104 protein-coding genes and 1 riboswitch (2 of these 105 running past the window's edge) are annotated in these 115,343 nt (G+C 48.0%); of the genes, 66 read left to right on the top strand and 38 right to left on the bottom strand.

The features are described 5' to 3' along the window. From ACJJIM_RS10500 to ACJJIM_RS10490, 3 genes are all read right to left on the bottom strand, one after another. Positions 1 to 380: the beginning of a 3-hydroxyacyl-CoA dehydrogenase NAD-binding domain-containing protein gene (locus ACJJIM_RS10500; protein ID WP_444913238.1), read on the bottom strand. 1,723 nt of this gene lie to the left of the window's left edge; only the first 380 of its 2,103 coding nucleotides appear in the window; the start codon lies at positions 378 to 380; its stop codon lies beyond the left edge, outside the window. A gap of 62 nt (positions 381 to 442) precedes the next feature. Next, complete coding sequence (locus ACJJIM_RS10495; RefSeq protein WP_444913237.1) at positions 443 to 1,645, bottom strand: 3-oxoadipyl-CoA thiolase; 1,203 nt, start codon at positions 1,643 to 1,645, stop codon at positions 443 to 445. A 55-nt stretch (positions 1,646 to 1,700) separates the two neighbouring features. After that, a complete protein-coding gene (locus ACJJIM_RS10490) occupies positions 1,701 to 3,578 on the bottom strand; it encodes an acyl-CoA synthetase (protein WP_444913236.1) in 1,878 nt (625 codons plus the stop codon). A 468-nt stretch (positions 3,579 to 4,046) separates the two neighbouring features. Between ACJJIM_RS10490 and ACJJIM_RS10485 the strand changes: the two genes are divergently transcribed. The 3 genes from ACJJIM_RS10485 to ACJJIM_RS10475 all read left to right on the top strand — a co-directional run bounded on the left by ACJJIM_RS10485 (position 4,047) and on the right by ACJJIM_RS10475 (position 7,896). Beyond that, entirely contained in the window at positions 4,047 to 5,246 is a 1,200-nt protein-coding gene (locus tag ACJJIM_RS10485) for an acyl-CoA dehydrogenase family protein (protein ID WP_444913235.1), read from the top strand. Positions 5,247 to 5,273: 27 nt separating this feature from the next. Continuing rightward, a complete protein-coding gene (locus tag ACJJIM_RS10480; protein WP_444913234.1) occupies positions 5,274 to 6,401 on the top strand; it encodes an acyl-CoA dehydrogenase family protein in 1,128 nt (375 codons plus the stop codon). A 64-nt stretch (positions 6,402 to 6,465) separates the two neighbouring features. Then, positions 6,466 to 7,896 (top strand): coniferyl aldehyde dehydrogenase, encoded by a 1,431-nt coding sequence (locus tag ACJJIM_RS10475; RefSeq protein ID WP_444913233.1) that lies wholly within the window; start codon positions 6,466 to 6,468, stop codon positions 7,894 to 7,896. Positions 7,897 to 7,931: 35 nt separating this feature from the next. Here ACJJIM_RS10475 and ACJJIM_RS10470 read toward each other — a convergent pair whose 3' ends face one another. Next, a complete protein-coding gene (locus ACJJIM_RS10470; RefSeq protein ID WP_444913232.1) occupies positions 7,932 to 8,732 on the bottom strand; it encodes an IclR family transcriptional regulator in 801 nt (266 codons plus the stop codon). A 366-nt stretch (positions 8,733 to 9,098) separates the two neighbouring features. Between ACJJIM_RS10470 and ACJJIM_RS10465 the strand changes: the two genes are divergently transcribed. Continuing rightward, positions 9,099 to 9,812, top strand: a complete 714-nt coding sequence (locus ACJJIM_RS10465) for a hypothetical protein (protein ID WP_444913231.1) — start codon at positions 9,099 to 9,101, stop codon at positions 9,810 to 9,812. Between the two features lie 166 nt (positions 9,813 to 9,978). Here the strand turns inward: ACJJIM_RS10465 and ACJJIM_RS10460 are convergent, their stop codons facing one another. Next, a complete protein-coding gene (locus ACJJIM_RS10460) occupies positions 9,979 to 10,935 on the bottom strand; it encodes a ribonuclease Z (protein ID WP_444913230.1) in 957 nt (318 codons plus the stop codon). A gap of 192 nt (positions 10,936 to 11,127) precedes the next feature. On the opposite strand from ACJJIM_RS10460, the gene ACJJIM_RS10455 reads away from it, so the two are divergent. After that, on the top strand, positions 11,128 to 11,973 hold the full coding sequence (locus tag ACJJIM_RS10455) for an arylamine N-acetyltransferase family protein (RefSeq protein ID WP_444913229.1): 846 nt from the start codon (positions 11,128 to 11,130) through the stop codon (positions 11,971 to 11,973). Beyond that, the gene (locus tag ACJJIM_RS10450; protein WP_444913228.1) at positions 11,970 to 12,557 is read left to right on the top strand and encodes a flavodoxin family protein; all 588 of its coding nucleotides are present in this window, start codon (positions 11,970 to 11,972) and stop codon (positions 12,555 to 12,557) included. The genes ACJJIM_RS10455 and ACJJIM_RS10450 overlap by 4 nt, the downstream gene beginning before the upstream one ends. Here ACJJIM_RS10450 and ACJJIM_RS10445 read toward each other — a convergent pair. Beyond that, entirely contained in the window at positions 12,519 to 13,847 is a 1,329-nt protein-coding gene (locus ACJJIM_RS10445; protein WP_444913227.1) for an MFS transporter, read from the bottom strand. The two genes, ACJJIM_RS10450 and ACJJIM_RS10445, sit on opposite strands and share 39 nt — an antisense overlap. 463 nt (positions 13,848 to 14,310) lie before the next feature. On the opposite strand from ACJJIM_RS10445, the gene ACJJIM_RS10440 reads away from it, so the two are divergent. Further along, positions 14,311 to 14,916: a TMEM175 family protein gene (locus tag ACJJIM_RS10440; protein WP_444897520.1), complete on the top strand. Its 606-nt coding sequence runs from the start codon at positions 14,311 to 14,313 to the stop codon at positions 14,914 to 14,916. 49 nt (positions 14,917 to 14,965) lie between these two features. Here ACJJIM_RS10440 and ACJJIM_RS10435 read toward each other — a convergent pair whose 3' ends face one another. The 6 genes from ACJJIM_RS10435 to ACJJIM_RS10410 all read right to left on the bottom strand — a co-directional run bounded on the left by ACJJIM_RS10435 (position 14,966) and on the right by ACJJIM_RS10410 (position 20,553). Further along, positions 14,966 to 15,388 (bottom strand): GNAT family N-acetyltransferase, encoded by a 423-nt coding sequence (locus ACJJIM_RS10435; protein WP_444913226.1) that lies wholly within the window; start codon positions 15,386 to 15,388, stop codon positions 14,966 to 14,968. A gap of 1 nt (position 15,389) precedes the next feature. Then, positions 15,390 to 16,544, bottom strand: a complete 1,155-nt coding sequence (locus ACJJIM_RS10430; RefSeq protein WP_444913225.1) for a JmjC domain-containing protein — start codon at positions 16,542 to 16,544, stop codon at positions 15,390 to 15,392. A gap of 129 nt (positions 16,545 to 16,673) precedes the next feature. Continuing rightward, complete coding sequence (purB, locus tag ACJJIM_RS10425; RefSeq protein WP_444913224.1) at positions 16,674 to 18,047, bottom strand: adenylosuccinate lyase; 1,374 nt, start codon at positions 18,045 to 18,047, stop codon at positions 16,674 to 16,676. Between the two features lie 15 nt (positions 18,048 to 18,062). Beyond that, a complete protein-coding gene (gene hflD, locus ACJJIM_RS10420; protein ID WP_413665869.1) occupies positions 18,063 to 18,701 on the bottom strand; it encodes a high frequency lysogenization protein HflD in 639 nt (212 codons plus the stop codon). Positions 18,702 to 18,707: 6 nt separating this feature from the next. Beyond that, positions 18,708 to 19,853 (bottom strand): tRNA 2-thiouridine(34) synthase MnmA, encoded by a 1,146-nt coding sequence (gene mnmA, locus ACJJIM_RS10415; RefSeq protein ID WP_444913223.1) that lies wholly within the window; start codon positions 19,851 to 19,853, stop codon positions 18,708 to 18,710. Between the two features lie 97 nt (positions 19,854 to 19,950). After that, positions 19,951 to 20,553, bottom strand: coding sequence for a pseudouridine synthase (locus tag ACJJIM_RS10410; protein WP_444913222.1), 603 nt, complete (start codon positions 20,551 to 20,553; stop codon positions 19,951 to 19,953). A 149-nt stretch (positions 20,554 to 20,702) separates the two neighbouring features. Here ACJJIM_RS10410 and icd point away from each other — a divergent pair, with 149 nt between their 5' ends. Next, positions 20,703 to 21,953 (top strand): NADP-dependent isocitrate dehydrogenase, encoded by a 1,251-nt coding sequence (icd, locus tag ACJJIM_RS10405; RefSeq protein WP_020415259.1) that lies wholly within the window; start codon positions 20,703 to 20,705, stop codon positions 21,951 to 21,953. Positions 21,954 to 22,057: 104 nt separating this feature from the next. Here icd and cspD read toward each other — a convergent pair whose 3' ends face one another. After that, positions 22,058 to 22,357, bottom strand: a complete 300-nt coding sequence (gene cspD, locus ACJJIM_RS10400; protein ID WP_413662225.1) for a cold shock domain-containing protein CspD — start codon at positions 22,355 to 22,357, stop codon at positions 22,058 to 22,060. A 265-nt stretch (positions 22,358 to 22,622) separates the two neighbouring features. Here cspD and clpS point away from each other — a divergent pair, with 265 nt between their 5' ends. Further along, a complete protein-coding gene (gene clpS, locus ACJJIM_RS10395; RefSeq protein ID WP_413662224.1) occupies positions 22,623 to 23,003 on the top strand; it encodes an ATP-dependent Clp protease adapter ClpS in 381 nt (126 codons plus the stop codon). A 134-nt stretch (positions 23,004 to 23,137) separates the two neighbouring features. Further along, positions 23,138 to 25,417 carry an ATP-dependent Clp protease ATP-binding subunit ClpA gene (clpA, locus tag ACJJIM_RS10390; RefSeq protein WP_413662223.1) on the top strand — a complete coding sequence of 760 codons (2,280 nt, stop codon included), beginning with the start codon at positions 23,138 to 23,140 and terminating at the stop codon, positions 25,415 to 25,417. A 96-nt stretch (positions 25,418 to 25,513) separates the two neighbouring features. Here clpA and infA read toward each other — a convergent pair whose 3' ends face one another. The 4 genes from infA to trxB all read right to left on the bottom strand — a co-directional run bounded on the left by infA (position 25,514) and on the right by trxB (position 28,298). Continuing rightward, positions 25,514 to 25,732 carry a translation initiation factor IF-1 gene (infA, locus tag ACJJIM_RS10385; protein ID WP_010130378.1) on the bottom strand — a complete coding sequence of 73 codons (219 nt, stop codon included), beginning with the start codon at positions 25,730 to 25,732 and terminating at the stop codon, positions 25,514 to 25,516. A 125-nt stretch (positions 25,733 to 25,857) separates the two neighbouring features. Further along, positions 25,858 to 26,577, bottom strand: coding sequence for an arginyltransferase (locus tag ACJJIM_RS10380; protein WP_413662222.1), 720 nt, complete (start codon positions 26,575 to 26,577; stop codon positions 25,858 to 25,860). After that, on the bottom strand, positions 26,570 to 27,262 hold the full coding sequence (aat, locus tag ACJJIM_RS10375; RefSeq protein WP_444894753.1) for a leucyl/phenylalanyl-tRNA--protein transferase: 693 nt from the start codon (positions 27,260 to 27,262) through the stop codon (positions 26,570 to 26,572). The genes ACJJIM_RS10380 and aat overlap by 8 nt, the downstream gene beginning before the upstream one ends. 88 nt (positions 27,263 to 27,350) lie before the next feature. Further along, a complete protein-coding gene (gene trxB, locus ACJJIM_RS10370) occupies positions 27,351 to 28,298 on the bottom strand; it encodes a thioredoxin-disulfide reductase (protein ID WP_444913221.1) in 948 nt (315 codons plus the stop codon). Between the two features lie 410 nt (positions 28,299 to 28,708). Between trxB and ACJJIM_RS10365 the strand changes: the two genes are divergently transcribed. The 8 genes from ACJJIM_RS10365 (at position 28,709) to ACJJIM_RS10330 (ending at position 37,914) form a co-directional block, all read left to right on the top strand. Further along, the gene (locus ACJJIM_RS10365; RefSeq protein ID WP_444913220.1) at positions 28,709 to 29,764 is read left to right on the top strand and encodes a methyltransferase domain-containing protein; all 1,056 of its coding nucleotides are present in this window, start codon (positions 28,709 to 28,711) and stop codon (positions 29,762 to 29,764) included. 226 nt (positions 29,765 to 29,990) lie between these two features. Further along, positions 29,991 to 32,333 carry a DNA translocase FtsK gene (locus ACJJIM_RS10360; protein WP_444897513.1) on the top strand — a complete coding sequence of 781 codons (2,343 nt, stop codon included), beginning with the start codon at positions 29,991 to 29,993 and terminating at the stop codon, positions 32,331 to 32,333. Positions 32,334 to 32,426: 93 nt separating this feature from the next. After that, positions 32,427 to 33,038: an outer membrane lipoprotein chaperone LolA gene (gene lolA / locus ACJJIM_RS10355; protein ID WP_444913219.1), complete on the top strand. Its 612-nt coding sequence runs from the start codon at positions 32,427 to 32,429 to the stop codon at positions 33,036 to 33,038. Continuing rightward, positions 33,031 to 34,374, top strand: a complete 1,344-nt coding sequence (locus tag ACJJIM_RS10350; RefSeq protein ID WP_444913218.1) for a replication-associated recombination protein A — start codon at positions 33,031 to 33,033, stop codon at positions 34,372 to 34,374. The genes lolA and ACJJIM_RS10350 overlap by 8 nt, the downstream gene beginning before the upstream one ends. Before the next feature lie 19 nt (positions 34,375 to 34,393). Then, a complete protein-coding gene (gene crcB, locus ACJJIM_RS10345; protein WP_282933067.1) occupies positions 34,394 to 34,768 on the top strand; it encodes a fluoride efflux transporter CrcB in 375 nt (124 codons plus the stop codon). A 47-nt stretch (positions 34,769 to 34,815) separates the two neighbouring features. Then, complete coding sequence (gene serS / locus ACJJIM_RS10340) at positions 34,816 to 36,099, top strand: serine--tRNA ligase (RefSeq protein WP_413662218.1); 1,284 nt, start codon at positions 34,816 to 34,818, stop codon at positions 36,097 to 36,099. Between the two features lie 92 nt (positions 36,100 to 36,191). Then, the gene (gene cysG / locus ACJJIM_RS10335) at positions 36,192 to 37,586 is read left to right on the top strand and encodes a siroheme synthase CysG (RefSeq protein ID WP_444913217.1); all 1,395 of its coding nucleotides are present in this window, start codon (positions 36,192 to 36,194) and stop codon (positions 37,584 to 37,586) included. Between the two features lie 64 nt (positions 37,587 to 37,650). Next, positions 37,651 to 37,914 (top strand): hypothetical protein, encoded by a 264-nt coding sequence (locus tag ACJJIM_RS10330; protein ID WP_413662216.1) that lies wholly within the window; start codon positions 37,651 to 37,653, stop codon positions 37,912 to 37,914. Positions 37,915 to 37,936: 22 nt separating this feature from the next. On the opposite strand, the gene ACJJIM_RS10325 is transcribed toward ACJJIM_RS10330, so the two are convergent. After that, positions 37,937 to 40,264, bottom strand: a complete 2,328-nt coding sequence (locus ACJJIM_RS10325; RefSeq protein WP_413662215.1) for a penicillin acylase family protein — start codon at positions 40,262 to 40,264, stop codon at positions 37,937 to 37,939. A gap of 325 nt (positions 40,265 to 40,589) precedes the next feature. Here ACJJIM_RS10325 and ACJJIM_RS10320 point away from each other — a divergent pair, with 325 nt between their 5' ends. The 4 genes from ACJJIM_RS10320 (at position 40,590) to ACJJIM_RS10305 (ending at position 46,255) form a co-directional block, all read left to right on the top strand. Further along, positions 40,590 to 43,139, top strand: a complete 2,550-nt coding sequence (locus ACJJIM_RS10320; RefSeq protein ID WP_413662214.1) for a TonB-dependent receptor — start codon at positions 40,590 to 40,592, stop codon at positions 43,137 to 43,139. A gap of 362 nt (positions 43,140 to 43,501) precedes the next feature. Then, positions 43,502 to 44,806 (top strand): ergothioneine biosynthesis protein EgtB, encoded by a 1,305-nt coding sequence (gene egtB / locus ACJJIM_RS10315; RefSeq protein ID WP_413662213.1) that lies wholly within the window; start codon positions 43,502 to 43,504, stop codon positions 44,804 to 44,806. A gap of 2 nt (positions 44,807 to 44,808) precedes the next feature. After that, positions 44,809 to 45,777 carry an L-histidine N(alpha)-methyltransferase gene (gene egtD, locus ACJJIM_RS10310; protein WP_413662212.1) on the top strand — a complete coding sequence of 323 codons (969 nt, stop codon included), beginning with the start codon at positions 44,809 to 44,811 and terminating at the stop codon, positions 45,775 to 45,777. Next, positions 45,761 to 46,255, top strand: a complete 495-nt coding sequence (locus ACJJIM_RS10305) for a DUF411 domain-containing protein (RefSeq protein ID WP_444913216.1) — start codon at positions 45,761 to 45,763, stop codon at positions 46,253 to 46,255. Before egtD ends, ACJJIM_RS10305 begins: the two co-directional genes overlap by 17 nt. A 9-nt stretch (positions 46,256 to 46,264) precedes the next feature. Here ACJJIM_RS10305 and ACJJIM_RS10300 read toward each other — a convergent pair whose 3' ends face one another. Beyond that, on the bottom strand, positions 46,265 to 47,512 hold the full coding sequence (locus ACJJIM_RS10300) for an ArsB/NhaD family transporter (RefSeq protein ID WP_413662211.1): 1,248 nt from the start codon (positions 47,510 to 47,512) through the stop codon (positions 46,265 to 46,267). A gap of 77 nt (positions 47,513 to 47,589) precedes the next feature. Between ACJJIM_RS10300 and ACJJIM_RS10295 the strand changes: the two genes are divergently transcribed. Beyond that, positions 47,590 to 48,843, top strand: coding sequence for an MFS transporter (locus ACJJIM_RS10295; protein WP_413662210.1), 1,254 nt, complete (start codon positions 47,590 to 47,592; stop codon positions 48,841 to 48,843). Between the two features lie 34 nt (positions 48,844 to 48,877). Next, on the top strand, positions 48,878 to 49,897 hold the full coding sequence (locus ACJJIM_RS10290) for a hydrolase (protein ID WP_413662209.1): 1,020 nt from the start codon (positions 48,878 to 48,880) through the stop codon (positions 49,895 to 49,897). Here ACJJIM_RS10290 and ACJJIM_RS10285 read toward each other — a convergent pair. Then, complete coding sequence (locus ACJJIM_RS10285; RefSeq protein WP_413662208.1) at positions 49,894 to 50,940, bottom strand: methyltransferase domain-containing protein; 1,047 nt, start codon at positions 50,938 to 50,940, stop codon at positions 49,894 to 49,896. The two genes, ACJJIM_RS10290 and ACJJIM_RS10285, sit on opposite strands and share 4 nt — an antisense overlap. Positions 50,941 to 51,343: 403 nt before the next feature. Here ACJJIM_RS10285 and ACJJIM_RS10280 point away from each other — a divergent pair, with 403 nt between their 5' ends. Then, the gene (locus ACJJIM_RS10280) at positions 51,344 to 51,961 is read left to right on the top strand and encodes an RNA polymerase factor sigma-70 (protein WP_282933052.1); all 618 of its coding nucleotides are present in this window, start codon (positions 51,344 to 51,346) and stop codon (positions 51,959 to 51,961) included. A 2-nt stretch (positions 51,962 to 51,963) separates the two neighbouring features. After that, on the top strand, positions 51,964 to 52,167 hold the full coding sequence (locus ACJJIM_RS10275) for a zf-HC2 domain-containing protein (RefSeq protein ID WP_282933051.1): 204 nt from the start codon (positions 51,964 to 51,966) through the stop codon (positions 52,165 to 52,167). Between the two features lie 39 nt (positions 52,168 to 52,206). Here the strand turns inward: ACJJIM_RS10275 and ACJJIM_RS10270 are convergent, their stop codons facing one another. Then, the gene (locus ACJJIM_RS10270; RefSeq protein ID WP_413662207.1) at positions 52,207 to 52,695 is read right to left on the bottom strand and encodes a hypothetical protein; all 489 of its coding nucleotides are present in this window, start codon (positions 52,693 to 52,695) and stop codon (positions 52,207 to 52,209) included. Further along, positions 52,692 to 53,624 carry a DUF2092 domain-containing protein gene (locus ACJJIM_RS10265; protein WP_444913215.1) on the bottom strand — a complete coding sequence of 311 codons (933 nt, stop codon included), beginning with the start codon at positions 53,622 to 53,624 and terminating at the stop codon, positions 52,692 to 52,694. Before ACJJIM_RS10265 ends, ACJJIM_RS10270 begins: the two co-directional genes overlap by 4 nt. A 222-nt stretch (positions 53,625 to 53,846) precedes the next feature. On the opposite strand from ACJJIM_RS10265, the gene ACJJIM_RS10260 reads away from it, so the two are divergent. The 4 genes from ACJJIM_RS10260 (at position 53,847) to ACJJIM_RS10245 (ending at position 60,104) form a co-directional block, all read left to right on the top strand. Continuing rightward, the gene (locus tag ACJJIM_RS10260) at positions 53,847 to 54,239 is read left to right on the top strand and encodes a hypothetical protein (protein ID WP_444913214.1); all 393 of its coding nucleotides are present in this window, start codon (positions 53,847 to 53,849) and stop codon (positions 54,237 to 54,239) included. 84 nt (positions 54,240 to 54,323) lie between these two features. Continuing rightward, positions 54,324 to 55,688 carry a TolC family protein gene (locus ACJJIM_RS10255; RefSeq protein WP_413662204.1) on the top strand — a complete coding sequence of 455 codons (1,365 nt, stop codon included), beginning with the start codon at positions 54,324 to 54,326 and terminating at the stop codon, positions 55,686 to 55,688. 14 nt (positions 55,689 to 55,702) lie between these two features. Beyond that, entirely contained in the window at positions 55,703 to 56,944 is a 1,242-nt protein-coding gene (locus tag ACJJIM_RS10250) for an efflux RND transporter periplasmic adaptor subunit (protein WP_444913213.1), read from the top strand. 13 nt (positions 56,945 to 56,957) lie between these two features. Continuing rightward, on the top strand, positions 56,958 to 60,104 hold the full coding sequence (locus ACJJIM_RS10245; protein WP_444913212.1) for an efflux RND transporter permease subunit: 3,147 nt from the start codon (positions 56,958 to 56,960) through the stop codon (positions 60,102 to 60,104). A 289-nt stretch (positions 60,105 to 60,393) separates the two neighbouring features. Here ACJJIM_RS10245 and ACJJIM_RS10240 read toward each other — a convergent pair whose 3' ends face one another. Beyond that, positions 60,394 to 61,668: a hypothetical protein gene (locus ACJJIM_RS10240; RefSeq protein WP_444913211.1), complete on the bottom strand. Its 1,275-nt coding sequence runs from the start codon at positions 61,666 to 61,668 to the stop codon at positions 60,394 to 60,396. 545 nt (positions 61,669 to 62,213) lie between these two features. Further along, positions 62,214 to 63,500 (bottom strand): hypothetical protein, encoded by a 1,287-nt coding sequence (locus ACJJIM_RS10235; protein ID WP_444913210.1) that lies wholly within the window; start codon positions 63,498 to 63,500, stop codon positions 62,214 to 62,216. 450 nt (positions 63,501 to 63,950) lie between these two features. On the opposite strand from ACJJIM_RS10235, the gene ACJJIM_RS10230 reads away from it, so the two are divergent. From ACJJIM_RS10230 to ACJJIM_RS10155, 16 genes are all read left to right on the top strand, one after another. Further along, entirely contained in the window at positions 63,951 to 64,886 is a 936-nt protein-coding gene (locus ACJJIM_RS10230) for an SPFH domain-containing protein (protein WP_413662199.1), read from the top strand. A 910-nt stretch (positions 64,887 to 65,796) separates the two neighbouring features. Further along, the gene (locus ACJJIM_RS10225) at positions 65,797 to 66,549 is read left to right on the top strand and encodes a class I SAM-dependent methyltransferase (RefSeq protein WP_444913209.1); all 753 of its coding nucleotides are present in this window, start codon (positions 65,797 to 65,799) and stop codon (positions 66,547 to 66,549) included. Positions 66,550 to 66,655: 106 nt separating this feature from the next. After that, the gene (locus ACJJIM_RS10220; protein ID WP_413662197.1) at positions 66,656 to 67,009 is read left to right on the top strand and encodes a DUF1428 domain-containing protein; all 354 of its coding nucleotides are present in this window, start codon (positions 66,656 to 66,658) and stop codon (positions 67,007 to 67,009) included. A 1,151-nt stretch (positions 67,010 to 68,160) separates the two neighbouring features. Next, a complete protein-coding gene (locus ACJJIM_RS10215; RefSeq protein ID WP_413662196.1) occupies positions 68,161 to 68,787 on the top strand; it encodes a LysE family translocator in 627 nt (208 codons plus the stop codon). Between the two features lie 189 nt (positions 68,788 to 68,976). Further along, a complete protein-coding gene (locus ACJJIM_RS10210) occupies positions 68,977 to 69,585 on the top strand; it encodes an SMI1/KNR4 family protein (RefSeq protein ID WP_413662195.1) in 609 nt (202 codons plus the stop codon). Positions 69,586 to 69,786: 201 nt separating this feature from the next. Continuing rightward, positions 69,787 to 69,934, top strand: a riboswitch (cobalamin riboswitch). A gap of 103 nt (positions 69,935 to 70,037) precedes the next feature. Next, positions 70,038 to 71,894 (top strand): TonB-dependent receptor plug domain-containing protein, encoded by a 1,857-nt coding sequence (locus tag ACJJIM_RS10205; protein WP_444913208.1) that lies wholly within the window; start codon positions 70,038 to 70,040, stop codon positions 71,892 to 71,894. Between the two features lie 37 nt (positions 71,895 to 71,931). After that, positions 71,932 to 72,546 (top strand): cob(I)yrinic acid a,c-diamide adenosyltransferase, encoded by a 615-nt coding sequence (gene cobO / locus ACJJIM_RS10200; protein WP_413662193.1) that lies wholly within the window; start codon positions 71,932 to 71,934, stop codon positions 72,544 to 72,546. Between the two features lie 12 nt (positions 72,547 to 72,558). Continuing rightward, positions 72,559 to 74,067, top strand: a complete 1,509-nt coding sequence (locus tag ACJJIM_RS10195) for a cobyric acid synthase (protein WP_444913207.1) — start codon at positions 72,559 to 72,561, stop codon at positions 74,065 to 74,067. Next, complete coding sequence (locus ACJJIM_RS10190; protein ID WP_413662191.1) at positions 74,064 to 75,086, top strand: FecCD family ABC transporter permease; 1,023 nt, start codon at positions 74,064 to 74,066, stop codon at positions 75,084 to 75,086. Before ACJJIM_RS10195 ends, ACJJIM_RS10190 begins: the two co-directional genes overlap by 4 nt. Further along, positions 75,086 to 75,868, top strand: coding sequence for a heme ABC transporter ATP-binding protein (locus tag ACJJIM_RS10185; RefSeq protein ID WP_444913206.1), 783 nt, complete (start codon positions 75,086 to 75,088; stop codon positions 75,866 to 75,868). Before ACJJIM_RS10190 ends, ACJJIM_RS10185 begins: the two co-directional genes overlap by 1 nt. Continuing rightward, entirely contained in the window at positions 75,861 to 76,409 is a 549-nt protein-coding gene (gene cobU, locus ACJJIM_RS10180) for a bifunctional adenosylcobinamide kinase/adenosylcobinamide-phosphate guanylyltransferase (RefSeq protein WP_444913205.1), read from the top strand. Before ACJJIM_RS10185 ends, cobU begins: the two co-directional genes overlap by 8 nt. Before the next feature lie 98 nt (positions 76,410 to 76,507). Next, positions 76,508 to 77,554, top strand: coding sequence for a nicotinate-nucleotide--dimethylbenzimidazole phosphoribosyltransferase (cobT, locus tag ACJJIM_RS10175; protein ID WP_444913204.1), 1,047 nt, complete (start codon positions 76,508 to 76,510; stop codon positions 77,552 to 77,554). Continuing rightward, positions 77,544 to 78,149: a histidine phosphatase family protein gene (locus tag ACJJIM_RS10170; RefSeq protein ID WP_444913203.1), complete on the top strand. Its 606-nt coding sequence runs from the start codon at positions 77,544 to 77,546 to the stop codon at positions 78,147 to 78,149. The genes cobT and ACJJIM_RS10170 overlap by 11 nt, the downstream gene beginning before the upstream one ends. Then, positions 78,133 to 78,966: an adenosylcobinamide-GDP ribazoletransferase gene (cobS, locus tag ACJJIM_RS10165; RefSeq protein WP_444913202.1), complete on the top strand. Its 834-nt coding sequence runs from the start codon at positions 78,133 to 78,135 to the stop codon at positions 78,964 to 78,966. The genes ACJJIM_RS10170 and cobS overlap by 17 nt, the downstream gene beginning before the upstream one ends. A gap of 30 nt (positions 78,967 to 78,996) precedes the next feature. Continuing rightward, on the top strand, positions 78,997 to 79,920 hold the full coding sequence (locus ACJJIM_RS10160; RefSeq protein WP_444913201.1) for a cobalamin-binding protein: 924 nt from the start codon (positions 78,997 to 78,999) through the stop codon (positions 79,918 to 79,920). 257 nt (positions 79,921 to 80,177) lie between these two features. After that, complete coding sequence (locus tag ACJJIM_RS10155; RefSeq protein ID WP_444913200.1) at positions 80,178 to 80,543, top strand: hypothetical protein; 366 nt, start codon at positions 80,178 to 80,180, stop codon at positions 80,541 to 80,543. Positions 80,544 to 80,612: 69 nt separating this feature from the next. Here ACJJIM_RS10155 and ACJJIM_RS10150 read toward each other — a convergent pair whose 3' ends face one another. After that, positions 80,613 to 81,518 (bottom strand): AraC family transcriptional regulator, encoded by a 906-nt coding sequence (locus tag ACJJIM_RS10150; protein ID WP_444913199.1) that lies wholly within the window; start codon positions 81,516 to 81,518, stop codon positions 80,613 to 80,615. Positions 81,519 to 81,687: 169 nt separating this feature from the next. Here ACJJIM_RS10150 and ACJJIM_RS10145 point away from each other — a divergent pair, with 169 nt between their 5' ends. From ACJJIM_RS10145 to ACJJIM_RS10105, 9 genes are all read left to right on the top strand, one after another. Beyond that, positions 81,688 to 82,434, top strand: coding sequence for a cysteine hydrolase (locus ACJJIM_RS10145; protein WP_444913198.1), 747 nt, complete (start codon positions 81,688 to 81,690; stop codon positions 82,432 to 82,434). A gap of 552 nt (positions 82,435 to 82,986) precedes the next feature. Next, positions 82,987 to 83,370: a BlaI/MecI/CopY family transcriptional regulator gene (locus tag ACJJIM_RS10140; protein ID WP_413662180.1), complete on the top strand. Its 384-nt coding sequence runs from the start codon at positions 82,987 to 82,989 to the stop codon at positions 83,368 to 83,370. Next, a complete protein-coding gene (locus tag ACJJIM_RS10135; protein WP_444913197.1) occupies positions 83,370 to 84,323 on the top strand; it encodes a M56 family metallopeptidase in 954 nt (317 codons plus the stop codon). Before ACJJIM_RS10140 ends, ACJJIM_RS10135 begins: the two co-directional genes overlap by 1 nt. Before the next feature lie 79 nt (positions 84,324 to 84,402). Next, positions 84,403 to 85,647, top strand: a complete 1,245-nt coding sequence (locus ACJJIM_RS10130) for a TolC family protein (protein WP_444913196.1) — start codon at positions 84,403 to 84,405, stop codon at positions 85,645 to 85,647. Beyond that, positions 85,644 to 86,873, top strand: coding sequence for an efflux RND transporter periplasmic adaptor subunit (locus ACJJIM_RS10125; protein WP_444913195.1), 1,230 nt, complete (start codon positions 85,644 to 85,646; stop codon positions 86,871 to 86,873). Before ACJJIM_RS10130 ends, ACJJIM_RS10125 begins: the two co-directional genes overlap by 4 nt. Positions 86,874 to 86,882: 9 nt before the next feature. Continuing rightward, positions 86,883 to 90,038, top strand: a complete 3,156-nt coding sequence (locus ACJJIM_RS10120) for an efflux RND transporter permease subunit (protein ID WP_444913194.1) — start codon at positions 86,883 to 86,885, stop codon at positions 90,036 to 90,038. Positions 90,039 to 90,100: 62 nt separating this feature from the next. Next, positions 90,101 to 90,796 carry a HupE/UreJ family protein gene (locus ACJJIM_RS10115; RefSeq protein WP_444913193.1) on the top strand — a complete coding sequence of 232 codons (696 nt, stop codon included), beginning with the start codon at positions 90,101 to 90,103 and terminating at the stop codon, positions 90,794 to 90,796. A 64-nt stretch (positions 90,797 to 90,860) separates the two neighbouring features. Then, the gene (locus tag ACJJIM_RS10110; protein WP_444913192.1) at positions 90,861 to 91,409 is read left to right on the top strand and encodes a hypothetical protein; all 549 of its coding nucleotides are present in this window, start codon (positions 90,861 to 90,863) and stop codon (positions 91,407 to 91,409) included. 46 nt (positions 91,410 to 91,455) lie between these two features. Further along, complete coding sequence (locus tag ACJJIM_RS10105; RefSeq protein ID WP_444913191.1) at positions 91,456 to 91,791, top strand: DUF6488 family protein; 336 nt, start codon at positions 91,456 to 91,458, stop codon at positions 91,789 to 91,791. A 189-nt stretch (positions 91,792 to 91,980) separates the two neighbouring features. On the opposite strand, the gene ACJJIM_RS10100 is transcribed toward ACJJIM_RS10105, so the two are convergent. Both ACJJIM_RS10100 and ACJJIM_RS10095 read right to left on the bottom strand, forming a co-directional pair. Beyond that, the gene (locus ACJJIM_RS10100) at positions 91,981 to 92,394 is read right to left on the bottom strand and encodes an SRPBCC family protein (RefSeq protein WP_444913190.1); all 414 of its coding nucleotides are present in this window, start codon (positions 92,392 to 92,394) and stop codon (positions 91,981 to 91,983) included. A 12-nt stretch (positions 92,395 to 92,406) separates the two neighbouring features. Next, positions 92,407 to 93,420 (bottom strand): aldo/keto reductase, encoded by a 1,014-nt coding sequence (locus ACJJIM_RS10095; protein WP_444913189.1) that lies wholly within the window; start codon positions 93,418 to 93,420, stop codon positions 92,407 to 92,409. A 230-nt stretch (positions 93,421 to 93,650) separates the two neighbouring features. Between ACJJIM_RS10095 and ACJJIM_RS10090 the strand changes: the two genes are divergently transcribed. Next, the gene (locus tag ACJJIM_RS10090; protein ID WP_444913188.1) at positions 93,651 to 94,556 is read left to right on the top strand and encodes a LysR substrate-binding domain-containing protein; all 906 of its coding nucleotides are present in this window, start codon (positions 93,651 to 93,653) and stop codon (positions 94,554 to 94,556) included. Between the two features lie 324 nt (positions 94,557 to 94,880). Here the strand turns inward: ACJJIM_RS10090 and ACJJIM_RS10085 are convergent, their stop codons facing one another. Continuing rightward, positions 94,881 to 95,513: a hypothetical protein gene (locus tag ACJJIM_RS10085; RefSeq protein WP_444913187.1), complete on the bottom strand. Its 633-nt coding sequence runs from the start codon at positions 95,511 to 95,513 to the stop codon at positions 94,881 to 94,883. Positions 95,514 to 97,028: 1,515 nt separating this feature from the next. Here ACJJIM_RS10085 and ACJJIM_RS10080 point away from each other — a divergent pair. The 3 genes from ACJJIM_RS10080 to ACJJIM_RS10070 are packed head-to-tail and all read left to right on the top strand — an operon-like array spanning position 97,029 to position 99,508. Next, positions 97,029 to 97,832: an iron-containing redox enzyme family protein gene (locus ACJJIM_RS10080; protein WP_444913186.1), complete on the top strand. Its 804-nt coding sequence runs from the start codon at positions 97,029 to 97,031 to the stop codon at positions 97,830 to 97,832. Continuing rightward, complete coding sequence (locus tag ACJJIM_RS10075; protein WP_444913185.1) at positions 97,810 to 98,580, top strand: class I SAM-dependent DNA methyltransferase; 771 nt, start codon at positions 97,810 to 97,812, stop codon at positions 98,578 to 98,580. Before ACJJIM_RS10080 ends, ACJJIM_RS10075 begins: the two co-directional genes overlap by 23 nt. Further along, on the top strand, positions 98,573 to 99,508 hold the full coding sequence (locus ACJJIM_RS10070; RefSeq protein WP_444913184.1) for a TauD/TfdA family dioxygenase: 936 nt from the start codon (positions 98,573 to 98,575) through the stop codon (positions 99,506 to 99,508). The genes ACJJIM_RS10075 and ACJJIM_RS10070 overlap by 8 nt, the downstream gene beginning before the upstream one ends. Before the next feature lie 225 nt (positions 99,509 to 99,733). Here the strand turns inward: ACJJIM_RS10070 and ACJJIM_RS10065 are convergent, their stop codons facing one another. After that, the gene (locus tag ACJJIM_RS10065) at positions 99,734 to 100,618 is read right to left on the bottom strand and encodes an SDR family oxidoreductase (RefSeq protein WP_444913183.1); all 885 of its coding nucleotides are present in this window, start codon (positions 100,616 to 100,618) and stop codon (positions 99,734 to 99,736) included. A gap of 35 nt (positions 100,619 to 100,653) precedes the next feature. Continuing rightward, positions 100,654 to 101,688, bottom strand: coding sequence for an alkene reductase (locus tag ACJJIM_RS10060; protein WP_444913182.1), 1,035 nt, complete (start codon positions 101,686 to 101,688; stop codon positions 100,654 to 100,656). On the opposite strand from ACJJIM_RS10060, the gene ACJJIM_RS10055 reads away from it, so the two are divergent. Continuing rightward, positions 101,663 to 102,709 (top strand): LysR family transcriptional regulator, encoded by a 1,047-nt coding sequence (locus tag ACJJIM_RS10055; RefSeq protein WP_444913181.1) that lies wholly within the window; start codon positions 101,663 to 101,665, stop codon positions 102,707 to 102,709. The genes ACJJIM_RS10060 and ACJJIM_RS10055 overlap by 26 nt on opposite strands. A 263-nt stretch (positions 102,710 to 102,972) precedes the next feature. Here the strand turns inward: ACJJIM_RS10055 and ACJJIM_RS10050 are convergent, their stop codons facing one another. The 4 genes from ACJJIM_RS10050 to ACJJIM_RS10035 form a co-directional block, all read right to left on the bottom strand. Further along, positions 102,973 to 103,965: a zinc-dependent alcohol dehydrogenase family protein gene (locus ACJJIM_RS10050; protein ID WP_444913180.1), complete on the bottom strand. Its 993-nt coding sequence runs from the start codon at positions 103,963 to 103,965 to the stop codon at positions 102,973 to 102,975. 101 nt (positions 103,966 to 104,066) lie between these two features. After that, positions 104,067 to 104,912, bottom strand: a complete 846-nt coding sequence (locus ACJJIM_RS10045; RefSeq protein WP_444913179.1) for an enoyl-CoA hydratase/isomerase family protein — start codon at positions 104,910 to 104,912, stop codon at positions 104,067 to 104,069. A gap of 33 nt (positions 104,913 to 104,945) precedes the next feature. After that, entirely contained in the window at positions 104,946 to 105,764 is an 819-nt protein-coding gene (locus tag ACJJIM_RS10040; RefSeq protein ID WP_444913178.1) for an SDR family NAD(P)-dependent oxidoreductase, read from the bottom strand. Positions 105,765 to 105,767: 3 nt separating this feature from the next. Continuing rightward, positions 105,768 to 106,736 (bottom strand): LLM class oxidoreductase, encoded by a 969-nt coding sequence (locus tag ACJJIM_RS10035; protein WP_444913177.1) that lies wholly within the window; start codon positions 106,734 to 106,736, stop codon positions 105,768 to 105,770. 258 nt (positions 106,737 to 106,994) lie between these two features. Here ACJJIM_RS10035 and ACJJIM_RS10030 point away from each other — a divergent pair, with 258 nt between their 5' ends. Next, entirely contained in the window at positions 106,995 to 107,903 is a 909-nt protein-coding gene (locus tag ACJJIM_RS10030) for a LysR family transcriptional regulator (RefSeq protein ID WP_444908138.1), read from the top strand. A 124-nt stretch (positions 107,904 to 108,027) separates the two neighbouring features. Here the strand turns inward: ACJJIM_RS10030 and ACJJIM_RS10025 are convergent, their stop codons facing one another. After that, the gene (locus tag ACJJIM_RS10025; RefSeq protein ID WP_444908139.1) at positions 108,028 to 108,771 is read right to left on the bottom strand and encodes a glutathione S-transferase family protein; all 744 of its coding nucleotides are present in this window, start codon (positions 108,769 to 108,771) and stop codon (positions 108,028 to 108,030) included. Positions 108,772 to 109,480: 709 nt separating this feature from the next. On the opposite strand from ACJJIM_RS10025, the gene ACJJIM_RS10020 reads away from it, so the two are divergent. After that, on the top strand, positions 109,481 to 110,737 hold the full coding sequence (locus tag ACJJIM_RS10020) for an anthrax toxin-like adenylyl cyclase domain-containing protein (protein WP_444913176.1): 1,257 nt from the start codon (positions 109,481 to 109,483) through the stop codon (positions 110,735 to 110,737). A gap of 393 nt (positions 110,738 to 111,130) precedes the next feature. Here the strand turns inward: ACJJIM_RS10020 and ACJJIM_RS10015 are convergent, their stop codons facing one another. The 3 genes from ACJJIM_RS10015 to ACJJIM_RS10005 form a co-directional block, all read right to left on the bottom strand. Next, positions 111,131 to 112,117: an alpha/beta hydrolase gene (locus tag ACJJIM_RS10015; RefSeq protein ID WP_444913175.1), complete on the bottom strand. Its 987-nt coding sequence runs from the start codon at positions 112,115 to 112,117 to the stop codon at positions 111,131 to 111,133. After that, positions 112,092 to 112,247, bottom strand: a complete 156-nt coding sequence (locus ACJJIM_RS10010; protein ID WP_282933011.1) for a hypothetical protein — start codon at positions 112,245 to 112,247, stop codon at positions 112,092 to 112,094. The genes ACJJIM_RS10015 and ACJJIM_RS10010 overlap by 26 nt, the downstream gene beginning before the upstream one ends. A gap of 315 nt (positions 112,248 to 112,562) precedes the next feature. Beyond that, positions 112,563 to 112,982, bottom strand: coding sequence for a TraR/DksA family transcriptional regulator (locus ACJJIM_RS10005; RefSeq protein WP_444913174.1), 420 nt, complete (start codon positions 112,980 to 112,982; stop codon positions 112,563 to 112,565). Between the two features lie 124 nt (positions 112,983 to 113,106). Here ACJJIM_RS10005 and ACJJIM_RS10000 point away from each other — a divergent pair, with 124 nt between their 5' ends. The 4 genes in view from ACJJIM_RS10000 to ACJJIM_RS09985 are tightly spaced (at most 9 nt apart) and all read left to right on the top strand, a layout consistent with a single transcriptional unit that may run on beyond the window. After that, positions 113,107 to 113,469, top strand: coding sequence for a MerC family mercury resistance protein (locus ACJJIM_RS10000; RefSeq protein WP_413662162.1), 363 nt, complete (start codon positions 113,107 to 113,109; stop codon positions 113,467 to 113,469). A gap of 9 nt (positions 113,470 to 113,478) precedes the next feature. After that, complete coding sequence (locus ACJJIM_RS09995) at positions 113,479 to 113,988, top strand: ZrgA family zinc uptake protein (protein ID WP_444913173.1); 510 nt, start codon at positions 113,479 to 113,481, stop codon at positions 113,986 to 113,988. A gap of 3 nt (positions 113,989 to 113,991) precedes the next feature. Next, positions 113,992 to 114,459, top strand: a complete 468-nt coding sequence (locus tag ACJJIM_RS09990; RefSeq protein WP_282933007.1) for a Fur family transcriptional regulator — start codon at positions 113,992 to 113,994, stop codon at positions 114,457 to 114,459. Continuing rightward, positions 114,459 to 115,343 carry the 5' portion of a CobW family GTP-binding protein gene (locus ACJJIM_RS09985; RefSeq protein WP_444913172.1) on the top strand. Its footprint extends 156 nt past the window's final position, so the window shows 885 of its 1,041 coding nt (coding positions 1-885); it begins with the start codon at positions 114,459 to 114,461; the stop codon falls past the right edge of the window. The genes ACJJIM_RS09990 and ACJJIM_RS09985 overlap by 1 nt, the downstream gene beginning before the upstream one ends.

Here is a 115,343-nt window from a genome sequence, read left to right as displayed (position 1 = left end):
CCCAGTTTGACTTCTGGAAGCCCCACTTTGGCCGATGCTATTGCACAGCGGTAATGGCAGGCTAGCGCGACTTCGAATCCACCGCCGAGTGCCGTGCCGTGAATGGCGGCGATCACTGGTTTACAGGAGTTTTCTATTTCCTCAATCACTTCTGATAGGGCGGGCGCCTGTGGTGGCTTGCCAAATTCCGTAATGTCGGCACCAGCGATAAAAGTTCGGCCTTCACACACTAGCACCAGGGCTTTTGATGCATCGCCTTGAGCGTTCTTAATCGCTCCCCAAATGCCCTCACGCAAGCCGTGAGAAAGGGCGTTCACAGGGGGATTGTTCAATCGAATTACACCGATATCGCCAATGAGTTCATAACTTACACTAGACATTGCTATCTCCAGATCTTAAGTGACAACTGTTCGGTCTCGGTTTTATTTACATCTAATCAGGTTTAAATGCGTTCTATGATTACAGCGATGCCCTGGCCAATCCCGATACACATGGTGGCCAGTGCATAGCGCCCGCCGGTACGTTCCAGCTGGCGCAATGCTGTTAGCAAAATACGGGCACCACTGGCCCCCAGGGGGTGACCAACGGCGATGGCACCACCATTGGGATTTACCCGTGGGTCCGCATAATCAATTTCGAGCATTTTGAGGCAGCCCATAGCCTGTACCGCAAAAGCTTCGTTGAACTCCATTACATCCATATCCCCAAGCTCCAAGCCCGCCCGGGCAAGGGCTTTACGGGTAGCCGGTACCGGGCCCAACCCCATCACTCGCGGCTCTACTCCTGCAATGGCGCTGGCGAGAATACGTGCCCTTGGCTTTAGATCTGCTGCTTGGCCTGCTTCGGCGCTACCAACAATGAGTGCCGCCGCGCCATCGTTGATGCCGGAAGCGTTGCCGGCAGTAACCACTCCATCTTCGAAAAGCGCGGGTAGGGCTTGAAGTCGCTCCAATGTTGCATTGGGACGGGGATGTTCATCCGTATCGATAAGAAGGGCTGGCTTCTTGCGGCCTTGGGGTACTTCGATGGGAATAATTTCATCGACAAAGAAGCCATCGGTACGTGCCGACTCGTATTTAGTTTGTGATGCCAATGCAAATGTATCGCACTCTTCCCGGCAAATATTCAGGTCTGATGCAATATTGTCTGCGGTCTGAGGCATGCTGTGGCTTCCATACTCAGCAACAATGTCTGGGTTGGTGAAGCGGGGGCCTAGGGTCGTATCTGCCAGCACCTGATTGCGATCAAAAGCACTGTTGGCTTTGGAGAGAACCAGGGGGGCGCGACTCATTGATTCGACACCTCCCGCGATAAATAGCTCTCCTTCTGCGGCGCGAATGCAGCGAGCGGCATCTGCTATGGCGGACAAGCCGGAACCACAAAGGCGATTTACCGTTATGCCGCCAGTGGATATGGGCAGGCCTGCTAGCAGGCCTGAAAATCGGGCAACGTTGCGACTGTCTTCTCCCGCCTGATTGGTATTGCCCGCAATAACGTCCTCAAAATGTTGAGGGTTAAAATTGTTTCTTTCAGTCAGGGTCCTGATGACATGGGCAAGCAGGTTGTCGGGCCGGATACTGGAAAGGCTGCCCCCGTGGCGGCCAAAAACACTGCGGCCGCCGTCATAAATATAGGCATGTGACATAGTGAAATTTCCGATATTGGAGTTCTAAGTGCATTGAGTCATGCGGTAATTTCTTTTATTCAAACTCCAAAGCCACGGGTAAATTTTCCAGGGCTTCCTCTACAGCGGCTTTGCTGGAGGCTTGTTCAAGTTGAACTTTTGCTACCTGGCCAAGGGATGCATCGAAGTGGGCGGAAAACTTAGCGGTAATACTTTTTTCCTCTAATGCCTGGCCTACGACATATTCGGTAGCGCGATTGCGCAGAGCTGGTTTGAATACTTTGGCTACAGCAGTGAGTGGAATCTCATCAATAATTTCCACGCGTTTAGGAATGGCTGCACGCTCAGAAATTTGGCTACGGCAATAGTCAATGAGTTGTTCTTCTGTGGGCGGGTTTGTGGATGGAAACAGGGTAACGTAAGCTACTGGAACTTCTCCGGCATAAGCATCTGGTTGACCCACTGCAACGGCAATAGCAACGGCAGGGTGACGGGATAATGGTTCTTCGATCAGAGCCGGATCTATATTGTGGCCGCCGCGAATAATTAAATCCTTGGCCCGCCCGGTTAAGAACAGGTTACCATCTCCATCGAGATATCCCATATCGCCGGTATTAAACCAGGACTTATCGACCCAGGCTTTAGCATTATCCTCTTCTGATAAGTAGCCAGAAAAAATATGTGGCCCGCGCGCGAGTACTATGCCCACCTCTCCTGTATTGCAGGTTCTAACCAGTCGGGTACCGTCTACTTCGGCAATTTTCATTTCCATATAAGGCAATCGCCGGCCGACGCTGCCTTCAGGGGCTTGCATATCGGTAGGAGGGCGAGCTAAAAGGCAGCTGGACTCTGTCATGCCATAGCCATTACTGACAAGGACGTTGAACTTCTCCTCAAAGGCATTCTTCAACCCCGTTGGCAGGGTGGAGGCTCCACAGCCAATGTCTGTCAGACAGCTGATGTCATTGTCACCCACTGGAATTTGCATCAATACACCGAGGATGGTGGGGACGGCGGCAAAGCCCTTCACCTGAAAACGCGCAACATGATGCCACCAATTTGGCAGGACATTGGGTGAGCGAAAACCAGAGGGTGTCATGATAACAATTGTGCGTCCGGCCAATAGGGTGCCAATACCCGCAACAACCGTACCGAAAATATGAAACAGCGGAAGTCCGCTTAGGGTAGCGAAGCGCCCTTTGCTGGATGACGTATCAGCACTTAATTGAGCGACGAAGGCAATATTGCTGTGAGTTAAGCGGGCTATTTTAGGTCTTCCAGTAGTGCCCCCGGTGTGGAAATAACTAGCGGTTTCACTCCCCTGGATATAACGCTCACTCTTTAGATGATCGTCCGACTGTTGGGATATAGCCGAGACAAAATTATCTGCGTGAATACCCGCTGGAACTGGAGTATTGCTAATTGGCTTTTTACTGATTAGTAACAGAGTTTTTAATGTGGGAACTTGCTCGAGAATTTGCGTTACTTTATCCCATATTTCCTCGCTAAGATCTTGGCCAAGAGTGACCAGGACTTTAGCCCTGGTGGTATTCATAATTTCGATTATATGTTCGGGTTCCAGCAACGGATTAATAGGGCTGGTAATACCTGCTGCCTGGCCTCCCCAAAGTGCAAAATGAGTTTCTGGCAAATTGGGTAGTAATAAAGTCACTGTATCGGTTGGCTCAACACCGATGGAGTGAAGAAGATTGGCAGTCTGGTGCACTCGCTGGGATAACTCGGAGAAAGTTACTTTAACCGTGTCTTCGTCAGGTGCGGCCGTTGGCAGGAATTCGATGGCCGAGTCATGTTGGTAGAGGCGGGCAGATTGCCGGATTAAATCAAAAGTGCTTTCCCAGGGGTATCGCTGCGAAAGGGGGACTTTTTCATACTCCTGAATTTCAGCAAGTGACTGCAACATTGTATCGGAGGATTGAATGGGCGTGATCGACATGGGGGCTTCTCTCACTTTGGTTATTATGGTGACGACCATAGCAAAAGTGAATACAGCATTCCACTCTGCGGAATAAGGTGTTAGTGTTTTACATATTAAGAAGTGCCCAATGCATTTTTTAATGGAAAATGGCGCATAAAAACTTATTAAAAATAAAGAGGCGCCATGTTGTTGAGTTTTTTCCTGTTTTATTTTTCGAACGGTTGATTTGTGTGCCTATCTGGAGTTGATTGGCGCTAGAAATGCTCGGTTTTTTATTTCGATAAAGGCATTTTACGCCAATAATTTAAATCGTTGGGATCGATTCAAAGGCAATTAAGTAACTTGTCGAGGTGAATCTGTTAAACACTAGTTCCGCCTGTACCGGGGATCTTTCAAAAGATTGCGTGTTTTTGCTGCGCAAGATTGTGATAGAAGCAGTTTGTAGGAGCTGCTGTTCAATGCGCCGACTAATAAAGGAGCAGGCGAATGAATATAGATTTTTCTCCCGAAGAGTTAGCTTTTCAGCAGGAGGTCCAGCAGTTTCTCCAAGAGAAACTTCCTGAAGATATTAGAGAGAAAACCCTGAAGGAAATCCCCTTGGAGAAAGAGGATTTTGTTCGCTGGCAAAAAATACTCTATGAGCAAGGGTGGGCAGCTACGAATTGGCCGGTTGAATATGGAGGTACCGGTTGGACACCTACTCAGAAACACATTTGGGCAGACGAATGTGCTAACTATGGTGTACCAGAGTTGATTCCTTTCGGCTTAAAAATGGTTGCTCCAGTGATCTTTACCTACGGTAGTGAAGAACAAAAGCAACGATTTCTGCCTGACATCCTGGCAAGTAATGTCTGGTGGTGTCAGGGGTATTCGGAACCAAATGCTGGCTCAGATTTAGCTTCCTTAAAAACAACAGCTGTCCGTGATGGCGGTGAGTATATTGTCAACGGCACCAAGACCTGGAATACCTTGGGTCACTTTGCAGACTGGATATTTTGTTTGGTTCGTACTGGTGGGCCTCAAGTAAAGAACCAGGCTGCTATCAGCTTCTTGCTAATTGATATGAAACACCCCGGTATTACGGTTTCGCCAATTATGACCTTGGGTGGTCACCATGAAGTAAATGAAGTCCATTTCAATAATGTGAGGGTACCGGTAGAAAACCGTATTGGCGAGGAGGGGCAAGGGTGGACTTACGCCAAGGTTTTGCTAACCCACGAACGCACCGGTATTGCGCGGGTGGCAAAATCCAAGAAACGCTTACAAACGCTAAAGGATTTAGCCAAAGAGACCTGCGATGGAGAAAGTAGTCTGCTTGAGAACCCGGCTTTTGCCCAAAAACTGGCCGAAGTTGAAATTGAGCTCTTGGCTCTGGAGTTTACTGAACTACGTACGCTTGCGGCGGTAAGTACAGGTGGTGCCCCAGGAGCGGAATCTTCCATCCTTAAAATCAAAGGAACCGAAGTCGCTCAACTTATCGATGAACTGTATATGGAGACTGCGGGTTACTACGGAATGCCGTTTGTGAGAGAGCAGTTTAGGAGCGGGTTTGACGGAGAATGGGTGGGCCCCGGTGTTATTGCCAGCAGTGTGCCTCGTTACTTAAATAACCGTAAATCCTCAATTTATGGCGGAAGTAATGAGATTCAGAAAAATATTATCAGTAAATGGGTACTTGGCCTGTAAGTGCAGCATCTAAAGAGGACTTGAGCGATGGATTTTTCCTACAGCGAAGAGCAGCAGATGCTGCAAAGCAGTGTGAGCAAGTTTATCCAGCAGGATTATGACTTTGACCGTCGTTGTAAAATAGTGAGTAACGATATTGGCTTCAGTAAGGAAAATTGGAAGCTATTTGCGGAACTCGGCTGGTTAATGGTGCCGTTTGGAAAGGATGATGGAGGCCTAGGAGGCTCCGCCGTAGACTTTATAGTGGTTATGGAGGAGTTCGGTCGAGGTTTAGTGGTTGAGCCTTTCCTAGCCAGTGTTGTTCTCAGTGGTGGTCTTATCGCTGACTGCGCTAGTGAGGTGCAAAAGCGAGAACTCCTGGGAATGTTAATGGAAGGCCAATTGCAATTGGCATTTGCTTTTACTGAGTCACAGAGTCGCTATAACCTTACTGATATAGCCATGACTGCGGTAAAGGATGGAGACAATTACCTCCTGAATGGACATAAAGCTGTCGTTCTAAATGGTGACGTAGCAGATAAATTCTTAGTTGCTGTGCGGACGAGCGGAGCACAGCGAGATCGTGAGGGGATCACCTTACTACTTGTCGATCCTAATACAGAAGGGCTTCAGCGGCATGGATATGCCACTGTGGATGCACACCGTGCCGCCGAAATTAAATTCAATAACGTGAAAGTACCCATAGCTAATCTGATAGGGGAAGAGGGGGCGGCTTTAGGAGCTATAGAAAAGGCTGTTGATAGAGCGACGTTGGCATTGTGTGCAGAAGCTGTTGGAGCTATGGAAAGGATCTATAAGAAGACAGTTGAGTACACTAAGACGCGGGAGCAGTTTGGTGTTCCTATTGGCAAGTTCCAGGCACTACAGCACCGCATGGTGGATATGTTTACTGAGTATGAGCAAGCGCGCTCAATATTGTTGATGGCTGCGCTACAGCTTGATAGCAATAACGGAGTTGCGCCTAAGGCGATATCCGCTGCAAAAAGCCGTATTGGTAAAGCTGCGCGGTTTATCGGTCAAGAGGCGATACAGTTACATGGCGGTATAGGGGTTACTGAGGAGTTGGATGTAAGTCACTACTTTAAGCGTCTAACAACAACTCAGTACCTATTTGGCAGTACTGATTACCACACTTTACGATTTGCCAAGCTGTAAATCATAAAGTACTGACTATACGGCCAAATTCACTCTCTACTTGCCACTTTGCGAGGGCACACACATGGAAAAAGTTGTCGAGCACACCAGATCTGTGAGCATAGGTAAAGTAGAGAGTGTTTTTAAACTTCAAAAGGATGCATTTAATAGGAGCCCCTACCCGAGTCTTCAGGAGCGTCTGGAAAGTTTAAAAAAATTAGAGCAATTGATCCTGGAAAACCAGAAATCCATAGCAAAGGCAATAAGCGAGGATTTTGGTAATCGTGCCATCCAGGAAACTAAAATTGCAGAGATCTATGGGTGTATCGAGGAGATTCGTTACACTCGTAAGCGCTTAAAAAAGTGGATGAAAATTCAGAAACGTCATGTGCCTTTGCTACTTCGAGGAGTAAAAAATCGCGTATTACCTCAACCAAAAGGGGTGGTTGCTATTGTTACCCCCTGGAATTACCCACTACTTCTATCTGTTGGGCCCTTGGTGAGTGCGATATCCGCAGGGAATCGCTGTATGATCAAGATGGCTGCTAACTCGCGTGCCCTTTCTGCATTATTACATCAGTTATTTAATAGATTCTTTTCAGAGGATCTGGTAGCTATTCTTCCTGGAGTGAGCGCTACGGAGTTTACAGCCCAGGCATATGATCACATGATCTTTACTGGATCTGGCAAAGTAGGAAAAGTGGTAATGCGGAGAGCTGCGGATCACCTAACTCCTGTGACACTAGAACTGGGAGGTAAGTCTCCAGCCATAATATGTGGCGACTTTGATGAAAATATTGCTGCGGAACGTATTTTGAGCTCAAAATTCTTCAATGCGGGCCAAACTTGTGTAGCTCCAGATTATTTATTGATTCCTGAAGAAAAACTTTCAGGATTCTTGGAATCGGCTAAGAGACTTGTACCCAAATGGTATCCATCTTTAAATTCAGAAGATTATACTTCGATTGTTGATGAAAAGGCGTTTAATAGGCTGAATACTTGTCTAACGGATGCTCTGGAGAAAGGGGCTACAGTTCTGCCGTTATTAGATGTTGAAAACAATAAAGGTTTGCAAAAAATTGCTCCCACCTTAGTGTTAAACCCGACAGAAGACATGAGTCTGCTACGCGAGGAGATATTTGGCCCTATTTTACCTATTCTTACGTATAGGAATCTGTCTGATACGATAGATTACATAAATAGTAAAGATAGGCCTTTAGCATTATATATTTTCAGTTCTAGCGGAGATGTTCAGGAAAAGATTATCAAAAGCACAATGTCTGGAGGTGTTTGTATCAATGACTGCGCGATGCATGTCTCCCAGGCAGACTTGCCCTTTGGTGGTATTGGGGCGAGTGGCATGGGGCAATATCACGCTTATGAGGGTTTTTTGGAATTCTCAAAATTACGACCGATCTTTACACAAGCCAAAAAGTCAGCGGCGGTGCCTTTACGACCACCTTATGGCCAAAGATTTGATAAAATTTTCAACTTTCTACTGCGTTTCAAACTGTAGCTGTACTGATTGAGAAGATCTGGAGTTTGAGTCGACTAATATCGGATTAACATAGCTTCGATATTGCCTACCAGGTTTTTCAACAGAGGAGCTACTTCATTTTCTAAGTATTCCGGGTTAAGTCTAAAAGCAGGTCCGCCAGCATTAAAAGTGTAAATATGACCTTGGCTTAAAGAGAGAGGTACCGCGATACCGTTGACATCGCGATTCCACTCGCCAAAAGAGCAGCAGAAGCCGCGCTGCTGGTAGCTGGTGACCGCTTCTTCAATACCGGCTTTGATCGTTGGCCATTGATCACCAGCTTTTTTCTCCAGGTAGCCATAAAAATATTCCCGTTCTTCTTGAGGGAGTGCTGCCAAAAAAGCTCGCCCGGAGCCGCTGGAAGCTATGGGTACGCGATTACCGATTTCATGGCGAAAAGTTGTGACATTTGCAGGAGCACAGAACTCGACAAAAATCATATCCAGCCGGTCCCGATCAGAGAGACCAACAGCGGTACCGGTAGAATTAGCTAGATCCTGCATTAAAGGCTTGGCTACCTGCCTGACTGTGAGATTTGAGACAAAAGCATAACCAAGAGCCAGGACGCCACTACCCAGCTGATATTTTTCCATTCGATCAGAGTAGGTCAGATAACCTAATTTCGTCAGGGTATAAGTCAGTCTGGAAACACTGGAGCGGGGCAGGCCAGTGCGCTGGGCGATCTCCAAATTACCCAGGAAGCCATCACCAGGTTGAAAAGCTCGGAGCACATCCAGACCACGAGCTAGAGCCTCAATAAATTTTCGATCTGGTTCAGTATCTTTCTGTCTGGGAAGGTCACTTAAGGAAACCATTGGCTTAGTCCTACTTATTAATTAATAAGTATACAGATGTTCCCTCTCAAGCTGAAGGGAGATATATGAATCCTGTATGAGAAATCTATTTTACTGGAATATGTTGGGGAGGGTGATAGTAAAAGTGGATGAGTAAATATCGCCTGGTTAAACAGTTTGTGGGGTATAGTCTTATATTTAATATATGCCAAGCTGTATGGTGAAGGGTATATATAATTATAATTGGTGGGCAGTTTCTCAATCAAATAGTGCCTAGTGTATTATTAGTCACTATATTGATTTTCTGAATTTTGGAGGAGCTATAATTTCAAGCTAGTTTCAGTGGAGTAGGGTAGCTCCCCTTCTAATAAACCCCAGGAAATTACTATGAAAACGCATTATTCTATAGGGAATGATAAGCTAGCGAAAGGTTTCCTGCGTACGGTTAAAAGCGGCAGTTCAAAAATCAAACAGTATTTACTCAATCGTGTAGGGTTGGCATCTCATGAAATAAGAGTAGGTATTAACTCTGATTCTCCTTTCGCATTTGGAAAATTAGTTTGGAATAAAGATCATAGAGATTATCAGTATTACGATAGGTCCTTTGGATCTTCGTTTATATATATGTTAAATACATCGAAGACGGTTCCGGCAATCACTTCGTTTGGTATTATTGTTGTTCTTCCTAAGGATTCTCCTCTCAGGTTTCGAGATCCCCGCATTGCGGATGATAGTGATGACCTTTCAATGTTTTGGCAGCATGACTTCATTGATACTGAAGATGAAAAGGAAATTGCTTTACGTGAAATACCAACTTTGCCTCAGGGGCGTTACCTCAATTTTCCAGAGCATAAATTTCTCACTAATGTCTGGTGGCCCGACATTATCGAAACTTATGGCTACCATGAGTGGATAGATAAGCAAGATATACCTAAAAGTCTTGGCGAGGAGATGGAGGCAAATATTAAACGTACTATTAAAAATATGGAAGTGTGGCTTTATGTTATTTTAGATAGTGATGAGCTTCTGCCTTTTAAATGGAGTTATCAAGATAAGACCTTTATGCCAGGATTTTGGACCGATGGCACTGTGGTAAAATAATTGTTCTGGCGATATGGTTAAAGGTGTTAATCAAGTGAACCCTGTTATCTCCTCTAGTGTTTAATAGTCTATTCGGCTGATCTGAGTACATATACTATGTAAAAAAATGAAATATGCTCTCAAAGGATCCGTTTATGAATGCTATCTGTTCTTTGGGTATAGTTGCCTACTGTTTTTGGACGAGTTGCCCAGATTTTTCTAGAAAAAGATGCATAAAATCCTCAGCTAAATATAGTTGTCCCTTATAAATCAACTGCGCTTCCTTTCTGATAGTATCAATTGAGCAGCTCGCCTTGCTATCTTTTTGGTAGCGTGTACTGAAATGTGTGAGAACCAGGTTGGGAATTGAAAGGCCTTCGGCAAAAGAGGCTATTTGGGTGGAATAGCTGTGCCCTACATGCCCCGCTTTCTGAGCCAAATCTTTTGCATAAGTCGATTCATGCACTAAGACATTGCAGTTGGCACAGGTATCTTTTAAAAGCTCAGGGTTATCATTGTCTCCGCAAATTATAATATTACGTGGAGGCCTCGGCTTTAGAATAAAGTCCGTTGCAGTGTATATTTTACCGTGATGAACGACATCGATACCGTTCTTTATTTTCCCCCATTGCGGTCCTTTAGGGATACTGGTGGCAAGTAAACTTTGTATATCTAATGTAACCTCAACATATCTTTCCGTAAAACTGTACGCATAAGAGGGGACCCTGTGGGAAAGTTGTATAGTGGTTGTGGTGAACTGTCCCATTTCTATTTGGGGAAAATTTTCAACAGGAATGAAGTTGAGTTCAAATGGGAGATAGAGTTCTGTGATTGTTTGAGTTGATAGAAGCCAATCATAGACGGCCCCAGGAGCAACAAGTGTCAGTGGTCTTGTTCTTCGTTGCATTCCTGAGCTACCAAGTAGACCAGGGAGTCCGTAGCAGTGATCGCCATGCTTATGGGTGATAAAGATTGCACTTAGCCTATTTAGTGATAAGTTTGTATGTAGAATCTGCTGCTGGGTACCTTCCCCACAGTCGATCAAATACCAGTTCTTTCCCAGGCTTTCTATTAGCCCAATACCAGAAACATTCCTCTGCTTGGTCGGAGTGCCTGATGATGTCCCCAAAAACAGTATTTCCACTTAGTCGCTACCTGATTGTTTAGCAATATTGAAGATTACGCTGGCTAGGGGTCTTCCTGAGCTTTGGCTTTGATTAACTTCTGATTGATAAGCAGTGTAGAAGATGAAAAAAAGCTATTGACCTCAAGTTAGGTTTAGGTATTAAGCTCCCGTCTATTGTTTATGAGCCCGGATTTTGAGGAGACAATCGAGATGGGTACCCCTGGTATTAACTTGCAGCAATATTTAGACCGTATTAATTTTGATGGAGCCCCGGGTGCTAACTTGCAGTGTCTACAGCAGTTGTTGACCCAGCACGTCCGTACGATTCCATTCGAGAACGTCACTTCATTTTTGGGAAGCCCCGTGGATATTGAGTTGGAATCTATTGAGGCCAAGTTGGTACAACAAAAACGTGGAGGTTATTGTTACGAGCAAAATGCCTTATTAGGGGCAGTGTTAGGGCAAATCGGTTTTAAAGTTACGAACCTCGCCGCACGGATACTGTGGCAAATTCCGATAGGGCATCAACCCGCTCAGTCGCATATGATTCTGATGGTGGAGCTTGAGGGTACACGCTTCCTGATAGATGCGGGATTTGGAAGTAACACTTTGACTGCACCACTCAATTTAGACTCCAGTGATCGTCAGAGCACACCGCACGGTGTTTACCGCTTTACTTTAATAGATGATGAGTACCTGTTAGAGGTTACAACCGATAGTGGTTGGCAACCTATGTACAGCTTTGACTTGAAACCTAAAACTCATGGCGATTATAAAATTGGTAGTTGGTATTGTTCAACGCACCCTAAATCCAGGTTTGTAGAGCACTTGATTGTTGCTCGGTCTTTCCCAGAGGGGCGGCATACACTTTTCAATAGACAGTTAAGCTATCAACCACTTTTAGGCTCCAAGAGTGTTGTCATGTTAGCGGATGTTGATGAGCTTCGGGCTACTTTACTGGATATCTTTGGGATAGAAGTGCGGTCTGGCAGAGAAATTGATCAAAAGTTAGGCCGGATATTTGAGTCAGACGGCATAGCGGAGCGAGTCATATGAAAAGGGTAGGTGTTGTTTACCATTCTGTATCTGGTTGCAGTAAAGTTCTTGCGGAGTCCGTGGTGGAGGGGGTTAACACGCTAGAGAAGTGTATTGGTGTTGCCCTTGAGATTCAGGGAGAGAGCATTCGTCACGGACGTTATGAAGATCAGTCATTATTAGCTCAGTTGGATCAATGTGAAGCCATAGTAATGGGTTCGCCGACCTTTATGGGTACTGTCTCCGCTCAATTCAAAGCATTTATGGATGCAGCAAGTGAGCGCTATGGAGATCGGTGCTGGCTGGATAAGTTAGCTGCAGGATTTACTGTTGGTAGTAATTTTAGTGGTGATCAGCTAGGTACCATCAGGACTCTACAGGTCTTTGCTGCACAAATGGGCATGTTGTGGGTTCCCCTGGATATTCTACCGAGCCAAGATTCCCTGGGTAGAAACCGGGGTGGTTGTCAGTCGGGCTTGGTAGCTGTCGCTGAGGGAGCTGGTGAAATTCATGAGTTGGACCGACTTACAGCCGTACATTTAGGCCGTCGAATCGCAGGCTTAGCACTACGAACTTCCGATTTTAGGACCTCGTTTCTTGACTAGCTTTTTGCTATTCAAAAGTAGGCTGCTGATGCAGCCTACGATGGCGACAATCCCGATTAGCTGAAATCCCGCTTGGTAATTGTAGAATTTCTGTGTTGGTTGTGGAGCAAAGTCAAAAAGTCTGGCTAATAAATCGCTGAGGGAGCGGATATAAGCGAACTCTATATCTTGATCAAGTGAGAGCCCTATGAGGGTTTGAATTACCCCTCCTAAGACAAAGCCCCCAGTTACAATAAGGGCAGAGGCAATGGCGTGCGCCTTTTCAGGAAGTTCAGATTGCACTATCGAGAGAGATAGAATTGAGCTGCTGAGGCCAAACCCTAAGAGAAAATTTGCCGCCAAAGTCCAGGAGTCCGACAAGTGAATACTCAGTAAAGCTGTGACAGCAATAATTGAGAGGAAACTAAAAGTTCTCGCTGGAATTACATAATCTCCCCGGTAATGAGACCAAGCACCGACAATAAAGCTGCCGATAATGATGCCCGTTGAAATCATCGCATTGAGTAGGGCACTTTCCCTGGATGTTTCACGAAAAAAATCAACTTGGAACTGTATATTCCATAAATCAGAATAGGCGATAACTACGCCAAAAAGGCAGGAGTAGAAGGTGAGAGCTAGCCAAAAAGCTCTTGATTTGAAGCATGAATTTAGCTTGTCAAATTGAGTAGCTTTTTTTACGGAGAGTTCATGGGAAGAGTTTTGATTGCTGCCAATAAAAATAAATAGCAGCACAGCAAGGCAAATAAAAAATAGCGCTGCGATGAAGTAGGGCCCCCGGAATGAGACTTCGGTATCGAACAAACCGATAAGTAACGAGAGTGAGGCTGCTGCGAAATTAGCTAGTCCTTGGCTAACAGCGGCCATCAGTGAAAACTTTTTAGGTAAATCCCGGCCGATAATATGGATAACTCCCAAGAAGCTACTGGATAATCCAAGTGCGACTAAGAGCTGTCCTGTAAGGGCTGTTCCGAAAGAATGACTGCTGGCAAAAATTACACAGCCGCTAGCGGCGAGGGCGGCTGAGATACTCAGTAAATACCGTGGACTTATAGGGCCCAATAGTGAGCCAAGTGTCAGTTGACCAATAGAATAGGCGACAAAGTAATATCCTCCCAGCATCCCTAAGCTTTGATGGTTGAGATTGAGTTCTTGAGTGAGGCTAGGTGATAGTAGGGCAAATAGGATTGAGTTGGTTACGCTGGCGCTGAAAAATATGACTGCAACTGTCCAAGACGCGTAGCGGAAGTGTTTCTGCCCCATAGGCTTTTCTTTATCGGTGTCTATTGCCACGTCTCGGCCTTGGGCTTGACTCCTCAGCTCCTGCTTATGATTGCAGCGACCAATAGGGATAAAGCGCTAGGGTTTTAAATGGATATGAAACAAGTCGCATTAGATAGATCTTAGAGCAATTAGGAGCCGTAGCCCGAACACAAGTAGTTGATAGTAAGCAGGATGGAAATCGATCGGGCAGCTAGGTTTGATCAAAGTATCGCCAACGGCTGTTGAAGTTGAATGCTATTTGCTAGGCGGTGCCGTATTGAGGAGCTTCAATAGACCCTTTATTTAAAAGAATACACTTACAAAGTCGTTATCATATGATTTCATCTCCCCAATAGAAACATTCCGTGGCTCGTTATCAGGTGGAAGGGATATGAGCAGTGTGAACGCTGTTGGCATCTTGATACTGGAGGTGAGATCGTGCTTCGGGACTGGGCTTTAATGAGTATGCAACCCTGGCAATCGATGGTGGCCCATGCGTCGAAAGTCTTTCTTGGCTAGCCGTATTAATGCCGTGAGTGATGGCGTTTTTGCCATTGCTATGACGCTGTTGGTTTTTAATATCCAGATTCCCGATCTGGAGGATATAAAGCCGGGCGAGGATTTCCACAGCAATATTCTTCAGCAGTTGCCCCACTTTTTTTCCTGGATACTGAGCTTTGCGATTCTCTGTCGGCTATGGCTTACCCACAATCATCTGATGTCGGACCACCAATTTAAATCGGTTGCCTTTACCAGTTTTAACTTTTTGCTATTGGGGGCGGTGGCGTTTATTCCTTTTCCAGCAAGTTTGATGGGGGAGTATCCAGACCAGGTTTGGTCAGTGATCTTATTGTCAGCCAGCTACGCGGTGGCCGCTATCGCAATTGCGGGTATGTGGTGTGTCGCTGCGAACCGAACGAACGTATCCGCGCACCGTGTACTAGTGGTCAGCATGGTGATGTTGTGTACCAGTATCCTGGCGTGCTTGTTGACCCTTTTCAATCCCTATTGGGGGCTTGGGCTCTGGATAGTATATGTGTTGGGGATAGCGCCTTTGGCTCACTTTGTCGAGAAGCGCTATGCCCCAGTAGAGAGTTGAGATGGGGCTGGGCCTGCCATATGGGTGCTGGTGGCAGGCCTCAAAATGGTCAAATCAGGCCGCGCACCATTTTGATGTGGGGAATTCCCGCTTCGTAAAACACGTCGCCTTCCACCTCAAACCCAGCCTGCAAGTAAAACCCCTCGGCATGTTGCTGTGCATGTAAATAGACTTGCTGAAAGTTTTGTTCCTTCGCCCGCTCACAGATGGCCTGCAATAGCTGGGCCCCGATGCCGCATCCGCGTGAAGATTTCTGTACAGCCATACGACCAATTTTTCCGCCTTGGGTGAGGCGCCCGGTGGCAACTGGGATTGTTTCGCGGAAGACGAGGAAGTGCTGGGATGTCTCCTCTTGATCATCCCATTCCAGGTCCGCAGGTACCTGTTGTTCCTGTACAAAAACTGCTTCGCGAATTGAACGAATTGCGTCCCGGTCAGTGTTCCAATCCGCTAGGCGTATAGCTACTGGCATCTCAGAAATCCTCAGGAGGGTAGATCAAGGTGCCCTGTGCAACCAGCTGATCGAGAAGGGCGCTGTCTTCGGCTATTTCCGGGAAGGCTTCGATATCATCCCAGGAAATTTCATGGGATTCAGCAAACTGCTCGGCAAACGCCAGGGGGCAGGGGAAGGCTTCACCATCAACAAACAAAGTGGCTGGCTCGCGGCAAAAGGCGGTGCGGGAAGCGGGATTTAAAACCAGTTGTGCTCCCCGGGGCATTTGTTCGCGCCAGTCTGCAGCATCGTCAGCATCCAGGGCGACAGTATCCGGGTATTTTGCTTCGGTCATAACCGCACCAAACCACTGGGCGATTTTCTCCGGCTGCTGCAGCCATTCGCCGAGTTGTTGTTGCAGGCGGGCAACAGAGGCGGGGTCAATTTCCGCTGGGTTTTTCGCCACTTCAGCACCGGCATCGGTGTAACGCTGGCTGTCCGGCAAATCCATAGCGATTTCAGCGGCGAGATCTTCGAGGATCGCCGCGGCGGAAGGCGCGCGGAAACCAATAGAGATCGTGGTGCACCCACCTTCGGCTATTCCCCAATGGCTGTATTGGGGCGGCAAGTAAAGCATATCGCCGGGCTCTAGTACCCAGCTGTTTTCTGCTTCGAATTCTTTCAGGATATTGAGGCGCGTTCCTTCCAGGCGGGGATTGCTTTCATCCACCTTGGGGCCTTGTTGCCACAAACGCTTGCCTTCGGCCTGGAGAAGAAACACATCGTAGTGATCGTAGTGGGGGCCAACGCTGCCCTTATCGGCGGCGTAACTGATCATCACATCATCCAGCCGCCAGTCGGGGATAAAGCGGAAGAAATCTTTTAGTTCAGCAATTTCTGACATCCACTGATCGACAGCTTGTACCAGCAGGGTCCAGTGGGTTTTAGGGAGGGAGAGAAAATCCTCTTCAGTGAATGGACCGGTGCGCAGCTCCCAGGGGCCGCTTTCACCATTTTCCAATACCAAGCGAGACTCGACCGCTTCCTCCAGGGCCATACCAGCGAGCTCTTCACCCGAGATGGGTGATTCAAAGTTGGCGAAAGCATTGCGTATCAGCAGGGGTTTCTGTTGCCAGTAGTCACGCATAAAAACTTCGATGGGCATGTCGCCAAGATGGGTAAGGGGGCTGGCCACGGTAACTCTCACTGTCAGAAGGCTGGGGTTTGTATCTGGATATTCTGAGGTTCGGAAACTATCCAGCGTACTTTAGTATTTTTTAAAAGATGACCAGCCGCACTGGGTGCGGCTGGTAGCTGGGCTCGGTTAAATTTTGCGAGCCTGTTCCACGGCATTACCGATATAGGATGCCGGAGTCATTTCCAGCAGATCGCTCTTGGCTTCTGCGGGAATCTCCAGGTTTTCGATAAATACTTTCAGGGTTTCACGGGTGATGCCCTGGCCACGGGTAAGGGCCTTCAGTTTTTCGTAAGGCTCTTCAATGTTGTAGCGACGCATAACCGTTTGGATCGGCTCTGCCAATACTTCCCATGAATTATCCAGGTCTTCCGCCAGGCGCTCGCGGTTGATTTCCAGTTTGCCCAGGCCTTTCATGGTGGCGGCATAGGCAATGGCGGAGTAGCCCGCACCCACCCCCATATTGCGCAGCACGGTGGAGTCTGTCAGGTCGCGCTGCCAGCGGGATACTGGAAGTTTGGCGGCCAGGTGCTGGAATACGGCGTTGGCGATACCCAGGTTGCCTTCGGAGTTTTCGAAGTCAATGGGGTTAACTTTGTGCGGCATGGTGGAGGAGCCAACTTCACCGGCTACGACTTTTTGCTTGAAGTAACCCAGGGAGATGTAGCCCCATACATCGCGGTCAAAATCGATCAGGATGGTGTTAAAGCGGGCAACAGCGTCGAACAGCTCAGCAATGTAGTCGTGGGGCTCGATCTGGGTGGTGTAGGGGTTCCAGCTAAGGCCCAGAGAAGAAATGAATTCTTCAGCATTTTGCTCCCAATCAATATTGGGATAGGCAGACAGGTGAGCGTTGTAATTACCTACCGCACCGTTAATTTTACCCAGCAACGGTACCGCTTTAATCAGGGCTACCTGGCGGCGCAGGCGCGCGGCCACGTTGGCAAGTTCTTTACCAACAGTAGACGGGCTGGCAGTCTGGCCGTGAGTACGGGACAGCATGGGGACGTCGGCAAACTCCTGGGCCAGGCCTGCGATAGCGTCAATCAGGGCTTCCATCGCAGGCAACATGACGTTGTCGCGGCCGGCGCGAAGCATCAGGGCGTGGGACAGGTTATTGATGTCCTCAGAGGTGCAGGCAAAGTGTACGAATTCACTCACTTTCGCCAGCTGGGCATTGCTGCTGATTTTATCCTTGAGGAAGTATTCAACCGCTTTTACATCGTGGTTGGTGGTGCGCTCGATTTCCTTGATGCGCTCCGCATCTTCCAGGGAGAAGCCGGCCACAATGCTGTCGAGCAGCTTGTTGGCAGCTTCGTCGAACTGCTCAACTTCGGCGATCTCTTTATGTGCGGAAAGTTTTTGCAGCCAGCGTACTTCCACTTCAACGCGGGCGCGGATCAGGCCGTATTCACTGAAAATTTCACGCAGGGGGGCAGTCTTGCTCTCGTAGCGACCATCAATAGGGGATACCGCTGTGAGGGCGGAAAGCTCAACTGTCATAGTAAATCTCCGGGATTAGTGTTCTATAGATTCGATATGTGCGATCAATTCGTTGGTCGCATTCAAAAGCTTTTTGCGCTGGAACAGAAGGTGCAGGCGACGCCCACCCAGCTGTCGCCATAGAGTTGCCGAGCGGATGCCGGCAAATAGCATGGAGCGAATTTGATTGGCGATACGCTGCTGTTGCAGGTAATTGAAGTCACCCAGTACTTGAATCCGGAAGCGGAAGGTACCTAGCGTATCGCTGTAGATGCTGGCGAGGTTGGAAAATACATTCTCGTGAGTCAGCTCGAAGTGCTCTGCTTGAGTCTTGGCCTTATCCAATCGGCTGCCAATGATTGATAGCAGGTCATTATTCTTACTGAGTTGTCGCTGCAGGTAGATCACCGAGAGGGCGTAGCGCAGACCGTCGGTATATTCCGGGTGTTGCCGGGTCTTTAGTATTTGCTGCGATACTTTTAAGCCGGGCAGCAGCTTGTCTGCACCGGCGAATATATCTTCAGTGCGATCAGGGTTTAGTTGGAAGAGGCTATATACCCCGGTTTCCAGCTGTTCCTGCGGTGCAGAGCCTGTTTTGGCCAGGCGCTCCACCAGTGTTGCGGATTGGAATATTCCTGCCAGTGCCAGTGCCTGATCCCGCCAGTTATTCAAAATTACTCCTTAATCTTTCTTGTATTTTTCCGGTACTGCGGCGCCAACTCCCGTGGCTTTCTCGATCACCGCACCACCTAGACAGGTTTCTCCATCGTACAGTACCAGAGATTGTCCCGGTGTGATTGCGCGTTGTGGCTCGTCGAACTCTACAACCAAATCGCCATTGTCCTGCAGGTGCACGGTGCAATCCTGATCTGGTTGGCGATAGCGGGTCTTGGCCTGGCAGCGGAAAGTTTTGTCCGGTGCTGCGCCATTAATCCAGTGGGTTTGTGTTGCTTCCAGCCCCGTTGCATAAAGCAGGGGGTGGTGTGCACCCTGGGCCACAATCAATACATTGCGCTCCAGGTTTTTTCCGACAACATACCAGGGCTGTTCGCCTGCACCTTTGACGCCACCAATACCGAGCCCCTGGCGCTGGCCAATGGTGTGGTACATCAGGCCCGCGTGGCGCCCCATGACTTCACCCTCTGGGGTTTCCATATCGCCGGGCTGGGCGGGCAGGTACTGCTCGAGGAAATCCTTGAAGCGGCGCTCGCCGATAAAGCAGATGCCGGTGCTGTCTTTCTTGTTGTGGGTGATAAAGCCGTTTTCTTCAGCTATACGGCGAACCTCGGGCTTCTCCAACTCTCCTAAAGGAAAGAGCGAGCGGGCAAATTCGGCTTCCCCCACCGCGTGCAGGAAGTAGCTCTGGTCTTTGTTGCCGTCGAGGCCCTTCAATAAATAGGTGCGGCCATCGATATCGCGGCGACGGGTATAGTGCCCGGTGGCTATTGCATCGGCACCCAGCACTTCGGCGTACTCAAGAAAGACCTTAAATTTGATTTCCCGGTTACACAGGATGTCCGGGTTGGGAGTGCGCCCGGCTTTATACTCTGCCAGGAAGTACTCGAATACGTGATCCCAGTACTCCGCAGCAAAATTGGCGGTGTGCAACTTGATGCCCAGCTTCTTACAAACTGCCTGGGCATCCGCCAGGTCCGCCTTGGCAGTACAGTATTCTGTGCCGTCGTCTTCATCCCAGTTTTTCATAAACAGGCCTTCCACTTGATAGCCCTGCTGGATCAGCAGGTGTGCGGCTACAGAGGAATCCACACCGCCGGACATACCGACGATGACGCGCTTTGGCTGTTTGTTGTGGGTGGAATCAGGCATAAGAAGGACAGTCACTACTTCACTGGTATGAAAGGGGGGCGAATTTTACCTGCGAACGCCCCGTTTGACCAAGACCGCTTTGATCTTCCGTTATAGATTATCGCTTTCGGCGCGGTCGATTGCGGTTGTTTGCCGGCTTTGTTCGGGGCTTGGGAGCGCTAAAAACCTCTTCCGTTCGATACTCGCCAGGCTTTAATGAGTCGAGCTTCCAGCTGCCTATCGCCACCCGGATTAGCCGCAGGGTAGGGAAGCCTACCGCCGCAGTCATCCGCCTTACCTGGCGATTCCGCCCCTCGGAGATAGCCAGCTCCAGCCAGCTGGTTGGGATCGATTTGCGTTCGCGAATTGGCGGCGTGCGGGGCCAGGGCTCCATATCAGGCAGGCGCTTGGCCTTGGCAGGTGCGGTTCGGCCATCCTTCAGGTCGACCCCTTGCCTGAGCATATAAAGGGCATCATCAGTAATTTCACCCTCCACCTGGGCCCAATAGGTTTTGGGCATTTTCCGCTTGGGGTGACTGATTTGATGTTGTAGCGCTCCATCATCAGTCAGTAGTAGTAATCCTTCAGAATCGTAGTCCAGGCGGCCCGCCGCATAGAATCCCTTGTGCCGGATAAAGTTAGCCAAAGTGGCGCGATCCTGATCATCTGTAAATTGGCTTAATACGCCAAAAGGCTTGTTGAGGAGAATAATCTTTGCCATAAGAAAAATTGAGTATTGTAATCCAACTACAAAAATTAGCCGAGGCTGCTATAATCCCGCCGTTTTTCATCCCCGCCCTAAGGTCCCGGGGGAGCGGTGCAAGCAACGCTGGACCTAAAAAGTCATAGAATTTTGGGAGTTTACGCAATATGGGTCATATCCAAGTGCCGGCAGACGGCGAAAAAGTTACAGTCAATTCCGACGGTTCGCTGAATGTTCCGAATCGCCCGGTTATTCCTTTCATCGAGGGTGACGGCATCGGTGTGGATATCACTCCGGTAATGCGCAAGGTGATCGACGCGTCTGTAGAAAAAGCTTTCGGCGGCGAGAAGAAAATCGAGTGGATGGAAATCTACTGCGGTGAGAAAGCGGCAGAAACTTACGCTGGCGACTGGTTCCCGGCTGAAACTCTGGAAGCAATCAAAGACTACGTTGTTAGCATCAAAGGCCCCCTGACCACTCCAGTAGGCGGCGGCTTCCGTTCCCTGAACGTAGCCCTGCGTCAGGAGCTGGATCTGTACGTATGTCAGCGCCCGGTGCGCTGGTTCAGCGGTGTACCTTCTCCGGTTAAAGAGCCGAACAAGGTAGACATGGTTATCTTCCGTGAAAATTCCGAAGATATCTACGCTGGTATCGAGTGGAAAGCTGACACTGACGAAGCTAAGAAAGTTATCAAGTTCCTGCAGGACGAGATGGGTGTTAAGAAGATCCGTTTCCCTGAGAACTGTGGTATCGGTGTTAAGCCGGTTTCTGCAGAAGGTACCAAGCGTCTCGTGCGCAAGGCTATCCAGTACGCTGTGGACCAGGATCGCGATTCTGTAACCCTGGTACACAAAGGCAACATCATGAAGTTCACCGAAGGTGCCTTCGCTGATTGGGGTTACGAGCTGGCTCGCGACGAGTTTGGCGCTCAGCCACTGGACGGCGGCCCCTGGCACAGCTTCAAGAACCCGAAGACTGGCAAGGAAATCGTTGTTAAGGACGTAATTGCTGACGCTATGCTGCAGCAGATCCTGCTTCGTCCGGCTGAGTACGACGTAATTGCTACCCTGAACCTGAACGGCGACTACCTGTCTGACGCACTGGCTGCACAGGTTGGTGGTATCGGTATCGCTCCGGGCGCAAACCTGTCCGACGACGTTGCCCTGTTCGAAGCAACCCACGGTACTGCGCCTAAGTACGCTGGCCAGGACAAGGTTAACCCGGGCTCCCTGATTCTTTCCGCTGAGATGATGCTGCGTCACCTGGGCTGGAACGAAGCTGCTGACCTGGTAATCAAGGGTATGGAAGGGGCTATCGAAGCCAAAACCGTAACCTACGATTTCGAGCGTCTGATGGACGGTGCTGAGCTGAAGTCCTGTTCTGCGTTTGGTGACGAAGTTATCAAGCACATGGCTTAAGCTACATCCGTGAGGCCGGGCTGGCTTTAAGTTGGCCCGAGCCCCATGAAAAAAGCCCTTCACATTGGTGAAAGGCTTTTTTATTGTCTGTTTGCTGGGCTCGCTTAGCCGACAGCTTCCGCTTCCTTCTCCCGCGACTTTTCTGTGTGTACTGCATCAGATTCGCTTTTGCTCGAAGTGTTGGGTGAAGTGGTTTCGGAGGTCAATGCGGAGATATTTGCAGCGTGGTAGCCCTTGTCTCCTCGAATAATATCGAAGGTGACTTGCTGGCCGGCCTTCAGGGTTCGGTAGCCTTCCATCTGAATTGCGGAATAGTGCGCGAACAGATCCTCCCCTCCCTCATCTGCAAGAATAAACCCATATCCCTTAGCGTTGTTGAACCACTTTACAGTACCGGTAGGCATAACGATTCCCTCTAATTGCCTGAGTGGCCCCTGGCCACCTTACAGAGTTTTTATATTTATTTGACCTGCTGGTTAGTCGGCTGCGATCCTATCTGCGACTAACGTTTGATGTAGCGGTCACTACCTCTTGTAGTCAACAGCTGGGGGATTGTCAAGGTTCCCCGCTGACCGCTGTGTCAAAGGTCAAATAAGGTTACAATGTCACGTCATTGAAGGTTGCATTGGGTGCAATTTTCAGGCTCGATAGAATTCATTGATGATTGTTATGAGTACTTCGCGAATCATTAAACTAAGCTCCAGTGACTCCGATGGAGACAACCCGTACTTCGATGATTTCGATGGTGGGTTGGCCCTTGAGGAGGCGCCGCCGCAGCTGAAGCGGCCGCCGATGTATAAAGTCGTTATGCTCAATGATGACTACACCCCCATGGATTTTGTTGTTGAGACTTTGGAGTTGTTTTTTTCAGTAAACCGGGAGCGCGCCACACAGTTAATGTTGCAGGTTCACACACGGGGAAAAGCAGTGTGTGGTGTCTATACTCGGGATATAGCGGAGACAAAGGCCGCACAGGTCAATCAGTTCGCTCAAGAGAATGAGCATCCCCTGTTATGTGAAATTGAAGCGGACGAAAGCAAAGAGGATTGATTCTGACAAAAACTGCTTTGAACAAAGGGTCCCGTCACCTGAAGGGAATCAGCCAGGATATAAACGCCGGCGAAGGGTGCGCGCCTACCAGCGGAGTCGGCGGGAAATATTGGCGATTAGGGTTTGAGGTTTAGATGCTCAGCAAGGACTTAGAGGTAACGCTTAATCTAGCGTTCAAAGGTGCTCGAGCGAAACGGCATGAATTCATGACCGTTGAGCACCTATTGCTGGCGCTCTTGGATAACGAATCCGCAGCAGATGTTCTACATGCGTGCGGGGCGGATTTAAGTGCATTGCGCCGTGAACTCCTGGAGTTTGTGGACTCCACAACACCGTTGATCCCGGAGGCCGATACAGATCGAGAAACCCAGCCGACATTGGGTTTTCAGAGGGTCCTGCAGAGGGCCGTATTCCATGTCCAGTCATCCGGTAAAAAGGAAGTTACAGGGGCTAATGTCCTGGTCGCCATTTTCTGTGAGCAGGAGAGCCAGGCTGTTTACTACTTGAAGCAGCAGAGTGTTGCCCGGATAGACGTAGTTAACTACATCACCCACGGAATTTCCCGCGTTGGCTCCAGTGGTAATAATCACCATCACGGTTCCGATACTGCACCTGAGCAGGTAGATGAGGAAATTAGTGGGGGCGCTGAGCCAGGTGGTTCCGACCCCCTGGAAAGCTACGCCACCAACCTCAATCAAGAGGCAATTCTTGGCCGTATTGATCCGCTTGTGGGGCGTGCACCTGAGGTGGAGCGTGTCACGCAGGTTCTCGCTCGTCGCCGCAAGAACAATCCACTGTTGGTGGGTGAGTCCGGTGTCGGCAAGACGGCAATTGCTGAGGGCTTGGCACGGCGTATTGTCGATGAGGATATCCCCGAACCTTTGAAAGAGAGCACTATTTACTCTCTGGATCTTGGCTCCCTACTGGCTGGGACCAAGTATCGCGGTGATTTTGAGAAGCGCTTTAAGGCGCTGCTGGCGGAACTCAAGAAGCGTGAGCACGCGGTACTGTTTATTGATGAGATCCACACCATCATCGGGGCCGGCGCCGCTTCAGGAGGCGTCATGGATGCCTCCAACCTGCTTAAGCCGCTACTTTCCAGCGGTCAATTGCGCTGCATAGGCTCCACTACTTTTACTGAATATCGCGGTATCTTTGAAAAAGATCGCGCGCTGTCGCGCCGTTTTCAAAAGATCGATGTCAGTGAGCCCTCAGTGGAAGAGACCGTGCAAATATTGCAGGGGCTCAGAAGCTGCTTTGAGGATCACCACAAGGTCCGCTTTACCGATGGAGCTTTGGATGCTGCTGCGCAGCTATCCAGTCGTCACATCACCGAGCGATTCCTCCCAGATAAGGCCATTGATGTAATCGATGAAGCGGGAGCCTACCAATCTTTGCTGCCTGAAGAGGACCGCAAAGAGGTTATTGGGGTTTGTGAGATTGAGATGGTTATCGCCAAGATGGCGAGAATACCTGCCAAGAGCGTGTCTGCTTCTGACAAGGAGCAGTTATCACGCCTGGATGACAACCTCAAAATGGTGGTGTTTGGGCAGGACAGCGCGATTGATGCCCTGGGTACTGCGATTAAGCTGAGTCGCGCCGGCCTGGGTTCTGAAGAGAAACCCATCGGCTCCTTCCTATTTTCGGGCCCCACCGGAGTCGGCAAGACAGAGCTCTGCCGCCAATTGGCGAAGGTGATGGGTATCGAGCTGATTCGCTTCGATATGTCTGAGTATATGGAGCGCCATACGGTTTCCCGCCTGATCGGCGCGCCCCCTGGGTATGTAGGTTTTGACCAGGGTGGTTTACTGACAGACTCGGTAACCAAGCACCCTCACAGTGTTGTGCTGCTCGATGAAATTGAGAAAGCACACCCCGAAGTATTCAATCTGCTTTTGCAGGTGATGGATCACGGTACCCTAACTGATAACAACGGCCGCAAAGCGGACTTCCGCAATGTCATCCTGATTATGACAACCAATGCGGGCGCTGAGGTGATGAGCCGTCGTTCAATTGGTTTCTCCCATCAAGATCACTCCACCGATGGAATGGAGGAGATCAAGAAGATGTTTACCCCGGAGTTCCGCAATCGCCTCGATAATATTATTCAATTCCGCTCTCTGCCTCTGGATGTCGTGAAGACGGTGGTGGATAAGTTTATCGTTGAGTTGCAGGCCCAGTTGGATGACTCCAAGGTGACACTGGTTGTAGATGATGAGGCTCGAGAGTGGTTGGCGGTGCGGGGTTATGACGAGAAGATGGGTGCGAGGCCTATGTCCCGTCTGATTCGCGACAAGCTGCGCAAGCCTCTGGCAGAAGCCGTGCTCTTTGGTGAGTTGGCAGAAGAGGGTGGGCGTGTTTGCGTCACTATTGAAGATGATGAGCTGGCGATTAAAACGGCGGTGCCCGCCTAAAGTAAATTAGCTTCAGCCAAGCAATAAAAAAGCCACCGAGAGGTGGCTTTTTTATTTCAGGTCAAATTGCCTTGCGGAATTTGGCCTCTGAGCGAATTAGCGCGCGCGGTACGTAATGCGGCCCTTGCTCAGGTCGTATGGAGTCAGCTCCACTTTCACCTTGTCGCCGGTGAGAATGCGAATGTAGTTTTTACGCATCTTTCCAGAGATATGCGCAATTACCACGTGTCCGTTTTCCAGCTTTACGCGGAAAGTGGTGTTCGGCAGGGTGTCGATCACCTCGCCTTCCATTTCAATATAATCGTCTTTTGCCATGCGGCAGCAACCTTACAATAACTTGATCAGACCTTTACCCCGGAGGCTCTTTGGCCTAGCCGCGGCTTGACGGGCGAGCATTTTGCACGAAAAGGCAAGATAGAGCAAAGGGAGAGTGTGTTGAACTAGAGCGATTTAAGGCTCCAGCGGTTTTCTTTTAACATTTCGATGGGGCGAAATTGGCTTTTATAGGCCATTTTGTGGCACTTCTCAATCCAGTACCCCAGGTAGAGATTAGGTAGTCCCAAGCGCCGGGCCCATTCGATCTGGTAGAGGATGCAGTAACTGCCCAGGCTCCGTTTGTCCTCATCGGGATCGAAGAAAGTATAGATCGCCGATAACCCGGCAGTCAGGATATCTGTTACAGCCACTGCCACCAACTTGCCGCGGGCTCTCAGCTCAATATAGCGAGTAGACCCCCAAGCCTGACTCAGGAAGCTGCGGTATTGTTCCCGGCTGGGCGGGTACATCTCCCCATCGGCGTGGCGCTGCTCGATATAGCGGGCGTAGAGTTCGTAATGCTCATCTGTATCGATGGACTCGATATGGAATATGTCCAGGTCCTTGTTGCGCTTCCAGCAGCGTCTCTGGTTGCGGTCGGGGACAAACAGGCTCACAGGTACGCGAGCCGGTATACAGGCGCGACAGGTCGCGCACTGGGGGCGATAGAGGTAGGCACCACTGCGCCGGAATCCCAGCTCTGACAGGCGGTTGTACAGACGCTGATCCACTTCTGTTTGTGGATCGACAAACACCGTTGTTGCCTCCCGATCCGGCAGGTAACCGCAGGGGTGGGGCAGGGTGGCCAACAGGCGCACTGAATCCAGCTGAGAGTATTTACCCATAAGTCCACGAAAGCTTCCAGGGCTGCGGGAAAGGCGGCTGCTTAACGCCGTCTGCCAGCAGTTGTTCGAAATCCTTACGACACATTTCCACTGCCCCAAGGCTGCTGAGATGAGGATTGCTCACCTGGCAGTCGATCAGTGGGCAGCCCCACAATTCTAATTGCCGAACGAGGTGGACAAAAGCGACTTTTGAAGCGTCTGTCTCCCGGTGAAACATCGACTCCCCAAAGAACACTCGCCCCAGCGCAATACCATAGAGTCCGCCAACGAGTCGACCGTCGCGCCAAACCTCCACAGAGTGGGCAAATCCCTGATGGTGCATGTCGATATAGGCGTCGCACATCTCATCGGTGATCCATGTGCCGGTTTCATCCGCCCGGGGGGCACGGCAGGCCTCAATTACCTCGGGAAAGGCTTGGTCGAAGGTGACCGAAAAGGTTCCTCGGCGCAATACTTTGCGCAAAGTGCGGCCAATACGAAAGTTTTGCGGGATAACCACGCAGCGAGGGGAGGGGCTCCACCACAAGATCGGCTGGTCATCTGAATACCAGGGGAAGACCCCTCTTTGATAGGCTTCAACCAGCCACTCGGGAGTCAGACCTCCTCCGGCTGCCAGCAAGCCATTGGGGTCATCCAGTGCGAATTCAGTTGGGGGAAAGTCTACAACGGTGTGGTCGAGCCACATCAGGCGGCTTTGGGTGTTCCCTGCCACGATCTGACTCCTGTCGGTAGAGGGGGATACCGGGCAGAAAAGCTCTGCCCGGGGATTTGACTTACTTCTCGGCGTCGAGGAAGCGCTCGGCGTCCAGGGCGGCCATACAGCCGGTACCCGCAGAAGTTACCGCCTGGCGGTAAATATGGTCGGATACGTCACCTGCGGCAAATACACCGGGAACAGAAGTCTGGGTGGCATTGCCGTTCAGGCCGCTCTCCACAATGAGGTAACCACCATTCATTTCAAGCTGGCCTTGAAAGATACCGGTATTCGGTTTGTGACCGATAGCAATAAACACACCGGAAACGTCCAGCTCTGTAGTGGTGTCGTCCTGGGTGTTGCGTAGGCGAAGCCCAGTTACACCGTTGTCGTCACCGAGCACTTCGTCCAGGGTGTTGTGCCAGCAGACATTGATATTGCCGTTTTCCACTTTATCCATCAGACGGTCCTGAAGGATTTTTTCTGCGCGAAGCTCGTCGCGGCGGTGAATCAGGGTCACTTCACTGGCGATATTGGAGAGGTACAGGGCCTCTTCTACGGCGGTGTTGCCACCACCGACAACAGCAACTTTCTGGTCGCGATAGAAGAATCCGTCACAGGTCGCACAGGCGCTGACACCGCGCCCCTGGAAGGCTTCCTCAGAAGGTAGGCCCAGGTACTGAGCTGAGGCACCAGTGGCGATAATCAGCGAGTCACAGGTGTAAGTTTCGTTACCTTTCAAGGTGAAAGGGCGCTGTTTCAGATCAACAGATTCGATGTGATCGAAGATGATTTCTGTCTCGAAGCGCTCTGCGTGCTGCTGCATTTGCACCATCAGGTCCGGACCTTGAAGCTCCGGAATGCCGCCCGGCCAGTTCTCGACTTCAGTGGTGGTGGTCAGCTGCCCACCCTGTTGCATACCCGTGATAACAACCGGGTTCAGGTTTGCCCGTGCAGCGTAGATAGCCGCGGTGTAGCCGGCTGGGCCTGAGCCTAGGATGATCAGTCGATGATGGTTATTGCTCATGAAGTACTCTTTAAAACTCTCAATTTGCGAAGTTTACCCAATGGGCTGGGAGTCCATATGCCCGTCCATTTTTTGATCAGGCGAGACTATTAAATTGGGCGATATAATAGGCGATATTTACCATTCGGCGAAATAGTTTGCCTTAATTTGTTCGATTGATCGTACCTATTCAACTCTCTTTGACCTTGCTAGAGGTTTGGCTCAAATCGGAGTTTGCGCCATAGTTGGCCGTAAGAGCTGGAAAAATGTAAAAAAGTTCCAATCTAACGCAGCTGCTGCTGGCACTGCTAGGGGGAGAATGGGGTGTCACAAATTAGAATTACGGATTGTTAGATGTATTGAGTGTGTGAGCGTCATAGGGGCCAGTGACTTCGAGTAAGTGCCCAAACCCCAGTGGGTTGAGGATCGTTATGCGCTACAAAAGAAAGTTCATACCCTTAAACCTGAAGCGAGAGCAGTTGGGGCATCCTAAAACTTTTCTGACCCTTAGTGAGGAGGCCCAGGCTTTCGTAGCCGAAATTATCGACGATAGTTATTCGTTGCGTTTTTCCATTGATCTGGAGCCCGATGGCGATCACCGGGCAAGCTTACATGGCCCACCTCAACTGCTGGATCTATTTACCGCGCTCAACTTGCAAATACGCTGTGAAATTGTCTCTGATGGATATGGTGATACAGGAGGTGGGGCGGTTACTTGCGCGGGTGAGCCAGAAGAACTCGAGAAGTTTGCTATGGCGCTGGGCCTCAGCAATGGTTGTCGAGTTCTCGACTTGATGTGTGGCAGGGGAGTCCTGAGTAGCTACCTGCTTAAGTTTGCCAAAGCTCATGGGGTTATTATTCAATGTAGTTTGTGCGATTCCCACCCTTCGCAGCTTGAAAACCTTGACCCAAATATTCAATTGCTAGCTGCCGATATCACTATAGGTGACGGAAGAAACTTGCCATATCCCAGTGAATTATTTGATGCTGTGGCAATCAGAATGGGCCTGCACGAAGTGCCTTATAAAGATCAGCCCCTGGTTCTCCAGGAGTGTTATCGGGTTTTGAAGCCGGGAGGTCCGCTGTTGGTTTGGGACTTGATGCCGGCGTCTGCCGGGGTCCAAGATTTACTGTGTGCCCAAAAGCGAAAATTGTCAGCGCTGACACACCGTGAATCGTTGCTCTTGGATCGGTTCTTTTTGCGGGAAGACCAGTTGTTACAATTGCTCAGCGATGCAGGCTTTTCGCAAGCAGAGCGGGTATCCAGAACCTATTACCGGGATAGTACTCAAGACAAATTAAAAACAGAGTTGGGCGGGGATCAATACAAATTGGAAATTCTGAATAGTTACCTCCGCGAGAGAGTTACCCAGGCGATTATTGATGAGGTTTGCTGGGAGGATTCAGGGCAGGATATCTCGATGATGATTCCAAATTGCATCTATCGCACGTACAAACCGATAAATTTAGAAGAGAATACTGGCTAGGAAGCGCTCCAGGTTTTTCGATACTGCCGCCAAACAACAAAAAACTACTTGGTGTCAGGGATCGTAAGGCGCAATCTGAAAGCGTAGATTGTAAAATAGCCTGATTGAGTTGCTTTCTTCTGTAAGCAATACAGAATTTTGTCAGGCGGCATGGGGATTCAGGTCCCAGGTAGACACCGCCAAGTTCATGTGGACATAAAAAGTACAGCATTATTGAGGTAAGCCATTGAAGGCCGAAAGCGCAACTGAAAAAAGCCCTGCAGAGAGCAATGCATTGCCAGACTCATTGATCGCCCGACTCGTTCGCGAGGGGGCCCTGATCAGTTTGCTGGCTGGTGCCCTGTTGCTCGCCATTAGCCTGTTAAGCTTTAGCGCAGAAGATCCAGGCTGGTCGCAAACTGGCAGTACCCAACAAGTGCACAATGCCATTGGGCCAGCCGGTGCTTGGCTGGCAGATGTGTGTTTGTCTTTGCTCGGATGGATGGCTTACCTGTTCCCCTTGCTGATTGGTCTGCGGGCCTATCACATTCTTCGCGATCGCAATGCCCGCTTCCATTTGCCGCTATTTGCTTTGAGAGTATTTGGCTTGCTGCTTGTTCTTGTCAGCGGGGCGGCAATGGCGACTCTTTGTTTTGATCCCGCAGAAAACCCATTGCCGTTTACCAACGGAGGCATCATCGGCAGTGCGATGGCGTCTGCCCTGGGTTCTAGCCTCGGCTATGTAGGGGCAACCATTTTACTGCTGGCGATATTTGCTATCGGTGTCACTGTTTTTACAGGTTTGTCGTGGCTCAAATTGGCAGAGGCAATCGGCAAGAATGTGCTCGGCTTTTTTGCCTTACTGGGCAGTTTCTATCAACGCTGGCGCCAAAAGCGCAATGAGCGGAGGGTGGCCAGAGAGGCGATTGTCGTGCGCAAGGCGGCTGTGGAGGAAGAGAAACAGCGAGTTGCCAAACGAATTCCCCCGAAGATTGAGCCCACTGCCCCCAAGCCGAAGCAGAGTCCTCGGGCAGCAAAGGAAAAACAGCGAGAGCTTTTCAAGAGTGGCCCGGTTACTGGAACCCTGCCGCCGTTGGGTCTACTCGATCCAGCAGATCAAAACAAGAAGGCCGGCTTCTCCCGGGAATCCCTGGAAGCGCTGTCGCGCCTGCTGGAACTTAAGCTGAAAGACTTCGGTGTTGTTGCCGAAGTGGTCTCTGTTCTGCCGGGGCCGGTAGTAACCCGCTTTGAAATTCAGCCAGCTCCCGGTGTAAAGGTGAGCAAGATTTCCAATCTGGCAAAAGACCTGGCGCGCTCACTGGCTGTGATCAGTGTGCGTGTGGTCGAGGTAATCCCAGGCAAGTCGGTTGTGGGTATCGAAATCCCTAACGAAAATCGACAGATGGTGCGCCTCAGTGAAGTGCTGTCGGCAGATGTCTACGATAATGCCAAATCGCCGCTGACTCTGGCGCTCGGTCACGATATTTCCGGTCAGCCGGTGGTGGCTGATCTGGCCAAGATGCCTCACTTGCTGGTAGCGGGTACCACCGGTTCGGGTAAATCCGTGGGTATCAACGTTATGTTGTTGAGCCTGCTGTACAAATCCACGCCCGATGAGGTCCGCCTGATTCTGGTGGACCCAAAAATGCTGGAGCTCTCGGTGTACGAGGGCATTCCGCATTTGTTGACCCCGGTCATCACCGATATGAACGATGCCGCCAATGGTTTGCGTTGGTGTGTTGGAGAAATGGAACGCCGTTACAAGTTGATGGCGGCAATGGGGGTGAGAAACCTCGCAGGCTTTAACCGTAAAGTGAAAGAAGCGGAAGAGGCCGGGGAGCCGCTGATCGATCCTATCTGGCAGCCAGATCCCGCCTCCAGCGTGCCGGAGGATGAACAAACCGCACCGGCCCTGAAAGCACTGCCTGCCATTGTTGTCGTGATTGATGAATTTGCCGACATGATGATGATCGTCGGTAAAAAGGTCGAACAGCTGATCGCGCGAATCGCACAAAAAGCCCGTGCAGCTGGGATCCACTTACTGCTTGCAACCCAGCGTCCGTCGGTGGATGTTATTACCGGCTTGATTAAAGCTAACGTACCTACTCGAATCGGTTTCCAGGTTTCGTCCAAGGTGGATTCCCGCACAATCCTCGACCAGGGCGGTGCGGAGCAGCTGCTCGGTCATGGTGACATGTTGTACTTACCGCCTGGAAGTGGTGTTCCCGTTCGTGTCCACGGCGCTTTTGTCGACGATCACGAAGTGCATAAAGTTGTCGCGGATTGGGGCCGTCGCGGTGAGCCTGATTATATCGATGGTATTGTCGACGATAGTAATAACAGTATCCCTGTGCCTGGATTACAGTCTGAAGGCGGTGAGGATGAAGACCCTGAAGCCGATGCGCTCTACGACGAAGCCGTAGCTTTCGTCACTAAATCCCGCAAGGCGTCAATTTCCTCTGTGCAGCGTCAGCTGCGGATTGGTTACAATCGCGCGGCTCGAATTATTGACGCCATGGAGGCTGCTGGGGTGATATCTGCGGCGGGCCACAACGGCAATCGAGAGGTGCTGGCACCGCCGCCAGCCTGATAGGAGTTTGGCCCTTGGAGCAGTGGCGGGTTAAGCCTCCGTTCACTTAGTCGGGGTTAATCTTTAAGGAAATCAATACGTTGGGACTCCACTATGAAAAGAATTCTGCAGGGTCTGCTGCTTTCAATCAGTGTTACCGCCAGCGCGGCCTGGGCTGATGCCACCGATGACCTGAGCGATTTACTCAAGCCGTTGGAGGCGATTTCGGGTAATTTCAAGCAGACATTGATCGACGAGCGTGGCGAGGTCACACAAAAGAGCAATGGTAGCTTTTCTGTGCAGCGCCCGGGCAAATTGCGCTGGAAAACCGGTGAGCCTTATCCCCAGTTACTGGTGACAAACAACAAGACGCTCTGGCTGTACGATCCTGACCTGGAGCAGGTGACAATTCGCCCGGTGGATGCCCGTATAAAAGATACCCCAGCCCTATTACTGGGGGGCAAAGTAGAGGAAATTCGGGGCTCGTTTAATGTGAGCCAGAAAGAAGGGGTTTATCACTTGACCCCCAAGAACCCCTCGGCCCCTTTTAAAGCCATGGAAATTCGATTTGCCAAAAGTGGCTTGCCGTCGGCAATGACCGTGCGCGATGGTATGGGACAAACCACTGAAATTCAGTTCAGTGGTATGGAGGCGAACCCAAAATTATCCGCTTCTATATTTGATTTTAAGCCCCCGGCCGGTACTGACATTATTAAAGATGAGTGATCTGTTCGATACTCCCAAAACCCACCAACCCCTCGCGGCCCGTATGCGGCCGAATTCCCTGGCCCACTATGTGGGCCAGTCGCATTTATTGGGGGAGGGCAAACCTCTGCGGGAGGCTGTAGAGCGCGGCCAACTGCACTCAATGATTTTGTGGGGCCCACCCGGTGTGGGCAAAACCACTTTTGCGCGGTTGCTAGCTGAAGAGTGCGATGCTCGATTTGCCACACTGTCTGCGGTACTCGCCGGAGTGAAAGATATTCGCCAGGCGGTGGCCGAAGCTGAACAGCACCGGATACAGTCGGGCCGCCACACTATTTTATTTGTCGATGAAGTGCATCGATTTAATAAGGCTCAGCAAGATGCCTTCCTTCCCTATGTGGAGGAGGGCACTGTGACTTTTGTCGGAGCGACCACGGAGAACCCGGCTTTTGAGTTGAACAATGCACTTCTATCCCGGTGCCGGGTCTATCTTTTGCGCAGTATTCCCGAAGAGGAATTGTTGGGGTTGCTGCGCTACGCCCTGCAAACTGACCAGCAGTTGCGCGAGCGGAGCGTCAACATTCCCGAAGAAGTGTTGGGCAAGATTGCCCGGGCTGCCGATGGGGATGCCCGCAGTGCTTTGAACTTGCTGGAAGTGGCATGCGATCTGGCCAAAGAGGAGGCCGGGCGACTGATTGTCGATGAAGACGTGCTCGCCGAGGTGCTCAGTGCCGATGTTCGCCGTTTTGATAAAGGCGGCGATTATTTTTACGATCAAATTTCCGCCATGCATAAATCAGTGCGGGGGTCTGACCCGGATGCGGCGCTCTACTGGTTTGTGCGGATGCTGGATGGAGGTTGCGACCCGTTATATATCGCTCGCCGTGTCGTGCGTATGGCCAGTGAAGATATCGGCAATGCGGACCCGAGGGCTTTGCAGTTGTCGCTGAATGCCTGGGATGTGCAGGAGCGCCTGGGGAGTCCCGAGGGCGAGCTGGCAATTGCCCAAGCCATTACTTACCTGGCGGTTGCAGCAAAAAGCAATGCAGTTTACTCCGCTTACAATCGTGCCGTGGCGGATGTTCGTCGCGAGCCCAGTTACGAAGTGCCAGTGCATTTGCGCAATGCCCCTACCAAACTGGCAAAAAGCTTGTCCCACGGTGCGGAGTATCGCTACGCCCACGACGAACCCGATGCTTTTGCTGCGGGAGAGAATTACTTCCCCGAAGAGATTGCTGAGCGCGAGTACTACCAGCCGGTTCCCCGAGGGCTGGAGTTAAAAATTTCAGAGAAATTGCAGACTCTGCGCCGACTAAATCGCGAGAGTGGCAGGCAGCGTTACAGAAACTCTAAATAGATAGAAAGGAAACAGCTAAATGCAGTGGCTGGCAGTCGCCTTGGGCGGCGCACTTGGGGCGGTTCTTCGCCACCTGGTGAGTATCTGGAGCTTTCCGGTATTTGAGGGTCGGTTTCCGCTAGGAACCATCATTGTCAATTTAACAGGCTCTTTTTTGATCGGTATTGTTTATGTACTGATCGCTCACCGCGCCATGTTGGGGGAGGAATGGCGTCTACTGTTGATGACCGGCATGTTTGGCGCACTGACAACCTTTTCCACTTTCTCCCTCGAAAGCCTGATACTGTGGCACAATGGCCAGCCGCTGGTGGCCCTTGGCTATATTGTCGGCAGCCTTGTTGGTTGTTTGTTGGCCACCGCTGCTGCTGTCGCTTTGGCGACACGGTATTTTTAATTTAACTTCTCTGTTGTAGGAGCCTGATAACAGGCGAACTGGAAACGATGCTCGATCCCAAACTGATTCGCACGGATATGGACCAGGTGGCCGCTGCCCTGAAAAAGCGCGGTGTAGAACTGGATACTGCCAAACTTGAAGCCCTTGAAGAACGCCGCAAAGAATTGCAGGTGCGCACCGAGAGTTTGCAAAACGAGCGCAATAGCAAGTCGAAAAATATCGGCCGTGCCAAGGCGAATGGTGAAGATATTGCCCCGCTTTTGAAAGAAGTGGAGTCCCTCGGTGGTGAGTTGCAAGATGCCAAACATGCACTGACAGAATTGCAGGGAGAGCTGGATGCAATCTTGTCTGCGATTCCCAACTTGCCGGATGCCTCAGTGCCTGAAGGCGAGAGTGAAGACGATAATGTAGAGGTTCGCCGCTGGGGCCAGCCGCGTACTTTTGACTTTGAAGTTAAAGACCACGTAGACCTGGGCACACACCTTGGTGGCCTCGACTTCGAGATGGCAGTGAAGCTCACCGGCTCCCGCTTTGCGGTAATGAGCGGTGATGTTGCGCGTCTGCATCGCGCGTTGGCACAGTTTATGCTGGATACTCACACCGAAGAGCATGGTTACCAGGAAACCAATGTGCCGGTTGTTGTGAATGCTGATTCCCTGTACGGCACTTCCCAGCTGCCTAAATTTGAGGAAGACCTGTTTAAGCTCGAGGATGATCGTGGTTTCTACCTGATCCCGACTGCGGAAGTGCCCCTCACCAATATGTATCGCGATCATATTGTTGAAGACAGTGCTAGCCTGCCGCATAAATTGCTTGCTCATACTACCTGCTTCCGCTCTGAAGCTGGCTCTCACGGCCGCGACACTCGTGGCATGATTCGCCAGCACCAGTTTGAAAAGGTAGAACTGGTTTGGGTGGCGCGTCCGGATCAGTCTGAAGAGGCACTGGAAACCCTGACGCAAAATGCTGAGACCATTTTGCAGAAGCTGAACCTGCCATACCGCACAGTGATTCTCTGCGGTGGCGATATCGGTTTCTCTGCTCGAAAGACATACGATATTGAAGTTTGGATTCCGTCCCAGGATAAGTACCGCGAGATATCCTCTTGCTCCCTGGTAGGTGACTTCCAGGCGCGCCGAATGAAGGCACGCTGGCGCAACCCGGAAACCAATAAGCCCGAATTGGTGCATACACTGAATGGCTCTGGCCTTGCCGTGGGTCGTACCCTCATCGCTGTTCTGGAAAATTACCAGCGCGAGGATGGCAGTATTGAGGTGCCGGAAGTATTGCGGCCCTATATGCGAGGCCAGGAAGTGATCTCAGCTTCCTGAGCGTAGCACTCCAAAAGGGCGAGCGTAGAGTTCGCCCTTTTTTGTTTGTAGTAATGAGTTTCACTTTGCCCGCTATTTGATGGAATAAGAAGTTGCGTTATTTACCCCTCGCATTTGATGTCAAAGATCATCCCTGTTTGATTGTTGGAGGCGGCTCCATTGCCACCCGTAAAGCTCGCTTATTGCACAAAGCGGGTGCACGGATATTGGTGGTATCCCCGGAAATTACCGATGAGCTTCAGCAAATGGTGACTGATTCTGGTGGGGAATGGTTTCAATCAGTTTATTCGAGCGAGTATTTACAGAAAGCGGGGCTGGTCGTTGCTGCATCCGATAGTGAGTCCGTGAATGCACAGGTTTCAGCCGATGCCCAGGCTCAGCGCCTACCTGTCAATGCGGTGGACGCGCCAGAGTTGTGCACGTTTACTTTCCCGGCCATTGTGGAGCGGGGAGATCTATCGATCGGTATCAGTAGTGGCGGCGCGGCTCCAGTACTGGCGCGCAGAATCAGGGCTCAGCTCGAAGCTCTGCTATCGCCGGGTCTGGGACCGCTGGTGACTTTGGCGGCGCGAATGCGCGATAGGGTTAAGGCAGCGTTGCCAGAGTCTCGCCGCAAGAATTTTTGGGAGTGGGTTTTTGCCGGCCCCGTTGCCAATCGCATGGAGGCGGGGCAACCAGCAGATGCAGAGCAGGCGCTAGTGGATGCGCTACAAGACTGGCAGGGGAGCCCCAATCCGGTGGGTGAGGTTTACCTGGTGGGTGGAGGTCCGGGAGATCCAGACCTGCTGACTTTTCGCGCACTGCGCTTGATGCAGCAGGCAGATGTGGTGCTCTACGATCGGCTGGTTTCACCGGAAGTGATGGAGTTGGTGCGCCGGGATGCAGAGCGGATCTATGTAGGTAAGCGCAAGGCTTTCCACGCGGTGCCACAGGACGATATCAATCAGCTGTTGGTAGATTTGGCCAGCCAAGGTAAAAAAGTTTTGCGACTTAAGGGAGGCGATCCCTTTATTTTTGGTCGAGGCGGTGAGGAAATAGACAAGTTGTCAGAGGCGGGGATTCCCTTTCAGGTAGTGCCGGGAATCACTGCGGCCTCTGGTTGCGCCAGTTACGCCGGTATCCCACTGACTCACCGGGATCACGCTCAATCTGTGCGCTTTATTACCGGGCACCTGAAAGAGGGTGAGTTGGACCTCCCTTGGCAAGAACTTGCGGGCCCAGCACAAACCCTGGTTTTCTATATGGGGCTTACGGGGTTACAAACCATTTGTGCTGAATTGATTAAACACGGGCTCGATGCGAATACGCCGGCGGCCTTGGTTGAAAAGGGCACTACGCGAGACCAGCGAGTAGTTGTCGGTGACTTGAGCAGCTTGCCGGCCCTTGCTGAAAACAGTGAAGTTCGAGCGCCAACACTCACCATCATTGGTGGGGTAGTGAGCTTGCATGAAAAGCTTCAGTGGTATCAGCCAAATCAAGAAGATTAAGGCAGGGACCCAATGACGCCGAGAGTACCTATACTGAAAAGGTACTCTCAGAGTGGTGTTCAATATGCTGCTTGCATTTATTCGCTTTTATTGCACCAATGCTGTGCGCTTTTTTCTCCCACCGGTCCGTGAAATAGCAATTCCTGCACAGCTAGACAGTCACACCCGGCGCTACACCTACCACTACCAGCAAAAGAAGAGTTGGGTGAGAAATCTCTGGATTACATCGGCGGCACTGATGCTGTGCTTTCCAGTGCTGCCTTTCGTTGTGAGTCTTGCCTTCTTCACCGCGTTTCTGTCTTTTGCAATTCTCGATGAGACTGCCTGACTTTAGCGCCCCTGCGGTACCTCTAATTTAACGTGAGCCGGTAGCGAGGCTCGCGTTCAACAAATGATGAAGTGTTTCCCTTTACCCAATCCTGATGGCCGTTGCCGAAAAATGGTGAGAGTGGATGAGCACTCTGACCTGTGGCCATATGGAAAATACCGTCTGCATCCCGGCCCGGTGAAACCACTAAGCGCTGGGATGCGCCATGAGTGGGAGACTGGAAGCGGGGCATATGGGTATCTCCTGCGAGAGGCTCAGCAGGCATTGCCAGGAACCAGTTCAGCGGTGGTATTGCTTTGCCCAGTGGATGCTGGATCTTTGCCGTATTTTCAGCACCCCAGGATTGACGCTTAAGGGGCAGATTGCTGCGGTTCATTTTTTCCAGTACTTGATCCAGGGCGGCGAGCTTTATCGCGTTCCAGGATTCAAAATCCGGGTTGAGAAGCTGTTTTGGCTCTTGCTGAGCCATTTCCCAAAGTGGGTATTCAAATTGGCGCTTGAGTTGGCCGAAAGAAAACTTGGGCTGATAGCGGCGCATGTAAGTCAAAATGGGCGCTGTCGTAAGCTCCATCAGCTTCAGGCGATAGTTGCGAACGATGCGATAGCCCACGGAGTCGATGGCGGCTCGGCCTCCCCAATTTTGAATCTGTATATATACCTCGCGGTAGTCTTGCTGATCTTCAAGTAAGGTGAGGAGGTGTTGCTGCCACCGCTCGAGAAAAACTGCCTGATCGTCGAGCTGGATATTTAAAAGGTCCTGCTCATTGAATTTTTCTTGAGCGAAAAGCCGTTCGCGAATTTGTTGCTGACGTGCGCCGAGCGCATAGCCGTGGTTGCCCATGAGTTTGAGATAGTCCCCATCAACGATACGAGCGTTGGCACTCCAGATTCGGCCGGACTCCGGGTTATACAGGCGGGGGTGCTCCTGGGGGCTTAAATAGCCGTCCCAATAGGCACTACCATCTGCCCAGCTGATTGATCGACTGCCATCAAACCCGACTCGCTTGGGAATAGCGCCAGCCACAGTCCAACCAATATTGCCGTTACTATCGCCAACCACTAGGTTCTGGTGGGGGATGCCTATGGTGGGGCCAAGCTCCAGAGCTTCTTCGGCGGTGCGAACAACTTCCATATCAATCAAGTTCATATTGCCGCCCAGAGTGTCGTGAGCAACCCAGCGGAATGCGAGAGGAACGCCATCGTGGTTTGTACCGATAACGGGACCCCAGATAGTTGTGCGAACTTCTATGGTTTTTGGATCGCTGCCTTTGACGGCGATAGATTCTGTTTCATAGGCAAAATTCCTCCAGCCTTCAGGCGTTTTATATTGATTGCCGTCCTCGCTGAGTTCCAGTGGAATCAGGTCACTCCAGTCGCCACCGGTGTTGGTAAATCCCCAGGCAACTAATTCGTTGCTTCCGGCAACCATAATTGGGCCGCCTGGAAGGGTTACGCCACGGACAAATCGGTTGGTGCCAGGTATGCTCCAGCCTGCTCGGAACCAGATATTGGGAACACTCAGCCCGAGGTGCATATCGTTGGCAAGAATGGCTCCACCGTGCGCTGTCAAATTACCGCCGACCACCCAGTTATTACTGCCGTAAATTTTGTCATCACTCTCCATCGCCTGATAAACGATAGTGTCCTGTTCATCTAAAAGCGCAGAAATCGGCGTTTCTGGGAGGCTGACTTTTTCTCGTGCTTCGCCAAATAGTGGTGCGTCCCATCGCCCGCCTTGGGGAAAATAGAAAGCGTAGAGATCTGCTGGAAGCAATTCGGCTAAAGCGGTGTCGCGAAGTTCATAACTACCGCGTTCACTTTGTAGCGTCAGGTACATGCTGTAGATAGTTAACAGGCTGTCGGCAGAATTCCAGGGACGCGGTTCCTGACCCAATAACAAATACTCCCAGGGTTTTGCGGGAAGCTGGTTGAGGCCAAAATTAATACCGTTGATATATTGATCCAGAAGGGCCTTTTGTTCCGCCGGCATCGCAGCAATGTTTCGCTCTGCTCGCTGGCGAAATTGATGCAAACGTACCTTTTGATCGTGTTTTATAGTGGACGCGCCCAGTAATTCTGATAATTCCCCAGCAGAACTTCTCCGCAACAGATCCATTTGAAAAAAACGTTCCTGCGCGTGTAAAAAGCCCAATGCGAAGGCCGAACTGTTTCGGTTTTCAGAATGAATTAATGGCACTCCCTGTGAGTCGCGCTCGATAACAACTGGGTCTTTTAATTCACCCGTGGTAATGGTTCCATCGAGAATAGGCAAGCTCTGTCGGAGCCAGATCCAGGAGCCAATTAAAAATATAATTATCAAACCCAATAGGCTGATAATTAGTGCTGGCATATACCGCTTGAGAAATGGAAATGTTGTCATTGTGGTGGCCGCAAAATCTCTGAGTTAATGTCGGTAGCACTTTTTTGTGCAATTTTAATTTCACTCGCAAAGTTACTAAGCGATACAAAGAGTAACTTTTAGTGACAAAACCCAAGCTTTAAATTATAGGATTTTCCTGTCATTCACTGCTATTTCTCGAAGAACTGACTGGTCACAAGAAAAAAGTCATCGCAGGGTTTTCAATATGAAAACGCAACCGTAAGATGGCGTGCAATAACAAAAACAACAAGAAATCGAAAACATCAGGCTGTATAACAATAAACGCGAGGACGCGATGATGCACGATGTTGGTAGAGATGTAACAAACCGTAGATTCAATCTTTCCATTCTTTCTGGAACCATTGCTTTCCTCACCGCTGTTGGCTCTCACGTTCACGCTGCGGAAATTGAGGAGGTTGTCGTTACTGCGCAGAAGCGAGCGGAAAACCTACAAGACGTACCTATCGCGATTTCCGCCTTCACCGGGGAAAATATAAAAGAAGCCGGTGTCAAAAATTTGACTGACTTGGGGAAATATACGCCGGGCGTGGAAATGCACAATGATACCGCCCTGCAACCAACGTACAGTATTCGCGGAGTGCAAACTAATGACTGGACCATAGGCTCTGATCCAGCAGTGGCGGTCTATGTGGATGGGGTTTATACCGGCCGCAGTGCAGGTGCCGAGATACCGCTGACCGATATTGAGAGGGTTGAAGTCCTCAAAGGGCCGCAGGGTACACTATTCGGTCGCAATGCCACCGGTGGTGCGATCCACATTATTACCACCAAACCGCAGGCGGATGACTCTACGGAATTAAATCTAACAGCCGGTAATTATGGGCGCCAGTCGTCGGATCTTTTGGTTAATCGCCAAATTAGTGACAACCTGTATGGTCGTTTTTCGGCGTCGACAAATCGTCGCGATCCATTTGCCGATAATTTAGCAAATGGATTCTCTGTAGGGGATCAGGATACTCAGACCTACCGCGCCTCTGTGTTGTGGGAGCCGGCGACGGATACCGAGGTGCTGTGGCGCGCCAATTACGGGATTATGGATCAAGGCAGCGCTTTGCGAACAACCATAGTGCCCAGCCTTAAAGATGAAACGGATGTTTTTGGCGACTACGCCCTGGATACCCCGACCATTGAGGATCGTGATTCCTTTGGCACATCACTGACAATAACCAAAGATTTCGATAATTTCACTTTTACTTCGATTACTGCCTACAGCGAATTCGATGCCCACCTGCAGCAGGATGAGGATGGTACCGCCAACCCGGACTATATGTTTGGGTCAGCTAATACTGATGATCAAAGCCAGTTCTCTCAAGAGTTCCGGCTCAATGGTGCTACAGATACTATCAAATGGACTCTGGGAGCTTCTTACTCCGAAGAAGAGGTGGATCACACCACTTATGCCAATTTCACTACCGGATCGGTGGAGTCCTTTGCCGTTTATGAAGGGGTAAAGGCTGCCTATCCAGACCTGACCCAAACCGAGCAAGAGGACTTAGCGGTTATCACCCGTGCACAGCTGCAGCAGGCAGGGTTGGAGGGAATTGCTAGCGCTTCCTTTGTCTATGACCTAATGCTGCAAACAGGCCAAGTGGATGCGTTACTCGCTCAGTTAGGCGCTGCTGGTATAACCGGCGATATGCTCTATGCGGAAGATGTAGTCGGACAGATGATGGCGGGCTTCAATCCCTGGATAGCCTCGGATGCACATTGGGGGGAGAGTGTTCGCAACACAGGTGATTACCGTTCCAGTGCTATTTACGGTGATATGACCTGGAGCCTTACCGATAAGATGGACCTAACTATCGGTGCTCGTTATACCTACGATCAAAAAGATTTCACCATCCAGACGGCTTATGGCAACAGTATTCCCCTGTCACTGTCCGGCGGAGATGTGCGCTTGGTTGACGGAGATGGCAACGTAATCGGCACTGTAACCCTGCCTGAGGTCGATTTGGGGTCCCAGTTGTTTGGCATTGTGTTTTTCAATAATGGCCAGCCGGTTTTGGACTCCAAATTGAGTGATAGCTGGAGCGACCTTTCCGGTCGTATAGTGCTGGATTACCGCTGGAATGACGATGTGATGACCTATGTCTCCCTGGCGGATGGTTTTAAAGCCGGTGGATTCAATAGCCTTAACTTTGGTCCCGGGGTTGAGTCGTCTTTCGATCAGGAAGATGTTGTTAACCTGGAGGTTGGTCTTAAGAGCAGCCTGTTCGACAACCGAGTACGCTTGAATACCTCTATTTACACCTACGAATACAACAATTTGCAGGAGCTGGATCTGGTGGGTACTCCTATTCCCAGTTATAACCTGCGGAATTCGGATGCGGAGGGTACTGGGGCGGAGATCGAAGTACAGTGGGCAGTAACAGAGAGCTTGTTTGTTGCCGGTAATTACTCCTACCTGGATACAGAGTTTACTGACTACCAGATCATCGAAGCCATTGGTGAGACTGAAGAGGACTCGAAAGTAGGTCAGTCTCGGGTATCAACGCCAGAGAATAAATTCAACCTAATGGCTGAATACACAGTGGACCTTGCATCTGGCGGGGAGTTTATTTTCCGTGGCGATTACAACTGGACAGATGAGCGAATTGGTTCGATTACTGATCGGACACGTATCGTGGAAGACTATCAGTTGTTCAACCTGCGGGCAGCCTGGAACAGCCCTTCAGATAGTTATTCATTAGCGCTCTGGATACAAAATTTGACGGATGAAGAAATCGCTGGCGGCTATGGTGGTACCGGTGCAGCCATTGGTGCCAGTCCCGCTTGGCGCTTTATGCCGAGAATGTACGGTGCGGATTTAACTGTCCGATTTTAATTAACCCATGGGTTAATACGGCACAGGGATGTGCTGTTGTCGACCTTGGGAGGGTATTTAAAGGCCACAGGGGCATTGTGGGATTATTTAGAACTCCTTATTTCGACAGTAGCCTATAAAAAACGTTTAGACTGTGAAAATTGCGTCTAAATTTTGAAAGAAATAGTACATAAAACAATTTTTGCTCTATTTTATTAAGTTATTCCTGTCAGCATGACGAGAGAGTGGGCCGGTTTATCCGGCCCTTTTTTTTATTGACCCTTCAAGAGAAAAATAAACTGGCGCATATCCCCTTCTGTTGAATAGCTAGCCTCTAGGTTTACACCTAAAACTGCGTATGATGATTTCAATAGAGAAGAAATGTGTCGCAGTTGATTACTAATATGGCAATACACGTCGGTGAAGTAACTTTAGAGGAAGTACAACATCAACTTCTCAGTGATTACCAGAAAGTTCGTGCAGAGACAGAGAACCTTGCATTGCCGTTATCCCCGGAGGATATGCAGTTACAGTCTATGCCGGATGCCAGTCCTACCAAATGGCACCTAGCACATACGAGCTGGTTCTTTGAGACCTTTATCCTTGCCAACCGGTTGCGGGGATATCAAACGTTTAACCCACACTTCAACCACCTGTTCAACTCTTACTACAACAGTTTGGGTACCCCCTTTGCACGCCCTAACAGGGGGCTAATTTCGCGTCCGGATAGTGCCCAGGTTTATGAATATCGAAAGTTTATCAATGACTCCATGCACCGGTTGCTCAGTGAGTACCCGATTCCTGAAAATTTGGCCGCGTTGGTCCAGCTGGGGTTGAATCATGAGCAGCAGCACCAGGAATTGATATTGACCGATATCAAGCATGCTCTATCAACTAATCCCATGGCACCCGCTTACCGGGATATGTTTCCTGAAGATGAAGACGGGGCACTGGAACCACTGCGTTGGTTGAGCATACCCAAGGACTTCTATGGGATTGGGAGTAATGGCGATGCTTTCTGCTTTGATAATGAAGGGCCTGAGCATCAGCAGTTTATCGATGACTTTGTTATTGCCTCCCGACTGGTTACTAATGGGGAGTACCTTGAATTTATAGAGGATGGTGGCTATGAACAGCATCGTCTGTGGCTTTCGGATGGTTGGCTGCATTTGCAGAAAAATCAGCAAAAGCACCCATTCTATTGGAGGCTGAATAGTGATGGTTGGTATCAGTACTCCCTCTATGGGTTGCTACCCTTAAATCCAGCTGAGCCTGTCTGTCATCTTTCTTTTTATGAGGCAGATGCTTTCGCAACCTGGGCTGGAAAACGATTGCCTACCGAATTTGAGTGGGAGGCAGCTGCTTGCCATTTACGCCAGCCGAACCAGATGGCATCAGCTAATTTCCTGGAGAAACGTCACTTCAGGCCATTGCAGGCGCAGCGAGGACAAACGCAGTTCTTAGGGGATTTGTGGGAGTGGACTTCCAGCGCTTACTTACCTTATAGGGGCTTCAGAGCCCGGGAGGATGCAGTAGGGGAGTACAACGGAAAGTTTATGTGTAACCAAAAGGTTCTTCGCGGTGGATCTTTTGCAACCCCGGCTGACCATATCCGGATCAGTTACCGCAACTTCTTTTATCCACACCAGTCGTGGCAATTTACCGGTATCCGTTTGGCAGGAGACTAAATGTGAAAGCAGCCGTATCATCGATGCAGGAAAGTTCACAACAAGACCATGAATTTCTCAATGATGTGTTACGGGGGTTGGCCGGAGATCAGAAAACACTACCGTGTAAATACCTATACGACGAACTTGGTTCTCAGTTATTCGAGAAAATATGTGATGTAGACGATTATTATTTAACCCGTACTGAGGCTAAGATATTCAATCAGTATCTACCGGATATTGCTGAAGAAATTGGCCCAGGGGCGCTACTGGTGGAGCCCGGTGCAGGCAACTGCGAAAAAGTAGAGGGCCTACTGCATCTTTTAAAAAACCCTAGCGGATACTATCCCATCGATATTTCCCCGGAGATTCTCTATTTGGCGGGGCAACGAATTAAAAAAGGCTTACCTCATATTTCTATCTGGCCGGAAGTGGGTGACTTTACTCAAGCCGAAGTATGGGACAATCTGTCAAATATTGAGTCAAAAAAACGTGTGGTGTTTTTTCCTGGTTCGACAATTGGAAACTTTGAGCCGGATAGGGCGGAGCAGTTGCTGGAGACGTTTGCGGCGAATTTGAGAGCGGGAGACGGCCTGCTTATCGGAACTGATTTAGTTAAAGATTCCGTTGTACTGGAGAGGGCGTATCACGATAGTGAGCATATTACGGAGCAGTTTAACAAGAACCTCCTGCAACGAATTAACAGTGAGTTGGGAGGCAACTTTGATTTGTCATCTTTCTCTCATCGCGCTTTCTATCAACCATTACGACAACGCGTAGAGATGCATTTAGTTAGCCTCCGGGATCAGAGCGTCGCAATCGCCGGGGAACAGATCGTCTTTTCGGAAGGGGAGACTATTCATACCGAGAATAGCCATAAATATAAAGTGAGTAGTTTTAATACCCTGTTGATGAAAGGCGGCTTTAAACCTGTTCGCCACTGGACTGATTCCTCTGAATCTTATGCTATTCACTATGCCCAGGCTATCTAGGGAGGTTTTAGGTCTCCTTTTCTCACTGGTGATATTGGCCGCACCAGCAAGTTTTGCTGGTGCGGAGGAAAAAAAACAGTGGGATGCCGATAGTTTTATTGTGTATAAACATCCGCTTTGCTTCTGTTGTAACAAATGGGTGGATTATCTACGGGGTAACGGCATTGCCGTATCTACCAGTTCTGAGCTGAATATGGCCAAAATTCGGCAGCAATGGGGTGTTCCTCGGGGGATGGAGGGTTGCCATACGGCGGTGTGGCACAACAAATATGTTTTTGAAGGCCATGTTCCCGTCAAACATATCCTGCAATTTATTTCCTCTCCTCCAGAGGATGGAATCGGTCTATTAGTACCCGGGATGCCCGTTGGTAGCCCAGGAATGGAAGTGGATGGAAAGTTTGAACCTTACAATATTTATCTGCTGCTGGAAGGGGGAGACTATCGCCCCTTTGTCCGAGTCGAGAAGCCCCAGAGTTAGCTCTTGTTTTTAGGTCTGTAGCGAGCTGTACCAAATAATATAGAGATAACTCGCTGCCACACTGATAACACTTACCGGCAACATCAATAAAAAGAACTGCCAGAAGTTAAATGGTTGCACACCAAATTTTTCCGCCTGCTGCAGCACTATTACATTGCTGGCTGCGCTGATTATAAATAGGTTACCAGCAACTGTTGATATGGCTGATAGCATCATAAGTGTTTGAGTGTCGTGTTCATGTAGCAGATTCAGGTAGATTTCCACTACGGGAACATTGGAAAACAGTTGGCTGGCAAAAAAACTGACAAAAGTTACGGTTTCAGGTTCAGCCAGATTAATCCCGCTCTTGTGCAGAAAAAACTGTAGTGATCCGGACTTGAGTAGTGAGCCGGTCACAATAAACATAGAAATAAAGAAAAAGAGGGTGGGCCAGTCTACTTCTCTCAGTATTCTTCTTCTTTCATGACTCGCCAGATAAATGGGTGAGCAGGCGACCAAGCCTATTTGACCCAAGGTCGGGTGGTAAATACCTTCTACGTTATGAAGTACACTGCCTAATGCTATTAGAATTACCAGAAGGGCTGCCGACAATAGAGGTGGCCATTTTTGTGCTATCTCATTGTCCTCTCGATGCTGAATGCCTACATTGTGACTGGGTTCGTCAACTTTAAGAAACCTTTTTAACCAAAGAATCGACAGCAGCATGGTGATTGCTGCCGGGATAAAGATCCACTCGGCAAATACCAGAAACATATTGTCAAACTGCCCTGCGTTGGCAATCAAGATATTTTGTGGGTTGCCGACTGGGGAGATCATGCTGCCGATCGTTACGGTGGCACAAAGTAAAATAAGTAGGGGTACAACACCCCAGTTCATATCCCGAGCCATCAATAGAGCGATGGGTACACCAATCACTGCTGCAGCATCATTGGTGAGAAGGGCGGCGCAGACGGCCATGATCAGGACATAGCTTGCCAGTATGGTATTGGGGTTTTTACGGGAGAGTATTCGCCTGCTGATTTGTGCTGAAATCCCTGTGTCGTACAGAGCGGATGCAATCGAAAATACAGAGAATAAGTAGAGGATTAAGTCCCAATCCACTGCAAAGAATGCATCTTTAAGTGTGATTTGCCTCAAGGCCAAAAGTGCTACTGCGCCAAGGGTCATGATGTGCCAGATACGAACGGCAGATGGTAGCCATTGGCGCACGGCTATTAGGATAAAGATGATTGCCGAGACGGTTAAGCTGATAGACATCTATCGTTATCCGAGTGTCGCTAGTCCCAACTGCTACTCTGGTTTTCAGCATTGCTATTTTTCTGAGGCTCTATCCAGTGCAGCAGAGTGCCAACAAGGCCATTCATAAGAGTTTAAACAAACCTCTTCTCTTTACGAATTTCTTTGCTGGAGATGTGGTTGCGGGTTTGGGACCATACCTGGCTATTTACCTGCTCTCAGCCATGCACTGGAAGCCGGGAGATATTGGGGTTGTCCTGGCAATTGGCGGGGTAACCACTGTACTGCTGCAGACACCTGCTGGCGCATTTATCGATAGTACTCGCTTTAAGAGAGGGCTTATTGCCACTTGCGGGATCATTATCGGTATTGTTTCTATCACTATTGTGGAATTTACCAGCCACAAGCCATTGATTTATCTCTCTCAGGTTTTGATGGGAGGCGCAATTGCCTTCGTGGCTCCTTCTATTGCGGCAATCACACTCGGGGTTACCAGCGATAAGAACTTTACCTATCAAACCAGTGCCAACCAGGCCTCCAATCATGCGGGCAATGTCTTTGCTGCTGGGCTTGCAGCGATTCTTGCCCTGACTATTTCCGGGCAGGGGGTGTTCTGGTTGATGGCGGTTATGGGTGCCCTTATGGCGATCTCGGTAGCCTTTATTCCGGGAAAATCTATCGATCATATCCGTGCTCGGGGCGGAGAGCACAAGGATCTAGAGGGCAAAGCACAGCCGTCGGGCTTCAAGTCACTGCTGTCTGACAGGCGCCTGGTCGCTTTGGCTGTCAGCGTGTTTCTATTCCACTTTGGCAATGCCGCGATGTTGCCCTTGGTGAGTCAGAAACTGTCGATTAACTCGAATGCCGATATAGCTATTGCCTTTACATCAGCTTGTATCATCGCCGCCCAGTTTATGATGATGCTGATGTCCTTTCTGTGTGCGGCCAAAGCGGATACCTGGGGGCGCAAGCTAATCTTCCTTATCGGTTTTTTTATCAATCCGGTACGGGCGCTGTTGTTTATGTCTACGGACAATCCGTACTTCCTGGTAGCAATTCAATCCCTGGATGGCGTGGCTAATGGTATATTTGGCGTCATTATTATTTTAATGTGTGCCGACCTGACACGTGGTACGGGCCGCTTTAATGTTACCCAGGGCGCTATGGCTGCCCTGGTGGGAATTGGTTCGGCATGTAGTAATTTTTCTGCGGAATATATTGTTCAGTATTTTGGCTATGGCGTTGCTTTTCTTACTTTGGGAGCTATTGCTCTGATCGCCGGTACATTTTTTCTGATTTTTGTCCCAGAAACGAAAGGGGCAACAATCCCTAAACCATCAGCAGGAAACTGATAGCCCCGGTTGTTTCGACTATTGATAGAAATCTATGGTTAATTCTTTTTCTCCAGCCCCAGGCCTTGGCAATCGACATATTCAGACCGTATTCAGTCGTTTTCACCGCGCCACCCCCTGGATTGAGACAGATTGCCGCTGGTACGAAACGCCTGATGGCGATCGCCTTTCTTTGCATTTTCCCAGGCCGCTACGCAATGATCCCGATTATCCTCTGGTATTGATACTTCACGGTTTGGGAGGTTCGGTAGAGTCGCCCTATGTGCAGGGGCTGATGGAAACCCTTCTGGCATACCATTATCAGGTCGCTGTAATGCATTTTCGAGGTTGTGGTGGTGTGCCTAACAAGTTGCCGAGGGCCTATCACAGTGGTGACACTGAAGATCCTCGCTGGCTGGTTAGTGAACTTAAGAAACAGTTTCCATTAATGACGATTGCCGTGGTTGGCTTCTCATTGGGCGGAAATGTTGTTCTGAAAATGTTAGGTGAAGATGGTGGCCGCGGGCAGGTAGCCGCTGGGATTGCTGTTTCGGCGCCAATGGACCTCCATGCCTGTAGTCGCTACATCAACACTGGTATATCCCACCTTTATGAGCGCCACCTGATTAGCGGGCTTCGTTTGAGCCTGCTTCATAAGGCGAAAGACCCACAGTTGGCTGCGGCCTTACCCGATCTCAATTGCAGTGAGGACTTTGTCGATTTCAGGCATTTCGACAATGCTTTCACTGCGCCGTTACATGGTTTTCGTGATGTGGATGAGTATTACACCCAGGCATCCAGTAAGCCTTTACTCAAAGATATTCGCACGCCGACTTTGATTATCAACGCCGTTGATGATCCTTTTATTTGTCCATCAGCGATACCTGTAACCAGCGAAGTTAGTTCTGCTGTCGATTTGGCGGTGAGTGATCGAGGGGGGCATGTAGGGTTTATAGATGGGACGGTATGGAGCCCCAGTTATTGGCTGGAGAAAAAGATACCTTACTTTTTGGGATCGGTCGTTGGGTTTCCAAAGGGAGCCCGGTTGGGCCCCCACTTTCAGACTCTGGGTTAACAGCACTGGGTACTCGATTGATCCGCTTCGGGAGTGTCGTTGGCAAATGGCATTTCCTTGCCGCAGCCGGGAAACAGGCCAAAGTGCCGCGAAAAATCGCCAATGAATTCGAAGTGCGGTGCGAGACGGGTTTCTGCGAGCATTCTCCAAGTGTTACCGCACACAGGGAATACTCGTCCGGTCTCAATAATGTGGTGTCCATCGAGAACGAATTGATCGGCATAGCCCGGTAGTGTGCCTTTGTAAATCACTGCTTGGCCGTAATCCTCACAGTCTTTTTCCAGTTGCGCTAATTTGAACAAGCGATAAGTGGCGGAAAAAAATCGAATTGAACCACAGCGCTGGGCCAGGGTTGGGTTGGTGATAAGTAATGGCCGGCTCTCCACCAGGCGTGGATCGCGGAAGCCGCTGCCCTGAGCAATTTCCAGGAAGTCATTCCAGTAGAGTGCGCCCCCAAGACACTCGCCGAACAGCTCGGGGTCAGAGCTAATTGCGGGGGGAATACGACGGTCAGCATAGACATCGGAGAAGTAAAATTCTCCCCCTTGTTTCAGCAGCCGAAACAAGCCTTTGAGTACAGCATCTTTGTCTGTGGAGAGGTTAACCACACAATTGGAAATGATCACATCAAAGCTTTCAGGCTCTAATTCCAGTTCCTCCAGCTTTTCGATGTAGCCGTGCAGGAAGCGGACATTGTCATAGCCAAACTTGTCGGCGTGATGGGCTTGGTGCTGCCTGGCCACAGCCAGCTGCTCTTCCGTCATATCGACACCTACTACTTCACCTTTTGGGCCTACCAACTGGGAGAGCAAGTAAATATCCCGGCCTGAGCCACAGCCAAGATCCAGTACCCGGCAGCCTTCCAAAAGTGGAGGGCAGACAAGTCCGCAGCCGTAATAGCGGGATAGGACATCGGGATGAATATTGGACAGCAATGGTTTTAGCCACTCTGGCATATCGCTGGGATCACAACAGGCATTGGTCTTCAGGTCTGAAGAGTTCTTTAGTTGGCGTCCGTAGTAGTCCTGTACTAAATCGTGCATTGGCTCTTTACCTATTGCGGGGGTTAACCAAAAAGGCGCAGTTGCGCCGGTATTGGCGCTCTTTGTAATTTTGCTGAGGAAGTGTAACAAGTCTGCGGTTCCCGCGACTAAAAACCAGAGGAATCACGGAAGAGTTGAGGAGTTAGAGGTTCTTCTGGCCAAAGGTTTCCGCTTTCGAAACTGATGCAGAGCTCTATACTGGCATGATATTTCACTCATTCTGGCTCGAGGGGCAGGATAAAGCAGAAAAGTCTCAATTGGCACAAAAATACCAGCATGATGCACTAGATATTTCAGAATCAGCAAAATTGCCTTTTGGCGCCAGTGGGAATTGGTTTGTAGAGAATCGCATTATTTTCGTTAATATCGACTCTCTCCGCTTCGATATTATGAGGGAACGTAATTGAGCGATCACCTAGCTCCCAGTGCTTCGACAGAGTCCGCCGAGGATTCCTTGCAGAATTCGCAGTTCCTGGTGGATTTGCGCCAACAGATGCTGCGTTTTGCCAGTTTGCAGTTGCAGGATACGCAGTTGGCTGAAGATGCTGTTCAGGAAGCATTGATGGGTGCCCTAAAGAACTCGCGCAGCTTTTCCGGTCGCTCAGCTTTGAAGACCTGGGTCTTCGCCATTCTCAAGAACAAGATTGCCGACATATTGCGACAGAGACAGCGCTTCGTAGATGCGGATCAATTGGTTCGTGGGGATAGGGAAGAATATGATCACGATGAGCTGTTTGATCAGACGGGGCACTGGCAGAAGGATGAAAAGCCCAAGCGCTGGGCTGATCCTGAGTCGGCAATTCACGACAAGCATTTTTGGCGGATCTTCGAGGCCTGTCTCAGCCATCTTCCCTCGCGCCAAGCGCAGATCTTTATGATGAGGGAATTTATTGAGCTGGAAAGCCATGAGATCTGTGCTGCCATGGAGATTACTGTTAGCAACTTAAATGTCACATTGCACAGGGCGCGCCTTCGCTTGCGCGAGTGTCTGGAAGATAACTGGTTTGGTGTGGAGAAGTGACAATGATGAAGACCTGCCGGGAAGCCACGAGGCTGATGTCTGAGTCCCAGGAGAGGGACCTGCTCATTTCCGAGAAGGCGAGCCTGAAGTTACATCTGGCGGTTTGCACACCTTGCCGCAATTTCGGCAAGCAGATGAAGACCCTCAGGCATATCACCAAATCCTATGCTCAGGGTGGCCCCGAGAAAGCTGACAACGAAAAATAGCATTTCGCACTTGGGACCACTTATCCAATATTGGCGTTCCTAGCGGGGAGGGCGAACCGGGCGGTAGGCGATATGGCCACCGACAAAGTGCGGTTCATACCAGTAGGACCCGCAGTGCTCATAGGTAACGTTACCAACAGTTACTGCAACACAGCTGCGAGGCAACGTATATAACCACCCGCCGACACCTACGGCTGCTGCCGTACCCCAAAATGCTGGTCCCGGGTAGGGCCAGTAGTGGGGGCGCCAAGGGGGCGGTGGGTAGGGTGGATGATGGGGGTGAAATGGGGGGTGATTGGGAAAGCGTCTTGCAAACTCCCCCGGGGCATAGCCACCGTGGAAGCCTCCACCCATCGGACGCATCCCATTAAAATGTCCCCCAATATTGAAATGAGCCCCACCACCACCAAACCGACCAAAGGCTTCGGCTGAGGGACTGGCCAATGCAGTCAGTAGTGCCCCCGTGACCAGGGCAGGCACAACCAGTTGTGCAAGGAAACCCGTCTTTTGACCGTTGCGATGCATCATGGTGTGGCCTCCTTATTGGGTTCCGCCTTCTTAAACTGAATCTGCTTGAGCTTGTCGATGGAAGGGGTAAATTGCCCGGCGGCACCAGGTTTGGCTTCCATCCATTTCAAGGTGGCAATAAAGCGCGGCTTGGCGGGGTCGCGGGTGTTCACTGTTGAAATACGCAGGGGCAGGGGCTTGTCACCAGCCTTGATCCAGATTTCCCAGTCCAGGTTTTCAGAGCGAAATGCCCAGTGCTCGGTTTTTTGGCCGTCAACCATAGGCCGGTTTACCAGAAAGCCTTCTTTGATACCGGACCAAACATTTTCCTTCCTTCCCCATTCGAGGAGGTCGGCAAAAGGAATCTCAATGCCGTAATCCTTGGCGGCTTTGGTCAAAACTTCCGCTGTAGGCTGGGGTGCTTCCATTTCTGCGAAGTAACCATCGCGGGGAGCAATCACGGTGAACTTGTCGCCATTGTGAATAAACTGACGGGTAATAGAATCTGTTTTCAGGTCTACACGCAGTTGCTTCGGTGGCATTGCCATATATTTGACGGTACCGCCAATCAGGAGCTTTTCCTGATTTTCCAGAACGACCTCAGTGAATATATCGGCGTTAAACATCATCATTTTGAGACTGGCGAGGTAGTCACCCATTCTTTTTAAGGTTGCCATCGCCTTGGGGTCTAGGGGCTCGTTTGATTCCATGGCCCCCATTTGGCCTTGAGGAGGTTTTCCTTGCTGCATTTGCCCTGGCGGCTGGGGGGTATTGCTGTCATCGGTCGATTGAGTGGGGTGCCCTGGTGGCGGGGTTTGGCCTTGGGAGCCAGTGCTATCGGGTTGCGGGGGTGGAGTCGGGTTTTGAGCGACAATCGCAGGGGCTAATGCCACCGTCGCTGCAAGAATCAGCGCCCTAGCCAAGCCACCAAAGGGTTGAAAAGCAAGCATTTACCGGTACCTCCCAATACATAGCCATAGTTGTGGCATCTGAATCAGTGTAGAGGAGAACCTTCGCGCCTGCTGTTGCGTAAAAACGAGTATTGAAATGAGACTGGCTATCCAGAATTGCTGGTCAATAAGCTGTTGTTTTACAAAACTTTTGCCGTATTCAATTGAGGCTCTGGGTTATGTTTGCTAGAGTCGGTCCATTATTGATACTAGCCTGCTCCTATGAATGTGGTTCGTCTGTCATTTTTACTGATTGCGCTGCTGATTTTCCAGACAGCTGGCGCCTTCTATGACAGTCATGATGAGCTAGAAGATATCACCATCCACTTCTCTTCAAATCATATTGATCAACCCCTGGGGGTAGCTCCTACTGACGAGCCTGATGGGGGTTCCGTTACTTTCTCGCTGCCTTCCTCCGGTGAAGAGCAATCTACACCGACGTTGGATTTCTGTAATCACTGTTGCCATTGTCACGGAATTAATGCAACCGGGCTTTTGGGGCAGTCTTATCAACCTCTTCTTCGGGGCACTATCAGTTACAGTGACACAATCAGTGCAGCTGTGCCCTCAGGTTATTTTTCTCCACTTTTACGCCCACCTATAACCCAAGTCTGATTAGTTAAATACTACGTGTGCCGCTATAGAAGTATGTAGCTTTTGCTCGCACACGATGATCGAGTTGTGACTTGGGAGAATTCCATGGATTTTTTTTCCACGCTCTCGCTGAGCGTGATTGGTCGTACATCCTTTAGATTTTTGTTGACGACCGCTCTACTTATATCTGCGCAAGCTACCTCTGCGCAGAAGGGAGAAGTATTGACGTTGCCAGAGGCAATACAGAAAACTCTGGCACAAAATCCCCAGATTGCAGTTTTTCCACTCCAGCAATGGGCATTGGATGGTGCTGAGTTCACAGCCGGCCTACGTCCTGCATGGGATTTTGGTTTCGAAGCTGAGTATGCGGTATACGGAGATGATGGTTCATCAAGCTCAAGCTCAGGCTCCCCCGGCCGGCCCGGTCCGCCAAGTGACGACGATGATGATGATGACAAGGAACTTGAGCTGACTGCTTCTTTGTCATCAGTTATTGAGTTGGGGGGCAAACGCCAGGCTCGAATTGATGTTGTCAATGCTCAGCGGGATCTCTTAATTGCCGATGAGCAAGCGACAGCACTGGATGTCTTGGCCGAGGTGGTTCGTGGTTATGCGCAAGTACTCGCTGCCGCAGAATTATTGATTCTGGAAAAAGAGAAGGTCTCGCTGGCGCAAGAAGCGTTGGACGCTGTAATTACAAGGGTCAATGCTGCTGCGTCCCCCATAGCTGAACGTATGCGGGCTGAGTCTGCACTGGCGAATGCCATTTTGGCCGCCGAGGCACAGGAGCGAATGCTGAGCTACTACAAGTACGCACTATCCGCGCTGTGGGGGCAACCTACCCAGGACTTTGCAGTTGACTCCAGCGTGCTCTTCCGATTTGAGCCAAATGCCAGCTTTGATGTTCTGTACGAGCGGGCTCAGGAAAACCCTTCTATTGCCCGTTTTGCCTCTGAAGAGCGCTTGCGCGCATCTCACCTGCATCTGACACAAGCGAAATCGACCCCCGATATTGGTTGGTATGCAGGCTATCGGAACGACAAAGAAGATGATGAGAATGCTGTCGTTGTTGGCTTTAACGTGCCGCTTTTTACCGGGCGGCGTAATCGGGGTAAAGAGATTTCTGCAATGGCTGAGCTGGAACAGGTTCAGTTGGATAGAGAAGCGGCATTGCTAAAGCTCTATCCCCAGCTTTTCTTGGCGGTAACGAGCCGTGAACAAGCGCTGGCCATTGTTGACGAAATGCAAAATACCGTGATTCCCACATTGCGCAAGGCGCTTTCTGAGGTTGACCGGGCCTATCGCCGGGGGCGCTATTCCTATGTTGAGTTGATCTCTGCCCGCGAGGAATTGCTCGATGCTGAGCGCTCGAGAATTGTGGCGGCACGTTCTGTTCATGTGTATGGAGCGGAAATTGAGAGATTAACTGCCCGGCCATTAGGTGTCGTGGCTGTTGAAAGCAGTAGATGAAATTGAGTTTAAAAATGAGCAGATTAAATAGAACTTTAAAGCTAGCGATGCTGTTCCTATTCCTTTTGGTACCTTTAGGGTGGGTGGCAAATTTTAGTTATGCCAGTGGCTCCCACGGTGGAGATCATCATCAAGAAGAAAGTAAAGGGCCACATGGGGGCCGCCTCTTAGAGCAGGGGGATCTCGTGGTTGAGCTGGCTCTGGTAGAGCGGAGTGGTGGCGCTGAGTTTCGCGCATGGGTTCAGGAAGATGGAAAAGCGCTAGACAATGCAGAATTGACCCTAACTCTGGTTCGACTAGGGGGAGAGTCACAACATATTGCCTTACAACGCGATACAAATATTGATTACTGGCGCAGCCAAGAAAATCTGGCTGAACCTCATTCATTCGACATTGAACTCTCTTTGACTCACAAGCGAGGCCGTGCCAAATGGCAGTTTGAATCATATGAAGGAAGAGTAAAAATAGATGAAAATACAGCGGAAAAGGCCGGTATTAAAACTGCGATTGCCGCACCGGGAGTTATTCAAGAGCGCATTACCCTTTACGGTAAAACTACTATTGATCATCGCAGTCTCAGCCATGTTCGTGCTCGTTATCCTGGCACTGTTGTCACGATTGAGAAAGCATTGGGTGATTCCATACAAAAGGGGGAAAAGCTGGCAACAATTGAGTCCAATGACAGCTTGCAAACCTACTCCTTGATAGCGCCTATTAGCGGTCAGATTATTGATAAGCAGGCCAGTCGAGGGGAGTTTAGCGGTGATCGGGTGCTGTTTACGATTGCGAACTACAAGCAAATATGGGCAGAGCTTCAAGTATTCCCCACTCGCCGGGGACAAATTGCTCGCGGGCAAAAAGTTTCTATTACCGCCGATGGGCTCTCATTTGATTCGACAATTGTCAGCTTGGCACCGGGGGGCAATGGTACGCCTTTCGCAATAGCCCGCGCGATGATTGAGAATCCAGAGGACATTTGGACAACAGACCTGATGGTTCAAGGAGATGTGGTTACCCATGAGAGTCCTGCGCCTTTAGTGGTGGAAAATCAAGCGCTGCAACCCTTCCGCAATTGGACCGTTGTGTTTGTAAAAGTAGGGGATGCTTATGAGATTCGCCCACTGGAACTTGGGCGGACCGATGGCAGGGTTACAGAGGTATTAAGTGGACTCAACCCTGGAGACCGCTACGTCACTGAAAACAGTTACTTAATCAAGGCGGATATAGAGAAATCCGGCGCTGCTCACCACCATTAATTGAGGCCAGAAGATGATTGAAAGCATCCTGCGCTTCTCCATTGAGCGGCGTTATTTCGTATTGTCCCTAATTTTTATTCTGGTGGGGCTCGGGGTTTGGAGTTACCAGAAACTCCCTATTGATGCAGTCCCCGATATCACCAATGTTCAGGTGCAGATTAATACTGAAGCACCTGGTTACTCGCCTTTAGAAGCTGAACAGAGAATCACCTATCCGGTAGAGGCGGCACTTGCCGGACTTCCCAACTTGGAGTACACCCGTTCGATTTCGCGCTACGGGCTATCCCAAGTGACCGTGGTTTTCAAAGAGGGGACAGATCTCTATTTTGCGCGAAACTTAATAAACAGTCGTCTGGGTACCATCGAGAGCAATCTGCCCCCTGGGTTGGAGCCGGAAATGGGGCCCATTGCCACCGGGCTCGGTGAGATCTTTATGTATACCGTGGAGGCTCTGCCCGGAGCAACCCAGCCCAATGGCCAGCCCTACGACGCCACTGCACTGCGGGAGATTCAGGATTGGATTATTAAACCGCAATTGTCTCTCGTTCCGGGGGTTACGGAACTAAATACTATCGGTGGCTATAACAAGCAGTATCACGTAACACCGGACCCCCGCCAGATGCTTAACTTCGGCGTATCTATGGAGGACATTGCCGAGGCTTTGCGTCGCAACAACGAAAGTCGAGGTGCTGGCTATCTGGAAAATAATGGACGCCAACTGTTAGTGCGTTCACCGGGACAACTACAGAATATCAGAGGAATTGAAGACGTAGTAATTACCAGCCGATCCGGGGTGCCGGTTAAAATTTCTGATGTTGCTGTAGTGGCTATTGGTAAAGAACTGCGTACCGGTGCTGCTACGCGAGATGGTGAAGAAACCGTATTGGGCACCGCTATGATGCTGGTGGGGGAAAACTCCCGCGAGGTGGCGCGCAATGTGGCGGAGGCTTTGGAGCAAGTAAAATCCACTGTACCTGAAGGTGTAAAGGTGGAAGCGGTTTATGATCGCACGACGCTCGTGGATAAAGCCATCGCTACCGTGCAGAAAAACCTTATTGAAGGTGCGTTGCTGGTAGTCGTCGTGCTGTTCTTGCTGCTTGGAAATATTCGGGCTGCCTTTATTACAGCTGCTGTAATCCCGCTGTCCATGCTCGCCACTATATTTGGTATGGTGCAAACCGGTGTTTCTGCCAACCTGATGAGTCTCGGTGCGCTCGATTTCGGTCTGATTGTCGATGGGGCTGTAATTATCGTAGAAAATGCGATTCGCAGGCTCGCCGAAGCCCAACAGCGCAAGGGCGGTAAGTTACTTCTACAAGAGCGATTGGAGCTGGTATTCCAGGCCACCAATGAAGTGATTCGCCCGAGCCTTTTTGGAGTGTTGATTATCACGGTGGTGTATATTCCTTTGTTCACACTGACTGGTGTCGAAGGAAAGATGTTCCACCCTATGGCCGCTACTGTGGTTATGGCGTTATTGGCTGCATTGGTTCTTTCTCTCACCGTAGTACCTGCAGCGGTTGCTGTTTTTCTCACCGGGAAAGTCAGTGAAAAAGAAAATAAGGTGATTGTTGCTACTAAGTCACTGTATAAGCCGCTTTTAATTGCCGCAATGAAAGTGCGTTGGCTGGTACTATCAGGGGCTCTTGCTTTAGTACTGTTTTGCAGTTGGCTAGCTACTACTCTCGGTTCTGAGTTTATCCCCCAGCTTAATGAGGGCGATATTGCACTACACGCTTTACGTATTCCGGGGACTGGCCTCGAGCAGTCGGTGGAAATGCAGCGTCTACTAGAGCAGCGCATTAAGGAGTTCCCCCAGGTAGACAAGGTATTTGCAAAAATTGGTACTCCAGAGGTGGCTACAGATCCAATGCCTCCGAATGTGGCTGATAACTTTGTGATCCTGAAACCCAGAAACCAATGGCCCGATCCAAAACTGCCTCAGGAGCAATTAGTGGCAGAAATCGAAGCAGCCGTTCGAGAGCTACCAGGTAATAACTACGAATTTACCCAGCCAATCCAGATGCGTTTCAACGAGTTAATTTCTGGTGTGCGTGCAGATCTGGGCATCAAAGTATTTGGTGATGACCTGGACCAGCTGGTCGCTTCGTCTAATCAAATCCTGGGTGTGTTAAATGGGATTGAGGGTGTAGCCGATGCTCGAGTAGAGCAGGTTGAAGGTCTGCCAGTTCTCTCTGTAGTCCCCAAGCGTATAGCGCTTGCCCGCTATGGTATCGACCTGAAAACCCTACAGGACTTGGTATCAACCGCAATTGGTGGGGAATCTGCAGGGCTGATTTATGAGGGTGACCGCCGCTTCCAATTGGTAGTAAGGCTGCCGGAAGGGCTGCGCCGGGACTATGAAAACCTTGGTGACTTACCTGTACCTTTACCCGCTGGTAGCCCGCTAGGTAGCTATGTGCCCTTGTCTGAAGTAGCCAATCTTGAAATGACACCGGCTCCCAATCAAGTCAGTCGTGAAAATGGCAAGCGCCGTGTAGTGGTAACCGCGAATGTACGCGATCGCGATTTAGGATCTTTTGTAGAGGAGGCAAAAGCCCAAATCCAACAACAGGTGTCTTTGCCTGCCGGTTACTGGTTGGTATATGGAGGTACATTTGAACAACTGGAATCTGCAAGTACGCGTCTTTCTATCGTTGTCCCGCTGACGCTTTTGGTAATCCTCGGTCTTCTAGTAATGGCTTTCGGCTCATTCAAAGATGCCTTGATCATTTTTACAGGAGTTCCCTTAGCGCTAACTGGCGGGGTGCTAGCTCTATGGCTGCGCGGTATGCCTCTATCGATTTCTGCAGGGGTTGGGTTTATTGCCCTTTCTGGTGTTGCGGTTTTAAACGGCCTGGTAATGCTGTCATTTATTCGTCAGCTGCGGCAACAGGGCGGTGAGCTTTTGGTTTCGATTATTGACGGAGCAATGATTCGTCTTCGTCCTGTATTGATGACTGCTCTGGTCGCCAGCCTGGGGTTCGTGCCTATGGCATTGAATGTGGGTACCGGCGCAGAGGTACAAAGGCCCCTGGCCACGGTTGTGATTGGGGGGATTATTTCTTCCACACTTCTAACTCTGTTTGTACTTCCGTTACTTTATCGGATTGTGCATGGCAGGGGAGGAGGCGAGATGGCGAAAAAATTTATAAAGTAGATATTTCTGCCTACTTCACCTCACAAAAGAGGTGAAGTAGGTGGAGAACCAATGAGGCAAGATTCAGTTAATTTATTGACTCCTAGTGACGCTCTAAACAAAAGGTATGTGTGCAGGTCATTCGGCTTCCTAATAAACTCCCCTATGAGCCTGTAATATAATCTTAGTGTTTAATATACAGGCTGCGTATGGTTTAAATGCATTGCTTTTATGGCACTGTGTTTTTTGGGAGTGGTACATGCTGAAAGTGATTCGATAGCTTGAGATGCCTAGTTTATGTGCAGCTGATTCATATCAAATTCTTTAGAGTGTTGATATATTTTTCAGCAAAATTTAAAGCGTTATTTCTTTTTGTCAGTGGCTCACAGTATGAAAAGACAAAAACGGAACTTTTTTCTGTTGAATAAGTGCTCAATGATATTGGATGGGCGCCGTGAGTTTGGAGTGAGGTACCTATGATAGGTTCAAAAAAATTCATGTGCACACCCAGGGATTCCAGGTTACCCAAGTTGGATACGCATAATCCTTCAAGAAAGTAGGGATTGTTGGTTTCGTATTTTTCAACCCACTCAATAATATTCCCTAAATCATAGTTCTTGTGAAAGTTAAACTTACAATATTCGCCGGACACCGCCTGCCGATCAAGTTCAATCTGTAAGTGCTTTGCCAGCTCCCAGGTGTTCTCGATATCGATATCTGGTGTAACCTCAAGAGTGGTAACTGCAGAAAAGGTACCAATAACGCTTAACTCGATTCCGGTGCCGCATAGGTCGCGGACATCCATGGGTAATAAGATTTTGATCCATTCTCTGTGATTTGGCAGTATGTTTGATGCCTGGATGGCAATAGCACAAAAAAGCGCACTAGGTCTTACTTTGTGTTTTCTGCCAATAGTTGCAACGTGAGAGAGTTCCTCCATAGGAAATTTGCGATATAAAATATGGCCCTCCCGTTCAGTAACAAAAGCGGCTTCTTCTACTGGCCATTTAAATAAATTTTCTTTAATTCCAGATGTTTGCTGGTTGGAGAAATGCTTGCTTGAATCAAAGTAGGTCTCAACAGGGTCGTATAACGGCTGTCTATCTAACCTGAATCTTCCTTGATCCAAAAAATACAAATCTAAAATATAGAATATGATCCCGGCAGACCGGCCGTCCAATGCCGCATGATTGCTGACCATAGATATGTAGTCGACTTTACCTAGTGAATTTAGATAGAAGGAAAGAGTATATGTACATGCTTCAACGTTGAGTCCTGTTTTACCTCTGCGAGTATATTCGTATTCAATATTAATGGGTTTTGAAAGCTCCCTTATCTCTAAAGGGATATCCTCAAAGGGTACGTCGCAATACCAGCGCAGTTGCTCACCTGACTCAACACGAGCCTGTAGAAGGGGGTAAATTTTATGGATTAAAGAAAAGGCAGTTTTAAGTTGCTCAACACTCAGTGGGATTAGAACTTTATAAAAGGAAACCAGCAAGGTTCCCCCGCAAGTTCTCCTGGCTAGCTCGGTAAATAATGCTTCTTCAGGCCCCAGCACCCTGGAGAACTCTCGGCTGGACATAGGTGCTCTTTCCAAGAACAGATTGACTTAATGTCAAACTTAATAAAATAGAAGTTAAGATGCAAAAATATTGATATCTAAATATTGCTTGCTTATCTATATATACATGTTCGGAATACATAAGTGTTGGCTAAGATTTGTCGTGGCTTGATCTAATGTTGACTGGTTTGAGGTGCATTACTTGAGTGGGGGTATGGGGCAATAGCTCCTTTGGAATACATGTATGCCTTTCAATAAAGCTGGTAACGTCGCCTCATTTGGGTAGGTTACATTAAAAAACAAGTACTGAATTTTATATGGTTTATTGGCTTAAGGTTGATGTTTGGTGAAATCTGTGAGATGTATATGATATGACAGGCTGTACTTGGTTGGCGTTGCCAATATTTCCTTGCATTGATTTTTGGTGGTCACTTGTAGTGACCAATTGATTCTTTGTTGGAGAATCGTACATAAGGTGAAATTGTTTTGGGCTAGCCCCGGCTGATTAGGGAGTAGTGGGCGCCTTTGCTTTACTTTTGCTTTTGTTCGTTTTTTCAAATCAAGGGTTAGTTCTCAGGTTCTAAAAGCCTCTTGATGGTGTTGATGAATTTTTCTGCAAAATTCATAACGCTATCTCGTTTTGTGAGTGGATCACAGTACGAAAATATAAATACAGAATTACGTACCGTTGAATAGGTTAGTAGTGAGATAGGGTGAGCTCCATGTGTTTGAAATGGAATTGCCGTGATGATTTCAAAGTGCTTCATTGCTGTGCCAAGCGCTTTCATGCTGCCTACATTAGATATACACATTCCTTCAGAAAAGACAGATTTCTTTTCCTCATAATCCTGAGCCCATTCAATAATATCCTCGAGTTTGTATTTCTTGGGGAACATGAACTTGAATGACTCTCCTTCTTCCGCCTGTTTATCAAGCTCAATCTGTAAGTGGCGCGCTAGTTGCCAAGTATCATCTATATCTATATTGGGCATGATTTCAAGAGTAGTTGCTGATGAAAAAGCACCTACTGCACTTAATCCAATTTCAGTTCCGCAGAGTTCACGAACATCCATGGGTAGTAAAATCTTTATCCAATCTTTATGGTTGGGTAATATTTTGGATGCTTGAATCGCAATGGCGCAAAACAGGGCGCTTGGCCTTACCTTGTGACTTTTTCCTATTTTTACCAGTTGTGAAATTTCTGCAATCGGAAATTGCCGATATATAGCATGACCTTCACGTTCTGATACAAAAGCAGGTTCCTCTACGGGCCAATTAAAAAGTTCATCTTTTTGAGAAGATGGTTTTTCATGGGCAAAGTATTTAGAGGAGCTAAAGTAGCTTTCGACAGCTTCGTAAAGTGGTTGTCCGCCCAACCTGAATGTTCCTTCATCTTTAAAGAATATGTCCAAAATACAGAATAAAGTCATCACTGATCGGCCATCCAAAGCTGCGTGGCTGCTGACTAGTGAGATCCATTCAACTTCGTCATGGGAATTAATATAGAAAGAAAGTGTGTATGTGCATTTTTCAACATCAAGGCCCGTCTTCCCCCGGCGATTGAATTCAGCCTCGAAATCAAGAGGCTCCTTCAATTTTCGAACCTCAATTGGAATTGACTCGAATGGTACGTCGCAGCGCCATCGTAGCTTGTTGCCGGACTCAACTCTTGCCTGTAAAAGTGGGTAGATTTTATGTGCCGATGCGAAACCACTTATCAATTTTTCAACGCTAAGAGGGGTGAGTACTTTGATAAAGGAGATTACTAATGTCCCCCCGCAAGTTCGCCTTGCCAACTCGGTGAACATAGCCTCCTCTGCACCTAATACTCTGGAGAGCTCTGTAGCCGGCACAAAGTACCTCCTTTTTAAAGCCCATCCATATCATGTAAAGTAACTTGAATAGGCTTGAATCGCAAAAAACAATTGCTTAAAGATAAATGACTGTAGATTTGATTTTGGATACTTTGTTGCAGAAGAATAGTTAAGTGATGGTAAGTTGTACTAACAATAGTTTTATTGGTGCGGGTTTTAATTTAAGGGTTTTTCCAGGAAAATTGTTGTTTATTGGTCTGTAGCGGGTTTAGTGAAGTTCTTTACATTTGCTTTTACCCTGCTGGGGGGGGGGTAGTAGACTTACAGTTGGGTTTTGGACAGTAGCTTTGTGGCCAGCATGTTGTAGTTGATGTAAGCTGTGGGTGAGTGCTCTTAGTAGGGGGGATATTTGCTTATCCATTGGTTGCCCCTTGCTGAGTAAGATAATTTGCACATCTTATATAATTTATTCTGACTGGGCTTTTAAATATGCCGGAACAACTCTTTACACTTTTACCTTTTTGGCCTGCGATACTTGGAGCTGTAGTACTTTTTTTGCTAGCTAAATCCATCGTGATAGTGGAGCCAAAGCAGTACCACTTCGTGCTATTTCTTGGTAAGTACTGGAAAACTGCCACTCCTGGTTTCAACTTGATTATTCCCTACCTTTCCTGGGTAGACAAAAAAGCCTCAACGGCTCTACACGAAACCCCTGTTGAGTTGAGTCTAAAGACCAGTAATCATGTCACATTTGGTTTGATTCTTAAGGTTCAGCATCAGGTGTCGTCGGATGTGCAGCTTGCATACAAAGCTCTCTATGATCTAGAGAATTACCAGGCACAGCTGAAGTCGTTTGCAACAGATGCAGCTATTCCTGTTGCCAACGGCATTGAGCTGGAAGACGTTTATAACAAAAAAGAACATATAGCTGACAAGGCTAAGGAGCGCCTTCGCCAATTTTTCCACGACTTTGGTGTAGAGATTGTCGATGTATTATCAGATGAGCCGCGGCTACCCAAGTCGGTAGAGGTTCAGGCTAACAAAGTTATGGAAATGCAGCGGGAGAAGCAGGCCGCTACCTACGAGGCTGAGGCGATCCGGGAGCGCGAAGTGGGTAAGGCTAAAGCTGATGGCGAGTCCGTAAAGATTCGTATGGAGAAAATGGGGGAGGCACGACGGGTATATGCACAAAGTGCAGCCGAGGCTATTAAGGTTCTTACCAGCGCTGGTACCAGCGCAGACGAAGCGTTGCGCTTTATGACTGCCATTGCAGATAATGATGCGCTGGTAACTGCCGCACGTCACGGTAGTACTGTGGTAATGGCTACCAGCCAGGCGCAGCAAGTACCTGTCGCTTTGCCGTTACCTGATAAGTCGGCTGCGGTAGCAAAACAACGGCCGCTGAGAGAGCCCGAGCCTGTCTAGTAAGGTCCTCCGAGGGGTAAGCCTATGGGCTTATCCTTTGGTAGCTTCGGGGTATCTTGATAGTACTTTACTCCGATAGTCGATGTCGTACTGCTCAGCGCTACAGTACTTGATATTCTAAGTGGTACAACTACAACATTTTTTTATGGTCTTGACGTTGCTTATATTGCTTTTTTGGTTGTCTTTGGTTGTGATTTGATTCAATGGGCCGATATGATCTTTGCTAGGCATTTTACCAGCGAGTCCAACCCGGCTAATCCCGACTATGGTTGGTCCAAGTTAAGGTATGAACTGATTGTATTTATAAAAGCATTGTTAGCCTGAGTAATCACCCTAGCTCTCATTCGAGCAATGACATGAATGATCGGTAATCCAGATAAATCCTTTGCACTTTATATGTGGGATAATATTTCCAAGGCACTCTTATTTTTTGGATTATTTTTGACCCTGGATGGAGGGTTATGTTTCTCCTGTTTAGAAGGCCGTTGAAGCAAAGTTCTTAGTGTCTTTTGTGCTATTGCTGTTTCGAAGCTCTATTGTGACTCCTAATGTGCATTTGGTCTGCATAGCTAGTGGCGGAAAATTATACGTGATATCGAAGCTGTCAAGTTTTTACCTGGAAGATGATGCTCGTATTATGTCTCGGAAGGGCAAGGTATCGCTATTTTATAGTTTGTTGGTATTGGGCAGGAGTATTGATGTCCACTGTCGCGCCAGTATTGGTCTCACATGAATTGTTGCATCTCAAGAAGTTATTGGTAGGGTAATGCTTGGTGGGGGTCCCAGCTGCTAATAAATAAGAATAACATGGTTTTTTTGATTATGACCTAAGAGCTAGAGTAAGAGGTGCAGCTATAGTAGCTCATATATATTAGCTTGCCGCGGCTGCTTAAAGAACCTGGGGGCAGGAATGCACCATCAAAAACTATTCAGTGACAAGAGTGAGCTTTATAAGACTGCTAGGCCAACCTATCCTCCAGAGCTTTATAAGTGTCTCTCAAGCTTGGCTCCATCAAATAAACTTGCCTGGGATTGTGCTTGCGGTAGTGGTCAGGCAGCGATAGGATTGGCGAAACTATTTAGTAGTGTGTACGCATCTGATATTAGTGTCGAGCAAATAAAAGCGGCTAAAGCTCACCCTAATATTCACTATCAAGTAGGACCTGCTGAGCAGTGTGACCTGGCAAATGAGAGTTGTGATTTGGTTTGTGTAGCCCAGGCGTTGCATTGGTTTGACCTTGATGATTTTTGGCCCGAAGTTCTAAGGGTTTTGAAGCCAAAAGGTATTTTTTCAGCTTGGGGCTATAACTGGCCAGTCTTAGATGGAGAACTGGCTCAAATATTCAATGATCTTATTTTGGGTCCAATAGAGACGTACTGGGCTCCACAAAACAAATTGCTCTGGAATCATTTTAAGGATATAGACTTTCCTTTTAGTACTATACAGGTTTCGAAGCCAACTATGGAAGCAGTCTGGGACCTGAATGAGTTTTTTAATTTTATACATACTTTTTCGGCTGTGCGGAGATGTATAGATGGCATGGGTGGTGAATTTATGGAGTGGGCCTACCGTAAGGCTAGGGAGGTTTGGAAAATACCACAAGAGAAACGAGTGGTAGCATTTGATTTTGTGCTCTATGTAGGGTGTAAGAAGGGTTGGTGATAGAGAGATATCGCTATCACTAGATTAGGGCAGTAGAAGTGCTTTGTAAATCTGTATTTAATTTCAATAGTAACTTATTAAATTAGAAAATGTCGGGGAGTTAAAAATGTCTTATGCAGATGGATTTGTAGCAGCTGTACCCTCAGATAACAAAGAAGAATATATTAAGCATGCAAAAATTGCTGCAGAGGTATTTAAAGAGCAGGGGGCTCTAAAGGTTGTTGAAACTTGGGGTGATGATGTTCCAGAAGGCGAATTAACCTCTTTTCCTTTGGCCGTAAAGTGTGCTGGCAATGAAACTGTAGTGTTCTCCTGGGTCCTCTGGCCTTCTAAAGAGGTTCGAGACTCTGGATGGCAGGCGGTTATGGATGATCCGAGGATGAATCCAGATCAAAACCCTATGCCATTTGATGGTAAGAGGTTAATCTATGGTGGCTTTAATATTATTCTTGATAAATAAAGTTTATCTATAGTTTGATTGTGGGTCGATAAGGACTGTTTGTTGAATTTTGACCCTATATAAGTACGGAGTCAGATTATATTGAGGATGCTTTTAAGGCTAGGTGGTCATGTCGGGGAAAAGTAGTATTGGTTAGTAATGTGTACTTTCTTTCTTCTACAACTATAAAAAAGGGCATAGTTCAAGTATGCCCTTTTTTGTTAATTTTAAATTATCACTTAGCTTCCATCTTCAAATGAGGCGATAGCAGATGCTGTGTCCCATGAACCATCTTGATAAAGTATTGTTGCCTTAGCGGTATATGCCCTAAATGCACGAATCGTAAAAGAACAATACCTGTCAGAAGTGGTTCCACAACTATGAGCATCATCTGACCAAATTACGGAACTAATTACTTTGCTTGTATCTTCTTCTATTCTAAATGCCGCAGTTGCTGTATTCGCACCCCATACTAATGCGAAACAAACATTTGGTCTGTATGTATCAAACTTAATGGTGTCGACATAGCACTCCATTGTTGCAGCTGTTGTGTGAGAGCTGATAAAAAAAGAGGGCTGCTATTATTCCTGTGCCCAGTAATCTTTTCATAAATGTTCCCTATAAATGATTTCTTAATTTTTGTGAGAGTATTCCAAATTACTTACCACGATTGAATGGTATACGCATAATTTTTCAATATACAAGTATTTTGTTTGATGGTTTTTCTTGTTATGTGATGGCGTTTATATATTTAAGGGCTTGTAGAGTACTGCTGGTAAATATTTTGTTATTCAGATTGTACGTAGGTCCCAATTTGTGGCTGGTTGTTAGGTTTGTAGATATTTTCTGCCAATTTCTTATGGTTGCATTGGTAAATACCGGCCGTATAAAGAATAGTGCGCCGCCAGACGAAAAATGGCTGATAAAATTTGAAGGGTATATAAAGAGAGCTTTTAGTGGCCGGGTAAGGATAATTGAGTGATCTCTATTGTTTCCTATAAAGTTAGTGCTCTTTATCTTTTCAGTTTTGGAGATGGGGTAATTTAGACTGGTTTATAATAGCTAGCTCCTTCGGTCTTTCTTGGTTGCTTATATAGCATATGGTAGGTAAGGTTAGCCCTGTCAGTGATTTCCATTTCCTTGAGATAGTAATAGTTGCTAGGGTGAGTTAAATGGCGTTTGAAAATTGGTTGGCCTTTTGCGCAATCGCACTCTTGGCAACTGCTACCCCTGGCCCAGCGGCACTACTGGTCTCTATCAATACTCTATCGAATGGTGTTAGAGGAGGTGTGTTCGCGGCATTGGGCAATATATCTGGCTTGTTTGTTATGTCCGGGCTTTCAGTTATTGGATTGAGTGTACTTGTCCTTAACTCTTCTTTGGCGTTTACTGTGGTAAAGGTGGTTGGGGCTGGATATCTGATTTATATGGGAGTTAAGCTTTGGAAAAATGGAATAGGAAGAGTGGATTCTTCTGAGGTAACTTGTAATGCTAGGCGAGGTGCATTGAGTTTGTATATTCAAGGGGGCTTAATTGCCTTAACGAACCCTAAAGCGATAATATTTACAACCGCGCTTTTCCCACAATTTATTTCATTGTCCGACTCACTATTACCTCAGTTTTCCTTGCTGGTCTTCACTTTTATGGCATTATCTTTTAGCTGTTTATTTTGTTATACCTTATTAGCTTTCGGTACCAAAAAATGGTCAAGGAGTATGGCTTCAAGTCGATTTCTCGGTCGGATATTTGGTTCCACTTTTGTTGGTGCTGGTTGTATTTTAGTTGGCACATCAAAATAGGAAGATGTATATAAGAATATACAAAAATCTATTTTGGGTGCTTCTGTAAAATATACAGTATTCCTCATGCTGTCGGAAGCAAGGTGGTAAGTAGGTAGCAGCTAGATGAGTAGGGTAAGCCGCACCCTTTGCTTAATATGTACCCCCCCCAAAAAAAAATACAGCAAGTAGTTTCGCGAGTTACGTAGTATGGATATTAAAGATTATATTGAGTTGATCCATAGTTTTTCAAAGACAGATTTTGAACTTCAGGGAGGTGGAAACTCTATCTGTTTTCGGTTGCAAAAGGAAAGGGATTTTGTTTTTCCGAAAGAGTTTCAAGAGTATATAGTTCACTATGCGCCTGCCCACAGCCAATATCTTGATGGCGTGGGCAATCCAATTGATCTTTATAGTGCCAGGCGCTTGTCATGGGTGATGAATGGATATAACTACAACCCGGTTGATAATCAGCCAATACCCGGTTGGGATAAAACTTGGTTTTTATTCGCCGATGAGGGTGCAGATCCAATCATTGTAGACTTGGCCGAAAGCAACCGAAATTCAAAGGTATATCGTGCCATGCATGGGGCTGGGGGGTGGGATTTTAGGCCTATCGCCGATTCAATAGGGCAATTTCTACTATGCGCTTCAGCTCTACATCATGCGCTCTCCGGAATAGTTGACAAAGATGTACTTGTTGATGATGGATGTGGGTTTAATCTTCATGAAAGAAGTGCATCTTGGTTGTTTCCATTCTTTCGTCAATATGCGGATAAATATTACACAGATTGGCTTGCAGTATTTGATAATAGTTAGCGGAATGATTTATTGATAAATTCTTTATTATGGCTGCAACTCAAGGTTGATCTCAGTTTATGTGAAGGTACCTTGCTAAGCGCTTTTGAAATCTTGCTCATGAATAACTAGTACTTATGTAGTGAGGGAATACCCGACTCACGAACAAGCTTCCCTCACATTTTTTGGCTTCTGTTGACTTTCCGGTACCTTTCCACTAGTTTCGCGACCACGATTAGAGGTGCCTTCTGCCCTGAATTGGCTGAGAAGGTTAAACGGGAAGTCCGGAAATCCGGCGCTGCCCCCGCAACGGTGATCCACCTGTATTCTGAGTGGTAAGCCCGATACCGGCCTCTTTTCTAAACACGATGGAGCGGAGGGCTACCATCTTGCAATACGATCTTTCGCGCTTCGGCGTGCCGCATTGCTATTCCTCCCTCGATCCCATGTGCTTTTGTCTTAGGGGTTGAAACTTGAAAAAATCTATATTGAGCCTGGCTGTTTTATCAGCCGTGAGCGCGCCGTCTTTTGCTGAATCCACTGTTACCGAATCTTCAATTCCAGACCTGGAAACCGTGGTTGTTGTGAGCTCCCGTCAGGGCGAGCCGCTGCGCCAGGTAGCTACTTCAGTAACTGTATTGGATGAAGAGCAGCTAAAAGAGCGGGGATTGGTGTCCCTTGCCGATGTTTTGCGTAGTGTGCCTTCCGTGTCTGTTACCAATACAGGGGGTATGGGCAAGACAACCTCCTTAAGGGTACGTGGAGAGTCCGGTTTCAGAACCTTGGTCCAGATAGACGGTATCGACATTTCTGACCCAACCGGTACCCAGGCGGGGGCTCATATTGAACATATTATGAGCAGCAACTTGCAGCGCGTGGAATTATTACGGGGTCCACAAGGTATGCTCTACGGAGCCGATGCCGGTGGTGTACTGGATATCTCGACTCGTCGCGAGGGAGAGGGGCAGCGCTTTGAGGTGTCAGCTGAGGGCGGTAGCTCCGATACTGAACGCTACAATGCCAGCGCTAGCGGAGCCAATGAAGCATTGGATTATTTTGTTTCTGCAGCGGCGGCAGAAACCGATGGTTTTAATACCAGTAGTTATGACTCGGAATTGAGAGATGACGACGGTTACGATAATGAAACCTTGCATGGCCGTGTAGGTTGGAATATTTCTGAGCAGTGGCGACTTGAGGCTGTGGCGCGGGATACCGATGCTTCAGGTGAGTATGATCGCTGCGGCTGGCCCTCTCAGGATGATTGTAACTTTGATTTCAGCCAGGAAAGTGTTCGTGTCAGCTTAGCTCATAAAGGCGAAGATGGTCAGCAGGAGTTGGCTTATACACGTTCTGATTTGCAGCGTACCTATATCAGTGAAGGCGTGCCCTTTTATGAAGCGGAAGGTGATATCGAAAAGTTGAACTTCACCGGTTCCTACGGGTTTAGTCGCGAACATGGAATGGTCTACGGGGTAGAGCATCGTGAAGATACTTCGGGCGACCTGGATCGGGATCAGTGGGCAGTTTATTCCGAATATCAGGGAAGCTATGCCGATCAGGCTTATATCACCCTTGGCCTTCGCCATGACAATAACTCTGATTTTGGCAGCTACAACAGCTTCCGCGCCAGCTCAGCCTATTTATTTGAGGATGTTGCCAACGGTACGGTAAAAATAAAAAGTAGTTACGGCACTGGCTTCCGTGCCCCGAGCTTATATGAAGTTGACTACAACGCTACCGCATTCGACTGGTTAACTTTTACTCCATTAGAGTTGCCATCTCTTAAGCCGGAAGAGAGCCGAGGCCTGGATCTTGGTGTTGAATACTTTGGTGAAAACTCTCTCTACCTGGAGTTCGTACTGTTTAAACAGGTCATTGAGAATGAAATCGGATTCGATATGGCCGACTACACAGGTTACCTGCAAAGCAGTGGAGAAAGCGTGTCCCAAGGCGCTGAGTTTGTTGTCGAAGCGCAATTGACTGACAGTCTATTGCTCTCTGCCAATTACACCTACACCGACGCTGAAGAAGCCGATGATTCTCCCCGAGCCCGCAGTCCCAAGCACTTGGCGAATCTCGGCTTCACTTATAAGCCTACTAGTGACTTGAGCCTTGTTATGAACCTGCGTTCCAGTGCGGATGTGGTAGATAGCGATGGCTCTTCGCTGGATGATTATCAAGTGCTGGATGCCAGTGTCCGTTATCAGCTGAACAACGCCACGACGGTATTTGTTCGCGGTGAAAACCTTACCGACGAAGATTATGTGGAAGTTACTGGCTATAACACTGCGGGCCTCGCCGGTTATGCTGGTGTGGAATTCAGCTTCTAAAGCACTTTCTTTTATAGGTTCTTGAACTGAGGTGGCCATGTCGGAAGACGAGCAAAAACGAAATGCCAAGCACAAGCAGGCAATGCAAAAACACAAGGAGAAGGTTGATGCCAACATTGCAGCAGCCGATATCCAGCGTGGAGTTGCTGTCCTTCTCACTGGAAATGGCAAAGGGAAGTCGAGCTCAGCTTTCGGCATGGTGATACGCGCACTGGGTTACGGGCAGAAAGTGGGTGTAGTGCAATTTATTAAAGGCGCACAGCAATCTGGGGAAGAGCTTTTCCTTAAAAACCATTGCCCGGAAGTTACTCTCTATCAAATGGGTACTGGCTTTACCTGGAATACTCAGGATCGCACCAGCGATATTGCTGCTGCAGAGAGAACCTGGGCAGAGGCAGAAAAAATGCTCACCGATACCACCTATGACTTAGTGGTGTTGGACGAACTCACTTATATGCTCGCTTACAAATACCTGGATGAGTCCAAAGTATTGGAGACTCTAGCCCAGCGGCCACAGGAACAGAGTTTGGTGGTGACTGGTCGAGGTGGTGGTAGTGCACTACAGGAGCTAGTGGATACGGTATCTGAAGTGAAAGATGTTAAGCATGCTTTTAAAGCGGGCATCAAAGCCCGCAAAGGCGTAGATTACTAGGTTGTTTTCACTATGTCCGTGTTGATGGTTCAGGGCACGACTTCCGATGCCGGCAAGAGTACTTTGGTGGCCGGGCTCGCTCGTTACTTTTCCCAGCGCGGAGTCAGTGTCGCACCTTTTAAACCGCAAAATATGGCACTCAATAGTGCCGTTACGGCGGATGGTGGTGAGATAGGGCGGGCACAAGCGCTGCAGGCCCAGGCTTGTGGAATCGACCCTCACAGCGATATGAACCCGGTGTTACTTAAGCCCGCTTCAGATACTGGGGCTCAGGTTATTATCCAGGGTAAAGTGCTGGGGAATATGCAGGCGCTGGATTACCACCACTACAAGGCTACCGCGCAAAATGCAGTGCTGGACTCCTTCGCACGGCTCGATGATCAATATGAGCTGGTGTTAGTTGAAGGGGCAGGTAGCCCGGCAGAAATTAACCTGCGGGAAAACGATATTGCCAATATGGGCTTTGCCGAGGCGGTTGATTGCCCGGTTATACTGATTGCCGATATCGATCGCGGAGGTGTGTTCGCCCACTTGGTAGGCACCCTCGAATTGCTGTCTTCCTCAGAGCGAGAGCGTGTGGTCGGTTTTGTGATCAACCGCTTTCGTGGCGATCTGCAATTACTTCAGCCGGGGCTCGACTGGTTAGAGGAGTATACCGGCAAGCCAGTTCTCGGAGTCTTACCTTATCTCCATGACCTCTACCTTGACGCGGAGGATGCCATTAGTACCAAACAGAGCGGTGCTGATGCTCGATTGAAAGTGGTAGTGCCGGTATTGCCGCGCATAAGCAATCATACAGATTTTGATGCGCTGAGGTTGCATCCGGATATCGATCTGCAATTTGTCAGTGTCCGCGAACCAGTCCCTCAGTGCGACTGGATTATTCTTCCTGGCAGTAAAAATGTACGGGCAGACTTGGCCTACTTAAAAGAAAACGATTGGCCTGCACAGTTGGATCGGCATCTGCGCTATGGCGGCAAACTCGTGGGTATTTGCGGTGGTTTGCAAATGCTGGGGAGCGAGGTACAGGATCCGGATGGGGTAGAGGATACTCCGGGTAACGAACCGGGCTTGGGTTATCTGGATTTCACAACTCGCTTGCAGCCAGTCAAAGCACTGAAAAATATTACCGGCTTTTTAGCTTTGGAAAATGAAGTAAAAGAAGCTACTCCTGTTCAGGGCTATGAAATCCACTGTGGTATAACAGACGGTGTAGCTCTGCAAACTCCAGCGGTATATATCTGTGATAAAGGCAGAAATCCCAGGCCTGATGGTGCAATAAGTGCTGATGGACAGATATTCGCGACCTACGTGCATGGGCTGTTCGATTCACCCGAAGCGCTGAGCGCACTTTTTGCCTGGGGTGGGTTGAAAGACTCTACGCCGCTGGATGTGGGTGAACAGCGGCAGCAACAATTGGACAGGCTGGCTGAGACTATTGCCGAGAATATCCAGGGAAACTGGCTCGAGCAATTTGAGGGAGCCAGGGAGACGGCAGCGTTGCAAGAGGATACCCAGTGACTGTTGCCCGTATAAAAGCATTAAATATTGCCTGGTGGTTACTGCCCGCAGTACTTGCCCTTAGTTTTTCTGCTGCCGTTGCCATAGGAGCAGTGTATCTCTCACCCTCACAACTATTTGCCGCGATCAGTGGCCAGGGCGACGGTGGACTCGCTGGGGATATTGTTCAGGTAATACGATTGCCAAGGGCGCTGTTGGCCGCTGGAGTGGGTGCTGTGCTCGCCATCTGCGGGGCAATGTTGCAAGGCTTATTTCGAAACCCTCTAGCTGACCCATCCCTGATTGGTGTTACCGCAGGGGCTTCTCTCGGTGCTTGTTTGGCCATCCTGTTAGGAGCGGAGGTTGCCGCTGCGTTTGGGAGTTTGCCCGTTGTATCCATAGCTGCTTTTTTCAGCGGCCTTTTAGCGGTGACACTGGTCTACAAAGTGGCGAAAAGTATTAATGGCACTTCCGTGGCGACCATGTTGCTAATGGGGATTGCCGTTACCGCTTTTTCCGCAAGCCTGATCGGGCTAATGGAGTACTTTGCTGATAATGACACCCTGCGCCGTATGAGCCTGTGGCTTATGGGAGGGCTGGATGCAGCGAGCTATCCTCGCGCTTTTCTGGTTTTGGCCGTGCTGGGCGCTTTGCTTGCCAGTATGTCCCGTTTCGGCACCTCACTAAATGTTCTTTTATTGGGAGAATCCCAGGCGCGCCATCTCGGTATTGATGTGGAGCGGGTAAAAACCCGTTTGATAGTGCTTGTTGCGGCTGGAGTGGGCACTTCGGTTGCTGTAGCCGGCAGTATTGCTTTTGTGGGGCTGGTAGTGCCTCATATAGTGCGTTTGTGGGTAGGGCCTGATCACCGGCAGCTGCTGCCGCTTTCTGCCCTGGCTGGAGCCAGTTTATTGCTAGTTTCCGATACCCTGGCACGAACCATTATTGCCCCGGTGGAGATCCCGGTAGGGCTGATCACCGCACTAATTGGAGTGCCTTTCTTTGTTTCCTTGTTGCGTAAAAGCAGGGGGGCAATTTAATGGCTCTGCTACAGGTGGAGGGAGTTGCGGTTAGTGTCGGTAATCGGCCGCTGTTGCAAGATATCAACCTGGAGGTAGATGTCGGCGAGCTGGTTTGTGTGATTGGCCCCAATGGCGCGGGTAAGTCGACTCTGCTGCGTGCCCTTTGCGGCGAAGTCAGGATGGATTCCGGGCAGGTCCACTTTAAAGGCAGTCCTTTTGCAAAGTTGTCCGCCCGCAATCGAGCCAGGCAAGTTGCCGTCCTGCCGCAAAATAACCCACTGACATTTGCCTTTACCGGGCTGGAATTGGTCGCCCTCAGTCGAACTCCGCATTCCACTGGCACTGACCGGGACCGAGAAATCTGCCTGGAAGCCATGGCAGCGCTGGATGTTAGTCATTTGTCTGAGCGCCTGTACCCAACATTATCTGGCGGCGAGCAGCAGCGCTTGCAACTGGCTCGGGTGATGGCCCAGATCTGGCGGGCAGAGGATGGTGGAGAGCGGCTCCTCTTATTAGATGAGCCCGCTGCCAGCCTGGATATTGCACACCAATATGGAATGATGAGAGCGGTAAGAGACTTCGCGCGAAGTGGCGTAGCTGTGGTAATGACGGTCCATGATCTGGCCCATGCCAGCGGCTACAGCGACAGAATCCTCGCCTTAAAGCAGGGGCGCAGTATGGCCTACGGAAATCCAGAGGATGTATTGACTGCGGAGAATATGCAGCAGCTTTACGGCTACAGTGTCACGGTGATGCCACACCCGGTAACCGGTAAATCCCTGGTGATTGCCGATGTCTAGTTCCATTGGTGTGCATCTGGTACTAGGAGGCGCACGCAGTGGAAAAAGCCGGCTCGCGCAACAGCGCGCGGAGCAGTGGCTAAGCAGCAGTAGCGATGGTGGACTTACCTACCTGGCAACGGCTACCGCGGGCGATCAAGAAATGTCTACCCGTATTGCTCGACATCGGGAAGACCGGGATCATCGCTGGCAGACCTTGGAAGAACCTATTGCACTGGCAGAGGCTCTGGTTACAGCTCCTGAGCCCCACTGTGTACTGGTGGACTGCCTCACTTTATGGTTGAGCAACTGTCTTCATCAGGGCGTTTTGGAGCGTGAGCAAGAGGCGCTTCTGCAATGTATCGATCAGAGGCGCACTCTCGCTAACGGTAATACCCCACCTTGGATTTTTGTCAGTAATGAAGTCGGTTCGGGTATTGTGCCCCTTGGGCAGTTATCGCGGGAATTTGTGGATGCTGCAGGTTGGCTTCATCAGGCATTAGCCGAGCGAGCTGATAGCGTCACCTTGGCAATTGCTGGTTTGCCGCTCACTGTAAAGTAAAGAATCACCTGAGACTGAGACTGAGACTGAGACTGAGACTGAGACTGAGACTGAGACTGAGACTGAGACTGAGACTGAGACTGAGACTGAGACTGATAATGATGACAGATGAACTCAGTTGGCTCGATAAGCCTGCACCAACCCCGGACCAGAGTGCTCGCAATGCTGCGATTGCCCGCCAGAAGCAATTGATTAAGCCGCAGGGCGCGCTCGGCCGGCTCGAGAGCATTGCCGTGGATTTCGCCGGATTCCAGGGGAGAGAGCAACCCCAACTGAATAAATTGTCGGTGCGCGTATTCGGTGCTGATCACGGTATTGCAGCTCAGGGAACTTCCCGATTTCCTCAGGCCGTCACTTCTGTAATGCTGAAACTATTTTGCGAGGGTGGGGCGGCTATTAATGTGTTGAGCCGCGAGCAGAATGCGGACTTTGCCGCAATTAACCTGGGTTGTGTGGTCCCCGCTGAACACCCCGACTTGATTGATGAAGTTATAGCTCCCTCTACTGCGGATTTCTCCCAAGGTAACCCAGCTATGACCCAAACGCAGCTGGCTCTTGCTCTTGATGCCGGTCGCCGCCAGTCTACCGATGCAGATTGCTTTGTCGGCGGTGATATGGGTATTGGCAATACCACTTCCGCCGCTGCCATGTTTGCTGCCCTTTTTGAGCTAGAGGTTGGCAGCATTACGGGGCGAGGAACAGGTGTCGACGATGCAGTGCTCGCCCACAAGGTGGAACTGATCGAATCTGCCTTGGAGCAGCATCGGGCAGCGCTGGGCTCACCACTTGCTATTCTGCAAACTTTTGGTGGCTTTGAGATTGCAGCCTTAATAGGAGCGTTTATCGCCAGTGCCCAGCGAGGTGTCCCTGTATTGGTTGATGGTTTTATGGCGACTGCCGCGGCAGCTATTGCCGGTGCTATTAATCCGTCAGTGAAACCCTGGTTGCTCTACGCCCATCTCTCTGACGAGTCTGGTCATATACTAGCCCTCGAGTGCCTGGGGGTGAAGCCATTGCTGAGCTTCAATATGCGCCTTGGCGAGGGCACAGGTGCAGTGTTGGCCATAAGTATTATCAAGCAAGCGCTGAACCTGCATAACAAAATGTTCACTTTCAGTGAGGCAGGAGTGCCAGTTGCGGATTGATCTTTTACGACACGGTGCCTGCGAAGGTGGGAATATTTTTCGCGGCCAGATTGATGTGCCCCTAACCAGTGAGGGTAGGGAACAGATGTTGCAAGGGCTTGCCGAACTCGATGACTCCTGGGACCGGATTGTTACTTCACCCTTGAAACGCTGCCAACGCTTCGCTGCTCAGCTTGCCCGAGAGAAAGAGCTGCCGATAACTGAAGTTCCTGATATTCGGGAAATTGGTTTCGGGGACTGGGAGGGGCAGTCAGTCGATAAGATCTGGACTGAGCAACGAGCACTGTGTGAAGCCTGGGGGCGTGACCCGGAAAAGCACGCACCGCCGGGAGGTGAGCCCTTTCCCGTATTTCGATCCAGAGTTCTTCAAGCTATTGATAATCTAGCCCAGCAATATTCGGGAGAGTCCCTGCTACTGGTTACTCACGGTGGCGTTATCAAGTTGTTGCTCGCGTATGCGAATAACTGGCTCCCAGTGAAAATGATTTCGCTGCAAGTTAACTATGGGTTTGCCGCATCGCTGAGATACGACTCGGACAATAAGACCTTTACCGTTTCCTACCCAGAGCAGTCAGCTTATGTTTATTGCCCGTAAGTTGTACAACCTATCCCAAGCATTTCTGTATGCGCTGGTATTTCTTACCCGGCTGCCGGTGGCGGGCTTGCTGCGGGAGGTGGACAAGGAAACGGTGAAGCGGTCGATATATTTTTACCCCCTGGTTGGAGTGGTGATTGGTGTACTGTTATCCGGGGCCGCCTACCTTCTGGCTCCTTTAGATACTCAGTTGCAAGCCGCAATACTATTGGGTTTCTGGGTGGTCCTGACAGGTGCACTACACCTCGACGGTCTTGCTGACTGTACTGATGCCTACTTTGCTGGACATAAATGTGCGGATCCTGAAGAGCAACGTCAGCATATTTTGAGAGTAATGCACGATCCCCACTGCGGCTCTATTGCAGTAGCGGCTGTTGTTGTTTTCCTACTGATAAAGTTCGCTGCAATTGCAGCCCTGCTAGAGCTAATAAACCCGGTAACAAAAGATGCTTGGGTCTATCTGCCGTTGGTGCTCTCACCTATGCTAGCCAGGGCTGCGGCCCTAGCTTTAATGGGAATTTCACAATACGCACGTGTTGAAGGCCATGTACCACCCTCTGGCTCCGAGCGCAGATGGGACCTATTGCCGGTAGTTGCAATCGTAGTTGCTATTGGATGTTTAGCGGCGCCAATACCCATTGCCATAGGCATCGTCTGTAGTTTGATTGCCCTGGTCTTATTCTGGCGTCGCCTGTGGGATAAGACTATTGGTGGTTATACCGGCGACTGTTTGGGCGGTTTGGTCGAGATAAGTGAATTGTCGATATTGATATTATGGGTGGCAGTGGTTGCCAATGTGAGTTACGGAGCTGTTTAGAAGCTCCTTAGTTATAGTCGAGTTAAAGAGATGTCTCGAAGCAGTATTGTCCGTGTTGTTTTAACCTTGAATCTGTTATTGGTTAGTAATACTTGGGCGGATGATTCCGTGCGGGTAAAAGATGCCCGTGGCCAATGGGTTGAACTGCCTGCACCAGCAGAGCGTATTGTTGCGCTAGCGCCAAATATCGTGGAGAACTTTTACAGTGCCGGGGCAGGGGATAAGCTAATTGCTGCGGTAAGCTACAGTGACTACCCCGAGCAAGCCAAGCAATTACCGGAGATAGGTAACTATAAGGCGGTAAATTATGAAAGTTTACTATTGCTAAATCCTGACTTGATTGTTGCCTGGGGATCGGGAAATGGCGATCAGATGATTAATAAACTGGAGGATCTCGGTTTTACAGTTTTCGTATCTGAATCTCACACTCTTGAAGATATCGCTGTGAATGTAAAGCGCTTCGGTAAACTTGCAGGCACAAGTGACTATGCAGATAAATCTGCCGGAGAGTGGCTTGAGCGACTGAATCAAATACAGCTCAGCCATAAGGACCTGGATTCGGTCAGTGTTTTTTATCAGGTTTGGAATGAGCCACTGCAAACACTTAATGGCGACCACCTGATTAGCGATGTTATTCAAACCTGTGGCGGCCGTAATATATTTGCCGATGCATTGGTATTAGCACCGAAGATTAGTATTGAGTCTGTACTCGATAGAGACCCGAGAGTGATTATCGCCAGCGGCATGGGAGAAGAGCGGCCAGATTGGTTGGATGCCTGGGAAGCATACCCAAGAATTAATGCAGTTAAAGAGGGAAACCTGTTTCATGTACCACCGGATATCATCCAGCGACATACTTTTCGGGTGCTGGATGGTATGGAGGTGGTTTGTGGTCATCTGAACAATGCGCGAATGAAGGTTGATGCAGGTGCTACAGCTAAAAATGGTCTGTAATTCTCAATGACGTAGGAAAAATAAAATATTCCCAGGTACATTAAAGTAATTCATATATAAGTCTGTGATGAAATTCAGTTTAAGGAAGGAGACGTATGCTGGAAACAGTATCGGGGATTATAGTTTTCTTAGTGATCATTGGTGGATTGCTAGCTATTTCTTTTTGGGGTGGTTAAATTAACTAATTTTGAGAAAGATAGACAAAATCGTGGTCAATTTTTTGGCGTCATATCTCTAAAGATATAGCTGCGGGAAAGGTGGTCTTTGCAAGCCCTTTTTTAGCGCTGTTTGCCTATTATGGATTCTATCACTCCTTGAAAGTTGGAGGTGATTCATCTGGCACTTCAGTAACTACCTCGTGTGCTGCAACAGGGTTTTTTCTTATTTGTCATTCAGGCTTGATTGATCGTCGCTTCTTGAAGCTCCATATAGAAAATCTAAAGTTGCTGGCTGTGAGTGCAATATCTTTGGTTCTCGTTGAACTCAATGCTTCACTTTCGCTTACGACATTTGTTGGTGCTATGGCCATGATGATCTGCGCAGTAAAGTATTCTGTAGGGCAGGTGATTCTTGAGGCTGAGCGAGCTAGAGCCAAAGAAGAGAGGAAATCACGTAAAACCTAGCTTAGTTCTCTTTTATGGAGCCTGTTAGGCTGTAGAAGCTACTGAGTTATTAAAAAATAACTGGAAATGTCAAGATTCGATGCCTTTCCTTCTTGCTGCTCCAGGGCCATAGCCAAAGTGTTTTTTAAATGCTTTACTAAAACTGGCCTCGGATTGATAGCCAAACTGATGGGCTACTTGAGCAGTTGAATTTTTCTTTTCATAAAACTCTTGGTGAGCACGCTGCATTCTCCAATTGGTAACATACTGCATCGGTGTTTTTTTCACTAAAAGCAGGAATTTTTCAGAGAATGATGATCGAGACATAGCAGCAAGTTTGGATAATTTATCAACTGTCCACGAGTACCCTGGATCAGAATGGATAGACTGTAAAACTTTTCCCAACTTGGGGTCCGCGAGTGCTTTAATGTATCCATCGGTAAATTGTGAGCTCTTCATATGAGCGCGCACAATATAAATAAATAATATTTCAGACAAGCGGTCAATAGCAATTTTCTCGCCAGGCAAATTGTTTTCTATCTCAAATGTTATAAAGCGAGTCACCGTTTCTATTAGTGCAGCACCTTCAGCCAAATCATTCTGAACGATTAAAACCTCTGGTAAATCTTCATGAAGAGGATTCCAGCTAAAGTGATCGAGCTCAAAATAACCACATATTAAACTTGTCGCAGCCCTACCTAAAGCCTGTCCCTCTTCGTTAGGTTGGTTAAGTTCCAGTTTAGGGTCTGGTGTGTCCTGACTATGGGTTATTGTATGAATAGCATCATGAGGAAATACCACCAAGTCACCGGCCCTTAATGGTATTGGAACATCCTGAGAGGGTAAATGTAACCAGCAAACACCACGAGTAACAAGATGAAAGGTGGCCTTTTGCTCTCCGGAGGTGTCTACCCGCCACGCGCCATAAAATTGGCTGTGTAAAAAAACATGTGCTTTTAAGTGGAAAACCCTGAGCAAATCACTTAACACGTCCATAACGGCAAACACCTAAAAACCATACGGTCATACGATTTGACATAAAATACATATTTTAAAGCATTTATCGTACAGATTGTGAGGATATTATACGTTCCAGGTTGAGTGCTAGCAATATCCTGCTTACTTACCCTACATAACTTAAGAGCTTTGGATAGGAAAATACCTGATGAACTTTTTAAATAATCTAGTAGCGCCAGTTGTAGCACTAGGGCTTATCTCTTTCTCATTAAATAGCTTTGCCGATCAAGTCGAGCCTGGTATGAAGATTGATCCAGAGCGGACGGCAATCGTAATAACCGACCCGCAGAATGATTTCTTAAGCCCTAATGGTGTAACCTGGGGTGTAGTGGGGGAAAGTGTAGAAAAAAATAATACAGTTCAGAACCTCGAACGGTTAATGAAAGTTGCAGGGAAAAAGGATGTGCCTTTATTTATTTCCCCACACTATTACTACCCTCATGATCATAAGTGGAAGTTTGAGGGGAACCTCGAAGTGGTAATGCACAAACTTGGTATGTTCAACCGAGAAGACCCTCTAAACTTAAACGGGTTTGAAAACTCTGGAGCTGATTGGTTGGAGCAGTATAAGCCATATATAAATAATGGTAAGACTGTTGTGACCGGCCCGCATAAAATTTATGGCCCTGAGACAAATGATTTAGTACTCCAACTGAGAAAGCAGGGGATTGATAAAGTAATTCTTGCAGGGATGTCTGCAAATCTATGCACAGAATCTCACATGCGCGAATTATTAGAACAGGGATTTGAAGTGGCAGTTGTAACCGATGCAACAGCTGGTGCAAATTTGCCTGAGGGCAATGGCTACGAAGCAGCAATGATTAACTTCAAGTATATGGCTAATGATATACTTACCACAAAAGAAGCGGTTAAATTGATTAAAAAGGAATTCTAAGTAAGTAAACGTAGGCATAATCAAATTCACTGTAAATCTGGTTTATAGTGAGTGGTTATGCCTACAAAGGATATCTGCAGACATTTAATGGATAGGCTCTTTGGCTACCTGGATTTAGGTCTGAGGTATAAAACATTCTCCGAATTCATGTGTAGTGCAGTCGATTTGAATAAGCAGCTTGTTTGCTATCGGCTGAAATATGACACTTGAAAAAAGCCCAGTTGTAGGTGCCTTTCTCTACTTTGATGATCAATTTCAGGTGATGTCGTTTTTTGACATCCTTGTGGGTGCTGCGAAAAGGCGTAAAAAAATACTGGTTTGGACCTGATTACACATAGGAATGTCAGGTATACGGTGACAAAGGTTCTAAATAACTGTGGGCAGTGTTTCAGAAGGTTAAGTTTGCAGGGTATCTTGGCCTCACTATTCTCTTAACAATTTCACTTTGAGTTTCTAAGCTTGGAGAAGTCTGACATAAAAACCTATTGACGATCGGTTTTTGTCGCTCTACCATCATTCAAAGAACAGTTTTAACCTCTGGAATAATGGTCTATGCGACTTGGCGATCTTGAGAAACAGGTGCTCCAATACCTATGGGATAGAAAATCTGCGGATGCCAAACAGGTCCACTCGGACTTGAGTAGGGCCCGTGGAGGTTCTCTTAACACCATCCAGAGCACGCTGGATCGCCTTTACAAGAAAGGTTTGCTGTCTCGGGAGAAGCAGGGGCATGCATTCCAATACAGCCCGGCAGTGGAGCGCTACGAGTTTGTCGGACAGCTGATTCAAGACGTTACTCGTGAGTTCGTTGATGATGAGAACGGGTTGGTTGCCGCATTTACCTCCATCTCATCGGAGTTGAGCGAAAGCCAATTGGAGCAGCTGGAGCAGTTGATCGAAAGCCAGAAGATTAAGCGCCAGCAGGGTGAACGCTAATGATTTTGGGGCAGGTTGCACTCTGGCTAAACCTGCTGACTATTGCAGCGCTTGGTCTGTTTGTTGGTATTTTACTGGTGTCAGCTGCCAGCCTTTCCGTTTCCCGGTATTCACTTAGCTTGTCTGCCTGTAGCCGGCGTTTACTGCTGTGGAGCGCGGTATTGCTGCCGTGGTTCGCGGCTTCCACCGCCGCTGTAATCCTGGCTTTCCCCAGCCTTTTGGGAGGCGTTGCACCACTGGCGCACTGGCACCATATCAATGCTTTTAACCTCTACAGTTGGCACGGTGTTTTTACTATTGCGTTTCTTTTCTTTAGCGGTTTTTTGGCGTTTCAAAGTTTTAAACGAGCTCATCGCCATTTGGCGCAGCTCCGTTTGCTAATGCAACTTTGCGAAAGGGATAAGTCTGACCATAGTATTATCCAGGCAAAGGGCCCCCAGGCTTTCACCAGTGGTCTGCTCCGTCCACAAGGGTTTTATACTAGCGGTCTGCGAGACCAGTTAACAGCGGAAGAGTTTGAGGTGGTGCGCCTGCATGAGGAAGCACATGCGCAAAAATTTGATCCTCTGAAGAAATTAATATTCGCTTTATTTGCCAGCTTTTTCCCTACGCGTTTGGGGAATTACCTGAATCGGCAGATGGCGCTGTGTATGGAGCAGCGTGCAGATGCTTATGCCCATAGGCAGGGGTGGAGTGAGACTTTTATCGCCCAAACCCTACTTAAAGTAACCCGTATCTCCAATGGGTTGCATCCCAAAGAGAGAACTTCCGCAATGGTCTGTTATTTCGCTCTTGACCAATTGGATGCTCGTATTCGTTACTTGCTGTCTGATGATAAGGGGCGCAGCTTACCCCCCTTGTTATTAGCTGGAATGTTTGTGGCTCTTACAGGCACTTGCCTTGTTTCGGTGGATGCGCTCCACCACACCGTCGAAACCCTTTTCTCCCACTAAGGAAGCCGAAGTGTTTAATTGTTTGCGTTTAGTCATAACTAAAAAACCGATTGTTAATCGGTTTTTTATGGCCGGGGCTGTGTTCTTTTTAGTCGCATTAAGTGGACCCCTTAGGGCAGAACAGGGCGAGGAGTTATCGGGACTTACTTATGAACAGGCAATTCTTAAAAGCTTGCAAAATCACCCTGAACTGGCGGGTTACCGATATCAGTTTGAGGCTGTGGATGCTTTATCCAAGCACGCCAAGCTTGGACCACGCCCAGAGCTTAGTGTTGCCGCCGAGGGGGTGGGGGAGGACAAGAGCAGCGATGGCAATGGCAGTTCCCAGGTAACAGTAGGCATCAGTTGGCTATTACAGGGTGATCTCGCAGAAAAACGTGTATTGGCTACACGCAGTAAGACTTCCGTGATTGAGGCCGAAAAGCAGGTTCTTGAGTTAGAAGTTGCCGCTAATACTGCGCGTTACTTTTTTCAGGTCCTGGCTCAGCAGGAACGCCTGGAAATTGCTAAAAGAGCAGTCGACCTGGCTCGCAGGATATCCGCCGAAATTAATCGCCAAGTTAGTGTTGGCAGAACGAATGAAGCCGATGCTTTTCGGGCGGAAGTTGACTTACAGCGTCGACTCTTAGCTGTGGAGGATGTCGAGCACGAGTTGGATATTGCCAAATATCAATTAGCTGCCCAGTGGGGCTCCAGAGAGCCCAGTTTTCGTGCAGTGGTTGGTTCTCTTTCCAGTGTCCTTCCAGAAGTTGATTTATCAAGATTGCGAAGCTTGGTGGCGAGCAACCCAAATTTGGAAATATTCATGAGCCGCGAGCGCGTGGCGCAGGCGGAAATTGATTTGGCACGTGCAGAAGCGGGCATTCAATGGAGGATTGATACAGGAATTCGTCGCAACGATGCGAGCGAGGATTATGGATTGGTGGCAGGTTTCGCAATCCCACTAGGTAAGGGCGATCGCAATCGCGGCAAGGTATCTGCTTTGAGGGCGGAACAAAATCGTTTCCGAGCAGAAAGAAATGCGAAAGAGATTGAGTTGGATACACAGCTCTTTGTGATGACCCAAAGGCTACAGCATCACCGGCACGTGGCTGCCGCCTTGAATGAAAAGATGATTCCCAGTCTGGATAAGGCGCTCACCGCTACGCAAAAAGCCTATCGACGTGGACGCTATAACTACTCGGAATTGGCACTAGCCCAACAGGGACTTAGCGATGCGCAGCTTTCACTGCTCCAGGCACAGTACAACGCACACCTTAGCCTGATTGAAATTGAAAAACTTACCGGCCTGTCATTGGCACAGATAAGCGAGAGCGAGATATGAGATCCGCAGTTTTTTCCAGCCTGATATTCAGTGCTCTACTTTCCTTGTTACTTAGTGGCAGCGGCAGTGTCTATGCGGCCGGAGCTGTCGCAGGGTCGGAACCGGAAAAAGGGCCCAATCGTGGGCGCATGTTGCGTGAAGGTGATTTTGCCGTTGAGCTAAGTATTTATGAAACCGGTGTTCCCCCGGAGTTTCGAGTTTGGGTGAGTATTGATGGAGAGCTTGTAAATCCTCAACAGGTTGATCTTAAAGTGGTTCTTACAAGGCTTGGAGATGGAGAGGATCACATCGAGTTCAGGCCTGAGGGGGATTACCTGCGTGGTGATATGGTGATCTATGAGCCCCACTCATTTGTTGTAACTCTAACCGCCAAGTACCAGGGGCAAGAACACCGTTGGCAATATGATAATTTTGAGGGGCGAACCCGTATCGAATCCGGTATTGCTGAATCCATGGAAATTGATACGGAAACCGTCGGCCCCGCAATGATGAGTGAGACCAGCCGCGCTTATGGCAGGCTTATTGTAGATCCAGAGCAGGTACGTGAAATTAGTGCGCGTTTCGATGGCTTTGTAGAAACTGTGCAGGTGGGGTTGGGGGAGCGCGTTAAAAAAGGGCAACCCCTAATTACCATTAACAGCAATCAAAACCTAAACACCTACACTATTCAATCCCCAATTGCCGGTGTAGTAGTCCAGCGCAATGTAAACCCTGGCGAACAGACCGCAGGTCGAGTTTTATTAACGGTTGCCGATGATACTGCTTTGTTAGCAGAGCTGGATGTTTTCCCCTCGACACGCCCCCAGATTCGCCAGGGCGCGCCCGTTTCCGTCAATATCAAGTCCCTGGAAACTCCTCTGCTCGGGGTAGTGAAACAAATTGATACTTTGATGAAACCCAACCAGGCCACCGCTGTTCGAGTGTCACTGCAAGATATTCCCGCAGGCCTCGCACCAGGTTCTTTTGTAAGCGGCGATATCCAAGTTGCTGAATATGAGGTGCCTCTTGCCGTAAAGCGTTCCGGTTTACAGGCGTTCCGCGATTTTACTGTCGTTTATGCCAAGGTGGGCGATCAATATGAGGTGCGTATGTTGGAGCTGGGGCGTGAAGCAGGCGATTGGGTAGAGGTGCTGGGGGGGATTCGACCGGGAATCGAGTATGTCACCGGCAACAGCTACATCATTAAAGCGGACATTGAAAAGTCCGGTGCATCCCACGATCACTGAGGGTTCGACATGCTTGAGTACTTGATAAGAACCTCAATTCAAAATCGCGGGCTGGTTATTGCCCTTGTGCTATTACTGTGCGGTTTGGGCATTTGGAATTTCACCCGGCTGCCCATTGATGCGGTACCGGATATCACCAATATCCAGGTGGTTATTAATACGGAGGCACCGGGGTATACCCCAAAAGAAGTTGAGCAACGGGTTACATACCCTGTGGAAAATGCAATGGCTGGATTGCCGAGCCTTGCTTATACCCGCTCCGTTTCGCGGTATGGGTTGTCTCAGGTTACGGTGATTTTTGATGATGGCACCGATATTTATTTTGCCCGCCAGTTAGTGAATGAACGGCTCACTAGTGTACGTGGTGCACTGCCTGCTGGTTTGGAGCCGGAGCTTGGACCCATCGCCACAGGTCTTGGTGAAATCTTTATGTTCACAGTGGACTCCGAACCCGGAGCCACCAATGCTGATGGCAGTGCGGTAACACCCAAGGACTTGCGTTCGGTGCATGACTGGATTGTACGCCCGCAGTTACTGCGTGTACCTGGTGTGGTGGAAGTCAATCCGATCGGCGGGTTCAAGAGAGAAATTCTAATTGCTTTAGAGCCGGAGAAACTGCTGGCATTTGGCCTCAGCCAAGAAGACCTGATTCGCTCGATCGAGGAGAACAATCGTAACCGCGGTGTAGGCTTTATTGAACACAGTGGCGCCCAGTGGTTGTTGCGGGTTCCGGGGCAGGCAAGCTCGTTAGAGACACTGGAGGATTTCCTGGTTGCGGAAGTGAATGGCGTTGCTGTTCGCCTTGGCGACTTGGCCAAGATCGAAGAGGGGCGCGAAATGCGCACCGGGGCGGCTACTCAGAACGGCAGGGAAGTGGTGATGAGTACCGTTTTCATGCTGGTTGGCGAAAATAGTCGCACCGTTGCAGGTGCAGTTGGTGAAAAGTTAGAGGATATCAAACAGAGTCTACCACCAGGTATCAGATTGACTGCGGTTTATGATCGTACCGGTCTGGTTGACCAGACATTGCGCACGGTCCAAACCAATCTTATGGAAGGTGCGCTGCTGGTTATCGCGGTTCTTTTCCTGCTGCTGGGGAATGTTCGCGCAGCAATTCTCACTGCACTGGTCATTCCGGTGGCCATGTTAATGACCATCACCGGCATGGTACAGGCCCGCGTAAGTGCAAACCTGATGAGTCTGGGGGCGCTGGATTTTGGCTTGTTGGTGGATGGGGCCATCATTATTGTCGAGAACTGTTTGCGACGCCTCAGCGAATCCGCCCGCGAGCGTGGCCAGTTAGATCTAAAAGAACGGCTTACCCTGGTATTCCAATCGACGCGGGAAGTGATTCGCCCGGCCATGTTTGGTGTGTTCATTATCACAGCAGTGTATTTACCCATTTTTGCCCTGACCGGAGTGGAGGGCAAGATGTTCCATCCAATGGCTATTACCGTGGTGATTGCGCTGCTTTCTGCGATGTTTCTTTCCATCACTTTGGTGCCAGCCGGCATAGCACTGCTATTCCGAAAACCGGTGATCGAAAAGAAAAACCCTGCACTTGAGAAGTTGAATAGCATTTATCGCCCGGCCTTGGAGTTTGCACTGCGCCAGCGTGGCATGGTTGTCGCTATTGCTGCGCTACTGGTGTTGGTTTCCGGTTATACGGCAAGCAGAATGGGTAGCGAATTTGTGCCGAATCTGGATGAAGGCGATATTGCCATGCACGCCTTGCGTATTCCCGGCACATCCTTGGAACAAGCGATTGCACTACAAAAATCCCTGGAGGAGCGGATTAAAGAGTTGCCCGAAGTGGAGCGTGTATTCGCCAAAATTGGTACTGCGGAAGTGGCTACCGATGCCGTTCCCCCAAGTGTTGCCGATAACTTTATTATCCTGAAACCCAGGTCTCAGTGGCCAGATCCGGATAAGCCGAAAGAGCAATTGGTAGAAGAGCTGGCAAAGCTGGTAGAGCCAATCCCCGGCAACCGCTATGAATTTCTCCAGCCAATCCAGATGCGCTTTAACGAGCTTTTAGCTGGGGTGCGTGCGGAATTGGCGATCAAAGTCTTTGGCGATGACTTTGAGCAATTAGAGCGTTTGGGCAATGAAATTGAAGCGGCTATAGGCAGTGTTGAAGGCGTTGCTGATATACAGATGGAGCAAACCAGCGGTTTACCGGTTCTCGCCATTGTTCCTGACCAGGCCGCACTAACCCAGTATGGGCTGGCCATCAATCAGGTACAGGAGCAGCTGGCAACCGCCCTGGGAGGTACGGTTGCTGGCCGCTTTTATGAAGGAGACCGCCGCACCGATATTGTTGTGCGTTTGCCAGAGGTATTGCGCCAGGATTTGGATGCGCTAAAGAAACTGCCGATTTATCGACCCAATGGCAATTATGTGCCCCTGGAGGAAATTGCCAGCTTGGAACTCACTGCCGGTATCAATCAGGTTTTCCGCGAGAACGGTAAACGCAGGGTAGTGGTAACGGCCAATGTGCGGGGTAGGGACCTGGGTAGCTTTGTTGCTGATGTACAGCAGTCCGTTTCCGATAAAGTGGAAATACCACCCGGTTACTGGGTTGAATACGGCGGAACTTATCAGGCGCTACAGTCTGCTACTGAACGCTTATCGATTGTAGTGCCGCTGACCCTTGTGTTAATTATGGGGCTTCTCCTGCTGGCGCTTCGTTCCATAAAAGATGCGGCAATTATCTTTACCGGTATACCCCTCGCATTAACCGGCGGTGTGCTCTCTTTAATGTTGCGGGATATCCCTTTCTCCATTTCCGCAGCCGTTGGTTTTATTGCACTTTCCGGGATTGCCATCCTTAACGGCCTGGTGATGGTTTCCTTTATTCGCGACCTGCAAGACCAAGGTTACAGCATAGAAAAGGCCATTATTGAGGGCGCACTGATCCGCTTACGTCCGGTCATTAGTACCGCACTGGTTGCCTCACTCGGTTTCGTGCCCATGGCGCTGAATACTGGTATTGGTTCTGAGGTACAGCGCCCACTGGCTACGGTGGTTATTGGCGGTATTGTCTCATCAACAATCCTGACACTTTTAGTGTTGCCGGCACTCTACAGAATTTTACATGGCAGGAATGCCAAGTCGGAGAGCTTACAAGATAACCCTGAAGTGGCTCTGGCTGGAGCCAGTTAACTGGGCCTGTGTGCGCATTGGTTCACAAGAATTTAGAACTTTAATAACGGGAGATAGTAACGTTGCATAATAGCTTAAAAACAGTTTTCGGCTTGATGGCGCTGATAGCAGGTATGGTGATATCTATGCCGCTATTTGCCCATGGAGTGGACGATGCTACCAAGACTTTTCTTGCCGGCAACGAAGGGGTATCTATTATTCCCTTTCTATATATTGGCGCCAAGCATATGGTGACTGGCTATGACCACCTGCTGTTCCTGGTGGGAGTCATTTTCTTTTTATATCGATCAAAAGATGTTCTTATCTATGTAAGCTTCTTTACTCTGGGTCATAGCTTAACCCTTTTATTTGGAGTGCTTAACGACACCCATGTGAATGCCTATTTGATCGATGCCATTATTGGATTATCCATTGTCTATAAAGGCTTCGATAATCTCGGCGGCTTCAAACGGGTTTTTGGCTTCCAGCCTAATACCAAGGCTGCCGTACTGATTTTTGGACTCTTCCACGGTTTTGGTTTGGCAACCAAATTACAGGAATTCAAGCTGTCCGGCGATGGGTTGGTGGAGAACATCCTGGCCTTTAATGTCGGGGTTGAAATTGGTCAGTTTGTTGCGTTGCTGTTTATTCTTCTCGCCATCAATTATTGGCGTCGCTTTGACAGTTTTCTGCGCTTTTCCACCATGACAAATACCTTACTAATGAGTGGCGGACTGATGTTGGTGGGTTACCAGATGACAGGCTACTTCGTAGGTTAGATAGCCAGAAAGTGACTTTATCAAGTTAATTGAACAGAAAAAACACAGATTTAGAGCTTACAGAATGAATACAACTGAAATGCCAGTGCAGTCTGCACAAACGCTGATTAAATCCACACTTGCTGCTGGCGTGCTTGCAGCCATTATGTTGACCACGGTGATCCTGCCAGCTGAATACAATATAGATCCTACTGGAATCGGCAGTGCACTGGGGCTTACTGAATTAAATAGTCAAGAGCAGGGAATCGCTGTGCCGGAAATAGAGCAGCGTGGTGAGCAGACCTTTGCTTATCGGACTGACACTACAACTATTGAAGTGCCCGCTGGCCGTGGAATTGAATACAAATTTCAATTGGATAAATACGGTCATTTGGAATATGAGTGGGTGACGGAGAGTGGTGAACTTTACTTTGATTTTCACGGCGAACCCACAGGCGATACTACCGGCTACTTTGAGAGCTTTGCTATTGCTACCGCAAATAAAATGAGTGGCTCTCTCACCACGCCTTTTGATGGTTCCCATGGCTGGTATTGGAAGAATAACGGTCAGGAATCTGTAAAGATCACTCTAAAAACAAAGGGGTTCTACGAGGTTATTGGGCTCAAACAGTAACGCCTTTTTATTAACATTCGCTAAAACTGAGAAGAAAGAGAGTATTATGAACAAACTTATTCGAGTCATCTGCGTATCAGTTACCTTAGGCTTCGCAAATCTTGCTTTCGCCCATGGTGACCATGAGAGAGACAATTTTGCCACTGTATCCATGGTAGAAGCCAAGGGTATCGCCAGCCAGGAAGTAGCTCGCCTAATCAAAGAGGGTAAGCTCAACAAATCCTGGGCTGACAAGCCGCTCAATGCAGCCATGCAACGTGTTGACAACCAGCGACAGTGGGTTGTTAGCACCGAGGACCAGAATGGCAACCTGGATAAAATATTAAAAATCTTCTTATCAACGGAAGGCTACTTTCTGACTTTTAAGGTGATTGATCGTTAATGATTTAATCATGTTCCTGCGCTGATGCTCAAAAGCATTGGCGCAGCTGCTACATCTTGAGGTGTTGGCGTGTGTTAGTTAAGTAGTACTCTCTTCTTGGAGGCCTGAGTTACTAAAAATTGATTAGGCTAAACCTGGAGTGTTACTTAAAGAAGTATTCCCAGGTTTAACCTAATCACCATACTTTATTTAACCATAATGCTTTCTTAGAGCACTCAGACCATTTTCATAAATTTCTTGAAATAGGCTTGAAGCTTCTTCCTCTGATACTCCAACTGGCGTAAACTCTCCAAACCACTCAACACGAGAAACACCGCTAGTATCAGTATCCTTTACACGCAATGTTGAATAGTAATCGGCTACAGGGAAGGGCGCTTGCAGGATATGGTAACTATAGCTTCGCTTTTTCTCATCAAAAGCTATCAGTCTCTCTATAATGATCCCGCCATCTGGGTTTTCAAGGTAACGAACTCGCCCTCCCTCACCGAGCTCCGACTTAGGTATATATGGAAGCCAGTCTGGCAGGGAGTTGAATCCACCAATCAGTTGCCACACCTCGTCACTACTGGCTTGGATTTCGGTGAATGTAGAAGCTTTAGCCATTGCAGTTACTCCTTATTTCTCAATCGGTAGGGGGGCGAATTCATCGACAAGGTGTTCTTGGCGTAGCTCCTGCCATAGTGCATCTGGAATATTGGTTTCCAGAGCCGCAACATCTTCTTTGATTCTACTCGGTTTACTCGCACCTGGAATTACTGCAGCGATAGCTGGATTGGCTAATACAAATTGCAAGCCAATAGCTTTAGTGCTAACTCCATACTTATCGCCAATCGCTTTGATTTTGGAAACTTTTTGCAGCACGGATTCTGATGCTGGCACATACTCAAAATTAGGCCCTCCAACCAGCGCTCCAGAACTATAGGGGCCTCCAGCTACGATACCGAGGTCACGTTCTAAGATCTGTGGTATTACTCTCTGAAGGGCTCGAGAGTGATCCAGCAAGCTGTAGCGACCAGCAAGTAGGAAACCATCGGGGCGAGGTTCCTCAAGATCAAGGAGTATTTCAATGGGTTCCACTCGGTTTACTCCCAGGCCCCAGGCTTGGATCACGCCTTCATCACGCAGTTTGTCAAGAGCCTTGAAAGCGCCTTTGCGAGCACTTTCGAATATGCTAAGCCATTCGTCACCATAAAAATCTTGGGCAACATCGTGAACCCATGCAATTTCAATTCGATCGGTCTTTAACCGCTTGAGGCTATCTTCAATTGAACGCATTGTCGCATCATAGGAGTAGTCATTTACTATCTTATTGGGTCGTCCATACTTGAAAATGTCGCTTTTATCTCCAAGGTCTCGATCACTGGTATTTTCAACTTCATCCAGGATCAAGCGGCCTACCTTAGTGCTGATTACATAGTCTTCCCGTGGGTATCTGGACAGCGCCTCGCCCATACGAATTTCTGCGAGACCAGCTCCGTAGAACGGGGCATTATCAAAGTACCGGATACCACTGTCCCAGGCCGCCTCTACTGTTGCTTGGGCTTCCTCATCCGGAATTTCACGAAACATATTTCCGAGAGGTGCGGTACCAAAACCGAGTTTACTGGGGAAAAGATTTTTCAATTTCACTTTGAACTCCTAAATGAAGCATGCAACTCATAAAATATTGACTATTCAGTCTGCTTATTTATAGCGTCAGAGTAGCCAGTCATTGCCCGCTATCACTAATACTACTGTAGGGAATCTGCAGAATGATGCGTCTGTGATCAGGGGCAGTGGGTCAACGCAGGCAGTTTGCTTTAGTTGCTTTTGACGAAAAAGCCGTCTATAAGCAAATGACAATTGACTTGGAATCAATAATGCAGATTACCCTTCAGGAACTACAGGTGTTTATTACCGTGGTGGATACTTCCTCAATCACTTCGGCGGCTGAACGCTTAGAGCAGACCGTTTCCGGGGTCAGTCGTGCACTGGCCAGGTTGGAAGATAAGCTTCAAACTACCCTTCTACAACGCACTACAAGGCGACTGGAGTTAACCGAAGAGGGCCGGGCTTTTCTGAGTTATGCAAGAGGTATCCTCAGATCGGTAGAAGAGGCTGAGGAACAGATGGCTGCTCGCCAAAAGTATCCCTCGGGTTTGCTGCGCATAGACGCCGCCACGCCATTTATGCTGCATGTAATTACGCCGCTGGTAAAAAGTTTCCGAACCCGATATCCACAGATAGAGCTTGAGCTAAACAGTAACGAGGGAATTACCGACTTGATAGAGAAGCGTACTGATGTGGCATTTCGCATTGGGAAGCTTGAGGATTCAACATTACATGCCAGGCCGATAGGTTCTAGTAAAGTTCGAATACTAGCCAGCCCTGGTTACTTACAACAACATGGGACTCCAAAGAGTGTGGAGCAGCTTGTCCAGCACACATTGCTGGGTTTCACAAAGCCTGAACTTCTCAACAAGTGGCCCGTGCAAGGACACGATGGGGAGATGTTGCACATTAAGCCTACGGTCACTTCATCCAGCGGAGAGACTTTGCTCCAATTAGCTCTTTCGGATGTAGGGATCACCTGCTTATCAGACTTTATGACCCAGAGAGAGTGTCATGCTGGGCGATTGGTGCAACTATTTCCAGAGCAAACTGTAGAAGTAAATCAATCCATTAATGCGGTTTACTACCGAAATACTGCACTTTCATCACGTATCAACAGTTTTATTAATCACATTATTGAGGAACTGGGTGAACGGCCATTTGATGTTCCTTAGGTAGAGAGTTGTCTTATTGTTTTTTGTTTATTCCCTGCCAAGCAGTTTAACTTCAATATAAAACGGGACAATAAAATTTGTAATAGCAGGCCCTGTCAAAAAGCTATAAAGAAAGACTTTATTTAGCTTGCGTAGCACTTTCTCTGGAAAGCTAGGTAAGCGATCTTACCTAGCAGTGAGTCAGGATTCTATTTGAGGAACTCAAGTTGGGGGTGAGTGGCCAGTCATCGAAGTTCAAAAGCCAAACAAAAGATATTCTGATGCTGCAGCGGCACATCACAACCAGGGATTGCTTATTAAGTCCGAACTACCACAATTTACCTGCTAGGTGATTTCGATTGCAATACCACTCCAAACGTAACTATGCGCCCCACTATTTTGATAACGCAACGTTCGCCATCCAACATCATTCCTCCAAACTGGTTGGCTTTCATTCGGGTTATAATATTTGACTGTGTTCCCATCCTTGGCAATCAGGATATTATGGAAACCCATCTCTTGAGCAGACACAGGGGAAGGGCCTCGAAACATCATAAAAGCGCAATTGTAAAAGGTGTCGGCACGCAAGTTCCTCGGCATTCCCCCGTTACTAGCTGGCTGAATGAGATTTGTAAACAGCGCATTATAATCAGCTCTATTGGTCGCCTGCGCGAGTTGAAGGCACACGTCTTTCTGCGCCGCATCGTATAGAATCCGACCGGTGCGCCCAGGCTGTGCATTCACGTAGTTTCGCACACGTATCGGCGAACTATTGTTGGCCGCCACTAAGGGGTGGTTACCACCGAGTGGAACCGGAGGTAGGTCAGCATTCTGCCATTTGATGGTGTTCCACAGAGTCCCTTCCACAAATACCTGTGGCCTTGGCGCACGGATATCGAATCCTGACACTGCGATCTCGGTGCAGTGAGCAGCACAAGAATTACCGGCCTGGCTGGGTAAAGTTTTTAGATGCAACATCAAAGTTTCCTTTTTTCAACAGATTTATTTGAAAGCGATAGAGACAGCTTTTTTCTAAATATGTTCTTAATGATGGTCCTTTTAAGATGTGTAAATTTGATTACATCAAAGTTTTAGTCGGTGTAGCTTTCAATTTGTTACATATAAAAAGCTGAATTTATCAATACGTGAAGTTTGAGTAGAAATATCAAAGATTTTGAGGCTAAAAACATGTCGAATACGCAAAAAACATCACGAAAATATTTAATTAAAATTGAATAAAGGGGGGTGAATTTTATAGATTCTTCATGTTGAATCTTAGGTTTCTAGGTGGCGCAGCATCTTCTTATTTGGATTAGTTAAGACAAAGCCCATTTGAGGATTCAATAATACGTACTAGGTAGATCGGTTCTAGCAGAGTTCGAATTCTAGCCAGTCCTGACTACTTACAACAACATGGTAGCCCGGAGGGTGTTGAGCAACTTGTCCAACACACCTCACTTGGTTTTACAAAACCAGAATGATTCAACATATGTCCGCTGTATGAGCAGAGTGGGGACATACTGGACATCAAGCCAACGATTACTTCATCTAGTGCTGAGACTTTACTGCAACTAGCACTATCAGATGCAGGAATCGTATTTTTATCAGGCTTTAAAACCAATAGAGAGTCAAACCGGGCGGTTGGTGCAATTATTTCCAGAGCAGACTGTAGAGGTAAATCAACCTATTTATGTGATTTGCTACCGAAACACTGCGTAGTCAACACGTATCACCAGTTTTATCAATCACATTATTGAGGATCTGGGTGAGCGGTCCTTTGATGCTCCTTAGGAAAGGAGTTGTCTTATTGTTTTAGTTTATGCCTAGCCAAGCTGATTAACTTCAAAATAGGATAAGCTAAGAGAAGATGCAATAGGATACCCTCACACATTATCTACAAAAAAACTTTATTTAGCTTGTGCAGAATTTTCTGTGGAGAGCTCGTTATGTGAGTCTTCTTCATTTATTGGTTGTTCCGGCTATCTCTGTGTTGTTTGACCGTGGCATGGATTAATCGATCCATTTACGCTGTGAGCCCTCCGCCTTAATCCTTATTTCTAATTGCTATGTTCTGAATCTTTCTAAGAAGAAATTTATTCAGCGGAAACTGTAAGAATATTCGGTTCACCTTCGACTGATATTTAGGTGGCATATGTCAGGCTTGATATTGTCGCCAATCTAAATATTAACTTTTTAGGAAGGGAGGTAAGTGGTGTCAGAGTCAAATTTAAAATTTTGGTTTTGAGGTGAGGGATAACCTCGCAACAGGTAAAAATAATTAATTATGTTGACCTGTTGAGTAGAGTTGTTGGAGGTTGGTGAATGAATATTTATCAATTTACAGGAGGTATAACCATGTATCTATTTCGCTAGTTGCTGAAGAAAATTTAAGTAATAAACCGTATTTATAGTTTTATACATTTATAGATGCGTAAATATTTACTTAGTTAAAGTTATTCAACCCCGAATCAGTGTTTAATGCTGGAGATTTTTATGTGCCTTCAAAAAAAAGCTTGGTTAAAAAAGCTTTCAAAGGAAGCTCTTGAGCATAGAGCTGTAAACCATCCATATCTTGTGCAGTTTTCCAATGGTACTCTACCAAACTTTAGGTTTGCAGTAGCTGACTTTGCCCAGCAGTATGGATTTTACTCTTCCCGTTTTATCAATATGTTGGCTGCAGTAATTGCAAGGTTACCATCAAAGAAACATCGAAATGTACTTCTGGGAAACCTTCATGAGGAGTCAGGGCATTATGAAGAAGCGGAGCTTAATCAACTGGAGCAATACGGGATTAAAAAAGATTGGGTCCATGATATTCCGCATACAGAATTATTCGAAAATTTTAGGTTACGAGTAACAGATGGTATCCCGCAGATACCCCTATCTGAGGAGGCATTAGTTTGGTATGAAATGCTATCTGGTGTCCTACTTCATGGCCCTACAGAGGAGGCGGTAGGGGCTTTAGGGTTGGGGACTGAGCACATTGTAAGCTCTATTTATCCATATATAGAGAGAGGGTTGCAATCTCTGCCTGATCTAGGTCTGGCTGATTACTGTTTTTTCCCAGTACATACACTCGTTGACGACAATCATACAGAGAGCCTTAATCAAGTCGCCCTGGATTTTGCTAACACTGATGAAGAAAGAAGGCGCCTGCGCCATGGTGTCATGAAGGCTTTAAATCTTAGAGCTGCGTTTTGGGATGGTTTGCTGGAAAGAGCAATAAAGGGGCCTGAGAGTAGTTTCATCAATAATGCACAGGAAGGAGTCCGTAATGATTCACTCTCCATCAACTGAAGAAATATATAATTCTCAGGCGACTAATTGGCATCGGTCGGAAAAGGTGATGCTTAGTGACTATACAGCCAGACCTCTAGTTTTAGAGGCGCTGGGTAATGTCTCCGGTCAGCACATTTTAGATATTGGCTGTGGGGAAGGCTATATGTCTAGAATAATTATGGAATCTGGTGCTGGCTCAATATTTGGGGTTGACTCATCTTTAAAAATGATTGGTCAAGCAAAGTCAATGTCGGTTGAGCTTGGGTTGCATAAGGCTAATTATGAAGTTGGAAACGCGGTAAGCTTTAATCAATACCCAAGGACTGAATTTGATCAAGCAATAGCAGTCTTTCTGTTCAATTACTTAACCATTGAGGAGATGGTACAGGTAATGACTAGGGTGAGATCACTACTCAGCTCTAATGGAACCTTCATATTTACAGTCCCACACCCCTGTCTACCCTATATGCGAGATGAGATCCCGCCATTTTACTTTGAACATAGAGGGAGAAAATATTTAGAGGGAGTTGATGAAACTTTTGAAGGAAAGATATGGCGTAGAGATGGTATTGCTGTATCTGTGCGATGTGTACATAAAAACTTTACTCATTACTTTGAGGCTCTTAGATTGGCAGGGTTTACCAGGTTACCATCAGTTAAGGAACTTGCAGTAACTGAAGATCATTTGTCACTTGATACTAATTTCTTTGGCCCTCTTAAGGGCTATCCACTTCATGTTCTATTTAGGGTTCAAGCAAATGACTGAATTGGCCCCATCACCCTTGGTTCGTGCTCAGGCCTGGGATGCGGTGTATATGGAGAAAAACTCTTCCTGGAAGTTTGCCTTGCCTAAAGGATGGCGCGCTGAAGCACACGCCTTGGCAGAGTGGGCTTCCAAGCAGACTAACCCTGTTGAAGTGCTTGAAAATAACTCTGTGTCTACTCCTCAAATTGGCAGCCTGTCTCAGGGTATTAAGCGAGAATTACATCAAGGGACTGGTGTAGCATGGATACGAGGTGTAACCGATCTTGATCATCAGGTACTTAATCTATTTTTCTTGAAACTCAGTCTTGCATTGGGTAATACCATTGATACTTACGGTAGACTCTATGGTGTTCAGAATGCCGGGATGGACTATAAAACGGAGCCCATTCCAATCTCTCAAACCAATGAAGCTACTAGTGTTCATACTGATAGCTCGCAGAAATTGATTCAACCAAGGATAGTTGGACTTTGCTGTTTAACGCCTGCGGTATCTGGTGGTATATCTAAGGTAGTATCTGCTGCACAAGTTCATGAGAGAGTAAGGGCGTCATCGCCTGAAGACCTTCTTCTTCTGTATAAGAGTTATATTCGAGACCTGGTTGCTCCAGATAGTAAAAAAAATGTGGAACATTTGCTTGGTAACCAATTTCCTATTTTTAGCTATATTAATAGTAAATTATCTATTCGTTACATGCGCTATTGGATTGAAAAAGGTCATGAAAGGGTAGGTAAAGTATTGTCCAAGGATGTTTGTCAATCTCTTGATCTATTGGATCAAGAGTTAAATAATAAAGAAAATGTAGTTAGTTTTTCGATGAAATCTGGAGATTTACTCTTTCTTGACAATACCAGAGTGCTCCACGATAGAGAAAAGTTCACTGATACATTAAGCCAAAGGCGAAAATTTACCCGAGTATGGATTGAATAGCTCCTGATATATGACTAGATGGTGGCCTTTAAGTATTTCTTATTAGCGCCTTTGCTAACTCTATAAGGTTGATAGGATGGCATAGAATGCTATGGCAAGCTAAATAGTTTAAGCGTTCATTGATGACGGTAAATGGTATAAGTACTAAATATGTAATTAAACTTGATCTGACAGTCATGCACCCTCCAGATCCTGCACTGTCAGATCAAGTGTCTGTATTTATATTTAAATGATTGCTTTATTAAATTTCTGAGTCTCCTGTCGGAAAAAATCTTCAAGCGTAGTTGGTTTCCTTCCCAATAGCTCTTCCACATGACTAGAGGGTTCAATGGTATGGCCCCACTCGCGGGTTACTGGCCACAGCTGGGCAAGAGCATCAGCCGATTTCTTTTGGATTCCGGCATTTAACAATCCTAACTTTGCTGCTTCATCGCTTATAGGTAAATATGTGATTTTTCTATCTAATACTTTGGATAAAACATCTGCAATATCGCTATAAGTTAATTTTTCTGATCCAGTGAGTACATATTTCTTTCCAGTATACATGCCTGGGTCCACTAATATTTTTGCTGCTACATCTCCGATGTCCTGATGATCGGCTGTAACAACAGTAGCGCCTGGTGCAGAGCCAAAAGGTGCACTAATAGTATTTTGTGTGGCAATTTCACTGGCTGAGGCGAGAAAATTGCTGTTAAAACCAGCAGGCTGCAGAATAGTCCAGTTTAAACTTGACTGGGTAAGATAATTTTCTGCTTCTCCTAACCATCTGGCTATATCAATCGATGAATTGGTATCTGCCCCTAAACCTGAGAGCTGTACAATATGTTTAAGACCAGCCTGTTCAGCTATACGGATAAAAGCAGCATGTTTTTGAGGGAATGAGGGTTCGAATGCAGTAACTAGAAAGGCTGATTCAATGCCATCCAACGCTTCTAATAGAGAGTGTTCATCTTCGTAGTCTCCTCTCACATAGTTGATGTTATCTGCCTTGATTGGGGCACTTGAAATATCTCGTAACATAGCTCTAACAGGTATATCAGTTTTGGCGAGATTTTTAAGAACGGCTTTGCCATTGTTGCCAGTGCCGCCAGTGATCAGAATTTTTTCCATGGTTATATCCATTACAAAGTTAAGAGGTCTATCAATTAAGCACTTTCTTCAGCTAGAGATGGGTAATCTACATACCCTCGCTCATCACCCGCAAAAAATGAGGACATATCTTCTTCGTTATAGGGCCCATTAGTTGCCAGGCGTTCTACAAGGTCCGGGTTGGATATAAATAAACGCCCAAAGGAAACGTAGTCGGCTGATCCTTTAGCAATAGCGTTTTTTGCGGACTCCAGATCATACATACCATTGGCAACGTAGCGGCCGTTATATGCATCGCGTAGCTGGATGTGATCAATGGCTGGTTGCTCATCTCTATCCCAGGCTCGCTCCATCATTTGCATATAAGCTAGGTTGTACCTATTCAGCTGGTTAACAACATATAAATAGGTTTCTTGAGCACTGCTGTCCGTCAAGCTAATTTCCGGAGATAGCTTGATTCCAACTCTATTTGATCCCCACACTTCACTCAGCGCGGATATTACTTCAAAGATAAAGCGAGCTCTGTTTTCTACGCTGCCGCCATAGGCATCAGTACGATGGTTGCTACTATCGTGAAGAAATTGCGCGGGTAGGTAGGGTCCTGCGGCGTGGAGTTCAACTCCATCAAAGCCGGCTTTTAGCGCATTCTTAGCTGCTTGTTTGTAATCTGAGATAATGCCTTGAATCTCATCACATGTTAATGCTCGTGGAACTGCATAGGGCTTCTTTCCCTCATAAGTATGTGCTTCTCCTTCCGCAGCTATTGGCGAGGGCGCAACAGGCGCTTCACCTCCGATAAGGTCGGGGTGTACTTCTCTGCCCATGTGCCAAAGTTGGATAAAAATCTTCCCACCACGGCGATGTACAGCATCGGTAACCTCTCGCCAGCCCTCGATTTGTTCTTCCGTAAAAATGCCAGGGGTGTCCACCCATCCGAGCCCTTGTGGTGAAATCGCGGTAGCCTCTGTGATGATCATCGCTGCGCTGGCCCGTTGAGCGTAATACTTGGCGTTGACGCTTGTTGGTACACCATCTCGACCTATCCTTGCACGTGTCAAGGCGGCCATGATGATACGGTTACTAGTTTCCATAGATCCAAGCTTTCCGTGGGAAAAAAGGCTTGTATTGTCTTGTTTCTTAGTCATATCTATTGGCTCTGCTTGTTTCGATCGGGTGCAGATTAGCCATGTTGACGATAAAATAATAATGGTATATATAGATCAAGATGATAAGTTTTATGAATCAGGTTCTAGTATGACCCAAGAGCAACTCAAGATGTTTATTGCCGTAGTGGAGCAGGGAAGCTTTCGCGGTGCGGCCAAGGCGATTTTCAAAACCCAGCCGACGATTAGTAATGCGGTTAAGAAGCTTGAGGAGGAATTTGGCTTTCCTTTATTTGATAGAGATAGTTATAGACCGAACCTCACAAAGCAGGGAAAGGCTTTTTACCAGCAGACTAAGCGAGTTATGCAAAGCCTTGAACAGCTCTCTGTAATGGGGCACCAGCTTGGAGCGGGAATAGAGCCCAAGTTTACCGTGGTCATCAGCGGTATTGTTGAGCTATCACCCTTGTTAAAACAGATCAAGCCTATAGTTTTGTCATTTCCCAATACGGATTTCAGTATTAGCACTGAACTACTGTCGGGCGTAATGGAGCGTATAGATGACAATGAAGCTGATCTGGCATTTGCTACTTTATTCGGTGTTGAGAGTAAACATGAGTGGAAGGAAATAGGGCAGGTTGAATTAGTTAATGTTGCGGCTCCTGACATTTTTCCTGGCTATGAGATTTCACAATTGGAAGCGGCACAACTACCCCAAATTGTCGTGAGGGATACGGGCCGCTCAGAAAATAAGGGAAATATCAACTTGCTGGAAGTTGGACGCAGATGGTTTGTTAATGACTACCATACAAAAAAAGAGCTGACCCTTGCTGGACTTGGTTGGGGTCGGATACCAAAACATTTCATAAAGAGTGAGCTGGAGCGAGGTTTACTTGTACCCATTAGTGTTGAGGGGATTGAAGCATTTAGCAGTTTTGATCTATGTATTATTCGTAATAGAGAACGCTCTTTGGGACCAATTGCTGGTAGATTTTGGGACTCTTTTTAAGGTTGGTATATTTTTAATACATTTACAACTATAAGGGATTAAAGCCGCCTTACAAATTTGAGTGGAGAAATTGTTCTTCAAATAAGATGTCTATTTTAAAAAATATGTTGATAAATTAATGTGAGCTGGTTGAAACAGTTCAGACCTAAAATGAAGTTTTCTGAGTAACCGAAGGCTATCAAATCAGGCCTGAACATCTACATTTTTAGCGATATTCCCATCAATAATGGAGATTTGCGAGTTGAAATCTCTATTAGTCAGACTTAGGGTTCGATATCCACAACAACTTTCCCCATAGCTTGCCCACTTGCCAGCCGTTCATGGGCCTTGCCAATATCAGGCAAACTATAGGAACTTTCATCAAGCACAGGTTTGAGATCGCCTGCTTCAGTAATGGCTTTTAGTGCTTTTAAAATATGTCCGTGTTCCTCACGATGATAATTGTGTAGCATTGGAATTAACATAAAAATGACATGCAAAGACAAGCCTTTAAAGTGAGCAGGCGTCAGGTCAAGTTCTACCATGGAAACGGTAGTAGCTACTTGGCCGTTGAGTTTTGCTGCCTCAAAAGAGTTCGTTATATTTGCACCACCGACTGAGTCGAATACTATATCGAAGCCTGCTCCGTTGGTGTACTTCAGTACATAAGACTCAACTGATTCAGTCCGGTAGTTAATCGGCGTTGCCCCCAGTTTTTTAATCATTGCCAGTTGAGGATCTCCGGAGCCTGTTGAGTAAACATCAGCACCAAAGTGACGAGCCAGCTGTACAGCTATATGACCCACACCGCCCGAGCCACCGTGAACAAGAACACTTTGTCCAGGCTTAACCCCCGCACGCTGTAACCCTTCGTAGGCGGTTATGCCTACTAAGGGCAAAGCTGCTGCTTCCCGCATGGTCAGGTTCTCGGGTTTCAGGGCAATTAAGTTCGCGTCTGCAAAAATATATTCGGCTAATGTTCCCGGCAAGTCAGCCAGTCCACCTGCGCAGCCATAGACTTCATCGCCCACTTGATAATCGGTTACACCTTCGCCAATCTCTTCAACAACACCAGCGAAATCCATACCCAATATCGCCGGGGCTTTCGGTGAAAGGGGTAATGCAGGTCCCATTTGGCGAATCATGGTATCTACGGTATTGACGCTGGTTGCTGATATTTTAATCCGCACATGGCCAGCTTTGGTGGTCGGCTTGGGTACTTCAGCAGCTTCAAATACGTCTGGGCCGCCAAAGGTATTTACAATCATTGCTCTCATTTTGATTCCCAAAAAGTGTACTTTCTGTAGAGTTTTGTCTAAGTGTTCGAAGTAAGTAGGGCATCGCAGTCTGTAAATCATCGAATGCCCAATTGCTACTGCTAGTTTATTTTTTGTACATCCATAACCAGTTGGTTCCAGTTCCGCTGATTTTCAATATCGTGTTCCAACCCTTGTTCATCTGCGATAGAGAAGCGTTTTAGCGCAGGTGTTTTACTGGTTGCTTGATACAGCCAATAGGCCTCCGCTTTTAGCGCTTCACCGATAGGTTTATCGATGGACTCATAGACCGCCTGCTTACAAGCATTGATTGATTCTGCAGGAAATTGAGCGATTCTCTTCGCTAGGCTATCGACATACTCGCCAATTTCATCTGGCTCTAGTGCTTTGTTGATTGTGCCGAGGCTTTCCGCTTCGTCAGCATCGAAATCACGGGCGCTGAGAATAATCTCCAGCGCTTTACCCAGTCCTGTCTGCCGAGCCATCCTTGATGCGCCTCCCCCACAGGGGAGGATTCCCATACCCACTTCCATTTGCATGAATTTATATTTTCCTCGGGCTGCGAAACGCATATCGAGTGCCAAGGCCAGTTCATGGCCACCACCTCTAGCGAAGCCTTCTAGTTTGGCGATCGTTGCTTGGGGCACCTTACTGATGCGTTCACAGATAGCCTGTAAATCCAATAGTTGGGCTTCTTCGCGAGATACAGCTTCGTCAGACATATCTTTCAGTAACTCAGTATCGTAATGACATACCCAAACTTCCGGATTTGCCGACTGAAACACAACGACTTTGGTTTCTCGATCCCGTTCCAGGCGCATTGCCAGGCTGTTTAAGTCGGCCAGCATTTCTTGCCCTTGGACATTCACGGGACCAAAGTCAAATGTCACAGTTAGGATTCCGTCATCTTGCTTCGCCGTGAATGTGGTAAAACCTTCATATTTCATGGTGAACTCCTTTTAATTGAATACGTTAATGTCTTAGGTATTTTTAATGCCGAGTTTGTCGAGAGTGTTCTCAATTTCTTCAATAAGTACCTTTCTCTTTTTCACATCAAGCGCGTCTGGGTGTGGCTGGGACCAATTGCCTATGTCATTGTCAAAGTATTTACCGCTAGCGTTTGAGAACTCATCATCGAGTGCCGCCCGTACCAATATGTTGGCGCCGATACTTAAGTCTTTCCCTTGAGTTCCGTAGGCATCTTTCACCATTTTGCTACCCAGAAATGAGGCGGGATTGATTGCGATAAATTGCGGGGCCTTGTTACCAAGTGATTGGGCTAGCTGGAAGGACCACATGGTGAGAGCCAGCTTACTTTGAGCATAAGCGTCACTGTCGGATAGTTGTTGGTGACCTTTGAGCGCTTCGATGTTTACAGTTGCTTGCGCTGCAGAGGATAGATTAATAATGCGGCCATTGGCGCTAAACAGCGGCAATAGCTGTGTCGTTAACAAGTAGGGGGCAATAGCATTTACGATAAAACGAACATCGTAACCCGTGTCGGTTATTGGGTTCTGTACTTTAAATACGCCGGCATTATTGATAAGAACATCAATATTTGAATATTGAACTTTTACCATTGAGGCCAGTGCTAATACATCTGATAAATTGGATAAATCTGCTCGGAATGTATCTATATGAACTTCCGGAGAGTTTTGCTTTATCACTTCTTTCGCATTCGCTAGTTTTGCATCACTGCGACCATGTAAGAGCAAAGTTTGCCCCTTTGCTGCCAGTAATTTTGCAGTCTCCAAGCCGATGCCATCTGTACCGCCTGTCAATAAAATAGTCTTCTGCATTTGTTATTCCTTTACACTAAAACGTGGGAGAATGACTTCCGAAATTGCTTTAAGAGTTTCTTCAATATTTGCCTGGTTAAATCGGAGGTTCAGGGCAACGTGGTTAACACCGATCTCTTCTCGTGACTTTAGATATTTGCATAATTGATTAATGCCCAGTCGGTATCCCAAGTGTATGGGGTGCGGTAAAGCATCCGGGGTATCGCTTATATCAATATAGAGAGGCTCCATAACCGGCTTGTTAATAGCCGAGTTATTTTGCAACTGGCTAATAAATTGCTCTTGTGCGGCATGTGAGCGAGGATAGATGATCCAGCCATCTCCGTTGTCAACTAGCCAGCCTGAGGATTGCTGAGACGAGCCTGTTATCAGTAAAGGCAGGCTTATTTCTCTCGGCTTGGGCAATATGTCCAGATCGCCGGAAATCGACCCCAGTGAGCTCTGAAATTGAGGGTAGGGTTCTGCTGCACGACGAATATATTCGTAGCTCTCCCTGAACAGTTTGCCTCGCTCCTGATATGAAACATTCATCGCAGGATATTCTTCCGGGCGATCCCCACTGGCGACCCCAAGAATTAGGCGTCCGCCTGAGATTTGATCAACAGAGGCTGCAGCTTTTGCGATATGCACTGGGTGGCGTAAGGGCAAAATGATGCTGGCTACACCGAGGGTAATTTTCGATGTCTGGCCTGAGAGCAGCCCAAGGTAGACGAATGGGTCAAAAGTTTGACCCGCATCGCCAAAAGAAGGCACATTGAAGGGGACATCTCTAAGCCAAATCGCGCTAAATCCCAATTCTTCCGCAAGTTGGACTCGTTCAACATGATCAAGCATCGTTGGAACTGGGTTCGATGCGTAATTCTCTATGGGCACCACAAGTCCCACCGAGAGCTTACCTGGCCTAAATACAGCGTTGTAACCGGCATTGATACTAGCAAAAGAGCCACCTTGAGCTTGGTGTTGAGAGTGCACTGAGGTAGCTCCTATGCTTCTCGGTTAGGAGAGGCTTGGCGGCCAAAGGTGCTAACTAGATCACTATCAGCGGCTTGGACCTGGCCATTTTTTGCGCCGCCGTTCATAAACACTCGTACATGCATCTTTTATCTCCCACAAAGCCTAGGCCAGTCGCCAATCAGTGCTGGCTCGATCTATGATTCAAGACTAAATCATTGGAATTAGTGTATAAACGGCGTATAAATGGAGTCAGAATTCGGTTTTTGGAGATAATACGTGGATACAAATGGGGTTCGGCTATTCGTACTGGCTGCGGAGATGCTGAATATAAGCTCTGCGGGGCGGAGACTTGGATTGGCTCCCTCTGTTGCCAGTGCCCGCTTGTCCAAGCTCGAAGTTCATTTGGGGGCGGACCTATTTCATCGATCTACCCGCAAGGTCTCTCTGTCGATAGAGGGGGAGGAGTTCCTGCCTTTTGCTCGGGAGATCATCGCACAAGAGGATGCGGCTTTTGCTGCGCTGGGGCGTGGAAATTCCTCCGTGAGCGGAACGCTCAGGTTTGCGGCATCGAGCACTTTCGTTCAGCGCTTTATCGCGCCTATCCTGCCTGAATTCCTGGAAAGGTATCCTGGAGTCAACATAGAGCTGAAGCTCTCAGACACACAAGTCAGCCTTATCGAGGGCGGCTTTGATTTGGCACTGCGCAATTATGCGGTTGAAGACAGCAGTTTAATTGGTAGGAAGCTGGCGGATGATAAACGAGTTCTATGCGCTTCTCCCAGTTATTTGGATAAATACGGCATTCCTGAAAAACCACAAGACCTTGTTGCGCATCAGCTGTTGGCCTTTATTAATTCAAAGCCAAGAAAACTGATATCAATGAGTGATCGGAGCACTTATGAATTCCCCCCCTCTAACAGTAAACCCCGAGTGATTTGTGATGATGGCGCCAGTATGCGTATAGCTGCGAAATTCGGGGTAGGGATTTGTATGAGTTCTTTTTGGAATATTAAAGCCGAACTTAATGAGGGTTCCTTGGTGAGAGTACTCCCTGGATATCATATAAGTGACCAATCGGCAATTTGGCTCGTTTACCCCAAATCCAATGTTCTAACATCCAAAGTGCGAGTATTTATTGATTTTCTCATTGAAAAAATCGGAAATCCTCCGATCTGGGGGCGATAAACTGGTTGATTAAATAATGAGGAAGCTAGAGAAAATTAGACTTCCTCACTTGGGCTACAACTTTATTCTGATCTATATCGGTAAGCTTTGAGTGTTATCTATAGAATTCAGAGGGTATGTAAGGCTAATTCAATAAATCTTTTTCTAATTTGTTGCAAATGTCTTCCAAGAAAAATCCCCCTTGTTTTTCCAGCCCTCTGGAAAGCTCTAATAGCGAATCTGGGTATTGATCGACATAGTTTTGCTGAGTAATGCTATCTCTCGTTTTAAACCTTTTATACCAGGCATTGAGCTTCTTGAAACGACGGGGCAGCCTTACATCATAAAATTCATCCAGGAACATGATCAAAGGAAATGTGACACAGTCGGCAATAGTGGGAGAGTTCCCGTAAATAAATTCGTGACTTTCATTGATAGCGGTCTCTAATACATCCAGTCGTTTAATGAAATAGTAGGCTCCACTATATCCGGCATCTTTAAACTGTAGTTCTCGCTCCTGAAATACCGGGCTGATGTTATGGTTCCAGATTGCCAAAATTGTGTTGGCTTCATCTGCCATGGTGGTTAACCTAATAACGTTGGCATAGTCGATCGCATTTTCCCCGATCATGCTTGGGTTTGGGAATACTTTCTCTAGATAGTGAATGATCGCGAGGGATTCTGTAATTGAATTTTCATTATCTATTTTAAGGATTGGAAGTTTGCCATAGGGGTTCAGTTCCAGTACCTCCGGCGGGGGCCATTTCTTCTCGACTTTGGGGTCATATTCCCTTGATTTGATATCCAACCCTTTCTCGGAAAGGTAGATATGTATCCTGCGCGGATAGAGCGCCCAGGAAAAGTTATATATCTCTAAATTGTCAGTCATTTGCAGCACCTTTGGTAACGTAAAGCGTCAGAGACTAATTTTGCAAATCCAACCTCTAGAAACATTAAAAGTTACATGAGTGAAGGCGTTCATGCAACCTTTAATGTTACGTAATGGCATCTGCTTTTGCAGTGAGAAGAATTACCGGGCAGAGGCTCTCTAGGTATAAGCTGCCGGTGGCTACGGGTTTTTAGGCTTCCTGAGCCGAGCAATCCACGCGCGTCTTTTCTCTACATGTCTAAATTTAAAAGACCAAAATCTAAAAATGTCTGACCAAATTCTAAAGCCGAGAAAGTGGAATCTATGTAACTTTTAAACTGAGGGGCTATTGGGGCTTAGAGCTCATTTGGGGTAATAGATAATGATGCTTTGGCCGTGTATTTGTACATACAGGATAGGGCATAGAAAGAGTCGGGAAATCGAAATGCTTAAGTTTTTACAGCTCGCAAGTCTGGTTCAGTTTAAGTTCACGGATATTGGTTTATAAAAAGATACAGGTTTAAAAAGGTGGCTATGGAGTTTTAACCCTTCGTCTTTATTAGTGAAAGTTAGAATTTCAGTATTGAGGGTAGACCAGAATAATTTCTTAGGATTCTTGCCCATTAATTTATTGATTTCACAAAGCTCCCCAAATTTATCCGGTGACTTATGTTTGTCTAACTTAATTAGACTCAAGTGTAAGCCCCCCCCAAAAAAAGGAAGTTGATATATGGATCTTATATTTAACAATGCTGCATTACGCCAAAACCTTATAGGTTGCCCTGTAACTCATGCTGATGCATTTAAGTCAACGGCCGCTTCTCATCGTTGCGTTATCATCGTTCGCGCAACAGGGCCAACGTGTACTCAATTACTTGAGCAGGGATATGATACAAAGGGCTTTAGGATTCATGGGAAGTCATGCGATTGGGGGCCGATGGCTGGTTTTGTTTTACGAGACCCCCGGTTAAATAAACACGGGATGAGAAAAGCGGCCTATAACCGCGCTCAGCATCAAGAGGCATTCACTGATAACAACTCTGGCGCGGGATGGACTGCATCAACAACACCGCTTCGCTTACATCAGGAACGGGTTGATTGGCTGATTCAGAACGGAAAGATCAATGTTACAAGAAAAACTCAAGATCGTTACGAAGGTATAGCCAGCCACCCCAGTGGCATTACTTTTCACTATTCTCTTATCAGGGTTAACACATGCTTGGGAGATATGTGGGGTGTTTATGTTGATAAGGAAAAGAGCAGACAGTCAGGTTTTATCCAGGAGCGGGGTAATATCGTTGTTCAGTATGACACTAAGTACAAAGACATGTATGAGCCGCTACTGGCGATGACCAATCCAGTGGAGCATCGTCATTTTCGAAATGAGCACCCTCTGAATGCCATTACCGGGGATTACGACTTATTTGCTATCTGGCCATTTAAGCGGGGCGCAAAGAAGTTTGATCGATATGGAGATGATCGCCGTATTCTCGGCACTGCTCAAGCTTGGTCACAGCGCCAGCATATCGAAAATCAATTGGAAAGAAATTTCACTACCCAGGGGCAAGGCACTAAACTGGGTAATATAACTAATCGGATTTATGAAGTAAGCCAGACACTCAATTCCACAATTGGTGGCATTCGCAACCCGAGAGCTGGAGCTGGAGCTGGGCATTGGGGGCCATTCCCCAGAAGAAATGTACTATGGCACAGTGATGAAGCCGCACGCCCATATGTGAACGATATAGATTTACCCCTTATTGCATTTACTCCTGCTCGCAGTGAAGTGGTTATTCAAACTTTGCAGGCTTTTAGAGAATTTATCGCAATGTGTAGAATACATGGTGTCCATGTCACTTTGGCAGAGGGTTGGGCAATGAACCCTACCAATAATAAGCCCGACCGATTGGGGCAAGGGTATGGAAGATTTGTACCTCGCGACTGGCACTTTGGTCAGTGGATCGTTCCACCTTGGTACAATGCTTAATAGAGTTATTATGTCGATGTCTGTGGTTACTTGAAAAGTAGCCACTACTTCTCCGGTGGCTGGTTGTCAACAGCGTTTTTGGAGCGGTCCTTTTAGGTAAAGTAGATGATTCTGTGTATATTTGAGATGTTCAATATATACAGAGAGAGGGTGTGTGCGGAAACAAATACATTTATCCAGGCGGCAGTCAAGTGAGGTGCTCCAATCTAGTCAAGCTCACCATAAGCTTGTGGAGCAATTCATAGAGCATCAATCTACTTGAAAGTCTGACAAGGGGTTTCTACTTCAGGTGGTAGCTCTCGTGGGATGCGCAAGGTTGTAAGGGGGGCGACGGAATAGTACTAAACTGACATCAAAGATAAAATAGGAATTTGTTCTCAATTTTTTGTGTAACTAACTTTGAGTGCTGTTAAGCCATTTAATAATTTCTTTATGTTCAACTTCTCCTATTGTATTCATGCTTGGGTGATATCTGCCAATAATTTTAATTAACTTTACATTGTCTTTTTTCAAGTTTTCATAATCCACATAAGGAGATATTTGGTCTGAATCTGAGAGTATTAGTAGTGTTGGAACCTTGGAGGACTTTAGGAGTGGTGTTATCTTCGTGTCATCCAGATTGATTTTGGCTTTCTCTAGAGCCAGAATTGCACCCTTGCGAAAGTCTTTTTCAGGGATAATTTTGCTAAGTAGTGGGTGGTCACGTTTTGCATAATTGTACACAGCTTCATCAAATGATGGCATTGGAGCCGAAAGAATAATTCCGCTAATGTCTTGTCGTTGGGAAGAGATATGGGCTGCCGTTAGTGCGCCCATCGAATTTCCCAGAATATAAATATCCTCATCTTTAATGACGCCCTCTTTAATTAAATTGTCAATGAGGTGGTTAATATAATTGCTGTCATCCACCCCGTATTTTTTATTGCCACCTGAATCACCATGACCGAGAAGATCTGGAACAACAACCTGAAACCCAAGAAAACGGAAGTATAAAGCTGAATTGATCATAAAATCTTTTGAGGTGCGAAATCCATGCAATAAGATTACGGTACCATCGTAACTCCGCTCCATAGAGTTTCTGGTTAAATCGATTTTAACATTGTTCTCTTTGTCGCCTTCTCCATGCTTTACGGAGTACTGAAGTTTGTTATCGGTTAAAGGTGGACCATAGTAATAGCTAATACAGTTCTTTTTTTGCAGTGGGCAATATTTGTCTTTTTTGAAGTCTAAGTCTTTAATTTGATCGGCAGTTATTCTGTTGTTAAAAGAATAATCTTCAGCATTGTCTATAAAGCTTGCGATCCTTTGGGAGCAGGCTGAAGTAGCTAAGCATGTTAAGGTAATGGCGAGTACTTCAATTAGAGATACTTTGGTTTTCATGGTTTTTGACTTTAGGAGGTTGCGGTAATTTACTCGCAGGATTATTCGTTTTTCTCTTGCCTTTGATATGTGCCATATAGGCAACCAGTTCTTCTGCCTGCAAACCTGCTGTGAGGGGTACTTCGTTCATAATTTAGGGCTTTTCCAACTTTTGCCCTTGTTTTGCGAAGGGGGCTTAGGAGTCTGCTGAGGTATTGTGTTTCGAACCAGCGTACGCCTAAGATGAGTACTAATTACTTGAGCCGGCTTGTACTTCTTCTAGGCTAGCGTGTGCCACTTATGTTGGGAGTCTAGGGTTTTGCCGAATAACTAAAGTGACCACTAAACCCCTTCTTTGGTTGAGAGGGCTGTCGGCTATCCTCTAAGGCAGCATGAAAACCTCCATTCCTCAAGGTGCTACGGTGTTATATCTAGTCACAGCAAAGCGTGAGGCCGAGTATGGTGCTTACCTTTGCTTGCTGTAGTTGCGTTCCAGCATTTCCTGGCGACTTTTTTCTTCAAAAGAAAGTTCTGCAGTGGGCCTTAATAGCAGTCGCTGCAAACCGATCGGATCCCCACTTATCTCACAGTACCCGTAAGTGCCATCTTTAATCTTCTCTAATGCCCGCTGGATCTTGCGCAGAAGTAGATGCTTGCGGCCGGTAAAGCGTAGGTGTTGCTGGTTCTCCTGCTCTGCGGCCGCTCGGTCCAGGTCATCAGCTAAGGCAAGGTTCGTGGTTGCAATAGCCTGCTGTCCCTGTTCAACCTCTGCCATTAGGTCGCTTTTCAATTCCATTAGACGATGCTGGAAGAAGAATAGTTGTTTTTCGTTCATATAGTCTGAGGCGGGCATCCCCAGCAGTTCTTGCTCACTGATTTTTGGCATTCCATGAATCCCCTGTTCCATAGCTCACGTTGACTTGAAATATTAAATTGATGATATAACATATCATCATGTTGACTGAAGTGTATGTGGTTGTCTTGGGTTCTCGTAGATTAAAAGGATTGTTGTGAGAGATACTTTAGGAATTTTGGCTTCTGGGCTTTGCTTGCTGCACTGTCTTTTGACTCCTTTGTTACCGGTATTGGGAGGTTTGGGGATATTGGGTGCTTTACAAGAGGACCAGTTTCTCCATTTGCTGTTGCTTGTACCCGTGGTAATTCTGGCCTTGGCCAGCTTCCCAGCCTCTTGCCGACGCCATCAGCGCTACGCGGTAATGATTGTTGGTTTCTCCGGGGCATTGCTATTGGTTGGTGCGCTATATATCGAGGGGGTATGGGAGCTAGTTGCCAGTGTTCTTGGTGCAGGCTTATTGATTGTTGCCCACTGGGTAAATCAGCGCTTGATTTATCGGGGCGCTCTTGTCGAATAGGTGAAGATCATGAGGCTTGCAGGAGCATTGTTCGTTGTGTTTTTTTGGGCTGGCCCGGTGGCCGCAGAGGTGGGAAGCCATGTTCACGGTAAGGCGATGATGTACCTGGTGGCCGAAGCAGACAGAATCAGTGTCGAGCTGGAGTCGCCCACAGTCGACCTGGTGGGATTTGAGCATGCGCCACGTAGCGATGTTCAAAAGCAGCGGTTAGAGCAGGTTGCTCACGAGCTATCCAAGCCAGATCATTTTCTTGAGTTTGTCGGTGCCCAGTGCAAACCCTTAAGTGTGGAAGTTAAGGCGCCATATAGCGCAGAAGTTACCAGTGACAACTCAGTGCACAGTGGTTTCCGTGCTAGTTACCAATTCAAGTGTGATAATCTGGCAGAGTTCAACAGTGTCATTGTTACCCTGTTTGAGAGGTTTCCCGGTATTCATGGGATTGCAGTGCAATGGATCAGCTCCGGTCGTCAGGGGGCTGAACTGCTCACTGGTAAAGACAACAAATTGCAAATGAAATAGGCTATGAAAGCATCCCAAATCAAACAGACCCTGAGTGTGGCGGAACAAACCTGTCGCAGTTCAGGTGCCCGCCTGACTGAAAAGCGTAAGAACGTTCTTACCGTGTTGTTGCGGTCAAAAACTCCGCTCTCTGCCTATGAAATAGCGGAGCATTACAATGGTGACTTTGGCGACTCAATTCCCGCCATGTCAGTCTATCGAATGCTGGACTTTCTGGCAGCAGAGAACCTGGTTCACAAACTCAATTCAGAAAACAAGTACCTGGCCTGTGCTCATATTGCCTGTGACCACAGCCACCAGACTCCACAGTTTTTAATCTGCAATCGCTGCAGCAAAGTGCGGGAAATTGGCATTAGGCCCGAAGTCATTGATGCATTGCGGGATACGGTTGAAAGTGCTGGATATCATCTCCAGACATCCCAATTGGAGCTGGATTGTGTTTGTGATGAGTGCAGCCGGGATGCAGCTTAGTGGCAGCTAGTCAGTTAATACGCGGGGTACCTGCCAACGTTATCACTGGTTTTTTGGGCGTCGGCAAGACAACGGCTATCCGGCATCTCCTGAAAAGTAAGCCCGCTGATGAGCGCTGGGCTGTTCTGGTCAATGAGTTTGGAGAAGTGGGCGTTGATGGCGCACTTTTTGAACCAGAACAGGAAGGCAATATTTATATTCGAGAGGTACCTGGCGGTTGTATGTGCTGTGCTGCTGGTTTGCCGATGCAGGTCGCTTTAAACCAGTTACTGGCTAAGGCCAGGCCCCATCGATTAATAATTGAGCCGACGGGCCTGGGGCACCCTAGAGAGGTGCTGGCGGCTTTGTCTGATGCAGTGCGCGGCGGTGTGTTGGACCTTCGCGGTACGCTAACTTTGGTCGATGCTCGCTGTATTGAAGACGACCGCTACTTACGCAGTGAGACTTTTCGGCAGCAATTAGAAGTTGCTGATCTGGTAGTGGCTAATAAGTCTGATCTCTACGGCCCCGAAGACTTGCAAAACCTTCAGCGATTTCTCTCGTTCTTAGGTGAGGGCGCTGAAAAACCGCTGCAAGTGGTGGAGCAGGGGCGTATCGAATTGGATTGGCTCCAACTGCCCTGCAGTTTTCAGGTCTCGTCGGGGAGTGACCACCACCACCCAGTAACTCAGGCGGCGGATGAGATTGAGCTATTGCCGGAGTGTGGCTATCTCCGCTCAGAGAATAGCGGAGAGGGTTACTACAGCTGTGGCTGGCGTTTTAGCCCTGAATTTATATTTGATTATGATGCGCTCTTTTCACTATTCAGTGGCACTGACGCTGAGAGAATCAAGGGGGTATTTATTACCGAGCAAGGTGTATTTGGATTTAATAAGGCTGACAAA

The sequence above is a fragment of the Microbulbifer maximicatervae (SeqCode) genome (assembly GCF_052467615.1).
This window is presented reverse-complemented; position numbering and strand designations above follow the sequence as displayed.

Coding starts and splice junctions, on each gene's coding strand:
- ACJJIM_RS10495 (WP_444913237.1), bottom strand. CDS start 1,645: ATGTCACATGCCTATATTTATGACGGCGGCCGCAGTGTTTTTGGCCGC.
- ACJJIM_RS10490 (WP_444913236.1), bottom strand. CDS start 3,578: ATGTCGATCACGCCCATTCAATCCTCCGATACAATGTTGCAGTCACTT.
- ACJJIM_RS10485 (WP_444913235.1), top strand. CDS start 4,047: ATGAATATAGATTTTTCTCCCGAAGAGTTAGCTTTTCAGCAGGAGGTC.
- ACJJIM_RS10480 (WP_444913234.1), top strand. CDS start 5,274: ATGGATTTTTCCTACAGCGAAGAGCAGCAGATGCTGCAAAGCAGTGTG.
- ACJJIM_RS10475 (WP_444913233.1), top strand. CDS start 6,466: ATGGAAAAAGTTGTCGAGCACACCAGATCTGTGAGCATAGGTAAAGTA.
- ACJJIM_RS10470 (WP_444913232.1), bottom strand. CDS start 8,732: ATGGTTTCCTTAAGTGACCTTCCCAGACAGAAAGATACTGAACCAGAT.
- ACJJIM_RS10465 (WP_444913231.1), top strand. CDS start 9,099: ATGAAAACGCATTATTCTATAGGGAATGATAAGCTAGCGAAAGGTTTC.
- ACJJIM_RS10455 (WP_444913229.1), top strand. CDS start 11,128: ATGGGTACCCCTGGTATTAACTTGCAGCAATATTTAGACCGTATTAAT.
- ACJJIM_RS10450 (WP_444913228.1), top strand. CDS start 11,970: ATGAAAAGGGTAGGTGTTGTTTACCATTCTGTATCTGGTTGCAGTAAA.
- ACJJIM_RS10440 (WP_444897520.1), top strand. CDS start 14,311: ATGCGTCGAAAGTCTTTCTTGGCTAGCCGTATTAATGCCGTGAGTGAT.
- ACJJIM_RS10435 (WP_444913226.1), bottom strand. CDS start 15,388: ATGCCAGTAGCTATACGCCTAGCGGATTGGAACACTGACCGGGACGCA.
- purB (WP_444913224.1), bottom strand. CDS start 18,047: ATGACAGTTGAGCTTTCCGCCCTCACAGCGGTATCCCCTATTGATGGT.
- mnmA (WP_444913223.1), bottom strand. CDS start 19,853: ATGCCTGATTCCACCCACAACAAACAGCCAAAGCGCGTCATCGTCGGT.
- ACJJIM_RS10410 (WP_444913222.1), bottom strand. CDS start 20,553: ATGGCAAAGATTATTCTCCTCAACAAGCCTTTTGGCGTATTAAGCCAA.
- icd (WP_020415259.1), top strand. CDS start 20,703: ATGGGTCATATCCAAGTGCCGGCAGACGGCGAAAAAGTTACAGTCAAT.
- cspD (WP_413662225.1), bottom strand. CDS start 22,357: ATGCCTACCGGTACTGTAAAGTGGTTCAACAACGCTAAGGGATATGGG.
- clpS (WP_413662224.1), top strand. CDS start 22,623: ATGAGTACTTCGCGAATCATTAAACTAAGCTCCAGTGACTCCGATGGA.
- clpA (WP_413662223.1), top strand. CDS start 23,138: ATGCTCAGCAAGGACTTAGAGGTAACGCTTAATCTAGCGTTCAAAGGT.
- infA (WP_010130378.1), bottom strand. CDS start 25,732: ATGGCAAAAGACGATTATATTGAAATGGAAGGCGAGGTGATCGACACC.
- ACJJIM_RS10380 (WP_413662222.1), bottom strand. CDS start 26,577: ATGGGTAAATACTCTCAGCTGGATTCAGTGCGCCTGTTGGCCACCCTG.
- aat (WP_444894753.1), bottom strand. CDS start 27,262: ATGTGGCTCGACCACACCGTTGTAGACTTTCCCCCAACTGAATTCGCA.
- trxB (WP_444913221.1), bottom strand. CDS start 28,298: ATGAGCAATAACCATCATCGACTGATCATCCTAGGCTCAGGCCCAGCC.
- ACJJIM_RS10365 (WP_444913220.1), top strand. CDS start 28,709: ATGCGCTACAAAAGAAAGTTCATACCCTTAAACCTGAAGCGAGAGCAG.
- lolA (WP_444913219.1), top strand. CDS start 32,427: ATGAAAAGAATTCTGCAGGGTCTGCTGCTTTCAATCAGTGTTACCGCC.
- ACJJIM_RS10350 (WP_444913218.1), top strand. CDS start 33,031: ATGAGTGATCTGTTCGATACTCCCAAAACCCACCAACCCCTCGCGGCC.
- crcB (WP_282933067.1), top strand. CDS start 34,394: ATGCAGTGGCTGGCAGTCGCCTTGGGCGGCGCACTTGGGGCGGTTCTT.
- serS (WP_413662218.1), top strand. CDS start 34,816: ATGCTCGATCCCAAACTGATTCGCACGGATATGGACCAGGTGGCCGCT.
- ACJJIM_RS10330 (WP_413662216.1), top strand. CDS start 37,651: ATGCTGCTTGCATTTATTCGCTTTTATTGCACCAATGCTGTGCGCTTT.
- ACJJIM_RS10325 (WP_413662215.1), bottom strand. CDS start 40,264: ATGCCAGCACTAATTATCAGCCTATTGGGTTTGATAATTATATTTTTA.
- ACJJIM_RS10320 (WP_413662214.1), top strand. CDS start 40,590: ATGATGCACGATGTTGGTAGAGATGTAACAAACCGTAGATTCAATCTT.
- ACJJIM_RS10305 (WP_444913216.1), top strand. CDS start 45,761: ATGCCCAGGCTATCTAGGGAGGTTTTAGGTCTCCTTTTCTCACTGGTG.
- ACJJIM_RS10300 (WP_413662211.1), bottom strand. CDS start 47,512: ATGTCTATCAGCTTAACCGTCTCGGCAATCATCTTTATCCTAATAGCC.
- ACJJIM_RS10290 (WP_413662209.1), top strand. CDS start 48,878: ATGGTTAATTCTTTTTCTCCAGCCCCAGGCCTTGGCAATCGACATATT.
- ACJJIM_RS10285 (WP_413662208.1), bottom strand. CDS start 50,940: ATGCACGATTTAGTACAGGACTACTACGGACGCCAACTAAAGAACTCT.
- ACJJIM_RS10275 (WP_282933051.1), top strand. CDS start 51,964: ATGATGAAGACCTGCCGGGAAGCCACGAGGCTGATGTCTGAGTCCCAG.
- ACJJIM_RS10270 (WP_413662207.1), bottom strand. CDS start 52,695: ATGATGCATCGCAACGGTCAAAAGACGGGTTTCCTTGCACAACTGGTT.
- ACJJIM_RS10265 (WP_444913215.1), bottom strand. CDS start 53,624: ATGCTTGCTTTTCAACCCTTTGGTGGCTTGGCTAGGGCGCTGATTCTT.
- ACJJIM_RS10260 (WP_444913214.1), top strand. CDS start 53,847: ATGAATGTGGTTCGTCTGTCATTTTTACTGATTGCGCTGCTGATTTTC.
- ACJJIM_RS10255 (WP_413662204.1), top strand. CDS start 54,324: ATGGATTTTTTTTCCACGCTCTCGCTGAGCGTGATTGGTCGTACATCC.
- ACJJIM_RS10250 (WP_444913213.1), top strand. CDS start 55,703: ATGAGCAGATTAAATAGAACTTTAAAGCTAGCGATGCTGTTCCTATTC.
- ACJJIM_RS10245 (WP_444913212.1), top strand. CDS start 56,958: ATGATTGAAAGCATCCTGCGCTTCTCCATTGAGCGGCGTTATTTCGTA.
- ACJJIM_RS10240 (WP_444913211.1), bottom strand. CDS start 61,668: ATGTCCAGCCGAGAGTTCTCCAGGGTGCTGGGGCCTGAAGAAGCATTA.
- ACJJIM_RS10230 (WP_413662199.1), top strand. CDS start 63,951: ATGCCGGAACAACTCTTTACACTTTTACCTTTTTGGCCTGCGATACTT.
- ACJJIM_RS10225 (WP_444913209.1), top strand. CDS start 65,797: ATGCACCATCAAAAACTATTCAGTGACAAGAGTGAGCTTTATAAGACT.
- ACJJIM_RS10220 (WP_413662197.1), top strand. CDS start 66,656: ATGTCTTATGCAGATGGATTTGTAGCAGCTGTACCCTCAGATAACAAA.
- ACJJIM_RS10215 (WP_413662196.1), top strand. CDS start 68,161: ATGGCGTTTGAAAATTGGTTGGCCTTTTGCGCAATCGCACTCTTGGCA.
- ACJJIM_RS10210 (WP_413662195.1), top strand. CDS start 68,977: ATGGATATTAAAGATTATATTGAGTTGATCCATAGTTTTTCAAAGACA.
- cobO (WP_413662193.1), top strand. CDS start 71,932: ATGTCGGAAGACGAGCAAAAACGAAATGCCAAGCACAAGCAGGCAATG.
- ACJJIM_RS10195 (WP_444913207.1), top strand. CDS start 72,559: ATGTCCGTGTTGATGGTTCAGGGCACGACTTCCGATGCCGGCAAGAGT.
- ACJJIM_RS10185 (WP_444913206.1), top strand. CDS start 75,086: ATGGCTCTGCTACAGGTGGAGGGAGTTGCGGTTAGTGTCGGTAATCGG.
- cobU (WP_444913205.1), top strand. CDS start 75,861: ATGTCTAGTTCCATTGGTGTGCATCTGGTACTAGGAGGCGCACGCAGT.
- cobT (WP_444913204.1), top strand. CDS start 76,508: ATGATGACAGATGAACTCAGTTGGCTCGATAAGCCTGCACCAACCCCG.
- cobS (WP_444913202.1), top strand. CDS start 78,133: ATGTTTATTGCCCGTAAGTTGTACAACCTATCCCAAGCATTTCTGTAT.
- ACJJIM_RS10160 (WP_444913201.1), top strand. CDS start 78,997: ATGTCTCGAAGCAGTATTGTCCGTGTTGTTTTAACCTTGAATCTGTTA.
- ACJJIM_RS10150 (WP_444913199.1), bottom strand. CDS start 81,518: ATGGACGTGTTAAGTGATTTGCTCAGGGTTTTCCACTTAAAAGCACAT.
- ACJJIM_RS10145 (WP_444913198.1), top strand. CDS start 81,688: ATGAACTTTTTAAATAATCTAGTAGCGCCAGTTGTAGCACTAGGGCTT.
- ACJJIM_RS10140 (WP_413662180.1), top strand. CDS start 82,987: ATGCGACTTGGCGATCTTGAGAAACAGGTGCTCCAATACCTATGGGAT.
- ACJJIM_RS10135 (WP_444913197.1), top strand. CDS start 83,370: ATGATTTTGGGGCAGGTTGCACTCTGGCTAAACCTGCTGACTATTGCA.
- ACJJIM_RS10125 (WP_444913195.1), top strand. CDS start 85,644: ATGAGATCCGCAGTTTTTTCCAGCCTGATATTCAGTGCTCTACTTTCC.
- ACJJIM_RS10120 (WP_444913194.1), top strand. CDS start 86,883: ATGCTTGAGTACTTGATAAGAACCTCAATTCAAAATCGCGGGCTGGTT.
- ACJJIM_RS10110 (WP_444913192.1), top strand. CDS start 90,861: ATGAATACAACTGAAATGCCAGTGCAGTCTGCACAAACGCTGATTAAA.
- ACJJIM_RS10105 (WP_444913191.1), top strand. CDS start 91,456: ATGAACAAACTTATTCGAGTCATCTGCGTATCAGTTACCTTAGGCTTC.
- ACJJIM_RS10100 (WP_444913190.1), bottom strand. CDS start 92,394: ATGGCTAAAGCTTCTACATTCACCGAAATCCAAGCCAGTAGTGACGAG.
- ACJJIM_RS10090 (WP_444913188.1), top strand. CDS start 93,651: ATGCAGATTACCCTTCAGGAACTACAGGTGTTTATTACCGTGGTGGAT.
- ACJJIM_RS10085 (WP_444913187.1), bottom strand. CDS start 95,513: ATGTTGCATCTAAAAACTTTACCCAGCCAGGCCGGTAATTCTTGTGCT.
- ACJJIM_RS10080 (WP_444913186.1), top strand. CDS start 97,029: ATGTGCCTTCAAAAAAAAGCTTGGTTAAAAAAGCTTTCAAAGGAAGCT.
- ACJJIM_RS10075 (WP_444913185.1), top strand. CDS start 97,810: ATGATTCACTCTCCATCAACTGAAGAAATATATAATTCTCAGGCGACT.
- ACJJIM_RS10070 (WP_444913184.1), top strand. CDS start 98,573: ATGACTGAATTGGCCCCATCACCCTTGGTTCGTGCTCAGGCCTGGGAT.
- ACJJIM_RS10065 (WP_444913183.1), bottom strand. CDS start 100,618: ATGGAAAAAATTCTGATCACTGGCGGCACTGGCAACAATGGCAAAGCC.
- ACJJIM_RS10055 (WP_444913181.1), top strand. CDS start 101,663: ATGATGATACGGTTACTAGTTTCCATAGATCCAAGCTTTCCGTGGGAA.
- ACJJIM_RS10060 (WP_444913182.1), bottom strand. CDS start 101,688: ATGGAAACTAGTAACCGTATCATCATGGCCGCCTTGACACGTGCAAGG.
- ACJJIM_RS10050 (WP_444913180.1), bottom strand. CDS start 103,965: ATGAGAGCAATGATTGTAAATACCTTTGGCGGCCCAGACGTATTTGAA.
- ACJJIM_RS10045 (WP_444913179.1), bottom strand. CDS start 104,912: ATGAAATATGAAGGTTTTACCACATTCACGGCGAAGCAAGATGACGGA.
- ACJJIM_RS10040 (WP_444913178.1), bottom strand. CDS start 105,764: ATGCAGAAGACTATTTTATTGACAGGCGGTACAGATGGCATCGGCTTG.
- ACJJIM_RS10025 (WP_444908139.1), bottom strand. CDS start 108,771: ATGACTGACAATTTAGAGATATATAACTTTTCCTGGGCGCTCTATCCG.
- ACJJIM_RS10020 (WP_444913176.1), top strand. CDS start 109,481: ATGGATCTTATATTTAACAATGCTGCATTACGCCAAAACCTTATAGGT.
- ACJJIM_RS10015 (WP_444913175.1), bottom strand. CDS start 112,117: ATGAAAACCAAAGTATCTCTAATTGAAGTACTCGCCATTACCTTAACA.
- ACJJIM_RS10010 (WP_282933011.1), bottom strand. CDS start 112,247: ATGAACGAAGTACCCCTCACAGCAGGTTTGCAGGCAGAAGAACTGGTT.
- ACJJIM_RS10005 (WP_444913174.1), bottom strand. CDS start 112,982: ATGCCAAAAATCAGTGAGCAAGAACTGCTGGGGATGCCCGCCTCAGAC.
- ACJJIM_RS09995 (WP_444913173.1), top strand. CDS start 113,479: ATGAGGCTTGCAGGAGCATTGTTCGTTGTGTTTTTTTGGGCTGGCCCG.
- ACJJIM_RS09990 (WP_282933007.1), top strand. CDS start 113,992: ATGAAAGCATCCCAAATCAAACAGACCCTGAGTGTGGCGGAACAAACC.